The sequence below is a fragment of the Rhodoferax sp. GW822-FHT04A08 genome, from assembly GCF_058801025.1.
The window spans coordinates 55,323-170,355 of record NZ_JBXAMW010000004.1; the positions used below are offsets into that span (position 1 = coordinate 55,323).

Here is a 115,033-nt window from a genome sequence, read left to right on the forward strand (position 1 = left end):
ACAACGGCTGCTGCAAAATGCCATCGCCAGTGCCAGCATCTGTGTGCAGCGCCGCGGCTGCGTGCCCCCCAGCCGGCAAGAGGTGCTGGCCCATGTGGCCAGCGGGCGGATTGCCAGCGGCACGGGAACCGGAGAACCGCAATGACACACACCACACTACCCGCTGAAGTCCTGCTGCGTGCACAAGCGCTGCTCGCCAGCGGGCAGCGCAAGATTCTGGGAATTGCCGCCGCCCCCGGCGCCGGCAAGTCGACCCTCGCAGAAGGACTGCTGCTGGCGCTGGGCGACAAGGTGCAGGTTGTGCCCATGGACGGGTTCCACCTGGCCAATTCCGAGCTGCATCGCCTGGGTCGCGCAGGCCGCAAGGGTGCACCGGATACCTTTGACGCAGCAGGCTATGTGAACCTGCTGCACCGCATCCGCAACCAGCAACCCGGCGAAACCATTTACGCGCCCGAATTCCGCCGCGATCTGGAAGAAGGCATTGCTGGCGCGGTCGCCATCGAGGCCAGCACCCAGCTGATCATTACCGAGGGCAATTACCTGCTGATGGAAGACGGTGCCTGGGCCGGAGTTCGCGCTCTGCTGGATGAAGCCTGGTACCTGGACATCGCCCACTCGCTACGACACCAGCGTCTGCTGGAGCGTCATGTGCGTTTTGGCCGCAGCCACCAGCAAGCGCTGGATTGGATAGAACAGACAGACGAACCCAATGCGATACGCATAGCGGCTGCGCGTCACCGTGCCAGTTGGGTCGTCCAGAGCTAGACTTCTGATCAAATCTGATGGAGTTCATCATTTTTATCGTTTTTATTTGACCATTTGGATAGAAATTCCCCCGTATGGGGGATATCAAACTGGACAGGCTCCCGGTAAAGTTCATCCAACTGCTGTCACAGTCCAAAAAAATGAAGATCCGCTAGCCAAAAGGCGGACTTCCTACAAATCCAACGACGTCCCTTCGGGGACTTTTAAAGCCACCGCAAGGTGGCTTTTTTTTGTGCCGTTGCGGATTCAGTACCATGCAGGTATTCATCAAATGAGAGGGGAGACATGAAGAACCTCAAAATTGCACACCGCCTGTATTTCATCGTGGGCCTGTCGGCTGCCGTGATGATCGGGTTGGCCCTTATCAACTGGTCTGTGCTCAGTCGCCTCTCCGCCTTGCAGGACCAGGGCGTCACCAAGGCCCAACTGGCTTCCGACATCAAGCACGACTCCAACCTGGGTGCCCAGGCCTACCGGGTCATTGCGGACACCTACATCAACCGGAACTTCGATGAGGTGCACAAGAAATGGCAGGAAATCAACAAGGAAATCGACGACTCCTTTGCCATGGCTTCCGCAGGTGCCGATACATCGGAGAAGAAGGCCCTGCTTGCGGATGCTGTTGCGGCTATCAAGGAAATTCGCACCCTGTACGAAGGCCAATATCTGGAGCTATCCAAGAAGAATGTTCCCCAGAGTGAAATGGGCTCTGTCGATGACGCCGTGGACAAGCAGATTGACCGCTTCGATGTTGCATACAACAAGTACTACGAGCTGGTGTCCAAGGAAGCCAAGGATCTGGACAAACAGTTTGATGCGGAGTCCAAGGGCGCGCGCATCTGGATCGCAGCGTCCATTCTGGTGGGCGGACTGTTTCTGGTGGCATTGACCCAATTCATTTCCAGAAGCATCACCTCGCAGCTGGGCATGGAACTGGCCGAGGCCACCGTGCTGGCGCACCAGATTGCCGAGGGCGACCTGACCCACAGCTTCACCGATGGAAGCACCCAAAGCGGCAGCCTGGCCAGCGCGTTTGACCACATGCTGTCCACGCTGAGGTCCATCGTCGTCAACGTACGCCAGGGCTCGGACACGGTAGCCACATCCAGCACCGAGATTTCGCAAGGCAACAACGATTTGTCCGAACGCACCGAGCAGCAAGCCAGCGCACTGGAAGAAACCGCCTCGTCCATGGAGCAGCTAGGCTCGCAGGTGGTGCAGAACGCCGAGCGTGCCCGCGAAGCCAATGCGCTTGCGCTCAAGGCTTCCGGTGTGGCCACTTCCGGCGGGGACGTAGTGGGTCAGGTGGTGGAGACCATGAAGGGCATCAACGAGTCCTCACGCAGGATCAGCGACATCATCAGCGTGATTGACGGCATCGCTTTCCAGACCAACATACTGGCCCTGAACGCGGCGGTGGAGGCTGCACGCGCGGGCGAGCAAGGGCGCGGCTTTGCCGTGGTGGCTTCCGAAGTCCGCAGCCTGGCCGGTCGCAGTGCCGAGGCCGCCAAGGAGATCAAGACACTGATCAATGCCAGCGTGGAGCGTGTGGAGCAAGGCACGGCCCTGGTGGACCGCGCGGGTGTGACCATGGCCGAGATCGTGGCCAGCATTCAACGCGTCACCGAAACCATGGGCGCCATCACCACCGCCAGCGCCGAGCAGTCCGCGGGCGTGGCCCAGGTGGGCGAAGCCGTGCACCGCATGGACCAGACCACCCAGCAGAACGCGGCCTTGGTGGAGCAGATTGCGGCCGCCGCTGCCAGCCTCAAATCTCAGGCACAGGACCTGGTCCGGGTGGTTGCCACCTTCAAGCTCAACGATGCAGACGCGTTGCAAAAGGTGTCTGTGCGCAGACCCAATTCCAATGGCACCTTGGTGGCCGGCGTGGAGCGCAGGCGCAATCCCGCAGCCGCATGAAAAAAGGTCCGAGGGCCTGACGCCCACGGACCTTTGATTTGAAAACCTGAAAGACTTACTTGCCGGTCTTGAAAGCCGTGAAGGTGCGGGTCTGCACCTTGCGGATCGGTTGCGGCAAAGCGTCCGGCGCCACCATGGCCTTCATGACCGCGGGCTCCAGGAAGATGGTCTTGTTCTCGGCCACGTCCTTCTTCACGAACTTCAGAGAAGCCGCGTTGGGGTTGGCGTAGAACACCTTGTTGGTGAGTGACGCATCCACTTCAGGGCGCAGGATGTAGTTGATGAACAGGTGGGCGTTCTCCACATTCTGTGCGTCCTTGGGAATGGCCATGGAGTCAAAGAACAAGGTGGCGCCAGTCTTGGGCACCAGCGTCTGGATGACCACAGGCTTCTTGGTCTTGGCAGCGGCGGCACGGCTGGCAGCGATGTTGATATCGCCTGAGAAACCCATGACCAGGCAGGTCGCACCACTGGCCATTTCCTCGATGTAGCCGGATGACGAGAAGCGGGTCACGTAGGGACGGATGGCCTTGAGCACCTTGGCTGCGGCTTCGTAGTCGGCTGCGTCCTTGCTGTAGGGGTTCTTGCCTGCGTACAGCAGCGCGGCGGGCACCACCTCGGAGGCGGAATCCAGCACGCTGACGCCGCACTTCTTGAACTTGGATACGTACTCAGGGTTGAACAGCAGATCCCAGGCGTTTTCGGGCATGGGCTTGTCACCCAGTGCGGCCTTGACCTTGTCCACATTGATACCTACGGTCACATAGCCCCAGAGCCAGTCCACCAGGTATTCGTTGCCTGGGTCCACCTTGGCAAGCTGCTCCAGCACGCCCTTGTCCAGGTTGCCCCAGTTGGTGAGCTTGCTCTTGTCGAGCTTTTGCAGCAGACCACCTTCGATCTGGGTCTTGGCGAAGTGGGCACCGGGCACCACGATGTCATAGCCGGTCTTGCCCGCCAGCAGCTTGGCGTGCAGGATTTCGTTGCTGTCGTAGTTGTCGTAACGGACCTTGATGCCGGTTTCCTTCTCGAAGTTCTTGATGGTGTCTTCGGCGATGTAATCGGACCAGTTGTAGATGTTGAGCACCTTGGACGCATCGGCAGCGTGTGCGCCCGATGTCATCAAGGCCGCGCCCGACAGTGCAAGCACCAGCCCCAGCTTTTTAAATACCGTCTTCATATTTCCAAACCCTTTCATCAAGTTATTAAAGAAACGACCTACCGAATAAATCCTAACACCCGCTCGGGCGCAATATCGTTCAAGCAACGGGTGTGCCCGAGCGGGCATTCCCTTTGAAAACACGGTGCGCAATCCAGCGCCGGCAGGTAGGACGCATCGTTCTTCAGCCAGATCACCTGCGCCTTCGCGCTCAAGGGAGGCGTATGCAGCGGACTGCTGGAGCCAAACAACGCCACTTGCGGGATACCGAACGCGGCGGCCACGTGCATCAGACCCGAATCATTGCTGACCATGGCCTTGGCAGATGCAATCACCGCCAGCGCCTGGTCCAAGCTGGTGCGGCCTGACAAGTCCACACAGGCGCCGGGGCGGCTAGCCTGCGCGATGCGAGCGATCTCCGCGCACAATGCCGCTTCCTTGGGCGACCCCAGCAAAACGACGGGCAATGCCAGCTGCGCGGCCAGACCGGCGAAGTGCGAGGCGGGCCAACGCTTGGCCGGACCGTATTCGGCACCCGGCGCAAACACGTAATAGCCTCCGGGCATCAAGTCCAGGGCCTGCACCGCCTGCAAGCGCGCAGCCTCGTGCAACTGCAGTTGCGGCCGATCGGCCTCAGTGCCGGATTCGCCGCTCAGGGCGGAATAGAACGCCACCATGGGCGGGCGCTCACCTTTGGGCGGATTGGGCAGGCGCCGGTTGAGGATGCCCCAGCGCGCTTCGCCACGGTAGCCCACCCGTTTCGGGATGCTGGCCCACCAGGGAATCAGGGCGCTCTTGAGCGAGTTGGGGCAGACATAGGCCACATCAAACCGGCCATGCAAATGGGCGGCCATAGCCCGGCGGGCCTGCCATTGCAGACCGCCGTGGGCAAACGGGAATTCAATGACCTCGGCCACCTGCGGCATGGCGCGGTACACCGGCGCCACCCAGGGCAGTGCACCTACGGTCAGGCGTTCGCCCCTGGCATGCAGGCGACGCAGCAGTGGTTCGGTCATCACCGCATCCCCAATCCATTGGGGCGCGATGAGGAGCGAATCAGTGCCCGTGTTCGAAGTGTTCACCAGCCTTGAGCGCGTAGACCGTACCGCAATAGGGGCACTTGGCTTCGCCGGTGCGGCCCACGTCCAGGTATACCTTGGGGTGGGTGTTCCAGGTCTTCATGTGGGCCAGGGGGCTGGGGCAGAACACGCCGCCTTGGTGGTTCAGGTCCTTGGCCAGCAGTTCAATCTTGGATGGGGTGTTCGACATGGTGTATTCCTGTGGAAATGCTTCAGACCTTGCTCAGCCAGTGAGCGTATTTGGGGTTGCGGCCATTGACGATGTCAAAGAACGCGCTCTGGATTTTTTCCGTGATCGGGCCACGCGAGCCGCTGCCGATTTCCAGGCGGTCGATTTCGCGGATGGGCGTGACTTCGGCGGCTGTGCCGGTGAAGAACACCTCGTCGCTGATGTAGAGCTCGTCGCGGGTAATGCGCTTTTGCACCAGCTCCAGTCCCAGGTCCTTGCAGATGTGCAGCACGGTATTGCGGGTGATACCGTTGAGCGCGCCGGCGGAGAGGTCCGGCGTGTAGACCACGCCATCCTTGACCACGAACACGTTCTCGCCCGCGCCTTCGGAGACAAAGCCGCTGGCGTCCAGCAGCATAGCCTCGTCGTAACCGTCATCGGTGGCTTCCATATTGGCCAGGATGGAGTTGGTGTAGTTGCTCACCGCCTTGGCCTGGGTCATGGTGATGTTGACGTGGTGGCGGGTGTAGCTGGAAATCTTGACGCGGATGCCGCGCTTCATGCCCTCTTCACCCAGGTAGGCGCCCCAGGGCCATGCGGCCACCATCAGATGGATGGTATTGCCCTTGGGCGACACGCCCAGCTTCTTGTCGCCAATCCAGGTGAGCGGACGCAGGTAACCGGACTCCAGCTTGTTGTCGCGGATAACGGCCTTTTGCGCCTCATTGACCTGCTCCTTGGTGAACGGGATCTTCATGCGCAGAATCTTGGCGCTGTTGAAGAGGCGGTCGGTGTGTTCCTGCAACCGGAAGATGGCAGTAGAGCCATCGTCGCACTTGTAGGCACGCACGCCTTCGAACGCGCCGCAACCGTAGTGCAGCGTGTGGGTGAGCACGTGGATCTTGGCATCGCGCCAATCCACCATCTGGCCATCCATCCAGATTTTTCCATCGCGGTCTGACATGGAGGGAGGAATAGCGCTCATGGGTGTGTCCTTCGGTAGGTGGATTGCAATTTGGGCTGAATCCCGGATTTTACGGGGATGCAGGCCAGCGCACGGTCACCGACAGTCCTCCCAATTCTGCCGAACGGGCAATCTCTGCCTGGGCGCCCATCACCGCCAGCAGGCGCCGCACGATGGACCAGCCCAGACCGCTGCCGGGCTGGTCATTGCCCAGCACCCGGAAGAAGCGCTCCCCCAGGTGGGAAATGGCCTCGTCGCTCATGCCCGGGCCGCTGTCTTGCACCCGCAGGACCGGCACGCCGCCTTCCACGCACACCTGCGCCCGGATGCGGGCATGGGGCGGGCTGTAGCGCATGGCGTTGTCCAGCAGATTGCGCACCAACACCCCCAGCAGCACTTCCTGCGCCGCTACCGCGCAGGGCGTGTCGGCCAGCACCTCCACATCCTGCTGGCGCGCCAGCGCGCCCTGCGCGAGTTCTCCGGTCACGCGACGCAGCACGGCACTCAGGTCTACCCGGGTAGTCAGCGCCGCAGGCGCGGCCTCCAGCCTCGCCAGTGTGAGCAGCTGATCGACCAGACGGCTGGCCCGGTCGCAACCGGCCAGCGTGGTTTGCAGCGCATGGGTGCGTTCGGCCACGTCGTCTCCCGCCCCCAGCGCAACCTGTGCCTGGGCACGAATGGCCGCTATCGGGGTGCGCAGCTCGTGTGCCGCGTCAGCCGTAAAGCGGCGCTCGCTTTGCACCATGCGGCCTATGCGCTCCAGCAGGCCGTTGAGCGTCTCTACCAGCGGACGTAGCTCGCGCGGCATGCCATCCAATGGCACTGGTTCATCGGCCTGGGGCGCGCGCCTGTCCAGCATGGCGCGCAAATCATGCAGGGGCGCAAGCCCCTTGCGCACCGACCACCACAGCGCCAGTCCGAACAGCGGCAGAGCCAGCAGCAAAGGACGCAACAGGCTGCGCAGAAGCGCCCACAGAATGGCCTGACGCGAAGACACCTTCTCACCGACGAACACCGTGATGTCGTGCTCTTCCCCGCGTACCACCACGACGCGCCAAAGCTCGCCATCGCTGCGCCGTATGGTGCTGAACCCCACTTTCTGTGGTGCCATGGGCTCGGAGCCGACGTTGGAGGAACGCATGATCATCTGCCCTTCGACAAACACCTGGAACGCCACCTGGGGTGCGTACTTGTGCAACACCGGTGTATCAAACACGTCGTCGTGATCGCCCTGGGTCTGCACCATCAGCAGCGCCGCCGCCTGCGCCAGGTGGCCATCAAGCAACTCGTCGATTTCACCTTGCGCATCGCGCCAGGTGATCAGCGCGGAGCCCAGCCACACCGCAGCCGCGAACCCCAGCACCAGAATCATCAGCCGGGACTGCAGCGAGGCCTGCCGGGGGCGTTTCATGAGGCGGCCGGCTCGCGTTGCACGGTGTAACCCACACCACGCACAGTCTGTATCAAGTCAGCGCCCAGCTTGCGCCGCAGGTGATGGATGTGCACCTCGATGGCGTTGCTCTCCACCTCGTGGCCCCAGCTGTACATCTGCTGCTCCAGTTGTTCACGCGTGAGGACGCGCCCGACATTGCGCATCAGCGCATGCAGCAGATCGAATTCGCGGGTGGACAGCTGCACCAGTTCACCCTGGCAGCTCACGCTGCGGGCAGCAGCATCCAGCACCACGGTGCCAGCGCACAGGGTTTCCTGCACCTGCCCCAGCGAGCGCCGCACCAGCGAACGCAGGCGTGCCGCCAGTTCGATCAGGTCCACCGGCTTGATGACGTAGTCGTCAGCGCCGGAGTCCAGGCCCACCACCCGGTCGGGCACCGCATCGCGTGCGGTGAGCACCAGAATGGGCGTATCGATCTTGCGCGCGCGCAAATCCTTGAGCACATCCAACCCGTCTTTCAGCGGCAACCCCAGATCCAGCACGCCAGCGGCATAGACGCCGGTGGCGAGTTCCCGTTCCGCCGCCATGCCATCGCGCACCCAGTCGACCTGAAAACCAGCCTGGCGCAAGCCTGCGCGCAAGCCGTCACCCAGCATGTCATCGTCTTCGGCCAGCAGGATACGCATAGTGGGTCAGTGTTCCGTCTCGGTTGGCTTGCCCGCAGAATTGGCTACCCGCTCCATTTGTGCGGACTCCTGCACGGCGCTGGTGGCGTCGGCCTTGGGTGCACTTTGCCACTGTTGCCACCAGAAGGACAGCACCGCTGCAATCAGTGCCACGGCAATCACTGCCCAGCTGCGGCGTATGCCCTGTTCGGGCAGACCTGTCTTGTATCCGGTGACCATGGCGCGCGCCAGGTTTTCACGGTGCTGCCAGCTGGCGGTGACCACGCCCAGCAGGTGTCCAATCACCACCAGCAGCATGCCGTTGCCCAGTAGCTCGTGCAGCTCGGACAACCAGCCCGGACCGATGTCGTTGTAGGTGGCGTAACCCGTTGCCGCCAGCGCCAGCCCCATGAGCATGAGCAGCACAATGGCCACGGCCCCGGCCGGGTTATGGCCCAGATGGTGCTCCGGCTGCCCGGACCGGATCGACTTCAGATAGCGCAGCACGGCGGCAGGTCCGCGCACAAAGCTGCTGAAACGCGCATAGCGCGTGCCCACAATGCCCCACACCAGGCGAAACAGCAGCAAGCCGCCCAGGGTGTAGCCCAACGTCACATGCACCAGACGCCATTGCTCGCCTTCAGACGTGATGTAGGCGCCAGCAAAGCAAAACACCAGCAGCCAGTGGAACACCCGCACCGGTGCATCCCAGATGCGGATCTTCTGCAGTTTCTCGGAAGCTTCACTCATTTGGGGATACGCACCTGGTGTTCATTGAAATTGCCCTTGGCGGCTTCCGCATGGCAGGCCGAACAGTTGGACGGGCTGCCCACGGAAGCGCGCTTCCATACGCTGGCAGACACTTCGTCATGCTGGCGCACAAACCATTGTGCCTTGCTGATGCGGTCCTGGGCAGGTTCCTCGCCACCACGGCGACCGGTACCGGCGTGCGCCTCCAGCCAGGCGCTGATCTCGCGTGCCGTTGCCTCGTCCAACGACGCATCGGTGCCAAAGTGCTTGTGCAGATTGCCCATGATGCGCTGCCAGGAAGCCGCGGGCAGCAGGCCCGGGGGATAGGCTACGTGGCAAGACGAGCACTCCTGCTGGTGCCGCGCGTTGGGTGGGACGGCGTAGCCCTGGCTGGCGCCTGCAGTTTCGGCGAAGGACAGGCACAGCAACAGCGTGCCCGCCAGGACGGATAGTTTCTTCTTCATGGTGTCAGGCTCCAGCTTCAGGGTTTGAGGGAGAGCAGCCAAGTCAGCACATTGGCTTTTTCTGCCGGTGTGCACTCGCGACCGACCACGTCATTGCAATTGCGGCGAAACCACTTTTCGGTCTTGGCCGCATCGGTAAAGCGCTTGTCGTTGAAAGCCGGCGCCATGGGCTCAATCACCTTGCCGGTGGTGGCGTGCTTGCCCTGCACCGTGGGGTTGGCGGTGTGGCAGGTGGAGCAGCTCCAGTCCTTGCCGTGCTTGCTGGTGAAAAACTCCTTGCCTGCCGCAGCCTGGGCTGGCTGGCCCGACTGGGCGACATAGCCGGCAACCTGCTGCGCCGGGGTGGTCTGTGCCTGTGCGGCACCAGCACATAGGCCCAGGCCGAGAAGAGCGGAACTCAATAGAAACTTGCGTGTGAACATGGAACCTCCGATGGACTGCATCGTAGGCCGCGCAGATTAAACGCCGCTTAATGCTCGGGCGGCGCTTCTTCTTCCATGCTGCTGCGGGGGCGGTCGCTGTGCGAGACCTCCATGGCATCGGCTACATAGCCGGGCCCCTTCATCACCATCACCACGATGCAGCCGATGGCAATGGTGGCCACGGCGGTCCAGTGGAAGACCACCACGCCGACGACTACATAGTCCATGGTCTGCAGCCAACGCAGCTGCGCCGTGCTTTCCTGGTTGGTGAAAAGATGCAGAGCCACAGCCGCTGCCAGAGGGATGGCAGTGCCCACCAGGAAAATCAGCGGGAGCTTGCGCCACAACCTCCATTCCAGGCCACTGGCGCTGCGAACGGAGTTTGGAAGTTTGTTGAGCCAGCCCATGGCCAACATGTTACGCCAGTGAGCGCACCACCTGCATGGCCTCTTCGACTCGTTCTACGGCATGGATGGTCAGCCCCTCGATGGGCTTCTTGGGTGCATTGGCCTTGGGCACCACGGCCACGCTGAAGCCCAGCTTAGCGGCCTCCTTGAGGCGCTCCTGCCCGCGCGGCGCGGGGCGCACCTCACCAGCCAGACCCACCTCACCAAAGGCGATGAAGCCCTTGGGCAAGGGCTTGCCGCGCAGCGACGACGTGATGGAAAGCATGACCGCCAGATCGGCAGCGGGCTCGCTGATGCGCACACCGCCCACCGCATTCACAAACACATCCTGATCCATACAGGCCACGCCCGCATGGCGGTGCAACACGGCCAACAGCATGGCTAGCCGGTCCTTGTCCAGACCCACCGAGAGACGCCGCGGTGACGGGCCGCCGCTGTCCACCAGCGCCTGGATTTCCACCAGCAAGGGGCGCGTTCCTTCGAGCGTAACCATGACGCAGCTGCCGGGCACAGGCTCGGCATGCTGGCTCAGAAAAATGGCGCTGGGGTTGCTCACGCCTTTGAGACCTTTTTCCGTCATGGCAAACACGCCCATCTCATTGACCGCGCCAAAGCGGTTCTTGATGGCGCGCACCAGACGGAACTGGCTGTGCGTGTCGCCCTCGAAATACAGCACGGTGTCCACCATGTGCTCCAGCACGCGCGGGCCGGCCAGGGCACCGTCCTTGGTGACGTGGCCCACCAGCACGATGGCCGTGCCGCTGGACTTGGCCGCACGCGTGAGGTGGGCCGCGCATTCGCGCACCTGCGCTACCGAACCCGGTGCGCTGGTGAGCTGCTCGGAGTACACGGTCTGGATCGAGTCGATCACCGCCACATCGGGGCTGTGCGCTGTCAGCGTGGCCAGGATTTTTTCCAGCTGGATTTCGGCCAGTACCTTGACCTGCGATTTGTCCAAGCCCAGACGCCGCGAGCGCAGCGCCACCTGTGCGCCGCTCTCTTCACCCGTGACATACAAGGTACTCTTGCCCTGGCGCTGCAGCGAATCCAGCGCCTGCAACAGTAGCGTGGACTTGCCGATACCGGGGTCGCCGCCAATGAGCACCACACCGCCTTCGACCATGCCACCGCCCAGCACGCGGTCCAGTTCTTCGTGACCGGTGGGTGTGCGCTCCACATCGCTGGCTTCGATGTCTGCCAGCACCGCCACATCGGCGGTCTTGGCCAGGGATGCAAAGCGGTTCTTGGCCGGTGCGTCGCTGCCGGCGACGGATTCGATCAGGGTGTTCCAGGCATTGCAATGCGGGCACTTGCCCAGCCACTTGGGACTGGTGCCGCCGCACTCGTTGCAGGTGTAGATGCTTTTCTCTTTGGCCATGCAGCATGATACTGTATGAATCCACAGATACCCATTGCCAATCGCCCACAAAAAAGCCCGCCCGGCACATATGCGCTGGGCGGGCGAACTGCTTGCCTTCAGTTGTAGGTGTACTTGATGGTGTACGAGGTATTGAGGGTGACGGGCGTGGTGACATGCAGCGTGGCAGCGATATTGCCCACGTTGCCCGAGAAACTGCAGCTGTCGATGGTCAATGATCCACCCGCATTGGTCAGCGAGGTGATGGAGTTGTCTGTCGTGATACCGGAGCAGAAAGTGGACTGGTCCGCAGGTGCATGGATGCCCCCTATGGAAATCGACGTGGTGACGCCCATCACCGTGGTTTCCACCGTCAGGCTACCCGTGACGAACTGCCCCACATAGGTCGGTCCGTTGGAGACATTGATCTCGTACAACGCGCCCGAATCCAGGATCATCTCGTACTTGTAGCTGTCCGAAGCGTCGGTAAAGACATAGGCGGAGAACGGACTGGTCACCGCGCCATTGAGCGTAGGACTGGTCAAGGTCTTGCCCGAAAAACTCAGCGCAGTGGCGCTGCCGGTAAAGCATACGGACTGGCCATCGGCGTACTTGCCGCTGGTCCCGAAATAGGTCATCTTGGTTTCGCCGTTGGCACAGCTGGTGACCCCGGAACTTCCCGGGCCGGATACGGAACCGTAGGCGACAGTAAACGCGGTGCCAAAGCCGGTAAATGTGGCGTAGTTGCCGGCCTGTGCCGCGGCCAGCAGGGCCGCATAGGTTTGCGACTGGTTGGTCAATGCCGTCTTGATGGCTTCGAGCACGTCGTCCAGCAGCACGCCGTTCTGCGGCACGAATGCGGTAGTGAAAGGATTGACAGTGCCCAGGGTGCTTGTCATGCCCAGCGAACTGCTGACCGTGGTGAGTGCCGCATTCAGACTGGTTGCATTCACGCTGCTGAAAGCGGGGCTGGCAAACCAGGTCTGCGGCGCGGCACCCAGCATCTGGGCGACTACCAGATCGGTCAAGGGCGTGATGTTGACGGTGCCGAAGGACAGGGCGATGGAGTGATAGGGCGTGGTGTTGGCAGCACCACCGGCCGTGCCGCCGGACACCTGCACTGCGCAGGGCAAGGTCTGCCCGGAAGTGGTTACGCTCCAGCTGCCGCTGCTGCTGGTGGTGGTGTTCAGCGCGGAGCCGCCGGCACAGCTCACTTTCACCGAGCCGCTGACGATGGGCACACCCACCGCAGCCACGCCACTGAGGGTCGGACTGCTGCTGCCCCCACCGCAGGCAGCAAGCAACGCGGCGGCGGCCGCAAGACACATGAAGCGCAAAGCGCGAACCGATTGAATGACCATGGACCTCTCCCAAAATTGTTGAACGTTTCTCCCGTCTCCATTTTTCAGAGATGGGTTGACCTTCACAATCCCGCGAACACGGGGGAAAGAGGAATGGTTTGCGTGCTAAGGCTTGGGAATGCGCTCGCGCGCCTTGTGCACTTTGTCGGGGTTGACCGCCACCTTGATCTTTTCAAAGTTGACCGGCATGGTGATGGCGGTGCGCGGCTCGGCCGTGCTCTTGCATTCGTATTTGGCCAGCGGCATGGCATCGCTGCCCACGATGCTGATGACCCAGGGCGTATTGGCGCGCTCGCCGCGCTGCACCGCTACCGCGATTTCGCCGTTGGCCAGCTTGACGTAGGTGCCCGGCGGGTAGAAGCCCACCGCCTGCGCCATGGCAGAGCCCAGACCGAGGTCGTCGCCATTGGCGCCAAACACCATGGTCTTGACCGCCTCCACCGGCGACAGTGCCGAGCGCGTCTTGCGCGCAGCCGTGCGCGCCACAAACATGTCGGCCAGATTGAGCAGACGCCGGCTGTGCAGAGCGGATGGCAAGGCCTCCCGGGACAGCGGTGCGTGGTGCCAGCGCACCAGATCCAGATGCAGGGGATCGTCCACGCCCAGGTCGCGCAATAGCTTCTCGCCCAGCACCGGGTGTTCAGCCACCAGGGTGCGCTGCCATGCGTTGATGGGCGTGGTCTGGCGCGACATGCTGTCTTGCTCACGGGCCATGCCGATGTTCATGGTGAGCGCGGCAGACACCAGCGGCTGGCGCTGCAAAGGCGTGTAGCCCAGCTTGATGGCGGTGAGTTCGCACACCACGGCGCACAATAAGGCGTGTGTGGCGCAATAACCCAGGCTGTTGTCGGTCAGCGCCTGGAACAGCTGGAACAGGCTGCCGTCCACATCCTGCTGCACCAGCTCCAGCGCTTTGTGCTCTATGCCCTTGAGGCGCGGCAAGGGCTGTATTGCCAGACCGCCTTGGTACAGGATGCCGCGCAGCACTTCCTGCAAGTCCAGCCAACCACCGCTGAGCTGCTTGCCGACGATGTAGTCGGTTTCTCGGATTTCACTGGGCAGCGTCAATTTGGTGAGCTCGCGCGCATCGACACCACTGTTGAGCATTTCATGCAACAGCCGTTCATAGGCACGCTGCCACGCAATGGCATCGCTCTCACGCGCGCTCGCATTGAAGCTCTGCAACTTCTCCCTGTGCTGGTCGGACAGTATGGGCTGCCCCTTGCGCAGCAGCAGTTGCCCGCTGTCGCTGACCAGGTCCACCGGCAGTGGCTTGCCCACCTCCAGCATGGCTACAGGGATAGGAACGTATTTCATGCATCCACCACCACTGGGACACGTGCGGCCAGTGCACACATCAACTCGTACGCCAGGGTGCCCGCCTTGGCCGCCACTTCATCGATGGGAAGCACTGCGCCATTGGCGGCGCGCCCCCAGAGGGTGACTGTGCTGCCCATGCCGGCATTTGGCAGGTCCGTCAGATCCACGCTGAGCATGTCCATGCTGACGCGACCCAGCGTCTGGCTGCGCGCGCCATCCACCAGCGCCGGTGTGCCGGTGGGGCAGATGCGCGGATAGCCGTCGGCATAGCCGCAGGCCACCACGCCAATGCGCATGGGTGCCGTTGCCACAAAGCTGGAGCCATAACCCACCGTGTCGCCCGGCTGCAGATGCTGCACACCAATGATCTTGGCCTCCAGCGTCATGGTGGGTTGCAAACCCCAGTGGGCGGCGCTGTGCTCGGGAAAGTCCGGCGCACTGCCGTACACCACGATGCCGGGGCGCACCCAGTCGCTGGCACCGGGCACACCCGCGTGGCGCAACACCGCGGCACTGTTGCTCACCGTGCGCTCGCCGGGCAGATCGCGGGTGGTAGCATCGAACACCTGCATCTGCCGTGCTATGCCGGCAGCGCCATCGGCGTCGCTGAAATGGGTCATGTGGGAAATCTCGTCCACCTGCGGCAGGGCGTTGAGGCGCGTCCAGGCACTGCGGTACTGCTCGGGCCGAAAGCCCAAGCGGTTCATGCCGCTGTTCATCTTGAGGAACACCCGTTGCGGCACGTTGGTCTTGTGGGCGGCCAGCATGTCGATCTGCTCATTGCAGTGCACCGCATGCCAGAGGTCCAGGCGTGAACACAGTTCCAGGTCGCGCTGCTCGAACACGCCTTCGAGCAGCAGCACCGGACCGCGCCAGCCCAGATCGCGCACGCGCTGGGCTTCGGCCAGATCCAGCAAGGCAAAGCCGTCAGCACCGCGCAGGCCGTTGAAGGCACGCTCGATGCCGTGGCCATAGGCATTCGCTTTCACGACCGCCCAGACCCGGGCGTCCGGCGCGTGGCTGCGGGCGACGTTGAGGTTGTGGGCCAGGGCTTGGGTGTGGATGGTGGCTAGGATCGGACGGGGCATGGTGGATGGTAGAGAAGGCTGCTTTCCCCGATTTTGACACTGCATGCCGTGCTATAACCGCACATCGTTTGAAGCCCCATCACAATACCCACAGCGTTGGTCACTCCAGCGCGGCATTCCCGGATCAATGAAACGCGGCTTTTTCACCATCATGTCGGCGCAGTTCTTCAGCTCGCTGGCCGACAACGCACTGTTTGTGGCAGCGGTGCAACTGTTACGTGGCGGAGGTGCTCCCACCTGGCAACAGGCGGCGCTGGTGCCCATGTTTGCTTTGTTTTACGTGGTGTTGGCGCCTTTTGTGGGCGCGTTTGCCGATGCCTTGCCCAAGGGGCGCGTGATGCTGCTGAGCAATTCCATCAAGGTAGTGGGCTGCCTGATGATGCTGTTCGGCACGCACCCGCTGATGGCCTATGCCGTTGTGGGTCTGGGGGCTGCGGCCTACTCGCCCGCCAAATACGGCATCCTCACCGAACTGTTGCCAGCGTCCCAACTCGTCAAGGCCAATGGCTGGATCGAGGGCCTAACCATCTCCTCCATCATTCTGGGCGTGCTGCTGGGCGGCCAGTTGGTCGGTCCCAAGATTTCCGCGCATCTGCTGGCGTTTGACCTTCCTCTGATAGACACCGGCATCAATACACCGCCAGAAGCCGCCATCTGCGTGCTCATTTTTGTCTACTTGCTGGCGGCCTGGTTCAACACACGCATTCCGCTCACCGACTTTCCGTTGCGTCCCATGCCGCGCAACTTCCTGGGACTGCTGCCCGATTTCTGGCACTGCAATGTGCGGCTGTGGCGCGACCGCCTGGGACAGATCTCGCTGTCCACCACCACCCTGTTCTGGGGTGTGAGCGGCAACCTGCGCTACATCGTGCTGGCCTGGGCTGCGGCCGCGTTGGGCTATAGCGTGACGCAGGCCTCCGCCCTGGTCGGCGTGGTGGCCATCGGTACGGCCGTGGGTGCGGTAGCCGCTTCGCTGCGCATGCGGCTGGAGCACGCCACCAACGTCATGCCGCTGGGCATAGGCATGGGGCTGCTGGTCATCCTGCTGAACTTCATCGACAACGTCTGGGTGGCAGCACCCTTTCTGGTGCTGCTGGGCGGGCTGGGCGGCTTTCTGGTCGTGCCCATGAATGCCCTGCTGCAGCACCGCGGCCACAACCTGATGGGCTCGGGTCGCTCCATTGCCGTGCAGAACTTCAACGAGCAGGCCTGCATCCTGGGGCTGGGCGGCTTCTACAGTCTGTCCACCGGACTGGGACTGTCGGCGTTCGGCGCCATCACGGTGTTCGGCGTGGTGGTGGCCGGCTTCATGTGGGTGATCAAGCGCTGGCACGAGCGCAACTGCATCGAGCACTCCGCCGAGGTCGAATACCTGCTCGACATTGCCCGCAACGACGACATGCACAGCTGAAGCTGTGCATGCGCGCCTTCAGGTGAATTGCTCGGTATCCACTTCGCTGGTGGCTTGCGGGTCGTAGCGCGGCCCGTGCACCGTGCTGTTGTTGATCAGGCCTTCGAGCTGCTGCATCACGTCGGCGCTAAGCACCACGTTGTCAGCTGCGGCGTTTTCCAGAATGTGATCGAACTTCTGGCTGCCCGGAATCGGAATGATGTGCGGCGCCTTGTGCAGCAGCCAGGCCAGCGCCAGTTGCGACGGCGTGCAACCCACCTGCTCCGCCAGTTGCCGGTAGGGCGTAAGCAGCTCCAGATTTTTGGCGTAGGTCGCAGGCTCGAAGCGGGGCATGCTGCGACGTATGTCCTTGGCGTGCAGCGCAGTGACATCGTGCAACCGGTCGCACAGATAGCCGCGCGCCACCGGACTGAATGCCACAAAGGCCACGCCCAGCTCGCGGCAGGCGTCCAGTGCGGCGATTTCCGCATTGCGGCTCCAAAGCGAATACTCGGTCTGCAATGCGGTGATGGGGTGCACTGCATGGGCGCGGCGCAAGGTGACAGCAGATACCTCGCTCAAGCCGATGCTGCGCACGTAGCCCTTTTCCACCATGCGGGCCAACGCACCCACGCTGTCTTCAATCGGCACCTTGCGGTCCCAACGGTGCAGGTAATACAGATCGATGACATCCACACCCAGGCGGCGCAGGCTGGCCTCGATCTGGCGCATCAGGGTTTCGGGACTGCCGTCGATCACGCGCACCGGCTTGCCATCGACCTTGGTGATCTCCATGCCGCATTTGCTGGAGAGTATGTAGTCGTTGCGACGGCTGCGCAGCACGCGGCCCACGCGCTCTTCGTTCATGCCGGCGCCATACAGCGTGGCGGTATCCATCAGGGTGTAGCCCGCGTCCAGGGCACCCAGCAGGGCCCGTTCGCCTTCCTCTTCACTGACCGCCGGTCCATAGGCATGGTCCAGGTTCATACACCCCAGACCGATGCGCCCGACCTGAAAACTTCCCAGTGCACGCTTTTGCATTTCAACCTCTTGTTTGGTAACGACTTGATAAGCGGGCCATACCTTACCTCAACTTGCAAAGAGGCTACTTCAGCGCCTGCAGCAAGGCCGCATACAGAACGCGGGCAGGCAGCGGCTTGGTCACGAAGCCATCCATGCCGGCCTCCATGCAGCGCACCCGATCCTCCACAAACGCATTGGCTGTCATCGCCACAATGGGCACATCCCCATAGTTCGGCAACTGACGGATGGCGCGGGTGGCCTCCAGCCCGCTCATGCGCGGCATCTGCATATCCATGATGATGAGGTCGTAGCGGAGCTGACCCGCCCGCTCCACCGCTGCCACGCCATCCTCCGCGACGTCCACCACAAAGCCGGCCTCCTCCAGCATGTAGCTGGTGATCTCGCAGTTGACCGGCTCGTCTTCCGCCAGCAGCACGCGCTTGCCGGCATGGCGGGCTTGCAACAGCATGCGCAATTCGTCGTCGTCTGCATCGCTGTCTGCGAAATCCGCGTCCGGGTTCTTCTCCAGCCGCACCGTGAACCAGAAGGTACTGCCCGCACCCGGCGCGCTGGTGGCGCCGGCCTCGCCGCCCATGAGGCGCGCCAACTGGGCCGTGATGGCCAGGCCCAGACCGGTTCCGCCGTACTTACGCGTGATGGAGTTGTCCGCCTGCTCAAAGGCCTCGAACAACCGCTGCAGGGCCTGGGGTTCAATGCCGATGCCGGTGTCCTCCACCTCCAGGCGCAGAGTGACACTGGTCGGCGTTTCCTCCAGCAGCATGGCCCGCACGATGATCTTGCCGGACTCGGTGAACTTGACCGCGTTGGAGGCGTAATTCAGCAATGCCTGCTGCAGCCGCGTGACGTCACCAATCAGGTTGAACGGCATGGCGGGCACCTCGCTGACCAGCTCCAGGTTCTTGGCGCGGGCGCGGTCCGCCACCATGGACATCACATTCGCCACCACCTGTTCCACGCGCAGGGGCACGGCTTCGAGGGTGAGCTTGCCCGCATCTATCTTGGACAGGTCCAGGATCGCGTCGATGATGCGCAGCAGATGCCGGCTGGCACCCTCCAGCTTGTCCAGCCGGTTCGATTGCTCGTGCGTGAGACCGTCCTTGCGGATGAGTTGCGCCATGCCGGTGATGGCGTTCAGGGGCGTGCGGATCTCATGGCTCATATTGGCCAGGAAATCCGCCTTGGCCCGCGACGCGAACTCGGCGTCGATGCGGCGCTGCCGGTCTTCAATCGCATCCAGCCCATAGGCGAGATTGCCCGCCAGCTCCTCCAGCAGAACCACCTCATCCGCAGCAAAGGCGTCTTCCTCGGCGGCATAGATGGAAACCACTCCCCGCATGCCGCTCTTCTTGGCAAATGGCAGGGCAATGCTGGAGCGGTAGCCATGGATGAGCGCCGCCTCGCGCCATGGGGCCGTGTTGGGGTTCTGCAAGTAATTGCGATTGACCTGCACGACACCGGACCGCAGCGCTGTGCCTACCGGGCCCCTGCCATATTCGGAGTCGCCGCTCCAGGAAATCTGTATCGTTGCCAGATAGCCGTCATCAATGCCCCACTGCGCTTCTGGCACGACCGACCGCTTGTCATCCTGCTGCGAGTAACCCACCCAGGCCATGCGGTAGCCACCCTTTTCGCAGACCAGGCGGCAGATGTCTTCCAGCAGCTGGTGCTCACCTTCGGAGCGCGCCAGCGTGATGTTGGTATCGCTCACCAGGCGCAGGGCACGCGCCGCCCTCTCGCGGGCTTCTTCCGCATGGCGGCGCTGTGTGACGTCATGAAAGTTCACCACCACCTGCTTGAGCGGGCCATCGGTCTCGAACTCGGGAAATGCGCTGACCTCCAGCCACACCACGTCCTCACGACCCGGCACGCGCACGCCCAGTGCGATGTCCTTGAGTGCCTTCTGTTCACGAATCACCCGGCTGATTGGGTATTCGTCCGGGGCCAATCGGTGGCCGGTGGTGTCCACAAAGCACCAGGCTGGATCGACTGCCACCTTGCCTTCCATCTGCTCCCGGCTCAGGCCCAGCAGTTTGGAGGCAATGGCATTGCTGAACAGCACATGGGTGTCCGGCGCGTGCACGACCAGCCCGGTCTGCAGATTCTCCAGCAGCGTGCGCTGGCGCAGTTCGGTCTGTGCAAGCTCGGCATTTTTGCTCTCCAGCGCCCTCTGGCTGTTCTGGAGTGAATCCACCAAATCCTGCAAGCGCATGCGCGACTGGCTGATCTGGCGCGCCAGCACCAGTATCGAAAGAACCAGCAATGCGGCCAGGCTGAGCACCTCTGCCGCCTGGCGCTGCCACCCCTGAAGTGCCGCATCCACCGGCATGCCCACATTCACCACGTAGCTGTACTTCACACTGCGCCGGTACGACGAGAGCCGAGGAATCGCATCCGGCCCCAAGTCGTCGCTGAAATAGGTTCCCTGCACCGGGTCACGCTTGAAAGCCTGCTCAAAGCTCCTGCTGATTCGCATGCTCCCCATAGGCATTTGGTTTTCACCACCGAACACCTTGCGAACCATCAGGCTCATATCCCGGTGCCGTAGCGTCAGCGAACCACCGTCCTCCATGGGTACTTGGGACAGCAAGGACTTGAGCTCGTCCAATGTCACAGAGGCGTACACGATGCCGGCAAAGCTCCCGTCATCATGGTTGAAACGACGTGCAAAGGTGACCACCGCCAGGCCAGAAGTCCTGCTGACAACAGGCTTGGCCATGAACAGACCGGCCCCCGGGTCATCACGCAAATAGACGAAGAACTCGCGGTCGCCCACGCTCACCGCGGTTGCTGGAAGGTCCGGCCCATACACCACCCGACCCTGCGCGTCGGTTGCCCGCAGATAGGCCACGTGCCGTACCCGTCCGGCCTGTGTTTCCAGGTAGCGGGTAATGGCCGCGCGCTCGGGATGCAGGGTTGCGCTCTGACGTTTGATTTCATCAGCCGACGCCAGCAGTGCCACGTCAATCTGATCAATCAGGCCGTCCACCGTCTGGTTGACCGATGCCGCCAGGTTTTGCGTGGTACTGCGCAGGCGCGCCGTGGCGCTTGCGCGCAACTCAAGGACCGCGTAGAGGGAGCCCACGCAGAGCAACAGGCAGACCGTCAACGCTGCGCCATACAGGAACCTGCGCTCCTTGCGCGCAGCATGCCTATCGGGGTTGACGTTCACTGCAGTTTCCATCGGGCTGCGGATCCTTTATTTGGATCTATCTTAGCCCCCGAGCACCCCGAACTGCTTACAGCGGCGCCCAGGCATACCAGGGCGCCGTCAACGCACCGGCCTGTTGCCAGATTGCCAGATACACCTGGCGCCCATAGAAGAACGGCATGCCCCAGGCAAAGGAGCCGCCCGCCGTGGGTGTGGCACCCGCCGCGTCGCCAAAAGCGGTATTGCTGGTGGCAAACAGACCTTCGGCATTGCCGATCTGGAACGCCACCGGCACCCGGTTCTGCGTGGGGTTGTCACCATCTGACACCAGTGCACTCACGTTCAGCGTGCTCTTGGGGCAGTACCAGGTGGAGCCCTGGCAGCGCGGCAACGTGGCATCGGTAAAGAACAGGCCGTTGGTGCCGGTGTCCAGGTAACTGCCGGCAAAGGTGGTGCCGTTGTACTGCGTGCTGACGTTCAGGTAAGCGTTGGGGTGGTTGATGTAGTCCACACCCAGATAGACCTTGGTGGCATTGGATGGCACGGTGTTGTTGGCCGCACTGTTGAGGCCCAGGATCAACTCGCCGCTGGCGCTGGCCGCGCCCGGGTCGCCCACGGCGGGCATCTTCAGCACCACGCCGTTGTTGTAAGGCGCAGGCAGCGCAGCCACCGGGTTGTAGACCTGCAGATTGGCCGGCACCGCAGCGGGCGTACAGGCCGCGGAACTGGTGGCGCCCTGCGGGCAGCTGTAGTACTGCACAAAAGTCCCGCTGTAGTTGCCCGCCACGCAGTTCAGTCCGCAGTCCAGCGTGGTGCTGCCGATGCCCAGAATGCCGTTGGAGCCCAGTGTGGCCGCCGAGTCCAGGATGTTCCTGTCGGCGGCGTTGTAGCAGTCGCTGGTGTAGCGGACGGCGGCATTGGGATCGTCCTCGATCAGCTGCACCGCCACGGCTGTGGCGGTCTGCTGGCCCAGCACCACATCGGCCACGGCATTGGCGCCCCACAGTCCGCCGATGACGAACGGAAAACACTCCCAGGCGTTCTGGGTCGGGCCTTGTGCCAGCGTGACCGGTGGCAGATTCAGCGTCTTGACTTTGCTGGCCAGCACGCGCAAACCCACCGAGCCGGTATCCACCTGCACATGGTCGATCGACACACAGCGGCTGGCATCGCCGGGCGCGCACACGGTGACGGTGGCATACAGGATGTTGGCATTGGGTGTGAACTGGAAGGCACGCGGCCCGTCCTCCACCTTGACCGGCAGGTTGTTCACCGTCTGCACAAACGCGGTTGCCACCGCCGGGCTCAAGCCCAGGCTGTTCAGGCCGCTGCCGCTGATCGTGGTGGTGGTGGAGTCACCACCACCGCCGCCACCGCAGGCCGCGAGCACGGCCACGCAGCACAACACTCCCATCCATGTGCACCAAGCTCGCATGCGACTACTCCCAGCCCAGGCTGGCGACACTCACACCCGGCGGCAACAACGAGCGGCGGTAGGCATAGCCCACATATGCCTGCAAGTGCCCGGACGATTGCACCACCACATCGCTGTCGTCATGGCGGAACTGGCGCTGGATGCCGCCACGCTGCGCCGCCGCTTGGGCCGCGCTGGCGTAGCCGGGAAATGCGCTGCCCAGCAGGACGGAGAGGTCGGGCTTGGAGCGGGTGTTCCACCGCAGCGCAAACACCCGCCCATTGCCCGCCAGGTACTGCACCACCCGCGAGCCGTCGGGTAGCTGCAGCTCCTGGACGGTGTAGCGCATCATGGCCGCCACGGAACGGCGCGCACCCAGTTGCGTGCCTTCACGCTCCACCGATGCCTGGGTTTCCCCCAGCGCAGCCCAGGCTGTTGCGGCATGCGCACACAGCAGCGTGACAAGCCACGCATGGCGCCCGCGGCGCGTACGGCTACTGGAAGTCATAGCGGTAGCCCAGGTAGAAGAAGTACGACTCACTGCTCTCGTGGTTGCCGGGACCGTCGGTCTGCGAAGTCTCGTAAATGCCCTCGGCCATCAGGTTGGCCCGGTTGGAGAGCTTGTAGGACACCCGCAGCCCGGGCGAGATGCGAACCACCTTGGTGTCGGTGTTGTCGGTCTGCGTGTAGTAACGGATGGAGGGCTCCAGGCTGAGCTTGTTGCCCATGAAACCGGTCAGGTTGTTGTACGCCAGCTGGGTGCCGTTCATGGTGTCGCTGCTGATGAAACTGACGTTGAAGCCATTGATGTCACGGCTGGAATACAGGTTGGAGCCGGTGAGCTGGAACGACACGTTGTACTGCGCGCCGGTGGCGGGCTGGGCCTGGAAGTTGCCCACTGCAGGCAGCGCGCCCACATCGGCATAGCGCAGGTCCATGGAGCCCTGCCACTGGCTGGAGAGGGCTCGCGAAAAGCTCAGCATGGCCTGGCGCGCCTCGGCCGCAGTGCCCAGCGCCAAGGCCTGCGCCTGGTCCAGGCTCATGGTCTGCAGCAGCGTGGACAGCGACGACTTGCCCGATGCGATGAGCGCGTCGCTGAGCTGCAGCGAGGGCGCCTTGCGATCATCCACCAGCATGGTCACCGTGGTGTCGTACGGTCCCTGGAACGAACCCTGCAGCGTGAAAGCGTTGAGCACATTGAAGTTGATGTCGTAGTCGAGCTGGGTGTACATGGACAGCGTGTCACCGAAGTAGCGCACCTCCATGCCAATGGCGCGGCGGTCCGAGATGCCCTCGGTGGTCTGCTCCACCAGCGAGATGTTGCCGCCCCAGTGCTCGAACAGGTTGTCGGCCTCCAGCATCACGCCGGCCAGGTTCTGCTGCGGCGCCGACACCAGTGTGTTGGCCGGTACGCCCACCATGGCATCGAGTTTGTAGTCTTCCCACACCGGCATGGCCATGGACACGCCATCAAACAGGCCGAACAGCGAGCCGCCAATGGCCGATTGGCGCCCCACCCGCAGGTCCAGCCGGTTGCTAAGGTTGCGGTAGTCCACATAGGCGGCACTCACCAGCCCCTGTGTGGTGGAACTCAGGCTGCTGGCCGTGGACAGGTTGTCGGAGTGGGAGCCGCGCATCACCAGCTTGGTGACCGAGTCGTCGCCCTCGTAGCGGCCGGTGGCGTCCCAGCTGGAGACCAGCACCGACTGGTTGGTGCGGGTCAGCGTGTTCTGGTCGATGCCGGAGGCGATGTTGACCAGCGAGTCGGTCTTGGTCTGGCCGCCGTAGTAGTACTGCGAAATGCTGCCGGTGGCGCTCATGCGCTTTTTCTCGGCGGTTGCAGCTGCTGCAGGCGCAGCAGCCGTGGCCGGTGCCACCGCACCTAGCGCCTGCAGCCGCTGCGTCACACGGGCCACCGCTTCGCCCTGCGGATACAGGCGCAGGTAGAGCTGGTATTCGGTGCGCGCCTTGTCGCTGCGGCCCATGGCTTCCCAGGTGCGGCCTATGAGTTCCTGCGCCTCGGGCGTAGACGGGTTGGGCGGCAGCATCAGGGCCTGGTTCAGGCTGTCGATGGCATCCTGGTAGCGCTGCGCGGCAAAGGCGGTGCGCGACTGCTCCAGCAACGCTGCGCCCTGACCATCCACGTCGCTCACGTTCACTTCCACCTGGGGTTGCGACGCGGACCGCGTCGGTTGCGCCGCCGCGGTTGTGTTGGGGGGCGCTGGCAGTGCAGCGGTCGGCGTCGGCGTATCCAGACTTTGCACGCTGGCCTGCGGGAACGCCCGCAAGGCGCGCTGGCGCACTTGCTGCGCATCCTGTTCGCTGCGGAAGTAGCCCAACACCAGGTCATAGCCCGCGTTGCTGCCACGGCTTTGCGTGAACACTTCGTAGTTCTGGAACTCGGCTGGTATGCGGGGCGTGGCCGCGCCGTCCACCACGGCCGACTGCAGCACCACCGCGTAGTGCCGATCCCGCGCGTCCTCGGCCATGGCCGGCAAGGTGGGGGCCTGCGTATCTGCTGCGGCGTTGCCCAGCACCAGATCGATGGTGCGGGCGCCCGGCCCCTGGCGCGCCTGCAGCAGCACCTTGCGGCTCAGATGCAGGCTGATCAGCTTGGTCTGCGCGCGCTGCACCGGCACGTAGCTGAGGTCTATGGTGGGTCGCTCGCCGTCGCCGGATAGCCGCTTGCCTTCTTCCACCGACTGGGTCAGCACCGCTTCTTCTGCCGCGACGATCTGAAAACCCAGCTGCGCCAGATCGGTGGGCACGGTGTTCGAGGGCGCCTGGCGCAGAAAGCGCACGTTGGCCGCAAAGGTGATGCGCGCCACGGTGGATGCGCCGTCGGCCAGCCACTCCACGCTCTCAATGGTCTGCGCCTGCGCAGCCAGGCTCCACAGCAACAAAGCCATGCCCAACCCAAGCCCCATGCGTGCTGACGTCTTCACTCAGGGCCCTGTCGGTATCGGTTTGGTGCGGGTCAGGCCACGCATCTGGCGCGGAATGATTTCACCGTTGGTGATATGGCAGCCCACGCAATTCATCGGGTCGCCAGAGGGCTGGTACTGCGGCGAGAGATGCTGGTAGGTCACCGGCTTCCAGCCCGTGGTCTTATGGCAGCTGTCGCAGGAGCGCGCCGTCATGAAGTGGCCTGCGGGCTTGGCCGAGGCACTCATGCCGTTGTGGCAGGCCATGCAGGTGTTGGGCGACACGCCGTTGTGGTTGAACTGCGCCGGCGTCCAGGTGGTGGTGCGGTGGCAGGTGTCGCAGGAGTTGGGCACCATCAAATGGCGCGGTGGCATGCCCGAGGCGGACTTGCCGTCGTGGCAGGTCTTGCACTGGCCGGGTCGCACGCCTTGGTGATCGAAGCTATTGCCCAGGGTGCCGCGGCTGGGCTTGCCGGCCTGCAGATTGGGGCGGATGCGGCCCATGTCCGGGCTGACCAGCGCTTCGCGCATCATGGGGCGCTGCAGGGCGCGGAAGCCGCCGTTGAAACTGTGGCAGTTGCTGCAGTCGTTGGGCGCCTTGCGGCTGGCCGTGGTGTGCTTGCTCGGCACACGGGTGAGCAGGTTGGTGACGTTGGTCCACGACAGACCGTACTCATGGCAGCTCTGGCACTGGATGCTGGCCAGCGCGGCGTTGGCATGCATGGTGGAGGCGGCGGTGCCGCTCTTCATGTTGACGCCGCTGAACGCCGTGGTGCCCACGTGGCAAGCGTCGCAGCTGAGCACCCCGGTAGGCACGTGCGAGGCCACGGCGGCCACGGTCTTGGGCTGGTAGTTGATGGGCGGCGGCGAGGTACACGAAGCCTGCGTCGTGCAACCGGCAAAGGGTGCAGTGCCACTGGTGCCGCCCGTGCCCACCACGTGGCAGGTCTTGCACGATGCGTTGCCCAGCGTGGCGGCGGTGTACTTCACCACGGCGGTGGGGATGGTGATGCCGGTGTGCAGGATGGCGTTCGATGCCAAGCCGCCGGTGCTGGAGTAGTCGCCCGGTGTGGTGTGGCAGGTGGCGCAGGACGTCACTGTGGTGGGCATGTGGCCGGCCGGCTTGCCCTCGGCAGTGAAGGCGCTGGTACCGGCGTGGCAGAGTGAGCAGTCGCCCGTGTCCAGCGTACTGCCGGTATGGCCCGCATCGGTGTAGCCGTAGGTGGTGGCGGTGGCGCCGGGGCGCGTCTGGAAGCCGTTGTAGGCCTGGGTGGGCACGGCCAGATTCAGGCTGGCCGGTGTACGCGGGTAATTGGCCATGCCCAGCCACACATAGGCGCGCTCGTGGCAGGTCTTGCAGGCAAAGCCGGTGCTGTTGGCATGGATCACCGTGCCGGAGGCCAGCGGCGAGGCAAACCGGGTACCGGTGCTGGTCACGGACACCAGGCCGCTGGGCACGGTGGCCGAGTGGCAGGTTTCGCAGCTTGCGGTGTAGGGAATATGCGTGCCTGAGCCCGGCGTATTGCTGGACGCGGGGATGGCCACCAGTGCGGTGACGCCACTGAAGGTGGTGTTGCTGATGCCAGGGCCGTGGCATGCGGCGCAACCGGTAGAGAAGCCCGCATGGCTGAACTTGCCACCGGCAAAGCTGGCACCGGTCTGCACCGGCGTGGTGGTGGGCACGTGGCAGACCTCGCAACCGGTGGAGCCGAACGGAATGTGGTTGGACACGCTGGCCGGCGACTTGATGCTGAAACCTACGGAGGGAATGGCGTAGGTCGCGGCATTGGCCGAGCTATGGCACTGCGCGCAGTTGCTGGTGGTGGATGGCGCGTAGGTGTGGATGTTGGTCACCGTGGGCAACGGGCTGAAGTCGATGGTGCTGGTGACATAGGCGCCGCCCACCAATGACAGGTTGGTGTGGCAGTTCTGGCACTGTGCGCTGGCACTGGTGGGTATGTGGTTGGCCGGCTTGGCTACCGCGGAGAAGTTCACCGTGCTGCCGTGGCAATTGGAACAGTCGCCTGTGGCGGGGTGGTTGGCATCATTCACCGAAGGCGAAGTGCCGCCACTGACCGGCCGCGTCTGGAAGCCGGTGTAGGTTCCGCCACTGACATAGGTGCTCAGGTTTTGCGGATACAGGCTGATGTTGACCCAGGTCTTGCCGTTCTCATGGCAGGTGTTGCAGCCGGTGGTCACGCCGGTGTGGATCATGGCGCCGGTGGGCGTGGGGCTCTTGAACTTGGTGAGGCCCGGCGTGGTCACGCTGGCCGAGGCCGACACCAGCGTGGACGGCGTAGCGCCCAGGTGGCAGACCTCGCAGCTGCTGTTCACCGGCGAGGGAATGTGCCCCGTGCTGCCGGAAGTGGTGGCAGGCAGCACCACGATGGCACTGATGCCCTTGAAGCTGCTGGCGCTGATGCTGCTGCCGTGGCAGGCATCACAGCCGTTGCTGATGCCGCTATGGCTGAACTTGCCCGCGGCAAAGGTGGTGCTGGTACTGCCCGCCTTGGACAGGCCAGTAGGAATGTTCAGGTGGCAGACGCCGCAGTCCAGCCCTGCCGGGTTGGGCACGTGCGCGGGCGAGAGCAGCGGCGTGGTCGGCGTGACCGGAACCAGGCCACCCTGGAAGCTGCCGGAGTTGATGCTGCTGTCGTGGCAGGTAGCGCAGGACGATGTCACGCCGCTGTGGCTGAAGGCCGAGTTGGCGAAGGTGGGGCTGCCGGTCACCGGCGTGCTGGCGATGCTGGAGTTGCTGCCCACGTGGCAGCTTTCGCAGCCCAGGTTGGCCATGGGGATGTGGTTGTTGGCCGGTGCCTTGATGGTCATGGCCGCGGTGTTGTAGAGCGCGGCATTGGCGGCGCTGTGGCACTGGGCGCAGTTGGTGCTGGTGGACGGCGCATTCGCGTGGATGGCCGTGATGGTGGGCATGGCACTGTAGTTGGTGCTGGTGTGGCAGTTGCTGCAGGCCACGTTGGCCGTGGGGATGTGGTTGGCTGGCTTGACGTTGGTGGCCCATTCCACAAAACCGCTGTGGCAGTTGGCGCAGTCGCCGCTGGCCGGGTGCACGCTGTCGGCCACGCTGAAGGTGGTGGGGCTGGCGTAGGGCCGTGTCTGGAAGCCGCGGAACGGCGCGCTGGTGGTGATGGGATACGGCGACATGCTCATCCATTGCATGTCTTTTTCGTGGCAGCTGGCGCAGCCGCTGGTGACGCCGCTGTGGATCATGGTGGAGGTGGGCGCGGGCGCCAGGAAGCCGCTGTTGGGCGCCGCATGCGCCGCATTGCCCGGCACCAGGCTGGACGGCATGCTGCCCAGGTGGCAGTTCTCGCAGGTGGTGGATGTGGGCAGGTGCGAGGTGGAAGCGGCGCTGGCCGAGGGCGGCATGACCACGATGGTGCCAATGCCCTGGAAGCTGGTGCCGCTGATGCTTTGGCCATGGCACTCGGCGCAGTTGGCCGACATGCCGGTGTGGCTGAACGCCGATGACGCGAAGGTGGGCGCGCCGGTGACCGGCGTGGTGGCCATGCTGGAGCCGCTGCCCACGTGGCAGCTCTCGCAACCCAGGCTGCGCATAGGCACGTGGTTGGTGCCCGGGCCGACGATGGTGCGGCTGGCACTGCTGTAGGTGGCAGCATTGGCCGCACTGTGGCACTGGGCGCAGTTGCTGCTGGTGGACTGGATGTTGGCGTGGATGGCCGTGATGGTGGGGTGCGTGCCCCAGCTCACGTGGCAGGAACTGCAGCTGGCACTGGCCGCATAGGGAATGTGGTTGGCCGGCCTGGAAGGTGCACCGAAGGCCGATGTGTCGCCATGGCACTGGACGCAGTCACCCGTGGTCGGGTGGCCCGCATCAGCCATCGAATAGCCCGCGGCGGCGGCCTGCGGCCGGGTGTGGAAACCGGTGTAGAGCTGCGACGGGTTGCTGGCGTTGAAGGTGGCGGGGCTGCGCGGGTAGGCGCTCATGCCCACCCAGGACATGCCGGCCTCGTGGCAGCTGGTGCAACCGGAAGCGATGCCGTTGTGGATGGCCGTGGTGTCAGGCGGCGCGGTGGCAAAGCCGCTGCCGGGCACGGTGCGTGGCGTGGTCACCGCCATCAGCGTAGAGGGGATGCTGCCCGCGTGGCAGTTCTCGCAGGTGGTGGAGCTGGGGATGTGGGCCGTGGCGCCACTGGTCGGCGGCATCACCACGATGTTGCTCACACCGTAGAAGGTGCCGCCCGTCACCGTGGGGCCGTGGCAAGTGGCACAGCCGGTGGTGATGTAGGTGTGGATGAACTGCCCACCACTGAATGAGGGGCTGCCGCTGTAGCCGGTGGAAGGCACCAACCCGCTGGGAATGCTGTTGACGTGGCAGGTTTCACAGTCGATGTTGTTGGACACCGGGATATGGCTGGGCGTCAGGCTGGCCACGGTCTTGGGTGTCACGCCGTCAAACGTGCCGGCCACCACGTTCACGCCGTGGCAGGTGGAGCAGCCGGTGCTGATGCCGCTGTGGCTGAAGGCCGAGCCGGCAAAGCTGGCACCGGTGGTGACCGGCGTGCTAGTGATGCTGGAGCCGGTACCCACGTGGCACTGCGCACAGCCCAGGTTGCCCATGGGAATGTGGTTGACGGTGGGCGTCTTGATCGGGTTCTGCGTAGTGGTGGGCGCATACAGCGCGGCATTGGCCGTGCTGTGGCACTGCTCGCAGTTGCTGCTGGTGGACTGCAGCTTGGCGTGGATGGCGGTGACCGTGGGCGCCACGCCGAAGCTGGTGTGGCAATCACCGCAGGCGGCAGTGGAGAGATAGGGAATGTGGTTGGGCGGCTGCGAGGGCTGGCCAAACGCCGTGGTGTTGCCATGGCACAGCGAGCAGTCGCCCGAGCTGGTATTGGGGTGGGCGGCGTCGGCGATGGAATTGCCTCCACCACCGGAGACTGGCCGCGTCTGGAAGCCACGGTACAGCGTCGTGGTGCTGGCCTGCAGCGTGGAGTAGTTGCGCGCGTAGGCGCTCAGGTCCATGCCGGCCCAAGTCATGCCGGCCTCATGGCAGCTGCTGCAGCCGGAGGTCACGCCGTTGTGGAGGGTGGTGGCCGAGGGCGGTGCATTGCGGAACAGGCTGCTGCCGATGGTGGCGCTTGAAGACGCCGGCACCAGCGTGCTGGGCTTGGCACCGGCGTGGCAATCCTCGCAGGTGGTGGATGTAGGCAGGTGCGACGTGCTGCCCGAAGGCGAGGTCGGCGGCATCACGATGAGCGGGTTCACACCAAAGAAGCTGCTGCCCGACAGCGTAGGGCCATGGCAGGAAGCGCAGCCGGTGCTGATGCCGGTATGGCTGAACTGCGCGTTGGCAAAGGTGGTCATGCCCGCTGACGGCACCAGGCCGCTGGGGGCGCCCGCCACGTGGCAACTGTCACAGGCTGCCGTGGTGGGCACGTGCGCGGGCGACAGGCTGCCCATGGTCATGGGGAAGACCCCTGCAAAGCTGGAGGCCGTTACGGTTGAACCATGGCAGGTGGCGCAGCTGACGGTAGTTCCAGCGTGGTTGAACAGCGAGCCCGAGAACCGGGCGCCATCGGGCACTGGTGTAGTGGCGATGCTGGAGTTGGCGCCCACGTGGCAGCCCTCGCAACCCAGGGTGCCGGTAGAGATGTGCTTGGCCGGTAGCGTGACGATGCCGGTTCCATTGCGCATGTTGGCACCGTACAGCGCCGCGTTGGCGGGGCTGTGGCATTGGTCGCAACCCGTGCTGGTGGACTGGATGTTGGCGTGGATGGCCGACACCGTGGGCAGCGCGCTGAAGTCGCCGTGGCATGCGCCGCAGGTGGCAGACGCCGCATACGGTATGTGGTTGGCAGGCATGGCCGGGCCGCCGAAGGCCACGGTATTGCCGTGGCACTGCGCGCAGTCGCCGGTGGCCGGGTGGGAGCCATCCGCCAGGGAGAAGCCGGCTCCCGCACTGGTGGGCCGCGTGTTGAAGCCGTTGTAGAGCTGGTTGGGGTTACCGGCGTTGAAGCTGGCCGGCACACGCGGATAGGCGGTCATGCCGAGCCAGGACATACCGGCTTCGTGGCAGCTGTTGCAGCTGGCCGAGGTGCCGTTGTGGATCATGGTGGCGGTAGGCGGCGCGTTCTGGAAGCCGCTGCCCGGCAAGGTGTGACCGGCGGTAACGGACAGCAGTGTGGACGGCACACTGCCGGCATGGCAGTTCTCGCACGTGGTAGTGGTAGGAATGTGCGACAGGTCGCCCGCAGGCGATGTGGGCGGCATGGTGACGATGCCGGTGATGCCGTAGAAGGTGCCGCTGCCCACGCTGGCGCCGTGGCAGGTCTCGCAGCCGCTGCTGATGCCGCTGTGGCTGAAGCGCCCGCCGGCAAACGTGGTGCCGGAAGTGGCGCCGGTGAGCGGCACCAGGGTGGCGGGCACGCTGTTCACGTGACAGGTTTCGCAGGCCAGTGCGGTAGGCACGTGGGGCGGGTTGAGCGTGGCCTTGGTCTTGGGCACCACCCCATAGAAGGTGCCGGTGGTCACGCCGTCGCCATGGCAGTTGGCGCAGCCGCTGCTGATGCCGCTGTGGCTGAAGGCTGCGTTGCCGAAGTTGGCACCGTTCTGCACCGGCAAAGTCAGGCTGGAGTTGCTGCCGACGTGGCAGGCGCCGCAGTCCAGCGAACCCATGGCGATGTGGCCGGCGGGAGGCGACACGATGGCCGGCACCATGGTGGGCATGGCGTAGACAGCCGCATTGGCGCTGCTGTGGCACTGGGCGCAGTTGGTGGCGCCGCTGACCATGGAAGCTGCGGGCGCATTGGCGTGGATGGCTGCGATGCTGGGCATCTGCGCGAAGTTGGCCGTGTTGTGGCAGGTGCCGCAGGCGGCACCGGTGGCAATCGGGATGTGGTTGGCGGGCCGCTGGATGGCGCTGGGGTTGAACGAGATGCCCACGTGGCAGTCAGAGCAGTCACCCGTCTGCGGGTGCTGGGCATCGGCCACGTTGAAGGTACCCGCGGCGAGCTGGGGCCGGGTCTGGAAGCCGGTGTAGCCCGTCATGGGGTAGAGCTGCATGCCCAGCCACTGCGCATTGGTGTCGTGGCAGGCCACGCAGTTGCTGGTCACGCCGCTGTGCACCATGGTCACCGTGGGCTTGGGCAGCTGGAAAGCGGTACCGGGCACGGTGCTGGTGGCATTGGGGTTGATGAGCCCCGAAGGCATGTTGGCGGTGTGGCAGACCTCGCAGTTGGTGGAACTGGGGATGTGCGAGCGCACACCCGGGCTGCTGGAGTCGGGCATGACCACGATGCTGCTGATGCCAGCAAAGCTACTACCCGTGATGCCCGGGCCGTGGCAGCTGGCGCAGCCGCTGGTGATGCCGGTATGGGTGAACTTGGCATTGCTGAACTTCGCTCCTTCCACCACCGGCAGGGTCAGGCTGCTGCCGGCGCCCACGTGACAGGTTTCGCAGCCTTGTCCGTTCATGCCGATGTGGTTACCCGGCGCCCCGACCAGTGGCGGCGACATAGTGGGCATGGCGTAGGCCGCGGCGTTGGCCGTGCTGTGGCATTGCGCGCAATTGCCGGTAGTGGACTGCGCGTTGGCATGGATGGCGGTGATGCTGGGCATCACCGAGAAGTCGGAATTGGTGTGGCAGGCCACGCAGGGAACGGCTGCGGTCGGGATGTGGTTGGCCGGCATCTTGGGGCCGGTGAACTGGAGCGTGGTATGGCACTTGCCGCAGGGCGTGTTGTTGCCCAGCACCGCCATGTGCATGGCGTCGGACGGGTTGGTCACCACGCCCGGATGGGGGTTGCGCGAGTCGTGGCAGTTCAGGCAGGTTTGTGGTGCCACCGAGACGTGGCTGAAGACGCGTAGCGCATCCTGGAACTGCGACATGTTGGGTGCGTGGCACGACTCACACGGCGCATTGCGCGTGGGAATGTGGTTGGTCGGCATGACCGTGGTGGCACGCGGATTGTTCCAGCCGTGGCAGGCCTCACAGGTCTTGGGTGTGCCCTTGAAGATGCCCTTGGTATGGCAGGTCTCGCAGCGCACATTCTGGTGCTGGGCATTGAGCACGAAGCCGGTGCTGCTGTGGTCGAAGTCGGCGCCGGTCTGCTGCGCATGGGCGATGTGGAGCAGGCCCAGTTGCAACAGCACCAGAGCCAACAACCTCCACCAGTTTCCCCAAACAACGCGCATTGATTTTGTCTTCATGGAAGAGCCCCCTGTCCAACGCGGCTCTTCACCTTCTTCCAGCTCTCCACCAGGTGACACTGTTCACAGCGGGGGCCGAAACCTCCGTTGTGCACATCCTGACTCCGATGGCACGAAACACAGGCGGTGCCCAGTGGCGCTATGTCCTTGCCCGCGGGGGCCGGCCGCTTGTGGCAGCTCTCGCACGCTGCTTTGGCATGCGCGAACTCCAGGCGGTACTGGGTCTGGTTGTCGTGGTCGAAAGACCAGGTGCTCCAGGCCCGGGTGTTGTGACAGGACTCACAGCGCACACCGAGTACTTGCTTGTGCTTGTCCTCGTTTTTATGGCAGGAGAAGCAATCTCTCGGCGCGTCTTTGTAACGGAGTGTTGCGTGGCACTTGCTGCATTCGGTCAGGATGTGCCGCCCTGTGAGCGGGAAGCGCGACTTGCCATGGTTGAAGGTTGTGCCTCTCCAGCTCTTGTCGCTGTGGCAGCTGTCGCACTTCTCGCCGAGCTGGGTCTGGTGCTCATCGTCCTTCTTGTGGCAACTGATACATGCAACAGGCGTGTTACGAAAACTCACCAAATCCTTGTGGCATGCGCTGCACTCCACACCGGGTGCGGCATGCGCATTGCGCAGCGCAAAGCGTGTGCGCTCGTGGCGGAAGCGCCCGGACGTATTTTTCCAGCCCTGCTCGCCGTGGCAGCTGGCGCAATCGTGGCCCAGGGTGTCCTTGTGCTTGTCGTCCTTTTTGTGGCAGCTGTAGCAATCCTTGGCAGCGTCCTTGAAGACCTGGCTCTTGTGGCATTCCTTGCATTCCACCTTGGCGTGCTTACCCAGTAGCGGAAAGTCGGTCTTCTGGTGGTTGAACTTGCCCACCTCCTTCCAGTCCTTCTCCATATGGCAGGCCGCACAGTTGGTGCCCTGGGTTTCCTTGTGCTTGTCGTCCTTCTTGTGGCAGGCGTAGCAGTCCTGGCTTAGCTTGTCCTTGTACAGGTTGCCACTGTGGCAGCTCTTGCAGCTGGCGTCGTGGTGCTTGCCCTTGAGCACATATTTGGTGTCGGTATCGTGGTTGAAGTTGGCCGGCTTCCAGGCCTTGGTGCCGTGGCAGGTGTCGCACTTCTCACCGAACTGGCCCTTGTGTCCTTTTTGCTCATCCACCTTGCGGTGGCAGGCGTAGCAGGTGGTGGGTGTGTCCTTGTAGACATTGTCCTTGTGGCAGTCGGTGCACTTGGTGTCCACATGTTTGCCAGTGAGCGGGAACCGGGTGGTGTCGTGGTCGAAGCGGGCCTCCTTCCAGTCGGACTCGGTGTGGCAGTCGGCGCACTTGGGCCCGAGCTGGCCTTTGTGCTTGTCGTCCTTCTTATGGCAGCTGTTGCAGTCCTGCGCCGCCTCACGGAACTTCTTGCCGGTCACGTGGCATTTCTCGCACGCCACTTTGTCGTGCTTGCCGCGCAGCGTGAAGTCGGTCTTCTTGTTGTGCTCGAAGGTCTTGTGGTCAAAACCGGTGGTCTTGAGCTCACGCCCCTTGTGGTCGGTGTGGCAGGTCTTGCAAGGTACGGGCTGCTCCAGCCGCCCGTGAAAGCCCGCCTTGGCGCGCACATCGGCACCGACCTCCTTGTGGCAGGCCATGCACAAGCCGTCCTGCGCCTTGCGGTCCAGGCGCACATGGCATTGCTTGCAGTCGTCCTCGTATTTGGCGTGGTCCTGCATCAGCTTGCCCGGCGCCATGATGGATTCAATACCTTGTGCATGCACCGCGGTCTCCCCCACAAGCAACAACCCCAGAAGCAACAGACACAACACATGGCATATCGCTTGCGGTATTCGGGTGGATGTCGCCATGGTGTCGCACGTTGTCAATACGCGTGCACCGCGTATACGTGAACCAGCGCGGTCACGATCAGCACATACACAAACGGAATATGTGCCACGTGCCACAGCGAGAACAGGAACGCATAAGCAGAAAACTGCGATACGCTGACCACGGCATTCAGATAGCGGTCCACCATCTTCTTGGCCTTGGAACGTCTGCGTTGCAGGTCCTCACGGCTCCAGTGCTGGCTGGCCGCCATTTTCGGCAACAGCATGTCGAGCTCCCTGGCACATTGCTGGTAGACCTTGAACTGCAATACCGGCAACCAGAAGACGGCACGCATATTGGCCACAAAGCCATCGGAGGTCTGCAGCTCACGCTCCTCAAACGCCTTGAGCCGTTGCTCCACATGGGGCGCAAAGGCCAGGCGGGAGCGGGCATCTTCCTTGTCCATACCGGCGTTTTGCGTCACGGTCTTCAAGTCGGTGAGCTCGCCTTGCAGGCCACGGTTGACACGCTGAAACAGGAAGCGCCCGGCCACACCGCTGCCCGCCACCACCAGCATGCTGTACAAGGCCACGGCCGCATTGAGCGAGCCGGTGCGGAAGTTGGAGTGCAGCAAGACCAGCAGTGGACCCAGCACGCCCAGAACGATATGGACCCAGAACCAGATCTTGATATTGCCCCAGCCTTGCGCAAAGCGTACATATTTGCGCAATGGATAGGTCAGCAAGCACAACATCATGACGGAGCCTGTCACCCCAATCCAGTAGCCCGTGTCATCGCCGGACTGGAACAGGCCCAACTGGCTGATGCGCCAGGTGCCCCACAGCAATGCAACCAGCACGATGTAGACGAGCGAGTCTCCTGCCAGTATCTGGACAGAAGATTTACGCACGGCGTTCGATGCCGATCTGTTTGGCGGTGCTGCACTCATGTTGTTCGTATCCGGCTCACACGGAGCTCCTCCTGGCTAATGGCAGCGTAGGCCGGTGGCCTTTTTCTCACTGTGCTGCACCATAGTTCGATAGCCATTAAGGATTTCTTAAGGGTGCATCAAACGGGTTGCAGAAAACCTACGGCTGTCGTTTGTCTCGTATCTCGTTGTGGGTTGCACCCTGTGCTTCTTCATGGGGCATCTGTTCGCTGTCGGTGTAGAGCATGGACAACATATAGCTCTTGCTGAAGTCCTGGTGATCGAGTTCGCGCTGCGAATAGGCCAGGGTCGCCTTCAGCAGCGAATACCCCAGAATGCCCAAAATGACCAGGAGGGACCACAGGTCCACCGCGCGCAGATGCACACCCGGCCAGCCGTATTGCGCCATGGCATAGGCCGCCAGCAAAAATACCAGGGTGCACATGCGTACGTAACTGGAGGCCAGACGTGGGCGCAGCCATTTGACGTTGGTCAAGAAAATACCCAGCAACGAAAAACTCAGCAGCAGTAGCAGCAGGACGCCACCATATATATATATTGGCTTCATGGTGTTGCCTCTATCGGATCGCCTGCATTGTTGCGACCTTCACTGACGAATTTCTTAAGACAACCGTAAGCCAATCACTGTGGCTTCACGGTGATGTTGATGGTGCTGCTCATTTCCGGACCATAGGACTCGTGGCGTCCGTTGCCGAATTGCAGTGTCAGCTTGTGCGGTCCGGGTGGCAAGTCGATGCGGGCGCTGGTGAGGCCGGTGCCGTAGTGGATGTGTGTTTCATCCACATCAATCGGCTCACCCTTGGGAACAGGCTCGCCGTCGATGATCAGATGATGGTGACCCGTACCCGGCGTCTTGTCGCGCAACGGTGCAATGCGCATGCCTTCCAGGCCAAACCGCACAGTCACCGGTGATGTGACTTCGGCCTTGTCGAGCGGCTCCAGAAAAAAGACGCGATCCGCAGCCCGTGCCAGGTTGCCCGCCAATGTGGCCATCAAGAATGCGACGCTCACGCATGAGACGCGCAGGTAGTGTATGTATTGCATGGACGTGCCCTGTGCCTATTTATATTCTGTGTCGGCCACCTGCAATATTTATTGCAAGGCCAACGACTCTGAGGTGATTGTGAGGTATGAATCACCTCACGCATCGCGGGAATGCCGTGCGGATCATGCTACAAAATGTAACAACAGCCAGTCTTTGTAACCTGGCACCTGCGGATGTTGCGTGCCCGCGCGTTAGACGGTGCCGAACTTGGTCTCGAAGTCGATGCCTATTTTTCGCAGCAAGGGCGTCGGCAAAAGGCCGCCAGCACAGACGATGACCGCATCGTTGGTCAGCGTGTGCAGCTGTCCGTTCTGCTCCAGCTGGACTTCCTTCTCCAGGATTTCCTTGATACCGGAATTGAGCAGCACCTGAATGCGGCCTGCTTTTTCGGCCTGCTCCAGCAGGGTTCTGTTCTTGGGTTTGACGCGCGAAAAGGCGGCACTGCGATAAGACAGGGTGACCGTGGTGCCGTCCTGCTCCGCAATGGCAATGGCGGCTTCGAGCGCACTGTCGCCGCCGCCCACTACCAGCACGGATTGGCCCTTGTATTGCTCGGGGTCGATCAGGCGGTAGACCACCTTGGGGCTGTCTTCACCCGGCACATCGAGCTTGCGCGGCGTGCCACGCCGCCCCATGCTGAGCAGCACGCTGCGGGTGACGTAGCCACCCTTGTTGGTCTGCACCACAAAACCGTCGCCGGACTTTTCAATGCTCTCCATGCGCTCGTGAAACGAGATCTGCAGCCCCGTCTTTTCGACAACGCCCAGCCAGAACTCGAGCAGCTTTTCCTTTTGCACCTCGCCGAACTTCACCGTGCCGACGATGTCCAGCACCACCGGTGCGGTCATCGCAATCTTGTTGCGCGGATAGTGGTACACCGTGCCACCCAGGGAATCTTCCTGCTCGATCAGCTTGTAGCGCAGCTTGTGGTGCATGGCTGACAGACCGGCCGAGAGTCCCGCCGGGCCGCAGCCCACGATCACCACGTCGTATTCGGCTTGGCCTCCATCGCGCTTGCGCAGTGCGTTGATGGCCTGGCGCCCTTGCTCTGCCGCCTTGCGGATCAGTCCCATGCCGCCCAATTCACCAGCGATGAAGATGCCCGGCACGTTGGTCTCGAACTCACCGCTGATGTGGGGAATGTCGATGCCGCGCTTCTCGGTACCGAACACCAGCTTGATGGCGTCATGCGGACAGGCCGCGAGGCACGCGCCATGGCCTATGCAATGGGAGGCATTGATCAGCACGCCGCGGCCGTTGACGATGCCAATGGCGCCTTCCGGGCACACCGTGGCGCAGGAGCCCGAACCTATGCAACGCACCGGGTCAAACACCGGATGCAGCGAGGGCGGCTCTGCCATGCCACCCTGTATCGATTCCCGCAACTGAGACTTGTCGGTTTCAACCTTCTTCACATGCCGCCGTGAATACAACACGATGACCGCGAGAATGATGGCAGCGTAGAGGTACAGGTAATTCACGACGGACTCGCCGGGCAGACAGGCACTAGGGTTTGACAGCGTCCTTGATTTCGATCTTCAGGCCGGTTGCACCCACGTTCACGACGGCCGACTGGCCCGCGAGGTCGCCCGGCTGGGCCATGGCATTGCCGCTCTTGCTGACGCGCGCACCCACGATGACCTTGCTGGCGGTGGACAGCGCGCTGGCGGGCGACATGGCCATGCTGTCATTGAGCGTGAAGTTCAGCGGCAGGTCCTTGACCTGCTTGCGCAGAATCGCCAGGGGCATGCGTGAGCCTTCGGCTGCGCGGGCAAACACGAACACGGTGTCTTCCGGTTGGGCCTGCTTGGCCAGTGCCGGCGCAAGGGTGACGGTACCACTCACTACGCCACCGCCCGCAGCGGCTGGTGCCGCATTGCCTGCAGGTGCCGCGTCCAGCGGCTTGGCCGCTGGCGGCATGCCGGCGAGCCGACGTGCTTCCACAATGGCCGGCTCCACCTGCTGTGCGAACACATTGCCCGGGGGCGAGACGGCCACCATCTTTTCCCAGATCTGCACCGCACTGGTGTAGTCCTTGGTGTTGAAGGCCTGGGTACCTGCCAGGTACAAGGCCTTGAGGTTCTTGGGGTCCAGTTTGAGCGCACGCTCCACCAGCTTCATGGGTTCGCCGGTGAGGTCGCTGTTGTTATTGACCGCCATGGAATCGGCGTAATCGGCCAGCAGTGTGGGATCGTCCTTGCGCAGGCTCAAAGCCTTCTCATACGCCTTGAGCGCCTCTGCATGGCGCCCCAGCACGCTGTAGGAACGTGCCAGCATGGACCAACCTTCCACATCATCGGGACGGGACTTGAGTCGCTCAGCCAGCTTCTCGGTCATGGCAGCGATCTGCTCGGCACCCACGGCGTGGGGTGCGGGCTTGCCGTCCGCTGCTACCTGACCCGAATCGGTGGTGCCCGTCAGCGCGCCGGGTGAGCCCTTCCAGGCATATCCGGCCAGCGCCAAAGCCAGCACGCCCACGGCCAGCCCCGTGAGCAGCAGTGGCGAAGGCCGGGGTGCGGTAGCCGGCACGGGCGGAACACTGGCCGCTGCCGTGGCGGCATACGCCGCAGCCGCCGCCTTGCCCGACATCGTGGACTGCTTCCTGGGGTTGGGAGACGCGGCGGCCGTAGCCAGACGGGTAGTCGCCTCGGGCGCTGCGGACAGCACCAGCTCCAGAATGCGCCGCTCCAGCGTGGCCCTTCCCTCCTGGTACTGGGCTTCGGCCAGCACACCGCTGTCGTGCAAGTCCTTGAGTTGGGCCAGCTTCTGTTTGAGGCCTTCAATCGTGTCGGTGGAGGTGTTCATTCGCAATCCAAATCAGTGGGCGGTACGCTCGGTGGCATCTTCGGCGGCGACGCCGTCATCCGGTTCTTCCGGGTCAAACTTGTCGGCAGGCATGCGGTTGCGCCGGCGCAGTATCAGCACCAGCATCACCAGCCCGGCCACCAGCATCACGCCAGGGCCCACCCACAGCAGCACAGTGGTGTTCTTGAAAGGCGGGCGATACAGCACGAAGTCGCCGTAGCGTGCAGTCATGTAGTCCAGGATCTGCTGGTCGGTCTGACCCTTTTGCAGCATCTCGCGCACCTGCTGACGCAGGTCCACGGCGAGGTCGGCATGGGAGTCGGCAATGGTCTGGTTCTGGCACACCAGGCAGCGCAGCTCGGCCGTGATGCTGAGCATGCGCGCTTCCAGCGCCGGATCGGCGGCTGCGGGAGCCGCCTCGTTGGCCGAGGCGATGGACATCCAAGCGGCCATGCACAACAGCAAAAGCCACTTAGACATTGCCAGCCTCCTTCTTGAGCTGCTGCACCAGAGGAATCAGCTTGGTCTCAATGGCCTCAGGCGTGAAGGGGCCGATCTGCTTGTAGCGGATCACGCCTTTGGCGTCGATCAGGAAGGACTCCGGCACACCATAGACTCCGTAATCGATGCCGACCTTGCCGTCGCGGTCGAACAGCGAACCGTCGTAGGGGTTGCCAAAGGTGGCCAGCCACTTCATGCCGGCGGCCCGGTCGTCCTTGTAGTTCAGGCCGTAGATGGGCAGCATCTTGGAGCGCGAGAACTCCACCAGCAGGGGATGCTCTTCACGACAGGCCACGCACCACGATGCAAACACGTTGAGCAGCCAGACCTTGCCGAGCATGTCGTCACGCTTGAATGTGGTGTCAGGCTTGTCCAGCAGGCTCAGCGAGAAGGCTGGCGCCGGTTTATCGATCAGCGGTGAGGGTACCTCGCGCGGGTCCAGAAACAGGCCCTTGAACAGAAAGCCGACCAGCCCCAGGAAGATGAACAGAGGCAACAGGAAACGCAGATACTTGCTCATGGTTGCTCTCCGCCGGGCCGCCCCAAGGAGAGCAGCGCCCCCTCGGGGGGCAGTGAATACACGCAGTGACGAACGTGGGGGCTCATACTTTAACTCCCGCTTTGCGGCGGTAACGCCTGTCGGTCAAGGCCAGGAATCCCCCAAAGGCCATCACCAGGCCACCGCCCCAAATCCAGTCAATAAAAGGCTTCACATAGACGCGGATGATCCAGGCTCCGCCCTCCACCTCTTCACCCATGGAGACATACAGGTCACGGGTCAGGCCCGGGCTGATGGCCGCTTCCGTCATGGGATTTTGCTGCACGCGGTAGATGCGCTTCTCCGGGTGCAGTTCGGCCACCCTGCTGCCGTTGCGGGTGATTTCGATCTGGGCGCGCGTCGCATCGTAGTTGGGGCCGGTAATCTGCTTGACGCCCTTGAAGGCAAACTGGTAGCCCTTCACCGTGGTGGTGTCGCCTACGGCCATCTTGACGTCACTCTCGACCTCATAGGTCTTGACCATGGTCACACCAAAGCAGAACACGGCCACGCCGATGTGCGCCACCATCATGCCGGCCAGCGCACGCGGAATCTGACCCATGCGACGGCGCAACTCGGCAAAGCCTTTGCCTTCGGGGCGCACACGCTCCCAGAAGTCGGTGGCCACGGAGCTGAAGATCCAGTAGGACATCATCAAGCCGATGCTGGCCACCAGATGGATGGAGCCCGCCAGCAGGCCGGTGAGGATGGAAGCGACCACGGTCACACCCGCGGCCCACTTCAGGCGGCTGGCCAGATCCGGCACCGAGGTTTCCTTCCAGCGCGCCATGGGCCCGACGCCCATCAGGAAGATGGTAGGCAGCATCAGCGGCATGAAGACCGAGTCGAAATACGGCGGGCCTACCGAAATCTTGCCCATGCCCATGGCATCCAGCAGCAAGGGGTAGAGCGTGCCCAGCAGCACCACACCGGCTGCCACCATGAACAGCACGTTGTTGGCCAAGAGCGATGTCTCCTTGGAGAACAGCGCAAAGCGCGCGCCCAGACCCACGGTAGGCGCACGCCAGGCAAACAGGGTGAACGAGGAGCCGATCACCACTGTCAAAAAGGCCAGAATGAACAGGCCGCGGCGCGGGTCAGTGGCAAAGGCGTGCACCGATGACAGCACGCCCGAGCGGACCAGGAAGGTGCCCAGGAGCGAGAACGAAAACGCCAGGATCGCCAGCAGCACGGTCCAGTTCTTGAAGCTGCCGCGCTTCTCGGTCACTGCCAGCGAGTGGATCAGCGCCGTGCCCAAGAGCCAGGGCATGAGCGACGCGTTTTCCACCGGGTCCCAGAACCACCAGCCGCCCCAGCCCAGTTCGTAGTAGGCCCAGGAGCTACCCATGGCAATGCCCACGGTCAGGAACATCCAGGCCACGGTGGTCCAAGGGCGGGTCCAGCGCGCCCAGGTGGCGTCCAGGTTGCCGCCTATCAGGGCCGCAATCGCAAACGCGAAGGCGACACAGAAGCCGACGTAGCCCATGTAGAGCGTGGGCGGGTGAAACACCATGCCCGGGTCCTGCAACAGCGGGTTCAAGTCCCGGCCATCAGGGGGTGCGGGAAACAGCCGGTCAAATGGGTTGGAAGTGAGCAGCATGAAAAGCAGAAAGCCCACGCTGACCAGCCCCATCACCGAGAGAATGCGCGAGAGCACTGGCTGCGGCAAATGGCGGCTGAAAATCGCGACGGCCACCATCCACACCACCAGCATCTGCACCCACAACAGCAGCGAGCCTTCATGCCCGCCCCAGAAGCCGGCTATCTGGTACTGCAAGGGCAAGGCGGTGTTGGAATTGGAAGCCACATACAGCACCGAGAAGTCGCTGCGGATGAAGGACACCATCAGGCACACGGAAGCCAGTGAAACCAGGCAGAACAACAGGTAACTGGCAGGACGCGCCAGCGCCATCCAATCAGCCCGACCACGCGCTGCGCCCCACATCGGGAACACCCCGAGGACGAGCGCTACACCCAGCGCCAGCCAGAGAAAGAAGTGACCAAGTTCAGGAATCATGTTTATTTGCTCGTAACCAGGGATGCGGCGGTTTTTTCGTTGCTCTTGGCGGCGTTCTTGAGTGCTTCTGCTGCTTCGGGCGGCATGTAGTTCTCATCGTGCTTGGCCAGAACCTCCTTGGCAATGAACACGCCGTCCTGCAGCTTGCCCTGTGCCACCACGCCTTTGCCTTCCTTGAACAGGTCGGGCAGGATGCCTTCAAAGTGCACCGGCACGGTTTGCGCCGTGTCGGTTACCTTGAAGTCCACGGCCACGCCGTCGCGCTTGACGCTGCCGGCCACCACCAGACCGCCCAGGCGGAAGGTGCGGCCCACGGGCGCCTCCTTGGAGGCGATCTGCGAGGGCGAGAAAAAGAACACCAGGTTGCTCTGGAAGGCATTGAGGATCAGCGCAGCCGCTGCACCGATCACCAATACCACGCCGGCCGCAATGGCCAGCCGTTTATGCCGCGTTTTCATATTTGTTCACCTTGTTCATCCCATTCACTCAGTGCCGCCAAAGCTGCACGGTGTCTGCGTGCAGCCAAAGCGGGCTCCAGCAGCATCCAGGCAGCCGTTACGCCGTAGGAGCCCCATACATACAGGCCATAGCCACCCATGGCAAAAAAATCACTCGCGCTATTCCAGATCATGGTGTCACCTTCACTTCTTTGCCAGGGCTTGCACCCAATCGGCGCCGCGCTCACGCTCCAGCACGATGGCGCTGCAGCGTCTGAACACCACGGCAAAAGCATAGGCCCAGAAAGCCACGGTCATCAGCAACATGGAGGTCAGCATGGTGGCGGCCATCTTGGGAGCGGCCGTCATGCTGATGGTGGCGCCTTGGTGCAAGGTGTTCCACCAGCGCACCGAAAAATAGATGATGGGCACATTCACCGCGCCGATGATGGCCAGCAAGGCACCCGCATGGTCGGCACGGCGGGTGTCGTCAATGGCTTCGACCAGGGCCATGAAGCCCAGGTACAAAAACAACAGGATCAGTTCGGACGTAAGCCGTGCGTCCCACACCCACCATGCGCCCCAGGTGGGCTTGCCCCAGAAGGCGCCTGTCCACAGCGCCAAAAAAGTAAACGCGGCTCCGGTAGGCGCCAGAGCGCGCGCCATCATGGACGCCAGCCGCGCATTGGCAGCCCAGCCGAACGCAGCCCAGCCGGCCATGGCCAGATAGATCACCATGGACATCCAGGCCGCGGGCACGTGGATAAAGATGATGCGGTAGGCATCGCCCTGGGTGGCGTCCGTGGGCGCCACAAAGAAACCGATGTACAGCCCCCAGACGGCAAACACCGCGGCTATGGCATACAGCCACGGCACGCTCCAGCTTGCCAGCCAGTAGAAGCGCGAAGGTGCGGCGAAGTAAAAAAGTCGTGGCAGGTTTTTCATACAGATATGCGCAAGGCTGCAGCAGTGGCCACTGGCGCGCCCAGCGACGTCAGCAGCAACATCGCTCCCAACAGATAAAAATGGCCATTCGGCGCCAGCCCCGCTTCCGCAGCCGACACCGCGCCAGCGCCAAAAATCAACACCGGAATGCACAGGGGCAGCACGATCAGCAGGATCAATACGGCCGAGTTGCGCAACCCCAGCGTCAGCGCTGCACCCATGCCGCCCATCATGCTGAGTATCGGTGTACCCAGCAAAAGCCCCAGAGCCATCAGGCCAATGGCTTCCCAGGACAGGCCAAACAGCAGCCCCAACAGCGGCGACACTAACAGAAGCGGCACTCCGGTCATCAGCCAGTGGGCAAAGCCCTTGGCCACAGCCAACTCGGTGCCCGACATGCGCGAGATCAGCATCTGCTCCAGCGAGCCATCGGCGTAGTCGCTCCCATACATGGAGTTGAGCGACAGCATGCTGGACAGCAGCGCACAGACCCAGACAATGCCGGGCGCTATCTGCTTGAGGGTGGACGGCTCCGGCCCTACACCCAGCGGAAACAGGCTCGCAGCCACCACGAAGAACGCCACCGGCAGCAAGGCCTCTGCCGGCCTTCTGCTGGCCAGGCGCAGGTCGCGCGCCAGAACTGCCACCATGGGGTTCACTGCATCACCTCGGCGCTGCGCGGCGCGGCGCGCGTTCCCTGCAAGGTCAGCTCCACCAGCGGCAAGCCCTCGGGGCGCACGGGGATGTGGCTGGTGAACAGCACGATGCCGCCACGCTGCACGTTTTCGCGGAACAGCTCCTGCACCAGAGCCAGACCGGCGTCATCCAGTGCGTCAAAAGGTTCGTCCAGTATCCAGAGGCCGGGCCGGTCTTCCAAGGCCAGACGCGCCAGCGCAACGCGGCGGCGCTGGCCTTGCGAAAGCATGCGCACCGGTAGCTTGCGCCGATGAAACACGCCCATGCGGCGCAATGCCGCTTCCATGCGATCCTGCGGGCAAGCGCGGCCATGCACGGTGGTGAGAAAACGCAGAGCCTCCACGGCTGTCAAATCGTCCTTGAGTGCATTGGCATGGCCCATGTAGACAAGGCGGGCGCGGTAGTCTTCAGATTCGGACAGCGTCTGGGTATTCCAGTGGAGCTGGCCGCCATCGGGGCGGGACAGGCCTGCCAGCACGCGCAAGAGACTGGTCTTGCCACTGCCGTTGGAGCCGCGCAGCCAGACCAGCTGGCCTGCCTGCAGTTCAAAACTCAGTGCCTTGAACAGAACCTCAGTGCCCCGGCGAACGGTGAGATCCTGGGCCCGCATGCCCGCGCTCTGCTCGTGTTGAAAAGTCAAATCGTCCGCCAAGGTAAATAAGAACCCCGCCACATCGGGCACATGCTGTAGCGGTTTCCCCCGCCGCCAGGCTCCAAGAGTGGTGGATTATCGCCTGCCAACATTAAGAGACATTGACGTCCGTCAAGTCCAAGGGCCTTGCCCGTATCAAGCTGTAAATCACATCTACCCCCGGGCAAGTTCATCAGTTTTGCCGTTTTGGTACCGGCAAATGCCACCTGGATGCAACGGAACAACTGGCAACACATTGCAAGACTGCAAAGTATTTGCCACGGCTGCTTACATTTGTTTACATTTACCTGCAAGCGCCTTTGTCAAACTTTGTAGGGATTGCGGGTGCGGCCAACATAAATACTGCTACTTATGGGGACCACTTGGCATGCTTTCATTCCTTGTGCTGATATGTAACAAGCTCAAAAGGGCCCTCGGCATTCTTGCCCTGACGCTGCTGGCCTTCTCCACTGCGCAGGCGCAGTCAGTTTCCGCGGGACAGGGCATATACCGGACAACCGGCTCCACCGGGTATGGCGTGTGCTCAAGTTGCCACTTCGGTACGGAATACAGCACCACCCAATCGGTAACGGCCCCGGGACACCCCAATGCCTCCAACGACCCGACCTTCCTGAAGACTGCGCTTTCCTCCGGAGGTCTCATGTATGCCGCAGCGGGTGGCACGCCCACGCCACCCAGCGACGCCAACATCACCTCGCTGGCCCTCTACATCGGCCAGTATTTCACGCCGCACTTCAACACCACCACCAGCACCTTGAGCGTGAAGTCCGGCGGCTCGGCTACCAAGGACGTGTGGGGCTACCTGGCCTCCGGCACTTCCGGTGGCTCTGCGGCAGATAACGGACTTGCCGCAAGTGCCTCCCACGGCACGGCCACACCCTCGCAGGCCGCGGGATCGCTGGCCATGCAATACAACATCGGCTATACATCCAATGCCAATTACACCGGCTCGGACTCCATTAGCGTCACGGCCACCAATCCCAAGGGCACGTCCAATACACACACCATTGGCGTTACGGTCTACGGTTTCACTTCAGCGCCCAGCTCGGCAACCGGGGATGCAGGCGTCGCGTATACCTCCGGCTCTCCATTGGCGACCTTCACTTCCAACGACTCGTCTGCCACGTTCGCCGCGTCAGGCCTTCCTGCGGGATTGAGCATGACAACCGGCGGGAAGATTGTGGGCACACCGACCACACCCACCTCTTCCGGTGCTGCCACCGTAACCGTCACTGTGACGCTGCCCAGTGCCGTGGATGAAAGCGTCAAGACGCTCAGCACCACGATTTCGGTGACCATCCAGGGTTTCACCAACGCTTCCAGCCTGTCGCTCTCGCAGGGCGCCACGACCAACCTCCCGTTCAACGTCGCCGTCTATCCGTCAGCCGCCATATCGCTCAGCGGCACGTTGCCGCCTGGAGTGACGTACGACTCGGCCAATAAGCGACTGACCAGCACATCCGGCCCGCTCACTGCAGGCAGCTATCCGGTGACGCTGACCTCCGGATCACTGTCGCAGACGCTCACCATCACGGTGGCCCAGGCCAGTGCCCCGGTCATCACGACCGACCTCGCACAAAACAATCCCACCGTGCTGGGAACAGTGGGAACGGCGATCACGGCGTTCCACATCCTTGCCACCAATCCGCAACTGGTCAGCCAGTACTACGTTTCAGGGGTCAGCGGTCTGTCGGTGGACTCGACAGGGCTGGTGACGGGCACGCCCACCGTGAGTGGTGATTTCACACTCTCGCTGAACGCCACGAATGGCGCCTTGGGAACGGCCAAGACCGTCAGTGTGCGGGTCAATGCCGACCAGGCCCCGGTCATATCCAGCCCGGGCACTGCAACGGGAGTGGTAGGACCCTCCGCGACCCAGTACACGATTGCCACATCCGGCGCCAATGGTCCGTTGACCACCACGCCGTACTCGGCATCCGGCCTGCCACCCGGGCTGTCGGTCAACAGCAGCACCGGGGCCATTTCTGGCGCACCCACGGTCAGCGGCATTTATAGCGTCACGGTTTCGGCAATCAACACCGGCAATCTGACGGGCTCCAAAACGGTCGTATTCACCATCAACCCGAATGCCGTGTCCACCATCACCAGCCCGGCCAATGGGGCTTCAACCGTGTTCACCATCAACACGACCACCACGGTCCAATTGGTGGCAACCAACCTGCCTGCCACCTTTTCGGTGACGCCGGCCCTGCCCGCAGGCTTCAGCCTGAACACCGCCACCGGGCTCATCACGATTTTGCCGACCGCGCCGATGGCAAGCACGGCCTATACCTTCACGGCGACCAACCTGATAGGACCCAGCGCACCCATCACTCTGAACTTCGCGGTCGGGTCGCCTGCGCCAACCGGTTGCACGCTGACCACGCCTCTCAACACTGCGCAAACATTGGACCTGAGTGCCTGCATGTTCAATGGCCTGTCGCCCACCGGTTTTACCGTCTCGGTCGCGCCTGGGCATGGCAGCACCCAACTGAGTGGAACCAAGCTCACCTACACCCCGGCAAAGGATTACTTCGGTACCGACTCCATGATGGTGGTTGCGTCGTTTGGCGCGCTCAAGGCATCGGCGGGTACCGTGTCCATCACCGTCACCGGCCGCCCCGATCCCACACAGAACGCAGCCGTCACCGGGCTGGTAGCCAACCAGACGCAAACCGCATTGCGTTTCTCGCAGGCACAGGTTTCCAACTTCGGGCGCCACATGGAAAGCCTGCGGCGCCCGGGAGGACCGGGCGGCCAGCGCAGCGGACTCGGGGGGTTGACGCCAGCAGGCGCACAGGTGGTGAACAACCCGGGCTCTGATAGTGCCTGGAATACGACAGCAACGGGCAATGGCAACTTTGGCAATGCGGCCCTGACCAATATGCTCTCCGCTGGCATGCCCCAGGCATCCGCACCCGGAATGCAAGTCGGCAACGCCACCCAGTTGCCTACCGGAACCAACCCCACTGCATCCTTGCCGGTGGAGTCGGGCGTCTCCATGGCAATGAACCAGCTGGGTGTTCCCAATGCGCCGTTGATCGGCCTTCTGTACAACCTCAACCAGAACCGCACCCTGGATCTGGGCGCACTCAAATCGGCGTTTGGCAGTGACGGCCAATCAGGGGCGACCTTGCCAGGTACTTCGGTGTGGGTGGAAGGCGTGGTCAGCTTTGGCTCGCGGGATGCCAACGGCGCGGTGAGCGCGACCGAGTACAGCTCCAACGGGATCAGCGTCGGTGTGGATATTCCGGTCAGCGATGCATTCACCTGGGGCATGGGAGTGGGCCTGGCGCGCGACGTGGCCTACATCGGCACGGATGGCTCACGCAACCAGTCACAGGGCTATTCCGTGGCAGCGTACGGCAGCTACCTCTTTGGCGAAAACGCCTTTGTCGAGGGCATGCTGGGGGTGGGAACGATTGACTACGACATGCGGCGCTGGGTGGACCCCATGGCGGATTTTGCGCTGAGCAACCGCAAGGGGCTGCAGATCTTCGGCTCCATAGGCACCGGCCTGGAGTACCGCAACAACGGCCGCATGATTTCACCTTATGTGCGGCTGGACTTCTCGCAGGACAGGCTTGATGAGGTCTCGGAAACCGGCGCCGGCAACTATGCCCTGCACTACTTTGAACAGACCAACAACAGCTCGCAGGCCGTGCTGGGTCTGCGAGGCGAAGCGGTTCACTCCACGTCCTTCGGCTGGGCCGTGCCGCGCGCCCGCGTGGAATGGCGTCAGGACCTGATGGACGGCAGTGATGCGGTCATCTCCTACGCCGACCAGATCGGTGGCACACGCTACTCCATCGCTCCGACCGACAGCCGGCGCAGCGCCATGGTGCTGGGCCTGGGCAGCGAGTTCTTGTTCCGCGACGGCTGGTCCTTTGGTCTGGACTACCAGCTCAGCCGGGTGTCCAGCTCGGAGTCCAGCTACGCATTGCGCATGCGGCTGACCAAGGAACTGGGGGCCAAGGGCCTGCGCAATCTGCTCACGGGCGACGAAGAAATAACGGATGACGAAAACGAGATCACCGTGGACTCCAGCGCCACCTGGGATGACAACATCACCCGCGCCAAGTTGGGCAGCGACATCCGCTCCGACATGGTCTACACGGTGAACGTGAGCCGCACGCTGGAGTACCAGCTGACAGGAAATACCCGCTTCCTGCTGACCGGTGTGGCCACCGGCGAACGCTTCCAGAACTTCAACGGCTTGAGCCGCTTCGCGCTGGGCGCAGAGGCCACGCTGCAATACCGCGGATCGGCAGATTTCGATGCCCCCACCTGGGGTCTGGTGGGCAAGGTCACGGGAGAGGACTACCAGTCCAGCCTGCGTGACGGCATACGCAGCTCCGTTGGTGGCACCTGGCTGCAACCCCTGACGGACCGCATCACGCTGTTCAGTGCGCTCATGTACAACACGCGCCAGGCCAACGACTCGGTGTTTGAGACCCAGGACACATCTTTGCGCATGAATGTGGACTATTCGCTGGGCAAAGGAGCCACCCTGTACCTGACCGGCGAATACCGCGATGGCGACATCGTTTCCACCGGTCACCGATCGCTGGAGAACATCACGATCGCCCAGGCGCGGGTACAGGACGACGCCTACCCCAACGGAGAATTCTTCAGCTACCGGCTCAAGGGCACGACCGCACTGTTCACGCTGGGCTACAACGTCGGGCTGGGTGCACGCGATTCACTGGACTTCTCGTGGCGCTATGTGCAGTCCACTCCGGAGCTGCGACCTGCCTGGGCGACGTCGCCGAGCAGCTACATCAGCAACCAACTGTCCGCCACCTACCTGATGCGCTTCTGAGGTCATGATGCACAAACGATTTGCGCTTCCCGCTTTCACTACGCTGTTGCTTGGGGCCAGCTTGCTGCTCTCTGCCTGTGGCGGAGGCACGGGTGACAGCGGCGCTGCCGCATCCAGCAGCCCTGCCAGCCAGGCCGGACCTGCCGGGCCCAACAGCTTTCTGCTGTTTCCCAATCCGCAGGTGCAGACGGATGGCTCGCTGCAGGTGGACTCCACCGCCTACGCCACGGCCTATTACCAGGCGATAGACCCGACCAACGCGCGCGCCACTCTGGCAGGCTTCAAGGCTACCAATGGTTTTGGCACAGGCGGCAACGAGATCAGCATCGTCATCGGCGACCAGCGGGATCTGGGCTATGGCCGCAAGATGACGGGCCGCATGAACGCGGACGGCACCATCGCCTTTGTGGTGGAAAACTATCTGGTCGGTGGCTACGGACCCTACACCCCGTTTAACGTGGAAGCCGCCGTCAACGCCGAATCGCGCTGGCACATCGGCACCAACGGCATCGAATTCAGCCCAGGCCCAGGTGGCACGGTCAACTTTGTGAAGTTCTACACCTTCGACCCGATCTCTGGAGCACGGCTGCTTGCGGCCAACCTGGACGGGCGCGGCAACAAAGCCATGCCAACCATCTGCATCACCTGCCACGGCGGTCGCGGAGATGCGCTGACTCCATCAGGGTTGTTCCCCAAGCTGACGTACTCCCAGTCGGGCGCACGAGGCGATGTTGGCGGGCAGACCCATGCATTCGAGCCGGCATCGTTTGATTTCTCCAGCATCAGCGGCTTTACCCGCGCGGCGCTGGAGAGCAACATCAAGGAGCTCAACAAGATGGTGCTGTGCACCTACGCCAAGCCGGCCTCCGAGACCGCGGGCGCCTTCGACAGCTGCCGCCGTGCAGCCAATGTCAACGAATACCAGGGCACCGCAGCGGCACATATCAAGCACATGTATGGCGGCAATGACCTGCCCAATGCCATTGCCGAAACCTCTGACACCTATCTGCCTGGTGACTGGGGCAGCACCGGCCAGAGCAGTCTGTACGCAGACACTGTGACCAACGCCTGCCGTGTGTGCCACAGCATGCGCGGCAATGGCAATCAGTCGGATATCGATTTCGAGTCCTTCACCAAATTCGACGGCTATTCCGATCGCATCAAGACCCATGTGATCGACCGCGGCAACATGCCGTTGGCCAAACTGGTGTACGACAAGTACTGGACCACGCCGTCGATGTTTGGCGCCATGGCAACTTACCTAGCCGGCAAGGGCTTTGCAGATGCCAATGCGCAGCCGGGACGACCGGTGGCAGACCCCGGACCGGACCGGATCATCAAGAGCAACACGACCACGCTCTCGGCTGCCATGAGTCTGTACTCGAGCACCTACCAGTGGAGCGTTCTCACAGGCAACGCCACCCTGACCAATGCCAACACCGCAACGCCCACGTTCACGGCAGCGGGCGGCAACGGCAGTTACACGCTGCAGCTGGTGACGGGCAATGGCAGCACCGTCAGCGCCCCCAAGACGCTGACCATCGCGGTGGACTCTACGCTTACCTGGGACCCGCAGGCGGTGTCGTTCAACAATGCAACACCCGCCAATCAGATCCGCGACATCCTGCAAAACGGAGGTGGTGGCTGCAGCCTCGCCTGCCACGTCAACACGGCAACAGCCCCGAAACCGTCCGTCTTCTACAACGACTACGACCGCGCCGGCACGGGGGTTGTTGCAGGCACCGATGCCACCAACCGGAACTGGCTCTACACAGAAGTGCGCTCCCGGATCAACTTCACAGATCTGATCGCCAGCCCCCTGCTGCGCAAACCATCTGGCCACCACCACAATGGCGGTCAGCTCACTGGATTTGATACCAGCAAGGCACTGGGTAATTCAGCCCGCGTGGATTACGACAAGCTCGTTGCCTGGATTCTGCGCGGCGCGCCGGAAAACTGAAGCGCTTGAGGTGTGCGTCTGCCAGGGCAGGCGCACGTGGGGGATCAATAGGTTTTGCGCGGGCCGCTGTATGCGTCTTTGCCAAACACGAAAGGCGTGGTGCGTCCGACGATGGCCTCGATGAGCGCGAGCTCCTGGTCGGTGTGGTTCACAAAGGGCGCGTTGCGGATATTGCGTCCGGCACCGCCATCCTTGACGATGTAGAGAGGCCGGTCGTGGTGGCTCGCAGCCACAGTCTCATGGCTCTCTGGATCGTCGGTTGCCTGCACCTGGGTCATGCCGTAGCACGTGCAGAAATAGGTCTGTGCAGGGTCTGCTTCGATGTAAAAACCGGTACCGCGAATCCCCACCGTAGCGGTGCTGGTCTTCACGGTCATGGGGGAGTTGCGGGACACCGAAAGCAGCTTTCCCGTGAGCAACTGCAGTCCTGCAATAACCGAGGACAGCTTGGAGTCCTGTGCCAGAGAAGCCTGCTGAATCGTCAGCGTGCTGCCGCCACGCAGAATCATGGCGTGCGTGCCGACGGCAAATACCACCTGGCTGTTGGGGCCGGTCTGAACCGTATCGCCGGGTTTGATGAGTGTGCTCTTGTCAGCAGGTTTGTTGTTGACCTGCACGTCGCCGCTGGTGGAGAAAACAGATTGCCCTTCAGGTAACTTGGCGGGCTTGCTGCCCAGAATGCTTTGTGCCCGCACTGCATCCCAACCCGCGGCCAGCATGCCGGTAGACAAGGCACGGATCAGCCACGCGCGACGGGGATCATCGATCTCTTCGAACTTGCTCATGGAACACCCTGATGGTTTATGCGAGCGCACGCCTGCAACTCTGGAAAAGCGTAGGCCGCATTATGGGCGTTATCGCCCGTTTTTGCCTAATGCAGAGCGTCGTCCAGTACCTCAATCCAGTGCCGCACCGCAGTGTTTGTCCCGCTTTGCAAATGGGTGATGCAACCGATGTTGGCGCTGATGATGGTCTCGGCCGAAGTCGGTTGCAGGTTCTGCAACTTGCGGTCACGCAACTGGTAGGCGATGTCCGGGTTGAGCACCGAATAGGTCCCTGCTGAACCGCAGCACAGATGGGATTCGTTGCTGGCCAGCCGCACGGCAAAACCCAGCTCCTGCAGGTGCTGCTCCACGCCACCGCGCAGCTGCTGCCCGTGCTGCAAAGTGCAAGGGGGATGAAACACCAGTGGACTGCGGGGCGTACCCTTGAGCTTGCCGCGCAGTGCAGGAACCAGATCGGGCAGGAGTTCGCTCAGGTCCCGCGTCAGTTCGCTGACCCGTGCGGCCTTTGCCGCGTAGACCGGGTCGTTGCGCAGAATGTGTCCGTATTCCTTGACGGTCACACCGCAGCCGGAAGCATTCATTACCAGCGCCTCCACGCCGCTTTGGGTATCGGGCGCAATCAGCGGCCACCAGGCGTCGATGTTGGCGCGCATCTGGTCCATGCCGCCGTCCTGGTCATTCAAGTGGAACTTGACGGCACCGCAGCAACCGGACTTGCCCACCACCACGCTCTGGATTCCCGCCGCGTCGAGCACGCGCGCGGTAGCGGCATCGATGTTGGGGCTCATCGTGGGTTGGGCGCAACCCTTGAGCAACAACACCTTGCGCGCGTGGTTGCGGCTGGGCCAACTGCCGCTTGACTGGCGCGGCGGCACCTTGTTCTTCAGACTGCCGGGCAAGAGCGGACGCAGCAGCTGGCCGAGTTGCATGGACGGTGCAAACAGGGGAGATGGCAGACCTTCCTTCAACGCCCAACGCACGGCTTTTTCTGCTGCTGGGCGCGGCACCTTGGCATCCACCAGCTTGCGACCAATGTCCACCAGATGCCCGTAATCCACACCGCTGGGGCAGGTGCTCTCGCAGTTGCGGCAGGTCAGGCAGCGGTCCAGATGCATCTGGGTGGCACGGGTGGGCGCGGCGCCTTCGAGCACCTGCTTCATCAGGTAGATGCGTCCGCGCGGACCGTCAAGCTCGTCACCCAGCAGTTGGTAGGTCGGACAGGTTGCCGTGCAGAAGCCGCAGTGCACGCACTTGCGCAGAATGGCCTCGGCCGCTAACCCGTCGGGGGTGTTCTGGTACTCAGGCGCGAGATTGGTTTGCATGGAGGGTGAGTCCCGGATTGAAGATGCCCTGCGGGTCAAAACTGGATTTGAGGCGTTGGCTGATGGTTTGCAACGCGCGGTCATCAGAAATCAGGGCGGCACGTGCCTGACCGCTGTCCGTACCGGGAATCATGAATACGCTGGCGCTACCGCCTACGGCACGTGCGGCGGTTTCGATGCCGGAGCGCGCCGCAAGAGGCGCCCATACCCAGCGCAAGCCGCCATGCCACTCCACCAAGGGCTGTGTCGGCAGCTCCAGCACGGGCGCGGTTTGCGGCACGCTCAGGCGCCACAGTACACAGCCTTCTGGCGCTGCGGTGAAGAAGGGCAGTTGCTGGTTGCGGCACAGCTCCCAGTCCGATGCGGTCTGTGCATTGTCCAGACGCTGACCGGGCACTTCAGCCAGCATGCGTTTGCACGCGGCATCCACTGCCGCGGCGGCTCCACGCAGCCGCAGGTACAAGCCCGGCCTCGGAGCTGCGTCTTTTACCGAATCGTCCATGACCCAACAGCTGGCATTGAGCGGCAATGGCTCAGCCCCCCAGCGCTGCAGATGGTCCAGCGCCACGGCCTGCTCCAGAGCAAAGTACAGCGTGGCCTCGGACGGCGCGAAAGGCAATACCTTGAGCGAGACCTGGGTAATCAGACCCAGGGTTCCGCGCGCACCGGCCATCAAACGGGAGACGTCATACCCCGCCACGTTCTTCATGACCTGACCGCCAAAAGTCAGCCGCTGCCCCAGACCGTTGATGAGTTCAAGCCCGAGCACATAGTCGCGCACGCTGCCGGCATTTGCCCGCGCAGGGCCGGAAAGACCGCAGGCAACCATGCCACCCACCGTGGCCTGCGCCGCGCCGGACCAGGCGTAGTGCGGAGGCTCAAACGGCAGGTATTGGCCTTTTTCGGCCAGCAGTGCTTCCAGCTCGCGCAAGGGTGTTCCCACGCCCACGGTGACCACCAGCTCGGTCGGCTCGTAGTTGATCACACCGTTGAGGCCCCGGGTGTCCAGTACGTCCCCGTGGGAGGTTCCCTGAAAGGACTTGCTGCCACCGCCTCTGATCTGCAGAGCGGTGCCGTCCGATCGGGCTGCGTGAATGCGATCCGTCAGGGTTCGCAGGGCGTGTTCCAAATTTGGCATGGCCGCGATGTTACGTGCTGGACGCGGCGCAAAGCGTGAATTTTTTGTATGCAATACCTTGAAAATTAGTCCGCAAACGCGTCGACGGGCAGGCCCGGCACCTCCACGCGCGTGGCAAACACGGCGCCTGACGCAGGGAACTGCACCAGCTCTGCTGCGCTTCTGCCATGCCCCGCGGAGGTGACATACAGCGTCTGCAGATCCTGTCCGCCAAAGCAGGGCATGGTGGGACATTGGGCCGGTGTTTCCAGTTCCTGCAGCAAGCTGCCGTCGGGGGCAAACTGACAGACGCGTCGGCCTTCGTACATGGCAACCCAGTAGTTGCCTTGTACGTCCACGGCTGCGCCGTCCGGGCGGCCCTGGTAACTGGTGTCTTCGAATGTCCAGCCCTGTGGCTTGGGTGCAAACTGCAGATGGGTGCGGTGCGCACTGAGCGCATTGATCTGCACGTCAAAGTCCCATGCATGCACCACGTGGCTGGGGGTATCGGCCCAGTACAGCACCTGGTTGGAGGGGCTCCAGGCCAGGCCGTTGGCCGTCAGCGCATCTCCGGCCTGGCGCGTGACCAGCGGTGCTCCAGAGCGGCAATCCAGTGAAAACAGTTCGGCAGCACGTCCCGCCTTGGGCTCGTCGATGGTGCCGATCCAGAATCGTCCCAGCGCATCGCATTTCCCGTCATTGGCTCGGATGCAGCTTGTGTCGTAGGGAAGTTGAACAATGCGCTCCAGCGACCCACCCCAGCTTCGGGCACGGTACACGCCGTCGCGCAGGGCGACCACCAGGCCACCCTTTGCAGCAGGCGCTATGCAACCGGGCTCGGACGGCATGTCCCACGCCTCTACGCCGCTCTGCGATGCGTGCATGCGCAGGAGCTTCTTCCCGCTGATGTCCACCCAGTACAGCCGCTGCTCCTGCGGATGCCAAAAGGGGGATTCGGCCAAGGCATACGTGTCGGTGCCTACGGTGCTCCAGATGGGCTTTTTCATACGACCTCCTCCACACGGATGCGCATGGTGGCGCGCATGGACTGACCGGGCTGCAGGACCTGCATGCCCAGCGCTTCAAGTGTTGCCACTCCTTGCTCCGCCAAGGACAACGCATTGTTGACGTGGCTGACGGGTTCAATGGCAATACTGTCCCGCGCAGGCGTGGTGTAGACCACCAGACGCGACAGGTTCGAGCTGACCTCTACACGCAACGGCCCTCTCTGAAGTTGCAGCGCTCCGGCCCATCCTTCAAAGCAGTGGTCCACCATCAGGTTGGCGCAATCCGTATCCAGACCGCTGTGGGCGAGCGCATGCGTAGGCAACATGTCAGCACCCATTTCCCAGCGACTGTTGCTGGAAAAGCGAACGTGGGTTTGTGCACTCTTGGCAAAGTAAGGGTGCCAGCCCAGCCCTGCCGGCGCGGCCTTTGCGGCGCGGTTGGTGATGCTGATGTGCATCTCCAGGGTATGGGCATCAAGCGTAAAGACCTGCTCCGCCTCAAAGGCAAATGGCCAGTAGTCATCGGCAACGTGGTGGTACGTCAAACGCGCCTGGCTGGCGCTCATCCGCTCCGCGTCCCAAGCCCGCATCCAGCCCACGCCATGGATGCAGTGGGACTCCTGTGGAAAGTTGGGCGCCAGCACATAGTCATGCCCATCCCAACGCAGTTGGCGATAGCCCACCCGGTTCGAATAGGGGACCAAGGGATAGCTCGCACCGTCCAAGCCTGATTGCATCTGCGCTGCCGGTTGGTGTCTAAGCACCTCATGTTCCCCAAACCACAGGCCGGCAAGACTGCCTCCCAATGCGGGAACAATTTCACAACGCATGGTCGAGGCGCGGAGGGTGACGGTTTCTGTCATCGGGATTCTCGTTGGGCAAGGGATGGCAGATTGTGCATTCCGCAAGCGCCCAAAAAGAAGCCCGGCGCAACTTCGGGGTTACCAAAGTTGCGCCGGGCGCATCCGCCAGCAAACTGGCGGCCAAGGAGAGACTCAGGGCTTAACGGCCGTAAGCAGACTCGCCGTGAGAAGTGACGTCCAGACCTTCGCGTTCGTCTTCTTCGCTGACACGCAGACCGATGGTCTTGTCAACAATGAAGTAAGACACGAAAGACACGACGCCGGACCAGACGATGGTGGTCAGCACAGCCTTGGTCTGGATCCAGACCTGGGCGCTGATGGAGTAGTCAGCAGCGGTGATGCCGGTTGCAGTAACCCAGTCGGCCACGTAGCCAGGGCCGCCCAGGGAGGGCGAGTTGAACACGCCAGTCAGAATCGCACCCAGGATACCGCAGACACCGTGCACGCCGAACACGTCCAGTGTGTCGTCAGCGCCCAGCAGCTTCTTCAGACCAGTCACGCCCCACAGGCCGGCGAAACCGGACAGCAGACCAATGATCAGTGCACCACCGATGCCCACGTTGCCGGCAGCAGGTGTGATGGCAACCAGACCCGCAACTGCACCAGATGCAGCACCCAGCATGGAAGCCTTGCCCTTGTGCAGTGCTTCACCCAGAGACCAAGTCAGCACGGCAGCGGCAGTAGCACCAAAGGTGTTGATGAAGGCCAGAGCGGCGAAACCGTTGGCTTCCAGAGCGGAGCCGGCATTGAAACCGAACCAACCCACCCACAGCAGGGAAGCACCCACCATGGTCAGTGTCAGGCTGTGAGGAGCCATGGATTCTTTGCCGTAACCGACGCGCTTGCCGATGAAGTAGGCACCCACCAGACCCGCCACAGCAGCGTTGATGTGCACAACGGTACCGCCAGCGAAGTCCAGAGCACCCCATTGCCACACCATACCGGCGCTGGCATTGACCTTGTCCACCACTTCCTTGCTGGTGTAGGCATCAGGACCTGCCCAGAACCACACCATGTGGGCGATGGGAGCGTAGGAGAAAGTGAACCACAGGACCATGAAGGCCAGCACGGCAGAGAACTTGATACGTTCGGCAAAGGAACCGACGATCAGGCAGCAGGTGATACCGGCGAAGGTTGCCTGGAAGGCCGCGTACACGATTTCGGGAATGTAGACGCCCTTGCTGAAGGTCGCTGCGTTCGCGAAGGTGCCAGCAGCGTTGTCCCAGATGCCCTTCATGAAGAGGCGATCCAGTCCACCGATGTAGGCGTTGCCTTCCGTGAATGCCAGGCTGTAGCCGTAGATGAACCACAGCACGACGATCAGCGAGAACGTCACCAGGACCTGCATCAGCACGGACAGCATGTTCTTGCTGCGCACCAGGCCGCCGTAGAACAGGGCCAGGCCGGGAACCGTCATCAGAATCACCAGCAGTGTGGAGACCATCATCCAGGAGGTGTCGCCCTTGTTGGGAACGGGAGCAGCCGGAGCCGAGGCGTCAGCGGCCGGTGCAGCTGCAGCGGCGGGAGCTTCAGCAGATGCTGCAGCAGCGGGAGCGGAAGCTTCAGCCTTGGCTTCGGCAGCGGCCGGAGCAGCAGTTTGAGCTGTGGCAAACGTGGCGGCCGTCAGCAGGCCCAACCCCAAGGCTAGGGATACAAGCAGTTTTTTCATGGTTCGTTCCTTTATTTATTTGTCAGAAGCGCCTTAGAGGGCCTCTTTACCTGTCTCACCGGTACGGATGCGCACGGCTTGCTCAACGTCATAGACAAAAATCTTGCCGTCGCCGATCTTTCCGGTGCGAGCCGCACCTTCGATGGCTTCAATGACTTGCTCCACCAGTGCGTCATCGATGGCGGCCTCAATCTTCACCTTGGGCAGGAAGTCCACGACATATTCAGCACCACGATAGAGCTCTGTGTGGCCTTTTTGCCGTCCGAAGCCCTTGACTTCGGTGACAGTAATGCCTTGCACACCAATACTCGACAAGGCTTCTCGCACCTCATCGAGCTTGAACGGTTTAATGATGGCCGTCACGAGTTTCATGTGTTCACCTCAGCTTGTTTACAGGGGTTGCAGACACCGGGCTGGATCAGCCGGCTTCTCCAAAAAAAGATCAGGAGATAACCCCACTAAGCAGAGTCCGTGCCAACCGCTCGGACCAATGCCCCCACTTTTTGTGTGCACCAAATGGCGCCTCATCCGTTGCAAACACTGTATAAATAATCAGAACGCACCATTTAGGTGCCAACACAAAAGCGCACCCAATGGATGCGCACTTCTTTGGGAATCTCGCAAATGAGCTTATGTTTGGTGCAAAGCCGCGCCCTGCTGGGACTGGAGGCGGCAAAGGTCACTGTAGAAGTGCATCTGGCCAATGGCCTGCCCAGCTTTACGCTGGTCGGCCTGGCGGATGTGGAAGTCAAGGAGGCGCGCGAACGGGTGCGCTGTGCCATCCAGAATGCCGGCCTGGAGTTCCCCTCCAACAAGCGCATCACCGTCAATCTGGCCCCGGCAGACTTGCCCAAGGATTCAGGAAGGCTGGATTTGCCCATCGCCTTGGGCATTCTGGCGGCCAGCGGACAGGTCGACGGGGCCCGGCTGTCCGGATACGAGTTTGCCGGCGAACTCTCTCTGTCCGGCGACTTGCGGCCCGTAAGAGGAGCGCTGGCCATGGCATTGACGCTGGTGGGGGACACTGGCGCCACCAAGCTGGTGTTGCCCCAAGATAGCGCCCAAGAAGCGGCGCTCGTGCCACAGGTGCAGGTGTATTGCGCCCGGCACCTGCTGGATGTGGTGCGTCAATTCGCGCCTGCCGGGCAAGAAGTAGAAGTTCCTCCGGGTCTCTGCACGGAGGACGGCTGGTTTCGTGTGGAGCCCATAGTGCAGTCTGCCAGCGCATCGCTCCCGGACCTGGCCGACGTCAAAGGGCACGCCAGTGCCAGGCGCGCGCTGGAGATTGCCGCCGCAGGGGGACATAGCGTGTTGCTGGTAGGTCCTCCGGGCTCGGGCAAGTCCATGTTGGCCCAGCGTTTTGCCGGGCTGTTGCCAGACATGACGCATGAAGAGGCCTTGCAAAGCGCGGCCATCCAGTCTCTGAGCGGGCGCTTTCGCATGGAGCAATGGGCCATGCGCCCTACCGGGACACCCCACCACACGGCCAGCGCGGTAGCCTTGGTCGGGGGTGGCTCGCCGCAACGACCCGGCGAAATTTCACTGGCGCACAACGGCGTTCTGTTTCTGGATGAGTTTCCGGAGTTCAACCGCACCGCCCTGGAGGCTCTGCGCGAACCCCTGGAAACCGGCACGATCACCATCTCCAGGGCGGCGCGGCGCGCCGAATTTCCTGCCCGTTTCCAGTTGATTGCCGCCATGAATCCTTGTCCCTGCGGACATTTTGGCAGCACGGCACAGCGCTGCCGCTGCGCACCGGACCAAATTGCGCGGTTGTTGTTTTTCAGAGTTCTTGAGTTTTGTTCACAGTTGACGATTTGGTTTTTTCGCAGTTACTGCTTATTTCCGTATGGGAAATTGTGCCCAAATGAGTGACGGTTGCCCCACACCTTTTGGAAGTCCTCAGACCTTGATCTTCGGTGGCGTCAGCTTCCCGGTCAGGATGTCGCGCTCAATCTCATGCAGCATCGCCTCGCGAAAGGCATCGATGGCCTTGCGTTCCGAGGCAACGACAGCCCGCTTTTCCAGAACGCCAGCCACGATGATTCGCTGCGCCTCAGGGTCGGGCACGGGGATCACCAAACCTTCAAGGAAGTCGGCGGGTGCACGCTGCTGCCCTGCTGACCCGGTGAAGTAGCGCACCGCAGCGAGCCGCACAGCTTGCAACCGCAAGAGAACCCATAGGTATTCAGGAAGCACCTGCTCTGGCTCGATGGCCCGGACCACATGGAACTCATGTCGAACCGAAGCTAACCCCGTTGCGCAAGCCCCTGGCCACGGCGCTCTTGAGTTAGAGCTGCTAGGCGGGCAAGCCCTTCATTTGTTTCAGACACCTGACCGATAGAGATCGTGCCGCCTTTTCGGTGGACGCGTATGTCAAATGTCTTGAGTGCCCGTGGATTGGCAGAGTTGGGAGTCATAGTTTTCAAATCGACCTTGAACATGGCACTTCCTTGGCGTGTAATGCACGTATGGTCATCGTCAAAATGGCAGAACGCCCCTGGCAACGCATTTACATCCAGCTACAGTTCCTGGCCAGGTCCATTCCCCGTCAACCAAGAGGCCTTTGGATAGATCATATTTCTTACCGTCCGCTGCGCGATGCGCCGAATCACGTCGGACTTCCTCTTCTGTTGGATGCTTCGGATTTACCATGCACGGTGCTTTGGAATACATCCAAACTTCCTGCGTGAAACCAAGCTGCATCCGCGAGATGCGCGAAGTCAATGCTTTTGCCCTTGTGCTCAATGCCCTAGCCACTTCGACAGCCCTAGGTTTTGACAAACCGCCACTATCCGATAGGGCAGATGTAAGGGTCTGCAGATCGCCCTTACTGGCGGCCAAGTACGCGGCGTCAAACGAATTCTCAAACCCTTGATGATCCAAATCACCAATCGTTTGAAGGCTGTTTTTGAAATCCAGTCTTAAGTCATCATGATCAGGCGATGACTCCTCAGTATCGGGCACTCCACCGAGAGGTTTGATAAGCTTCGATAGCCACTTCATACGAGTGATATTCCACTGAGTTTGCCCGCGACACCGGGAGCAAAGTCAAATTGTCCGACTGGGGTATGGAGCTTCATGTTTTCCTTGGAATTCTGTGAGTCAGTTCCGATTGTCTAACGCAGACACTTTGGCACGACCATCAAGTTCATTCCTGATCTGTTCTTCAATTAAGGATTTTGCTGCGCCTGCGGAACAACCAATCAGTTCGATGCTGCTGGAGAGGGCAAAACGTTCTCCAGCGTGATTAACTTCCGCTGCCCAAACCACAATTACAACGCTTGCAGGTTTCAAAGTCGCGTAGTCAACTGCATATTCGTATATGCCAAAATTGTTGGTGTACGCACCTGAGAATTGTTTGCCGCTGAAACGAAGGCGCTTGATCTCGCCCTCAGCCCGCAAGGCGCTGGCGGGGTCGCCCTCTATGATCGCAAACAGCCTTTGATGTTCAAGATCTTCCAAGAGAGTTTCGTGTGTTGTATCCAAAATCAAGTTAATGCTTGCCATTTCGATTTCCTCTATCAGTTGGCTTACTCATTCACAGCAAATAGTTGCGATCGTAGTGCCGACGAACAATCCAGTGTCCGAATGCAGCACCAACGGCCCCAAACACCGCTGCACCAAAAAGCGACTCCACTTCATCGAAAAAAAGTGGCAATAGAACAGTTTTGTTGAGAACAAAAAAAGAGCAACGCCAACGCAAAATCCAATGTTCCGAGCCCGCTTCGCATCCATCGCTCTCTCAACCACGAGGACCGCTCTGGAGTCAATTTTCTGCCCTACGAGATCGGCGCCACACTGTTGGCATTTCAACGCCATCTCTAAATTCGATTTATTACACTTTGGACAGAACACAATTTCCTACTGTTTGGTCGTCGCAGGCCATGTAACTCTGAGTGAGACAAACTCCGCACCATTTGCTTGATAAAGGATTCGCCCACCGTCCAGATGAACGACCAGTTCCAATCTGGTGAGTGCGCCTCTTGCGTCATTGCCCGCATGGAGGAACACGTTCGCATAACCTTCCGGTGGCAATAGAGCTGGTGGGTATGCCGTCCACTGTGTGGGTGCTTGGCTTTCAGAGAAAGCCGTGGCACTTCGTTCGACATCAAAATCGACCGGCTGCTTTGCCTGGCAAGCGGCTTTTATCCGCAGGTAAGTTTGCTGGTTGAAAATCATGGTTTCCTCGATCAGTTTGAAGCGTCCACTTGTTGCACATGCATTCGTGCAACTTCTGCCTCCATTGCCACCAACTTAGCAGCTGACTGGAGAGATTCGTTACGCAACCTAGCGACAGCAGTTGTGCCGGAACTCACAAGGCCGTACTGCACCTCTACATATTGGGCAAAGTCGGCAGGGATGTTTTCTCCACAGTACGCTAGCGCTTCACTTATTGAACTATGTTGCGTTGGCTCACTAACTTCCAAACCACCATGATGAGAAGTGTAGTGAACCGCTTGGGGTGCAGCGCTAATTGCTCGGGCTGCATCAGCGTTGTCTACTTTGTCAAAAATAACCATACGGGCACCGGCAATCACGGGCTCTTTTGAGCGCAACAAACGGGCGATCAAGTCAAACTCAGTTTTGGTCATGCAGCTTCACCTGGGTGTGACGGGGTGTTCATTCGAGTCATGTCAGCAACCTCGCACCCGCAGCTTTTGAGGCCTTTGCGTCAAAGGTCAGGAACGGCAGCGCATCACCCTTGCGAGCCAGCGACAGATGCAAATACTCCGCGTAGTCGGCATTACCGTCCTCGTAGCTGGATAGTGCTTGCTCTATCGCTCCCTCCGATTCAAATTCCAGCTCGAACGTGTCCAGCAATGTAGACATGGCGCGGATCACATCTGCTTTTGGAAATTTGTACCTTGAGCGCAGAACCCATTCCAGCTCCAGCATTACGGTGACAGGAACCCATAGGGATTCGGACCTGCGGATATGCTGCTCAAAGATTTTTGCGACAACCGACGACTGTCGATCATCGTCCTTGACGATATAACGCACCAGAATATTGGTGTCGAGCGATGCGGCGACGGTCACGGACGCATATCCTCAACGGCAACCCGCCTGCCCTTGGCTGGAGTGAGCAGGCCCTTCAAGTCTCGTACAGACTTGTTTTTAACCCGGACAAAAAGCCTGCCGTCAGCAAGCACATGCCACACCAAGCGCGTGCCAGGCACCCCCCCAATGGCCTGCCGGATGTCTGCCGGAACAGTAGTCTGCCCTTTTGCGGTGATCGTTGATTCAGTCACTTTACTTCCTTACGTTGCTGTAATTGTAAGGCATTCACTAATCGCCTGCAACGCATGAAAGTGCGTCTGCGAACATGGCTTGCCGGTTGCCGGCATAACGTCAGCCACGGTGATTCTGGAAATCTCTGTGACGCGCAGGCCGCAGTGGCGGCCCAGCATAAGCACCAGAACATCCCTGTCGGCGTAGCGACTGGTAGCGCGGGTGATCTTGATAAGCCGGTTGAATTGCCCTGCATTGCGCCGTAGGGCGCGCTTCTCTTCTGCCATGGTGTACCTCTGGAATTCGACTTAGGAAGCGAATTGCAGAGAGAGAAGTGTCGAGGCTCTTTTTCGATGATAAACGGCGCCAATGCTCAACATCAAGGAAAGTTGGATGCCTCAGTCAGTAGGAGTCGGCTGGGCTGGCTGACTAGCCATTCTTGAAGAGTTCGTCTACTTGAATCCTGAGTTGAATGCAGTATTAACATCGCGCTCTCTGGCAGCGGCGCCTACGAAGTGTGCAAAGCTGCGATTTGATCCGGTGCGAGGATGCCCGACGTCCCCCCATTTTCAGTAGCACTGGGCTTTGGAGTCCGGGGTTAATTTAACTGGTTTTTGAATCAATGTTTTTGCATAGGCGGTCGGCATCAGGCCACTCAGTGATTTCTTCGGTCTTTCCTCGTTGTATTCCCTGCGCCAAGATTCAACGACCACCCGGGCATGCTGCAGGCTGGTAATCCCAACCTACCAGTCAGCGATCCGAAGAAGCGTCAAACTCACGGCTTCAAGGCTGACATTGGTCAATGACTGCATTGGCCCCAAGCCGAAATCGACCCAGAGCAGTCCTTCGCAACCGCGATGTTGAGGCTAGAAAGCAGTCGCCCAACAGCTTAATCCCCCTTCATTGTTCGACATACCACCTCGAGCGACTCCTTGAATTCCTTTGGGCCATCAAAGAATGACGGGGCAGGCAGCGACTTTTCAAGCGCCTTTGTGAGCTCAGCCGTTACTTCGAAATCGAACGCGGGATCCTCTTGCTTCATTCTTGTTAGCTCTTCGACGATTCGAACGATGCCTTCGTCCGGGCTGCTAGGGCGACGGGACCGAGTCGTGTTCGTCCGACGGAGACTTATGACTTCTTGCTGGATATCGGTCAGCATTTCCATCATCACCTGCTCCCCGGAACCCACCTTTTGGTCCAATGCAGCCACTTTGAAGGTGCCGAAATTCTTCAGGAATGTCGAGTGATTGGTATCTGTCGCAGCCAACTTGTATGTCGCCAAAAGTTTGTCTGCCAATTGACGCTTGAAGGCAACAACTTTTGAAAACCGAAGATCCCTTGGATAAGGAATATGCTCAATGATACTCGTGTCGAATGCGTAATCCGTCTTGTCATCCTTGATGATGACAGTGGGCTTATCGAAAGCAAGCCGCATGCCCAGTTCGAACATCACATTTGGGTTTCGAGCACTTACGTCGCAAATGACGATGTCGGCGTTATAGACGCCTTGGACAATGCGTTTATGAATGACTCCAACGTCGTCCGAGTCGCTCACTAGTCGCGCTACGAATTTCGGACTATCAATGCAGTCGACAGCGTCTTGAATGATTGTCTTGACTTCGGTCCAATGATCAGCTCCTAGGCCATCGATCGCCGAGATCGGCATGATCAGTCCACAGGTGAGCGCCTTTTCTGGAACGCTTTTGTTTTCAGCTTCTGCCATATTTATCTCCCGTATTGCGATTTGTGGCTTCGGATTACCTAGCAGCGATTATTTATCAAAATTCGAATTTAGCCGCTCTGCAAGTCGACCTTGCGACTGACTGCTCTTGGCCCGAAGCTGTCGACCTGAAGATAAGTCCTCCGTTCCCCTTTCGTCGTCGCAAAGCTGACTGCGCTGATATAGGTGTTCAATCGGACGCTTTCCATACCTTGTTTATAGCGCGTCCTCGTGTTGCTCAATGGTCCCGTTATTGGCTCAGGTGGTGGGGTTCTCTATGTCTCCTCGTCTCGGTACTCGAATTCAGAAAGACTTGGTCGATTTCGCACATACGTGCAAAGATGTGTTTGTCGAGGAAGGAATCGAAGTGAATGAGCATGTGCCGATGGTATCGCCACCGGCTGCAATCCACCCCTGACGATTGGCCGACGCGTCGTCTAGTGCGTGATGCCTACGTAGGCCACTCGCAAAGGCGGCTTCAACCGCACTCTCAAACGCATCGAAATCATTCAGGTAATTCATTGTGAGCAGCAAAGGCTCACGTACAAGATTCTCTGGCCAATGCTGCTGCAAGATCGTTTCGATCCATGGCCAGTCCCATTGAAGCGAGTCGGTGGCGAGAATGACAGGTGATTCAAATACCCGTATCCAAGCCGCAAGCCGATCCTGCAGAGCGCACATGGCCATGGGCGCGGCACCACCTTCCAGTTTGGGAATCACCTCACCCAGGGCGAATTCTCCAACGTCTGTATGTTGCCATGTGTCCGTAAGTTCCGCATAGAAAGTATGCTCCCCGGATTCATCAACCAATCCAATGGAAATGAGCTTGGCATCTGCAGTCAGGCCCGTAAATTCGGTGTCGAAGAAGATGCGTCGCATTCTTAGGAGCCTGTGGATATGCCTTATCAAATACCACGTACTTTTAATTGCAATCGGGCCCATTCCTCAAAGAGATCGCGGCGCGTCCAGTAAATTCGTCCAGTTTGTGTATCGTGTGTTTCAATCCATTGCTTGGCTTCATCTCGGTGCGGCGCTTCAGTGCGCTCGGTCGCACGCATGTTCCGCGTTACTTCCTTCAGCAGTTCAGAGTCAGTCATTGAATTCTCCCGATGGGTTCCATGAAAGCCCTCCAGGCACGATAACGTCAGGCCACCAACACATATCGAGCTGATTAGGTCTTTGGCAAATAGCCAAACTTGCAGGGCTTCATCTTCCCTTCCAATACATCCTCCATGCCGACTCTGATCGGTCTGTCAAAGTCTTCCTGCATCAATCTCTCGTAGTCAGGACTTCCAAACTCCCCGCCAACAGGCACCATATCCAGCCAAGCCTGATCTTCTTGTGAACTTGATACAGTGGGACCGCATTCAGCCAATTGGCTTTTTAAAGATGGGCTCGCAAAGCCACGCCAATGCATTTTGTTGATCCACATCGGCCCATCTTTTAGCGCCTTCTTGTTCCGATACCAAAGACCGTCCTTAAAGTAATGTCGGGCATTGCACTCTTTACAGTCGTACCAACCCTCGCGCACTGGCGATTGTGATTTGACGTTGAACCAAGGTGTTAACTTAGGCATAAAAGTCACTGTAGCGCAAGTCTAGGCCTGCAGTCGACTGGTTGTGCACGTAGTAGCCCGTGAAGTATGAGTCGAGACAAACGTCGTCAGACTAATCTCTTAGGCTACTGACATTGGCAATGTATCGTGCAGCCATTGGCTCGGCAATTACGCGGCCAACTTTCGTTGTATCGCATACCAGCGCTGTTCCTATTGCATCGGCTTGGGGCAGACCAGGCTCGAACTCAATCCAGGGCAATTGAAGACAACAATCTAGTTCATTAACCCGTCCATGGCCTGCCTATGTCTAGTGAACTTCTGCCCTAGAAGGTATGCTGCTTTCTGGCGTCTCCAAAGGCTTTCGGTGGGCGAACAAGACAATAGGCCAATCAGTACCGGCACATGCTTAGATCGTCAGCATTTGCATGATGTCTGAGTACCTTGCAGTAGGAATTCCCAATATCTTTTGCAGCAAAAGTTAATTAAAAAATTAACAATACAGAAATTAGAAGACGTTTACTTTATTTGCTGATATTTGCAAACAGATAGTGTGATTTATAACTTGCATCACTTCTACATTGCCACTACTATTTACACGCGACAGGAGGTTCAATCCTCAAACCAACTTCAATTGCATTTGCCTACGAACTCTCAAAAATGAGCGTAAATCTAAGAGAAATGTTGCTGGCCACCTATGGTCCGATCATGGATTCGAAGGACATGTGCAAAGTGCTGCGCTACCCAAGCGTTGCGGCGCTATTGGCCGCAAAGGCGCGTGGGCGCGTTACGTTCAAATTGGCTGAATTGGAGGGGCGCCGGGGCTACTTTGGATTAACCGAGCAGATAGCGGCCTATATGGAGTCCGCTTTTAGCGGGCAAAGTAGCGAGGACTCCGGTACGTCAACAAGTAAGCAATCCTCGTTAGAGCTGAGCGAGCGATGACGCACTGCTCAAATAGTAACCATCGAGGTACTCACAGCATCTTAAAGACTGCAAGCTTTCTAGCGCGCTTACAGATAGCGCCCTCCACGTGCCCCAACACAAAAGGAAAGGCAAATATGAACAGCCCATAAAAAAACGCCGCGCTACCCAAGGGTAAGACGGCGTTTTCCAGACAGGATGGATATCCAGACTTAGCAATCACAGTATCCATCTTTGCGGTGAGCAAAGTCAAGCCCCCTCCTCGCCATTCAGCGAATTTTCTTCGCGATGGTCTTGCTTTGCCTAAAAAATGCAATGGAACTGTGTATGACCTCACCAATAGTCAAAAGGCTCGCGTACTTACTTGACCTAGACCCCAATTTGCGGCCACGCCGCATAGTCACTCGACAGGGCCGCCGCGTGCGTGGCAACTTCCCGTCAAGACGATTCTCTTGTGAGTTGCCTTGGGAGTCCCTTATTGAGCTTGCCTTAATTAACCGTTTGGAAGCATCTTGGCTGATCGCTGATGCAGCAACCCAGCCTATCACGATGCCTATTCCCTCTTTGCATGCGGACGGGCACCATTTTCGATTACACCCCGGACTTTGTGCTGGTGGATATGCAGGGATGCATGGCTTGCGGCGAATGCAAACCCCAATGGGAGGCCGACGAGCCGGATACCCTGGCCAAGCACGCTGCCATCAGGTTGCGGCTCGCACAAGTCGGTATTGAGTTTCTCGTAGCCACGGATTTTGACCTCGCGGATGAGGCCATTCGGCTCAATTCTCGGGACTTGGTCCGTGGGATCCGCATACCCATAACCGGGAGCGCGAAAGCTGAACTAAGCCGCCAAATATCGGCAATTCAACCGGCAACCTTTGGTGAGTTGACCGCCCTGGTCGGCAAAGACTATGCACTTGCGGCGTTGGCCCACGGCATGTCCTATTTCGATACCCATCAGCGCCTTACGGAAAGTACCGCGCTGCAACCTTTTCAGGAGCACTTTGATGCTGCAAATTTCCTTTTCCGCTAATCAACCGATTGTCCTATTCGGCCAGAAGTACGAAGTTCAAAGTATCGACAACAACAAGCAGCTAACGCTTCGTTCCGATACTGGCTCTACGCGCACACTGGAAATTGACACATTGCTGAAGCACTACACGGCAGGCAACCTCAAAGCGTCACGGCCCAGACCATGGCAGCTTGGACGAAAACCCACCGTCAGTCAGGTTACGCGGCGATTAGTCTCAGACATGAGCCCCAAAGCTCAATGTGCAGGCCAGGCCAGCTACGAGTACCTGAGGGCCCTTGCAGACAGTGGAATTCCACTGAAAGACGGCCAAGTACTCCAGGATCTGTTGAGCGAGGTTACGCAACGTATTGGAGGGCTGCGCAACCCCTCCCTCTCCAGTCTCAAACGCTGGCAAGCCAGGGCCTACCGGAGCGGGTTCGATGCTACGGCGGTCATGCCGCGCTTTGACTTACGCGGCGGGAGAAACAAATCGCGAATGCCGCAGGAAATAGTCAACATGATGAACGCCGTCATAGACAACATGTATCTCACTACTGAAGGTCACAGTGTGCTGGCCTCCTACGAGGAATTTGTTCGTCGACTTATGGAGATGTTCAACACCTCACCTACATTCAACAGAAGACGGATTCCGTCCTACAGCACATTTAGACGCGCCATTCTAATCAGAAACAAATTTGAAGTGGCCGCGTCTCGACATGGCGCAAAGGCTGCAGAGCGCATGTTCCGCAGCACGAACAGGTCGTCAGAGATCTATTCATTCAACGAATGTTGGGAGATTGACCATACTTCGCTGGATCTCCTAGTGATCGACCCCAAAACTCAATTGGTACTGGGACGCCCACGCGTAACAGCAGTAATTGAATACACAACCGGATCGCTGATGGGATTCGACATCGACTTCACCGGCACCTCTGCACAAGCAGTACTCAACTGCTTGAAGCATGCCATCACTCCTAAAACGTATTTAAAAGAACGTTTTCCCGAAGTGCAAGGCGAATGGCCGTGCCATGGCATTCCCATGGTTTTGAAAATGGACAACGGCGTTGAATTTCATTCAAATTCCCTCCGTGATGCTTGCTTTGAGCTTGGCATCGAGTTGCAGTACTGCCCCGTTTCACAGCCATGGTACAAGGGCCGAGTTGAGCGGTTCTTCAGAACAATGAATGAGAGCCTCTTGAACTCCTTGCCAGGTGCGACTGGTATTGACCTTCAGCGCAGGAAGGACGTTGAGGATGCCAATCTCCCAGTGCTCGATCTCGAAACTTTGCAACGCATATTGCACATCTGGATCGTCGACGTCTACATGACGATGCCCAAAGGTGGACGCATATGACCAGTGCAATTGACGCTTGGACAGAGCATTACGCCCTGGACAGGGTGCGACTTCCGGCGGACATCGATGAACTAGATGTCATCTGCTGCGAGTCCGCGACCAGAACCGTGTCTAACATCGGTATTGAGTTGGAAAACTGCATTTTCAACAATTCGACCTTGCAGCAGTTGCGTCGGCGCGTTGCCCCAGGCGGAGTGACCAAAGTCCAACTTCGATACAACACCAGCCGGATGGATCGCGTCTGGGTGCAAGATCCAGTAACGCTTCACCGGTTTGAAGTCTTGAATCAAGATCCAAACACCAAGGACTTAAGCGCCAAACAGGTCGCCGCAATTGAATCCGTCCGTCGCAAGTCTAACTCTGTGGGCACGGCAATAACTCGCGCGCAGGCTCGCAAACGAATTGAAGATATATATCGACCAATGTTGCAGGCAAAAACCATGTTGGAGCGTCGACGTGCGTTCAAGATTCTGGGATTGACCAGCACAGAAAGCGCTCCAGAAAAGCCGAAGAAACCAACCACAAAGGCGCGGGCAAAGGCGAAGGGAAAAAACAATGAACGGTCTAGTACTTTACAAGAATCCAATGTTGCCAGAGCAGCACCGCCGGTAAGTTCCCAAGGCGCATCTCCTCCGAAATTTAAAGTGGTACGGCAAGGATCAAAGCCTGACAAACCTGTGTTCTATGAGAAGGGGAACGCCAATGCCAACAAGAATTGAAATTCCAGATTTTCAGCACGCGTGGACCCGCATCCAGGAATGCCATGACAGTGGCAAGAGTAATACCGGACCGATGCATTTGCGCCTGCTCGGTCAGTCTGGACTCGGAAAGACTTTTCTCCTGAAGGAATATCGCGATGCTTTTCCCGCGACCCGAGACGCCGACGGTACTCACGTACCCGTCGCATTACTAACCATTCCTTCAGCGCCAACGGTGAAGGGAATCTATATTGCATTCCTAGAAAGTCTGGGTTTACACGGGGCCGTAGGCACCGTTGAAGCTCTTAGACACCGAGCGAGGGTTCTATGCAACGCCTGCAGAGTTGAACTCTTTCTGGTGGATGAACTCAACCACCTCGCTGATCGTGGACAAATCCGAACACGGGAAGTCGTTGGGGACGCGCTAAAGGAGATGCTGGAAACTTTGAAGACGCCAACCGTTTTTGCCGGCGCATCAAGGGCTCACGTCATTTTTGATAGCAACATGCAGCTGCGCTCTCGGGTCATGGCCTCGTTTACATTGCATCCATTCGACCTAAATGAGCGATTCGAGGACCTGCGTGGATTCATTTTCGCGTTGTCAGAGCTGGATCAATGCGAGGGTAACGCGAATTGGTTGTCTAGCCCAGAGATTGCATGTCGCATTTTTTTCGCGACCGATGGCATACATCGAGGGGTATCTCGTTTCGTAACGCAAGTTGGAGTCGCCATACACAAGGGCGAAGTTCCAGTTGATTTGGCACTTTTGGAACGGATATTCAGGGAGTACTTTTGGGAGAGTGCACCACCTACACTCAATCCATTCGGTAGTTCCTTCCCCATGCGTCGTTTGTGTGAACCGGGTGAGCCGTACTCACCCACGGCGTTGGATGGCGACAACCACTCTAAAGAAGCAAATGACGGCGTGATAAGGAATCGCGCATGACGAATGAACTCTATGCTTCTTATCCAACTGCTAAAAGCGTCCCGCTTTTCCCGGTTGTTCCAAAAACCATTACCGATAGTCCTGCTCCGCTCAACGAATCGCTGGGTTCATGGCTATTTCGGTTCTGCCGTTCCAATGGTTACAAAGACATTGACAGTACTTTCTCCAGGGCCTCCGGGAATATGACTCTCAGTACAGGTGCGTCGACAGATGCACTGTTCAAGTCAAGAAGAAATATTGAATTGATCGCGGCTGTAACAAATCTCCCGCTCCGACAAGTGGAGGAGCTCATGCTCAGTCAAGCTCTACTAGCATTCCAAGGTAAGCCGACCAATACAAAAGGTCAATGGATGTTGAGAACTGGAAAGACTGAAGTCATGAGGCCTTGGATGCGACATGTAGTATGCCCGCTGTGTGTCCTGAACTCCGTTGAGCCATTTTGGTTGCAATCCTGGCGGCTATCGACAACCACCGATTGCCAAATTCACCAAATCCTGCTATTGGAGACGTGTCCTCATTGCAAGGCGCATTTCGTCATACACGGCAAGCGAATTCAGCCGCTTGACCGCTGTGAATGCTGCAATCTTCACTTTAAGAATATGCCCATAGAGGCCTGCCAAGTCACCAATGCTGCGCCCGACTTTGCACGCCATGCCGGAAACAACCAACCAAGCATGCTACCCGTTGCTCAAGGCGAGGAAAATCAATGGTGGAGAGGTATCCGCCAAATACTAAGTCACATTGCGGATCCACATCGTGCAGGCTTGATAGCACAGAGAAGTCTTCCGAATGAATTCAAGCGGTTACTAATTGATATTAGCCTGAACACTAAGCAATGTTTCGACGAGTGGCCCATCCGCCATAGGCACAGTGCTCTGCGATTTATGGAGTGGTTGACGGCGAGTTGGCCGCACAATTTCGTAGATCTAATGGCATGTGAGGGAACAATGTATAAGCCAGCGCCGTACCTCGCGCTAACTGATCCGCCTTGGATTCGGGATGCGTTTGCGCAACTGGCCATACGTACGGGACCTATCTGTGCGCGCTACCGGAAGCGGCAGCGCCGACCGCTTTCAAGTTTGATTAGGTTTCTTTTCGCTCCAATATACAAACGAGTTCAAATAGTCGTACCGAGGGTTCGAAGGTCTCCGCTCAAACGTCACTGGTCACCAGACCACACTGTTCGCGTTTTCAAGGCGCTCGATGCACGGTTGCTGAGCATGTCAGGGACTGTGGAAATGAAGGCAAGATTCTTACGCGGTGCGACAGCCATCATGTTGGAGCGAGGTGCGACGGTCTTCTGTGTTGCTGACGGTGTGAGCGCCGCACAAAACGCTCAGATGGAATTTGCAATTCAAACTATGAAGGCGTGGACATCTCGGGTGCACCTTCTAGATGACGCGCAGGAAGTGAAAGACTCCCACCCGCGACAGCGGGTTGCCATGCGCTTGAACAATGGTCATCTCAACAAATGGCTGAATTGCGAATCGCTTCATGCACAGCTCCCCCTGTTCGGATGGACAGAACAGCACCCACGACGGCAGTCGTCAATAGTACATTGATGTTGCGCGCTACCACTTCAGGTGCATCGAATGAACCGACAGTGCCGTCAGACGCCGCCTTGGGGATTTCGTCACTCCTCATTCGTGTCGACCCAATAGGGTGCGAGGATTCAGCTCAGCGCGAATCGCTTGCATCATGGGTATGGCGACTGTCCCAGTCCAACGGCTTTATGGATGCAGCGGGTTTGTTTCGCAATAGTGGGCATCGGTTGCGGAGTTTTTCGAACATTGACTTTGGGTCGAATTCCCAGATTGCCGTCGCCATTCTCAGCAATCTGACGCTGTTGCCGCAACGACACCTGGCAAGCCTCACCCTCGCAGCAACTCTCCAATACCTTGGTGTAGAGGAAAGTCCAACGGGACATCCATGGGTTCTAAATTGCACTGCCTTAGCTGGAAAGCGCAAGGGTGCCCGCCACGCTATTTGTTCCGCCTGCATTGGTGAGGACGAAATTCCTTACTGGCGCCAATTTGGACGCATGGCAACAGCGGTTCGCTGCCCGGTGCACCACCACACACTGATTGACCATTGCCCAGTATGCAAGGAACCAATCGTCCTGACGCATCAGCGAATGGCGCCACTGAGCCGATGCGAGTCCTGTGGCACACCCTACGCTGAGCACAAATTCAGAAGCTGTCGCATTTCACGCTCCAAATGGATTGAAATGGCTCCGTTGAGTGTGCGACAAGAACAACTCCCGCTGAAAGTAGTAGATCCGCAGTTGTGGTGGGAGGGCCTCCGTGCGCTGCTTCTTATACTCTCCACCCCTCGTCACGCAGCACAGCTGGCTGTGTCTAAGGCACCATCTACATTCCGTCCCACTTTGCGGTCAATTGCGAAAACCCGAAGAATTGATTTCGCGCGACATTCGCTTTCAGTTCGGCATAGTCTCCTAAGTATGGTCGCCTGGATGACCTGCGACTGGCCGAGTAACTTCGTTGCGCTGATGAAGTCGGCTGGTATTACTGCATGTGAATTCAATGTGATGGAGTTCACATTGCCTTATTGGCTTCACTCTGTGTCCAACGAGGACCTCTGTGGCAAGCGCTACCAGATCAGTCCGGAAGAGGTTCAATCTGCAAAAGCCGTCCTATCCAATTCGACGAAGCCTATTTCAAAAATAGCACTAAAGCGTCAACTGGGGGTTAAAGAGGGTAAGGCTTTGGACGTACTGTTGCCTGCACGTCTGAAGGTTTTGTCGCAAGACATGGTCTACACAATAATGAATATGCTGGAGGCTGATATTCAGGCGACCCACGCTGCTAGAGATGCAAAAGCCAGTGCAGTACGCGACGCATGTTGTATCGCGGTTGCAACTTGGCTTGGTTTGAGTTTCACTAAGGTTTGCGAGTTGACATTGAGTGATGGCCTAAAGCTCAATCGTACTTGGCAGGAATATGCAGACTGTAACGATAGCGACTGTTCACCCAAATGCGCCCACGACATTCGATTGGCGCGAATTTTCTGTCGATGGGGAGATCTCTATGCAAATGGCGTTCGGCCGAGGTTCTGCCGTTACCAGGTGGAACCCAGCCTCTACTTTCTGACTCGCTTTGGCATACCCAGTGAAGGAAATGGTTTGGCCGCCCGCTTCGCAGACCTTTTACGCCGCGCCGGAGTTGACGACTGGGCCGCCGGGGTTCGACTTCTTGTTCAGACGAGCGCCATTATAGGAAGGAGCCTATAAGAACATAATTTCTGCCGCTCGAATCAATCAACCTGTAAATAGGTAACTTCTGAATTTGCACCAAATCCACTTGTGCCAGGCCACCGGTGGAGCACTGCCTGCGGCAGTATTGGCCGGTTTGGCGATTGTTTCACGGGATGATGTAACGTTGGTCGCGGTGCGAAGCATCCCGAAACGGCGGGGTTGTGGCCGTGCTCTCATGCCTGCAGTTGCTGATACAAATGCGCTGGCAGGTGCGGAGCATGGACACACTAGATGTGCTCCTCAATAATGACAGTCCAGTGATCGGAATTCAACGACTACTTTCTGGTAGACCGAATAGATTCGTTAGTCGCAGGTCTCGACCATGAGCGGGCACTGGCCAACAGCCGCTTCGCGGTGCTTCAAACACACCTTGGTTGAAGTGACCAGCATCGTGCACCGAAGTCAGCGTTATGGTGGCTCGAGGCTGTCGCCGCTGCCTAGACTACCCAGGATGGCGAACTCTCGATTCCGACGGGCGGTGACCTCCGGTGCTAGTGCCTCCGCTAGTTGCAGGAGTGTGGAACGACTTTCTTCTGTGGAAGTCCGTGAGAGGCTCGTCAATTCCTGCAGCAACGTTTCACCTTGGGTGGTAGACCGCATCCAACCAAGTGCCAATTTAGCTAAAAATGAATCGTCGCGTCCATGGTTCGCAACCCGATTGAGTAGCCCCGCGAACTGTGATGGGTTTGCGGGCAAACGAGATGCTGCTGCGATCGCCAAGTGTTCATGTATTACTCGATGTGGAAAACCGTATTCATCTTGCGATAGCTCTACGACGAGTCCAAGACGAACTAGGTCACTCACAATTTCCGAGGAATCCGATCGTGTATCACGTGTCGTTCTCAGACCAGCCAACTCAAGTCCACTCCTGACATGCTCGTAAAACACCTCCCTGGGCGCGGAGGCGATGTTCTGTACCACCATTACTAAGGCAATGCACTCGACAAGCCTTCGCATGTCATCACCTGGCAACACCGTCTTCCGAATGAAACCTGCCTTTGCTGCGTCATGCCGAAAAAATAATGTCTCCACCAAAACATCAAGCAGGTCCTCTTGATCAAGCTCCACGCTTCCACGGTCCAGCAGACTAGGTAACAAAGAGAGAAGTAGTGGAGACCTAAATATCTCAGCGTCAAGACTTCCTAAGTCCTTGGGTAGCATGCCCTCATGCCAGCCACTACCAATCTGTTTAACGTAGGTTGCAATCTCCTGATCTGAGAAGGGCAAAAGCGTTAGCGCTTCGAACCCATCACTCAAGCTCCGGTCAGCGGTAAGTTGTCGCGTAGAGATAACCGTGCTGGTGCCAGGGAATTCATGCTTTAGGGCTTCGATCCGCTCCACAAGAGTGGACCTTTCTTGCGGCATCACCTCGTCAAGGCCGTCGAAAAAGATGACAGCGTGACTTGTGTTCAACGCGTACTCCAGTAGGCTGTGTTCCAAACCACATGCCTGGGCAATCGCAGAGGTCATAGGCAAGTCAACTCTCAACGTGCGTAATTGCATGTAGATTGGTACCATTGACATGGGCTTGAGCGGGGTCGGGTGCTTCCTGCTACGAGTTTCCGATGTGTGCTCCCGCGCTTCACTCTTTGACAACTCCCCAGCCAGATCGATCGCGGCCCGCCGCAGGAGCCATGACTTCCCAGAACCTGGGGCTCCAGTCAGCAAAACATGCTTGCCAAGCTGCCCCAGTGACGCAATGAGATCTGTATAAGTGACACGCTTACCGTCAGCGCGCTCCAATTGCGGAGCGACAAAGACGCCTTCGATAGATCCCCCTAACAGACCTGTAGTCCGCGCAAACGCGCGTGAGCTAGCGGAAACGTAATTTTGAAGTCGAAGATTAGCCGTCTCAGCCTGGGCTTCTCCCGGGCCAGCAGGAACTAAAGGACGGGTTCTCTGCAGTCGACAGCGAATGATCTCCCCGCTCTCAAAAAAACGTACTGACTCTTCCCCTCGCTCGTCACGATACCGTCGAAGGATTGAGAACCCCCGACCAACTCCTTCGTATCCGCCAAGTCTCTGCAGATGATTCGCCACCCGCCGATTGGGTGTAAGGGAGAGGCCTGGTTGCTCCAGCAAAGCCTCCCAGGAATGTCCCTTGGGGAAACGGCCGGGATTCGTGATCTCAACGAATTCGTCGTCGACATGGACGTGAACACGGCCATCGGAAGCGAAGTCTCGATGGGCGATGGCGTTTGCTACCACTTCACGAATAACGTCCGCCGGAATTTCTGATTCATCAGTGCGCAAGGCAGTGCTTCTGAACGAAGCCGTCTGGGCAAGATTTCTTAGAGTGAGGTGAACGAGTTCCTGCAGTTGGTCTACAAGCGGACCTTCGATAGATTTGCGAATGAAGCTGCTTGAGGTCCGGTCGCCGGAAGAGAACATTGAAGCAGCGTTAGGAAAGAACCTCTCTGGGCGCAAGCCAAAGCAAAGAATCGCGGCCTCATTTGGTTGGTCGTCTTCGGCGGAAAAAAACAGATCCAACTTGCGGACAACTTCGTCGAACGCGCCGGGCGCAGTCATCCCCAGATAGTCCCTCGCATACTTCATCAGGAGTTCCTGATTTAAGTCAGCCACAGTTGCACCCGTGCATGGACGTCGTTGTGTGTCAGCCCCCTGAGAGGTTGTCCCCGATTTCTTATGCGAAGTGGCGGCTCCCGAGAGGTTCACAGCGATCCAGAGCAGGCCTTCTTCGTGCCGTATGCTATAGCGAGGAGTCTGTATACGGCCATCATGCGAGTTCAAGGCATCAAATTTCCGCCGAACGTATGCGGAGGCATCTGGGATTGTGATCAGTCCGCTGGTGGTTGGCTGCCCACCATTGCCGCTGGTGATGCACTCGCAGAGATAGTGCGTGAAGAGGCTTCCCGTCTCTGGGAGTTCATGGCTGAACTCGATGTCTCTCGAAGAGGCGAACACGCAAGAACCTGTGGACGCAATGGGGAGCTCCTGTGCGCCCTTAATGCCACTAAGATCAGCTGCACCACTGTGGCAGGTGTCGAGAATGAAGATCGTCTTGCCTGGGCCTTTGCCCTTCAGCAGGCTGACGATGACCGCAAAGGGTATGAAGTCTGCGCCGCCGTTAAACACTAGGCCGTACTCCCCGGCAGAGACCCTTCCGTGGCCAGTAAAATAGACTATTCTCTGGTCGGCAGTGACTGATGTCTTGAAGAACTTGGTGATTTGGAAGATAAAATCTTCCTCGGTTTCACACTCCAAGAGCAACGGAGGCGAAAGAGCCGGGTCATATCCTCCAAAGCGCGGATCCGTCAAGACCGCATGTATCTTTCGGCAGTCATCAACGCCGGACTTTAATTCCGGACCGGTTTTTGCGCTCGCAATGAACAATGCTCTGCGCGTCATTTGCTCGACACTTGCTTTATCTTAGGGGGGTAACACATGAACGTTCGCATATCTCTTAGTGGTGATTTCGACTCTACAGTCACAGCAGACCTACGAGAACTCTCAGGCATGCTTGCTGAAAACGGTGTTAGCGTCAACCTCGCAACTATTTCCGTTCCTGGCGTTAAGGTCGATCTCGTGATCGGGATTGCCATAGCTAGCTTGGCAGTCAGCTCAATTAGCGCGCTGATCAATGTCATCAACTTCTGGCGTAGCCAGAAGAGTACCTCGTACCGTATGACCGTTGATTTCGGCGGGGCCCAAGTGGGCATTGAGCATACAACGGTGGACAAGCTTAAGCAAGCAGCGGAGGCGGGTAAGGGTGTCAACTTTCTCATCGAGAAGCTTTGACTCTTGCCGTGAGCACTCGTCTTGGTGCGAAGACGGCTGCGCCGACGCAAAACTGTGCCGCATGGCCCCTGTCACTGGACGGCGGCGTTAAGAGCGGCACGTAAGACGGCCAAGTAGCGGGCAGGCCGATGTCGGCTTTGCGGCTTTCAATTCGATGAACTGAACGGCCGCTGAGGGTCCACTGGCGCCCCTGCCTTTTGGCGCCAAGACACGTGACAGTGCTTGCCGATCCTTGATTGACAGGGTATTTCCGGTGGCAAGCAGGTTTTGTGTGACCCGCTTAACGCAGCGGTGTATTGCTGGTGGCTCGGCACAAGTGCTGAAGACTAAAGTGAAAACTGCGTCTTAGCCTTTAGCCGGTCAAATACCTTCGTGATTCGATAGGGTGCTTCAAACGTCTTCATGTGATTTCCTTCAGTTAACCCGATAGGGTCAATAGCGTAAGGGTAGTCCGTACCCGTTAGCGTGAGAAATTGCACGGAAACCGAGATTTCCCTTATCTATAGCGCTTTTTGCGCTGCCGATGTGGTTTGATGGCTGAGTCAGGCGCAATTTGTTCTGGTGCAATTCCCACTGACGCCGTAATTAAGCGATAGGTTTCTGGTGAAAAGCTGAATGAGTCTGGTGTATGTAACCCGTGAAATGCATCGAGTGATGTTGTGCGCTTGAGCTTCACATCACGATTGCCTTCTGGAGTACCAGGGTAGACCACCTCTCTCAGCATCTTAAATGAAGCTAAGAGTGAAGTTCGAACATTATGAAGCCCAAGCAATCGAATGAGGACAGGCGAGCTGATGTCTGAAAACATGGAGAAAACCCGCAACATCGCGAACCCAAGAGCGGGAGAGGTGTCGAATGAAGGTGACTCAGATATCAGGCGATAAAGGAAACTCTCGGAGGCACCGACGGGTGGCGATTTGCCTCTTAAGAACAGAGATGCGAACGCTTGACTTGAATCGGAGGCCAATGCAATTGCGATGGCGACCGGAGCTGGATAATCGTCTAGATATGACCGGAGATGGATTGCGTGTGTCTCCCTACTAATGTATTCTGCGGCCAAGTATTCCTGCAGAGAGAGATGGGAGAATTCGTAACGACCATCGCCGGCATTTACAATTAGACCCGTATGCGACTCAACTTCACGAACTACGTCACTAGCTTCAGAGGCAGGCAACGCGAAACGTTCATGAATAATTGTGTACACGCGTTGTAGGTCTCGACTGTCAAACTGCTTCTGCTTATTCTTGAACGTTATTTCATATGCCAGTGCAGACAAGAATTTGTGCTTTCGATCGGGCGAGAAACCGGCATAGGTACTTCCTCTAATCACTCCGTTGTCGGCATCCCATTCCCTGAGTGCAAGGAAAACGATCAGCTTATATACTTCACTTGGCTGTTCGGGCAAATATCCGTAGCGTTCGAAAATTAGCAGCAACTGAACCAGGAATAAGGGGCGATCAGCCAAATCAGCATATGGTGCCGATAGGAGCGCCTGCAGAAACGCTTCAGCGTCAACCGATGTATTTGATGTTATCGCGCGCACCTCAGCTTTGTTAAGCGGTGCCATTTCCAGGACGCGAAAGCCCTCGAGATTCCCTCGATAGTCACCGCTCCTGCATGAAACAATCAACCGGCTTGATTGGCAATTTCGGGAAAGCCAATTTAGTTCATTGCGAAGGCTAATACCACTATTCGATGGAGCCTCATCAAGTCCATCAATCACAATTACCGTGCAATAGTCCCGTAGAAAGTCTGCAATCGTTGATTTCGCGCGCTCGTCACCAACCCATAGGTCATGAGGCTGCTTCACTTGATGCTTCCAAGCTGTCTCATCGTTTGGCTCGCTACGCCAGACTGCTGCGAGACCCATTCCGCGGGCGATCTTCTCGAGAATAGACTCATTTGGCTTCAACTCTCGGAGTCTGAAGACCATTAGCAATGATCTAACTTCAGAATTAATTTCGCCAAGGATTAACCTCAGTACTAGTCGCTTCAGTGTAGTCGTCTTGCCCGACCCTGGATCACCAAGTAGCAGAGTGTTATGTGAAGGCTCAAGCAATGCATCTTCACCTAAGTCCCCGACAGATCGGCCCCCCCGAAAGCGACGAGGCACTTCAGAGATCCGAAGAGTAATAGTTGTGCCTGTCACAGGACGCGGCATAGACATGCCCAAAGACTGGATTCGCGACGCCCAAGTCAGGGCGTCCGCAATGTCTCGAGCAATGAGCTCCTCGAGATTGGCGACAAGTGCCGTAACGGCTTTAGGTCGTTCTTTCAAAAACGACAAAACGGCTTGGGTACCAATTCGAATTAATGCTTGTGTTGCAATGGATTCCATTGAATTCCAAATTCGGAAGTTATTGACCGTATGAGTTTAGTATTTTGGATCTTCGCTGCAAATAGGCGTTAATGATTGAATTGGATCGCGTAGCTGAACCGATATTTTCCATGGCACCTCTCATGGCTACTGCATACCCGATGGCATCTGCTGAGCTTTCGCTGTAAGGTGGCGGTGCACAACCGCTTCGAGTTGCTCAAACGACAGTTCGCCTCGGTTTTCCAACTCTGAAGCAATCTCCTCAAAAGTATTTTGGATGCTTGTGGCCCCAACCTCGTGAGTCAGTCCTTGGCGTCTAACCGAAGGTTGAAGCAAGGTCACTGAGTTCCAAGGCTTAATGAGCGAAGACCACGCCCCAATCCTCACGCCTGCGTACAGCAACTGAGCCTGTTTCTTCTCGCAACCGCCAGCCAAACACGCGTGATAGAACATTTTGTCAGCATCCTCTCGAATGACTCCAACTGCTCCGCAAGCAACGTCGTGGACAACTGACGCCCTACGGTAGTCACCTGTGAACGGAGAACCAATCATCGACCATAGCGCCGCAGGAATACTTGCACCATTGATAACACTACCAGCGGACGCTTTCCACTCTTTACCCTCTGGGTCCGTGTAAAGAAAGTCCTCTAAAACCTTCATGTTGCGATCGCCGCCTTCTTCTGAAAGCCATTCAGTTTTAGGGTTACCAGAAAATTGCCCATTCATAAATTACCTCCCTAAGTTTGCACAATGCGGTCTTTCAAAAATTTAACGATCAGTCGGTAGTATTCCAAAAAAATGCAGCTACGCAATCAAGAGTTGCAATCAAAAACCGATGCGGATACGTCTTGTGCTTCGAAAAAGAAGTAAGGCATCCTCACGAAACTAAGGGGCTAAAGCATATGATAGGACTTCACGAACTTAACCCATTGGGTAAGGTGTTGACTAATGTCCAATGTGTCATACGATTTATCGTAACGAGGCATGGCTGGAAAATATACAGAAAGGCCCGTTGGCACTTCTGAGGCCTGAGGAAAGGCATATCGCGAGCAAATCAAAAGTTCTTTATAGGCTGCTAACGTTTGAGCAATCGTAGTGGTTGCGTTTGCTTCGTCAATGTTGACCTCAAGGATAGCTAGAAAATGACCTAGATCGATGAAATCTTTATCTCCTCTAAATCTAGTCGCCGTTTTCTCTGCCTTTTGTATTGCGCGCGTATGCGTGTCAAGCAAAGAAATTAATGTAGCGCCGAGAGCTTCCATTGATGCCACTAAGGCATTTACTTGATTTGTGCGGATCGCCGAGCCTGTGACGAGGCGAATAACATATAGTGATTGCGCCTTTATATAGTCCTCAACTAAGTCTTGTGCAAGTGACTCAAGATCGGCATTGGTTGCCATCTGCTTTGCAAAAGATTCGGCAACGAGGTCGTAGCGCCAACCGGTTCTTGGTTCCTCTTCCTCCGAAGCAACCACAACTCTCACGTAGTCCTTCAGTTGATAGGCCGTCTCTAAACCGGCCATCAAACACGCATCAAATGCTATGAGATCCAACTGGTACTGTATGCCGGATTCTGCTATCCGCTGTTGTGCATCACTAAGTGCGCGCTTCAATTCGATGGAATCAAGTGCCGACGCATCGGTCATGTCGTACGCGACTGCTCGGGAGAAAAGATCATGAATCTGATCATCACTTAGTTCATTGGTCAATGTTGACATGACAAAGTCAAGAGCACTTTTGTAGGTCTCGCTAAGTACGCTACCGCCGTTAGCATGTGTTGAACGCCGTCCAATGCGTTCGGCTACTACCTCAATGGCGGGCGGTACGAATTCAATTGGGTGTGCCAGTGCATCAACATTCAAACTTGGAAGAAGTCTGTCCTTAATAAAAGTTTCGACAGCAATTTCCATGGTTCTTCGAAAAAGCAGTCCAGCTGTCCTGGATCTGTACATTTCACCAAATCCTGTTGACCTGGCTGCCAGCTCAACTTGCGCACCTGCCGCTTTGCCTACTGCCGTCTCAATTTGGTCTGCGCGCCATCCGGTCCCATGTCCCCAGATGACGAGCGCATATTGGTCAGCGGGGTAGGTGGTTACGCCCCAAATGATGAAATTTGTAAGCGTTCGTGGATCACCAGTATCGGTTTCTCCAATATCTGAGAGCGCTGAGATCCAGTCACTTCCGCCAGCAATCCAAGTTGGATTTCGGTCCATCCTGCCACGGAGTGTTGTGCCATTTGGCCCACCACCAGCTCGATCAAGTTGAACAAGCAGTGCAATAGAGTCGTCGGAGCCGTAGCGTTCTAGCTCGTGAAGATTTCGTGCCGAAAATGAATCCGAACCGAGGTCGTTATCGGCAGCCATAAAAATCAAAATGGACCACTTTCTCATCGTACCGAGCTCACAAAGACATTTGAAAAGGCGTGTGAGCGCTCCAGTGGCTCACGGATTTGCTGGTTTTCGAGTGCTCTCTTGTATCCTGGCTGACGCAAAGGTAAAGTCAGTACGCAGTCATCTTCGTAAAGAACGAAGGAATCCGACAAGAGTCCGTCCAGACAGCACTCCAATTCTTCTCTGGATATTTCTAAATTGGTACATAACGTCTGGAGAGGTTGCATTGAACAGCAACTTCGAAGTATGGACGCCGGAATGCCTTTGAATATGGATATATTGCGCCGGGCAATAGTCCGCGTATCCATGACCTCTACTACGGCGCCATCGTCGATCATATAAAGTTCTTGCTCATGTCTAGTCAGGTTCCATGCTTGGATAGCCTCTATTGTTGAAGATGTATAGTCCGCACAAACATCCAGCTCAGTGCTATTGATGTCAAAGTGATAGGCAAGCCTTTCTAGCGTGCTCTGGTCGAAAGGATATATGTATTGATACGCAGCAAGCGGTGTAATCGTTATACCAAAGGAGTCTGGCCGACTGTGATATGGACTAAACCGATCCGCTCGCACTTTGGTTATTCCAGCTGGTGGCTGCAAGTGACAAAGCTTAGGTATGAGCAATGCAATTTCCTCGTAGTCGAGGGAAGACTCACCTGGAAAACCGTACAAGAACCCCCATTCAACATATATGCCAGCCTCCGCTGACAGCTTTAAGGTCTGAACGTTCTGCAGCATGGTGCATCCCTTGCTCATCAGCTTCAAAATGCGTGAACTGAACGACTCAATACCTGGTTGGATTTTTCTTATGCCGGCAGCAGCAAGTGCCTTCACTCGATCCGGTGTCAAGTTGACCTTTGTTTCGTAGTGCAAAAGAAGTCTCGGGTGAAGCTTGGCGAGGTCAGGAATGAAGCGTTGGAAGTACTTGAAGTCTAAAATGTTGTCAACGACAAGCATTTCATTTCCGTATGACCGCGAAAGCGCAACAATTTCTTCCAATGCTCGATTCTGGTTCTTGCTGCGAAACGCCATGCTCGAGCCATTGAGACCGCAGAAGGTACAGTGTTTCTTCGCGCCCCACCAGCAGCCTCGAGCCGACTCAAATAACGGCACAGCTTGGTAGCGTGCCTGTAGCTCGGGAAAGCGAGTTCGCTGTTCGTAGAAGTCTGAAAAATCTGGATAGACCAACGTATCAAGATCGACTGGCTGCGACCCTACAATTGGTGCAGGCCACGTTCTGCCGCTGGACGTGAATGTAAGTTGTTTCGATTCACACGCAAGTTCAACAATGACAGGTTTCCGGGCTATTGGTCTTCCAAGCAATTCGCATACGAACTCAGAGAACGATTGCTCGGCCTCCCCGGAAAAAACAGCGTCTATGAATTCATAAGACTTCAAAAGAGCCACTCCCATGTCCCCGTCGCAGTTTGCGCCACCAAAGACAATTACAACCGATGGGAATTTGCTTTTGATCTTTCTTGCCAGGGCAATCGATGCCATGTTCTGCTGAAAAGAAGTCGTGAATCCAACTATCCGATATTGAGCCCAATCGACAGCGAGAAAGCACTTTTCAATGAATGCTGGCGAATCTCGCCTCAGATGCATAAAAGAAAGTATAAGAGCAGGATTGCATCGGTCCGGGTACTCTGCTTGCAAAACGTTTTTTAAATAATTGATTTCCTTCGTAACCGAGCGTCCGTACAATTCGGCAGAAAAAATCCACTCTCCAAGCATAGCCTTATATAGAGAATCGTCGGAAGCCTCATCGTACTTATTGCAGCCAATACTCTCGACATAGTCCAAGTAGAAGTTGTGTACGTGTGACTCAATCGACCATCTTTGCAGCGTTGCCTTTAGCAGACCTAAGGCTAGATTCGGGTGATGTGGAGATGCCATTGGCATCGCCACAAGTGCTACGTTTGCCATTGCGGATGTCCCGCGACAAGCGCAGCGGTGCGGCTGCCTATTTCCTCTGCAGCCCGGGCAACGACCTTTGCCCCCAAAGAGGACTGGAATATGCGATTGCAATTCACGCAGTCATGCAGCGAAGAATGCGCACCCACTTCTGCGAGTTCCAACTTCGAGGCGAATTTCATATAAAACTGAGGTCCATTAGCGGCAAGAATTGCCCAGTGCAAATCTCCGTCGCGGCGTTTCAGCAATACATCTAAAGGCTCGTTCGGGAAGGTCCCCAATGCAATACCTTCGGTAAACCCTCCAACTGCACAACAGGGATACACGGTGCCATCGTGAACTATGCTGAGGGTGTCGAAATCCGATCTGCAAGCGCGCCCACGCTCCCAGTCGGAGGGTGGCAGAAGGTTCGTCGCAGGCACCTTCTTTGTAGCTCGGCCTACAGGTAAACACTTAACCTGCAGCGTACGCAATTCATACCCTTCATCACCCAATGCTTCTAGTGCCATAGAGAGGGTGGAGTCCTTTGTGACAACGCATGTCATTTGAACAGGAACGCTGAGCCTTCTACATGCTCGTATTACATTTGCAATGCGATCTGCGTTTACAAACTGGCTGTGGAACTTATCCCAACTGATTCCGACGCTATCGAGACCTATTTCCACTAACGGGCGCAAAGCGGCAACCGCCGCATCAAGAGATTCACCGAATGTAGCATTCGTTATGACTCTAAATTTGAGTGAGAGAGTTCGGCATATTGAAGCTATATGTCTTAAATAGAGTTCGTCAAGAAAAGGTTCTCCTCCAGAAATGGTAACTGTACTTAGTGTAGAGATCGATTCGAGATCTATCACGAATTGAGCAGCAATCGCTTTATCTAAACGGCCCTTGACCCGAGGAGAGGACTCGAATACACAGTGATGACACGAAATGTCACATTCCCACGAAGGAATCAGTGCCAAATTCCGAATAGAAAATCTCTTTTCTTCCATGCGTTCTCCTAGCATGTGTCTACGAGATGCTTGGACGGGCTTGCAAAGTTATAGAATCAACTTTGAACGTATTTACAACTTACGTTCGGAGCTATGCCTGAGTGGCCTTAACAAGGCATATGGCTCCGATCCAGCAGAAAAACCCACGAAATGTGGCAAGCCTGTCTAGATCGTCAAGTCACCTTAAAGCCACAATCCGATTACACTTCGGCCGCCGAGGCGAGCTTCGACTTCGCCTGCTGCTGTCGGAAATGAGCCAACGTCGAGTGCCTTGAAGAAGGCTACAGCATCATTCGATGCATCACCAAAACCTAAGGTTTTTAGTGTTCCAACTGGATCTGTAGTTAGCTGAGTTCGGAATGAGGTGTCGATAAGTGCCCGTCCCAGAATTTTCTCAACATCATCCAGTGACATATTTGACAAAGCCATAGATTCTCCCAATGAGGTTAGAAAGATTGCACGCCCGTAATTCCACCTGAGTTACCGCACAAAAGTGGAGATGCAACGCTCAACCCGTCCAACTCAGGAAATCACCAATATATATTGGCATTGTCGCGTTCGAATTCACTTTATATCTCGCGAGAACTTTCGGATGTAGGTGTTAACCCTTATACAGATGGTCTCGTGCATTTCTATCTTATGGAAGCGAGGAGTATTTTGAGTTTGGGAAGTCACTTAACCGCAGCGCAAAAGACCTAAGGCTCTGAGTGATCGTTCATACCGTATCAACGATGTAGAAGTTATTGACTTTCTATTCTTCTCTTACTTCGGAATATTGGTGGTAGAAGTTTGCGCCTTTGTATGGGGGCTCTATCTGCATTCTGCACACACCTCTTCATATTAAGGTCCAGTTACTGGAATTGATGCATTTGTGCGGACGTCCACTTCGTGTAGCATTAAGACCAAACATGATAAAAAGGGAGAGTAGCGATATGAGTACAGTCCCGGCTTTAAAGGCGGTTCCCGAAGCGGGCGCCGCCAATGATCAAGACGATAGAACGGCAAAAGATCGCATTAAAGGAACCCACACGCCTGAAATCGTTGTGGCGTTGTGTGGTCCGTTAGGTACGCCGCTGCACGACGTGGCCAAAATATTTAAAGACTTGCTTGGCGGACAGGATTATGGCTACAAGTACGTTGACATCATCAGGCTCAGCGAGGAAATTCGGGAGATGGCTAAACTGTCCCCCGAAGCAGACATTGCCGCACTCATCAAAGCCGGAAATGATCTCCGTGAAAAGCATGGACGTGCCATCTTGGTGCAACGCGCCATTCGACGGATTTCGCTCACGCGGCAGAAGCAAAATGACGGGCAAGCCGAAGCCGCTCACCAGCCCAAACTTTTTGCTGATGAGCCGAGTGACGTGGTTATACCTACGCCGATCGAATGGACCTGTCATATCATTGATTCGATCAAAAACGAAGAGGAACTCGAACTTCTTCGCTTCGTTTACGGTGACATGCTGCACATCGTCGGCGTGTATGCGCCTATCGAGCAGCGAATCGCCAGACTTCAGAAAAAGATTTCTAAACCGGAAGAAATCCATACGCTGATCAATCGTGACTCCGGTGAGGAGCAGGACCACGGGCAGCAAGTCCAAGATACCTTCCCGCACTCAGATTTTTTTCTAAGGGTTGATGCGGGGACGGATTCGCAATTGATATCACGTGTTCGTCGGTTCCTAGATTTGATGCTTGGCACCAGAATCATCACACCAACTGTTGCGGAGCGTGCTATGTACGCGGCTTCGTCCGCCGCCATGAACTCGGCTTGTCTGTCCCGTCAGGTGGGAGCGGCACTGACCAGCGCAAGCGGTGAACTGATCTCCACGGGATGGAATGATGTCCCCCGCGCTTTTGGGGGCCTCTACGAAATTCAAGATCTGCGTGCAACAGCCGATGACGATCATCGTTGCTACAACAAGGACGGCGGAAAGTGCTTCAACGATGAAGAGAAAGATTTGATCGCGCGGACCGTCATCGACAAGATGATCGCTAAAGGCATTGTGGACAAAGACAAGTCTGAAGAAGCAGTGAAACTCATTCGTCATGACTCTCAGCTTCGCAGCCTGATTGAATTTTCGCGTGCAGTTCATGCTGAAATGCATGCTCTATTAAATGCGGGAGCACAGCATGGCTCCAAGGTCCGCGGGTCCAAGCTATTTGTCACCACCTACCCGTGCCATTCATGTGCACGTCACATCGTTGCTGCAGGTGTGCGCGAGGTCTACTTCTTGGAGCCATACCGCAAGAGCTTGGCAACCAAGCTCCATGAAGACGCGATAACTGAGCAAGAAACGAACACCTTGAAGGTTCGCATCGTTCCCTTCGACGGCGTTGCCCCGTCCCGCTTTCTGAAGTTCTTCGAGGGCAACGACCGCAAAGACAGTGTTACAGGAATGATGCGCACGAAGACTGCGCGCCCAGTTACTGCTGTCACGATGGAGGCAGTTTCGTCACTTGAAGGCATTGCGATCCGTGATTTACAATGACGATTTACTGAGTGCAAGAGCTTGTTCGTTGTTTCATTACTGCCTTAAATTAACCCGGAGCCTTCTATGACCCGAGCATCAGATAAGCAGTTGGAGCTAAACTTCGAAATCGAATGTAAGCCGAATGCCCAAGCCCTAGAGTCGCCTGATGTTCAAGGGTCTGCCTCCATCGTTTGCTTCACCGCACGTCTTCGCTCACGGCGCGTCCGTGAAGAGGAGGCAAAAGATGCCAAGCTACTCGAACAGATTGCTAGCCGAGTTCGATTCTTCAAGTAGTTCAGAATCATGCAAACAGTGAAAAGCAGGTCTGGATGGACCTGCTTTCATGCAACTGTTTTGAACAGTCGCCACCGCCTACTCAGCGGGCGCCGCTTTCCAGGCGTAAGGATTTAATCCTTCACCCAGAACCGAAAGAATCGCGCATTCTTTGGGTAGATAACACGTCCATTTTTTACAATGGAACGGGCATACACCCAGCGTCCGCCGCTATTGTTTTCGTTGACAGTCATTTCTGACTCCTACAAAAAGGTTGCAAGGGGTTGAATTGCTGCGTTGCGGCGATTGGCGTAGAATCCAAACGCTTCCCATGAAGCAGCCGATACCTCACCCGTAATCGGTATCAAGGTGGGCAGAAACTGGAACTTTCTGCTCACTTTTTTATGAAACGTCTCCCCATACGTTTTGAACACGTATTTCTGCCGCTTTCAATGAGGCTTTGAAATGTGCCGCTACGGCCTGAGCCGTTCGTAAATTCTTTTGGCGCATCTCCGCTTCCGGCATTAAGAATTCAGACGCAAACGTGTTGGCCTGCCACTCAGAGTTTTCATATCTCTTCATGTTCGGCGTGGCCGATTCGCGGTTCACCGTAACCTGATGCGCCAGAAGGATGTGACCTAGTTCATGAGCAACTGTGAACCGTCCGCGTGGTTCACAGTTGCAAATTTCCTCATAGACCGTATCCCGAATAAATAAGGTACGGCTACTCGGAACCCAACAGGCTTCCACTTCTAACGGGACTGGTGCAGAAGCCTTGTCAAATACATCTACAACGATGCCGTAAGTGTGCAATCGCTCTAGTAGAAGTTCGGCGTTGAGCGCCCCTGGGGGAATATTCAAAGCGGCTCGCGCATTTTGGGCAATGGTTTTTATTTTGCCTTTTGACTGAGGTGAAACTCGAAATCCACTGTGCAAGCCGCTCATGGTATTTAATCCTTCATGGCATTACGCAGTAGCTGTTCAAACTCTTTGAGCTGCTCTGCGTCCAGACTAGTACGTGCAAAACCCGCAACCAGCATTTGTTGTGCTGGAGGCAGACCACTGACATTCACTTCCCCATTGGCAACTGTGGCCAACTCTTGGAGGTTGGGGATCACTTTGCCTTTGTGTTTGAAGAAAACATCAATCTTCTCTATCCAAGCCGATGGAATTTTTTTACGGCCTGTTTCTATCGCGCTCAAGAACGCGGGCGTAGCCCCAATGGCCTCTGCCATTTGGGACAACGTAGCATCGGTTTCGATCCGCGCTGTACGGACCGCCTTTCCGAAGTCAGTTAGTGCCATCGTCTCTCCTTGCAGTTAGGTGGTGTATTTGGTCGTCTTACCGCGACGTGCGCAAATTTTAAACCCATTCGGTTTAAAAAATCAATTTTCAGGATAAATAAAGTTCGTTTGTAGTACTTTTATGCTTCGCTTCGGTTTAGTTTGGGAAGCGAGAGTGGTCAACTGCCATGTGATGGTCGTGCATGTGCCCATGCCAGCATGGCTTGGCTGCAGAACTCCCTGCCGTCCGCACAGACCATCAATCAACAACTTTGATCGGAAAGCGCCTTGTGTGCGCTAACTGCGAATATCGCAACGTTGCCAAAGTTCAAAGATGGTCCATAAGCTATTGATTTGATTGAACTTCTATGTTCAGTAAATTTGCAAACCTTCAGCGGTACCAGGGCAGGCTGAGCGGGCCGCTGCTGGATCGCATTGACTTGCATGTGGAAGTGCCCAGCATCCCCACGTCCGACTTGCTGGGTGCTCCGGTCGGTGAGTCGTCCGGGCAGATACGTGCGCGCTGTCTGGTTGCGCGTGAGCGGGCGCTGGTGCGCCAGGGCAAGACCAATCAACTGCTGACGGCTGGTGAAATCGATGCGCACGCATGTCCGGACGAACCCACGGTCCAATTCCTGCGCTCGGCCGCGTCCCGGCTGGGTTGGTCCGCGCGAGGAATCCACAGGACCCTGAAAGTCGCCCGCACCATCGCAGATCTGGCCGGCAGCGAAAGGATTGAGCTGCTGCACGCCGCCGAGGCTCTGCAATACCGCCAGCAAGTGGCCCAACAGATGGCATGAAGTTCAGCGATGGTCTTTGGACACGATCTTCATGTGCGCTTCCAGGTGACCCGGCGGCCCACCTTCTGCGCTACCATCGCTGCCAGACTTGAGAGGACGCCTCGCGAAATGCCATGAGTACCCATATAGAAACCATAGACCAGATACCCGTGGCACTGGGTGGCTCAGGTGCCGAATTCGCAGCCCAACTGTTGTCCGCTCCCGAGGCCATGACTGGCCTCACGCTCGAAGAGGCGCGTGTTGTGGTGGGATATATGACGCCCCGCTTTGTGCCCGCCAACACAACGTTCATACGCGAAGGCGATGCCAGCGACAGTGGCTTCATGGCCCTTTTAATCGAGGGCGAGGTGGTGGTGGAGCGCGTGACCATCAGCAACAATGAACCGGTCACCATCCGCGTCATGGGCCCGGGAAGTCTGATTGGTGAAATTGGCTTGGTCGACAGCGAGCCACGCTCCGCATCGTGCACGGCCAATACGGATCTGTGGTGCGCCATTCTCACCCGCGACGCCATCAAAGCCATGATTCAGCATGACCCCGTGGTTGCAGCGCGCCTGTTGTTGGGCGTATCTGCCAGCATTGCCGAGCGTCTGCGAGACACCAACCGCCAACTCAAGCTCTATGCCCGTCTGGCTACCGCCATGCGCGAGGAGCTGGCGCATTCCAGCACGCCGGCTTCTCCTATCAAAGGCACATAAGGCGTTATCGCCCGCATATCGCTTTGTCCCACCACCAGATACTTCGCGACGTCTTCGGATACGCACAATTTCGCGGTCCCCAGCAGGATATTGTTGAACACATGGTTGCCGGGCGTGACGCCCTGGTTCTCATGCCCACCGGGGGCGGCAAGAGCCTGTGCTACCAGATCCCCGCCATTGCGCGCCAACGCCTGGGACACGGTGTCACCATTGTAGTTTCACCGCTGATTGCGCTCATGCACGACCAGGTGGGTGCACTGCATGAAGCCGGTGTGAGTGCGGCGTTTCTCAACTCGACTTTGAGCGGTGACGAGTCCTACCAGATCGAGCAACGCATGCTGCGTGGCGAGATCACGCTTCTGTACGCAGCGCCCGAGCGATTGACCACGCCACGCTTTCTGGCACTGCTGGATTCATTGTTTGAGCGCGGGCTGCTAAGTATGTTCGCCATCGACGAGGCTCATTGCGTAAGCCAGTGGGGACACGACTTCAGGCCCGAATACCGTGCACTGACCGTACTGCACGAGCGCTTTGCCGGAGTGCCACGCATGGCGCTGACGGCTACGGCCGACGCGCTGACGCGGGAAGACATCGTGGAGCGCCTCCAGCTCGAGGACGCTCGCGCCTTCGTGAGCAGCTTCGACCGCCCCAACATCCGCTACACCATTGTGGAAAAGCGCGATAGCACCTTGCAATTGCTGCGATTCATTGAGCGCGAGCATCCGGGTGACGCAGGCATTGTGTATTGCCAGTCCCGCCGCAAGGTGGAAGATATGGCAAACACGCTTGTGGAAGCCGGCATCAATGCCTTGCCCTACCATGCCGGCCTGGACAACAAGACGCGCCAGACCCACCAAGATCGCTTTCTGCGCGAGGAAGGCATTGTGATGGTCGCCACCATTGCCTTCGGCATGGGCATCGACAAACCCGACGTTCGCTTTGTCGCCCACCTGGACATGCCCAAGAATATCGAGGGCTACTACCAGGAAACCGGGCGCGCGGGACGCGATGGCCTGCCCGCAAACGCGTGGATGGCCTACGGTCTGCAGGATGTGGTGAACCAGCGGCGGATGATCGACGAGAGCCCGGCTGGCGAAGACTTCAAACAGGTCATGCGCGGCAAGCTGGATGCCCTGCTGGCATTGGCCGAAGCCACCGATTGCCGACGCATGCGTCTGTTAGGTTACTTTGGCGAACAAAGCCAACCCTGTGGCAATTGCGATAACTGCCTGCACCCGCCAGCGGTGTGGGACGGCACAGATGCCGCACGCAAGTTGCTCAGCACGGTGTACCGCATCCAGCAAATGAGCGGCATGAGCTTTGGCGCCGGTCACGTGATGGATGTGGTGCGCGGCAAGACGACTGAAAAGACCAGCCAGTATGGGCATGAAGCGCTGAGCACTTTCGGGATTGGCGCAGGCTTCAGCGAAATGCAGTTACGCGGCGTGCTGCGCCAGATGATTGCCATGGGCGCCATCCATGTGGACGGGCAGGCTTTCAACACATTGCAGCTCACGGAACAGTCTCGCGCCGTGCTGCGAGGTGAAGTGCCTGTGCTCCTGCGGGAGTCTGCTGCGGAGAAGGACAAGCGGCCCAAGCGAAATGCACGCCTGGGTGCTGTGGTAAAGGCTCCCATTTCCCTGGACAGCGAGGGCTTGCTACGGTACTCGGCCCTGAAGGCGTGGCGCGCCGAGGTGGCACGCCAGCACAATTTGCCCGCCTATGTGATTTTTCATGACGCGACGCTGGCGGCCATTGCCCAGCGGGCGCCTCAGTCTTTGGATGATTTACAAGGCATCAGCGGCATAGGCATCAAGAAGCTGGAGGCCTATGCCGAGGAAGTACTGCGCGTGGTGGCAATTGCCTGTGTCACCTGACTGTGGTCAGGCTAGTGCTGCCTAAATCCGTTCTCAAAGGACATGGCTGCGCCAGTCATGGTGTTTTGCAGGCGGGCAATGGCGCGGTTGTGGCGCTCGCACGATGCGGCCTTTGCGGCTTGTTGACGGTGATGCTGGATAAGCGCCTGTAGCTTGGTACGGCAGGTGTCCAAAGCGCCTGCAAAATTCAGCGCGATGTAGGCGGAGTGATCGTTATGGGTCTGGCGAAATTCGTCAGACCAATAGTTGAACAATTGCCATTTGTAGGTGCCCTTTTCAGGAACCTGAATCGTATCTCTGTGCATATATACAGTGAAAGTCTATGAACACGGATGCTTGTCGCATATCTCATGCATCCCCCTGCGTGTATTGACGCGCCAACCGTCCAAACGGTTGACAAATGATGAAATGCGCATGTAACCAAATGCAGTGGCTTATTGGGTTCTTTGGCGAAATAGATAGAATCCGTGTCAAGAACTCTTAAGGAAGACACCCTCATGTCCGCTCACCATACTGAAGCCACTTCGTCTGACACCGTTGAAGGCGTCGTGCCCATGATCCCGGTGATATTGCCTCTGGCTGGCGCCGTACTGATCTTCCTACTGGCATTCATTGCCGTCTCCATGGCCTGACCCGTCAGGGTTCCTCCGCCCTCCTTCCGCTCAAGATTGCAGAAAAGCCTTCGCGGGCCCTCGTGGCTCCCGAGGGCTTTTCTGCGTGCGCACCTATCCCCGTAGGCCATAGCTGCGCCACCAAGGTGCTACAAGACCATTGCTGTCGGTCATTGACTCGGAAACAGTTGCATTCGTCCTGCCATGCAATCACATCGCAAAATTCCCGCCCAATAGAAGTATAAAGTCATGCATTTTTTGCATTACTTTTGGATGTAATTACTTGGTAACTCCGGTACCGGTTCATAGAATCGACGACTCATCCAAACGAACTTCCCTCGAAGTGCGCTTGGCGAGTCCCCTTTTCAAAGAGCTTCCCACAGTTTTTTTGAAAAGGCGATTTTCAAACTTAGGAGCTTTTTCATGAATTCACCCGTAATGCAAGGACTCACGCTGGAAGCCCCCAGCTACGTCAAAAATGCGCGCCTCATTGCCTGGGTTGCCGAGATGGCCGCCCTGTGCAAGCCCCAATCTATCTACTGGTGTGATGGCTCCGACGAGGAATACCAGCGCCTGTGCCAGCAATTGGTCGACAACGGCACGTTCAAGAAGCTCAACCCAGCCAAGCGCCCCAACAGTTTCCTGGCCTGCTCCGATCCCAGCGACGTGGCCCGCGTGGAAGACCGCACCTACATCTGCAGCGAGAAAAAGGAAAACGCCGGCCCCACCAACAACTGGATGGCGCCCGCCGAAATGCGCGCCCTGCTACAAACCGGCAAGGACGGCCAGAAAGCACTATTCGACGGATGCATGAAGGGTCGCACCATGTACGTGGTGCCGTTCTCCATGGGCCCTCTGGGCTCGCACATCGCCCACATCGGCATCGAACTGAGTGACAGCGCCTACGTAGCGGTGAACCAGCGCATCATGACCCGCATGGGCAAGGCCGTGTACGACGTTCTGGGTGTCGATGGCGCCTTCGTGCCGTGCGTGCACACGGTTGGCGCTCCCCTGGAAGCCGGCCAGGCCGACGTGAATTGGCCTTGCAACAAGACCAAGTACATCGTCCATTACCCCGAGACCCGTGAAATCTGGTCGTATGGTTCCGGATACGGCGGCAACGCCTTGCTGGGCAAGAAGTGCTTTGCCCTGCGCATCGCCTCCAACATGGGCCGCGACCAGGGCTGGTTGGCTGAACACATGCTCATCCTGGGAGTCACCAATCCCCAGGGCAAGAAATACCACGTTGCTGCTGCCTTCCCAAGTGCCTGCGGCAAGACCAACTTCTCGATGCTGGTGCCCCCAGCTGGTTTTGAAGGCTGGAAGGTCACCACCATCGGTGACGACATCGCCTGGATCAAACCCCATGCGGACGGCAAGCTCTACGCCATCAACCCCGAAGCAGGCTACTTTGGCGTGGCCCCCGGAACCAACTTCCACACCAACCCCAACTGCATGGCCAGTCTGGACAAGGACGTCATCTTCACCAACGTGGCTTTGACGGACGATGGTGACGTGTGGTGGGAAGGTATGGAAAAGGACACCGGCAAATTCCCCGATCACCTGATTGACTGGCAAGGCAAGGACTGGACTCCTGCTATCGCCAAGGAAACCGGTGCCAAGGCGGCTCACCCGAATGCGCGCTTCACCGTGACGGCCACCAACAATCCGGCGCTGGACAGCCAGTGGAACGACCCCAACGGCGTGGCCATTGACGCCTTCATCTTTGGTGGCCGCCGCTCCACCACGGTTCCCCTGGTGACCGAAGCCCGCACCTGGATGGAAGGCGTCTACATGGCTGCCACCATGGGCTCCGAGACCACCGCCGCCGCCGTCGGCCAGATGGGCGTGGTGCGCCGCGATCCGTTTGCCATGCTGCCTTTCTGCGGCTACAACATGAGCGACTACTTCCAGCACTGGCTGGATATGGAACACAAACTGGAAGAAGGCGGCCACACCCTGCCCAAGATCTACTGCGTGAACTGGTTCCGCAAGGGTGATGATGGCAAGTTCGTCTGGCCCGGCTACGGCGACAACATGCGCGTACTGAAATGGATGATTGACCGCCTGGAAGGCAATGCCAAGGGCGTGGAAACCGGATTCGGCGTGGCGCCTGCCTATGCAGAGTTCAATTGGACCGGGCTGGATTTCACCGCCGCCCAGTTCGATTCGGTCACCAACCTGCACAAGGACGCCTGGAAGCAGGAGTTCGCACTTCACACCGAGTTGTTCACGCAACTCGCCTACCACTTGCCCAAAGAACTCGAAGAGACAAAAGCAAAGCTGGAGCAGCGCCTTACCGCCTGATCCACAACGGAAATGCGCCCATCAGAGGCGCACCAACTAAAAAGCCACCCTGCAAGGTGGCTTTTTTTTTGCCCGGGTAGCTACCGAAATCAGGTGCCCATGCGCCCCATGGCCACCCGGATTTCCTCCACCACTCGCGGGTCATGGCATGCCAACTCCCACAGGTGCGCTTCATCACGCCGTGCACGCCACTCGGCCAACTGCTTGAACATGCCGGCAGATGCGAATGCCGCCACGTGCCGCAAAGGCGGTGCCAGAAGCGCCAGAGCAGCGAAGGCAACGGTCCACAGTGCAACCCAAGCCGCCAACAAGTGACCGTCTGACCAGGTATTTATGACCTGATCGGCTACCACCAGCAGAGCAGCCATGGCGGCAGCCAACAGCATGCCAGCCAGCGTACGCGAGCCATCGGAACCCGCTTCAACGCCTACAGACGGCGCCGAATGGGACGCTGCCCTGGGCAGGATGAAGAAATGTGGTTCAGCAAAACGTGCCATGGCGAACTCCCGGGAGAGATTGACTGAACGGAGGGAATAAGTGGACATGGCCAAATCATAGGGTTTTCACTAGTGTTGGTCTACTTTTGGTTAGTGATCATTGTTATTCATATAGTGAATGTAATAAGGTATCGCGAAAGCCATGGAAACCAATGCCCCATTCAACCTGCGTACCTTTGATCTGAACCTGCTCAAGGTGTTTGACGAAGTGATGGCAGGACGCAGCCTGACCAAAGCGGCGGCACGGCTGTCGCTGACACAGCCTGCCGTCAGCAACGCGCTGCGTCGGCTGAGGGCGTCGTTGGGGGACGAGCTATTGGTGCGCAAGGGTCGCGCCCTGGAGCCCACCGCCAGGGCCACAGAACTCTGGCCCATCGTGCGTGAAAGCCTGCGCAACCTGCAAAGCACGCTGGCGCCCGGCGTATTCCAGCCATCGTCTGCCGAGAACGTGTTTGTACTGGCCATGGCAGATGCAACCGCGGCCGAGCTGATGCCCGGCCTGGTGGATGCCATAGGCAATGAAGCACCGGGCGTGAGTCTGCGCGTATTGCCGCTGACGACGCGCGACCCGCGCAAACTGCTGGATAGCGAACGTGCCGACATCGCCATCGGTCACTTTCCTATGGCCATGGCAGAACTGTCCTTGCAGGATCAGAAGGGGGAAGTTCCAACGTACATGCACCACCGTCTGTTCCAGGGCGACTACGTGTGCGTCATGCGTGAGGGCCACCCTTACGCCAAACTACCGCTGACACTGAACCGCTACTGCCAGGCCCGCCACCTGCTGGTAAGCTTTTCCGGACACGCTTTCGGATTTGTGGACGAAGCGCTCGCCAAAAAAGGAGGCAAACGCCGGGTGGTATTGACCGTGAACCAATTCTTCACAGCAGGCAAGGTGGTCGCCAACTCGGATCTGCTGACCGTGTTGCCGCGCCACTTTGTCAACGTGACGGGGTTTGCAGATCAACTGGTACAGCGTGAGTTGCCTTTCAAGGTGCCCACCATCCAGGTGGATGCGGTGTGGCACCATCGGCAAGACGCATCTGCCGCCCACGCCTGGTTGCGATCCAAGGTACTGGCACTCGCTGACAAGGCTTTCCCCGCATGAAACTACAACTGCTATCCGACCTGCACCTGGAAACCGATCCCTACTGGCGCGCCCATCCCAACCCAGATGCGGACCTGCTGGTCCTGGCTGGCGACATAGGCTCCTACCAGCCTGGCAACAAGATGCAGGACCCGGATTTCGGTCTGCGTCAGTTTTCACCATTGCACGGTTGGCCGACGCCTGTGCTGTTTGTACCCGGAAACCACGAATATGATGGCATGGACTTCGACGCCGCGCATGCACGCCTGCGTGAGACCTGCGACCGGCTGGGCCTGATCTGGCTGGAGCGCGCCAGCCATGTGATTCCGGCAAGCCACCAGGCGCCAGCCATTCGCTTCGTTGGCACGACGCTGTGGAGCGACTTTGGCGCGTTGGGCGCACCCGAAAAAGCCTACCGTGCCGCCAATTTCTACCTGAAGAAAACCGATACCGTTCGCGCAGGTGAGCCATGGCTGGCTGAAGGCCTGCATGCGCAGGCTCTGGTGTGCCAGCGGTGGCTACGCGAAGCCCTGGACAGCCCGTTTGAGGGAACCACGGTGGTGGTGACCCACTTCGCGCCCAGCCTGAGAAGTGCCGACCCGCGCTATGGACTCACACCGGGAACCGCCGGGTTCTGCAACACGCTGGACGATTTGCTGAAACAGGCGCAGGTTTGGCTGCACGGGCATCTGCACGCGCCCAGCGACTACATTGCAAACGGTTGCCGCGTGGTGGCCAATCCCCTGGGCTATGCCCGCAAGAATGAGCAGGTTTCCTTTCGATCCGATCTGCTGATAGAGGTTGGCACCTAGCGCGGCTGTCCAGGCGGTGCGCCAGGGCAACTGTTCAATCAGTGCGCGTTGCGCTTGGTCTCGAACACCCGCTGCAGCACACAGAACACGAACAGGAGCGCACCGATCACAATGCGCGTCCACCAGGAGCTGAGCGACCCATCGAACATGATGAGCGATTGGATGATGCCCAGCGTGAGCACACCAAACAGCGTGCCCACCACATACCCCACACCACCGCTGAGCAACGTGCCGCCAATGACCACCGCGGCGATGGCATCCAGCTCCAGCCCCACGGCGTGCAAGCCGTAGCCTGACAGCATGTAGAAGGTGAACACCACGCCCCCCAGTGCTGAGCAAAAGCCGCTCAGGGTATAGACCAGCACCGTGGTGCGCGCCACAGGCAAGCCCATCAGCATGGCCGAATGTTCGCTGCCACCGATGGCATACACGGTGCGGCCAAACTCGGTGGAATGCGCTACAAAGAACGCTGCAGCAACCACCAGCAAAGCCAATATGGCACTGAGTGACACCGCAGCGCCATCGGCCCAGAGTGGCACGCGCATCTGCGCCAAGGCCGTGTAGGTTTCGTCGGTGATGCTGATGGAGTCGATGCTGATCAAGTAGCACAATCCGCGTGCCAGGAACATGCCGGCCAGGGTAACGATAAAGGCCTGCAGCCGGAAGCGCTGGATCAGCCATCCCATGAACGCGCCCAGGGCCGTGCCCATCAACAGCACCAGGGGAATGGCCAACCACAGGCTCCAATGCTGCTTTTCCACCAGCTCGGCCAGCACCATGGTGCTGAGTGCCACCACCGAGCCTACCGAGAGGTCGATGCCACCCGTCAGGATGACAAACGTCATGCCCACGGCCACGATGACCAGAAAGGCGTTGTCAATCAGCAGGTTCAAGAAGGCCTGTACGGAAAAGAAGCCGGTGTAGGACACCGAGCCGAACACGGCCATGGCCACAAACAGCGAGACCGTTGCCGCCAGCGGCATGTATTTGGGTTCCAGCTTCATGCCTTGCCCCCTTTGCCCATTGCCACTGCGGCCTGCGGACGCACGACCCAGCCATGCACTGCCCGACGGAACTCGGCCGACTGCAGCAGCATCACGACAAACACCACCGCGGCCTTCACCACCAGGTTGATTTCGGGCGGGACGCCTATGGAATAGATGGTGGACGTCAGCGTCTGGATGATGAGAGCACCTATCAGGCTGCCCGCTAGGCTGAAGCGCCCACCGGTGAGCAAGGTGCCGCCCAGCGTGACCGCCAGGATCGCGTCGAGTTCCATCAAATTGCCAGCGTTGTTGCCATCCGCGCTCTTCACATTGGAGCTGATGATGATGCCGGCAATGCCAGCCGTCAGTCCGCAGAACGCATAGACGCAAATGCTGATCAGGCGCTCACGCACGCCAGCCAGGCGTGCCGCCGCAGGGTTGATGCCTATGGCCTGGATGAACAGCCCCAGCGCCGTTCGCGTAACCACCAGATGCACCAGAAGATAGACAGCCGCCGCGATGAACAGCGCAAACGGCAAACCCCAGAGAAAGCCGTTGCCAAAGTAGAAGAAGGGTGTGTAGTACACGGTCACGATCTGGCCACCGGTTACCAATTGCGCGATGCCGCGCCCGGCCACCATCAGGATCAGCGTGGCAATGATGGGCTGCAGCCCAATCTTGGCCACCAGCAGACCATTCCACAGGCCGCAGGCCAGCGACGCCAGCAGCGCGCACCCGATCGCCAAGGGCATGGGGAAGCGACTGACCCGCATTGGCACGCCGTTCTCTATGACCAGCGTTCCGCCAATCATCAATGCCGCCACCGAGGCGCTGATGGCCACCACCGCACCCACCGAAATATCAATGCCGCGGGTGGCAATCACCAGCGTCATCCCCAGGGCCACCAACATCAGAGGTGCTGCGCGGTTGAGGATGTCGATAACGCTGCCGTACAAGTGCCCATCACGCCACTGCAAGACCCAGAAACCCGGGTTCAGGCTGGCGTTGACCACCAGAATCATCGCCAGCGTCACCACCGGCCACAACAAGGGATGCGTACGCAGGCGGGTAACCAAGCCTGCTTGGGAAGCTGTCACGCTCATGCCTGCCCCGCAATCATGGCGTAAACCGCATGGTCGGCGCTGCCAGCGGGAAGCTCACCCACCTTGGCTCGGTCACGCATCACCACGATGCGGTCCGAGACCCGCACCACTTCTTCCATCTCGGAGGAGATGAAGAGCACCGCCATGCCTTGCCGTGCCAGGGACAAAATTTCGTTCATGATTTCCTGTTTCGCTGCGATGTCTACGCCGCGTGTGGGTTCGTCCAGAATCAGCAGGCAGGGCTGGGTCGCCAGCCAGCGCGCAAGTACGGCCTTTTGCTGATTGCCGCCCGAGAGCTGCCCCATGGGGGTCTCGATGCTGGCGGTTTTGATACCCAGCGCCGCCACATATTTTTCGGCCAGTGCCGTCTGCTGTGCCATGGAGATGAAAGGCCACAAACCCTGGCGCGCCTGCAAGGCCAACGCGACGTTTTCGCGCACCGACAGCTCGGCAATGATGCCTTCGGCCTTGCGGTCTTCTGGGCACAGGCCCAGCCCCAGACGAATGGCATGCGCGGGCGAATCCATGTGCACGCTTTCGCCCTGCAGCACCATGGTTCCCGCATCGCTGCGATCCAGCCCGAACAGCAAACGGGCCAGTTCGGTTCGACCAGAGCCCAGCAAGCCACCCAGCCCCACCACTTCGCCACGGTGCAGCGTCAGGTCCAGCGGCTTGACCTGACCTCGGCGCCCCAGGCCGGTGACCTTCAGCAACTCGGGAGCCTGTGTCGCCGCCTCGGACAGTGCGCTGGAAGCTGGCGTCAGACCGGCGACCATGTCGCGCCCGACCATGGCTGATATCAGTGCACTGTGCCCCAGCTCCGCAGCCGGATACTCACCCACCAGTTCGCCATTGCGCAGCACGGTGATGCGGTCACACAACGCATAGACCTGGTCCAGAAAATGGGTCACAAACAGAATGGCCAGACCTTGGTCGCGCAGTTGGCGCAGCACCGCAAAAAGGCGCTCCACCTCTTCATCGTCCAGACTGGAGGTTGGCTCGTCCAGTATCAGCACCTTGGCTGAAATGCTTAGCCCGCGCGCAATGGCCACCATCTGCTGCACGGCCACCGAGTAGCTGCCCAGCGTCTGGGTGACATCGATATCCAGGTTCAGGCGGGCCAGCAGTTCCGACGCCTCGCGGTGCATGCGCTGCCAGTCAATCGCCCAGGCCTTGACGGCACCATGGCGCGGATAACGCCCTGCATAGATGTTCTCGGCCACCGAAAGATTGGTGCAGAGGTTGACCTCCTGGTACACCGTGCTGATGCCGAGGTTCTGGGCCTGTACCGGTGAAGTCGCATGGATGCTGCGCCCTTCCAGCCGCATGTCGCCCTGGTCTGCACGGTGCACGCCGGTCAGCACCTTGATCAGGGTGGACTTGCCAGCCCCGTTCTGCCCCATCAGCGCATGCACTTCGCCGGCAAACAGTCGCAAATTCACGCCGCTCAATGCCTGCGTTCCGCCAAAGTGTTTGGCCACACCGGAGAGCTCCAGTACCGGAGCAGTCTGTGGTTTGTTGGTCATTGTCCTTGCGCCTCAAACAGGACAAGCCACACCGTGGCCTGTCCTCTGAACCATCCCCGCTAACACCGGGGATGTAGATGATTGACTGAGCCCTGAGGCTGGATCAGTACTTGCGGTTGGGGAACTCTTTGGCCGCCACTTCCATCGGAAAGATGCCTTCTTGCGTCACGATGCGACGGGGCAGGGTCTTGCCGGCCACCAAATCCTTGACGGCAGACATCAGCTGCGGTCCAAGCAGCGGGCTGCATTCCACGGTGACGTCAAGCTTGCCTGCCATCATGGCTTCGAAAGCACCCTTGACCGCATCCACCGAGATGATGGTGATGTCCTTGGAAGGCTTCAGACCGGCTTCTTCGATCGCCTGGATGGCACCAATGGCCATGTCGTCGTTGTGTGCATACAGCACATTGATCTTCTTGCCCTCAGCTTTCAGGAAGGCTTCCATGACTTCCTTGCCCTTGGCGCGGGTGAAGTCGCCAGTCTGCGAACGGATGATCTTGATGCGGGGGTTGGCCTTGATGATCTCTTCAAAACCTTTCTTGCGGTCAATCGCAGGACCGGAACCCACGGTGCCCTGCAATTCCACAACGTTTACGTCGCCCGTGGTGTTCTTGACCTTTTCCAGCAGCCAACGGCCCGCCTTGCGGCCTTCTTCGGTGAAGTCAGAACCCATGAAGGTCACGTACAGCGAGGTGTCCTTGGAGTCCACCGAGCGGTCGGTCAGGATCACAGGGATCTTCGCGGCCTTGATTTCCTTGAGAACCGTATCCCAGCCGGACTCCACCACGGGGGCAAAGGCGATCACATCCACTTTCTGCGCAATGAAGGAGCGCAGCGCCTTGATCTGGTTCTCCTGCTTTTGCTGCGCATCGGAGAACTTGAGGTCAATGCCTTCCTTCGCTGCGGTGTCCTTGATGGAGGCCGTGTTGGCGCTGCGCCACTCGCTTTCGGCTCCGATCTGGCTGAAACCCAATACGATTTTCTTTTCGGCAAATGCGCTCAATGGCAGGCTGGCTGCGAAAGGCGCAATGGCCAGCGAGGCAATCAGGGTACGGCGGTTCTGTTTCATCGATGTCTCCTAGAGTTTGTGTAATGGAACGGGTACAAGCCATGTAGGAGAGCCGCCCGTATCCAGCACCCCCGTCTCAACCACTGCAAGGCGATGTCAAGCACCGCTTTACCCTACAGAAGTGGGCGGATGATACGAAGGCGACCTATATCTATCCAATAGAGATTTGCAGTCTTGCTATTGCCAAAGAGACATTGGGGAATGTTCTCTGTTCAAAAAGAAAAATAACAAGTGTTGTTAAAAAATTTCAAGCTAAATCCTTGTTATTTTTGTCAATTTGACATTGCAAATCAGGCATTGAAAGTATCAATTATTTGATTTTCCTTTATCAATCACCGTTGCTAGCATGCAAGGCGCTCTTGCTGCTTCACCAACCAGTCCTTCGACCATGCCCGAAACTACCGCTCCTTCCATCCATTGGCTGCACCACGCCGGCCAGCACCTGGGATTGGTTCCCGATCTGGCAGGCGGCGTAGCGGCATGGCAATTGGAACGGCCTGAAGGAGCACTCCATCTCTGGCGGCCCTGGGATGGGCGAAATCTGGATCGCTACTCTCTGGCCTCATTTCCGATGGTGCCGTGGTCCAACCGCATCAGCGAGGGCGGCTTCACGCAGGATGGTGTCTTTCATCCGGTAGCGCTCAACCGCGTCGGCGAGCCCTATCCCATCCACGGAGACGGTTGGCTGCAAACCTGGAACCTGGAGCAGCCTGCAGATGACACTGTGGAAATGACCTTGTCTTCCGAGCAGTTCGCGGGCAATCCGTATGCCTACCACGCGTTGCAACGCTTCGTGTTGCGTGATGACGGTATGGACCAAACCCTGAGCGTGACCCATACCGGCAAGCAACCCTTGCCGTATGGTCTGGGGCAGCACCCCTGGTTCCTGCGTACGCCCCAAACACGTCTGCATGCCAACGTACAAGGTGTGTGGCTCAGCGGCGCCGACCCGATGCCGGTCGCCCACAGCAGCACCTTCCCGCCCAGTTGGGACCCCCGCGCAGGACTGGACGTCAACGGCACGCTGGTGGACAACGCCTATACCGGCTGGTCCGGCAGCGCGCGCATTGAATGGCCGGAAAACCGTGTGCAGCTGGAGATGCGCATCCCGGCAGTTGCCGATAGCGGCCGAAACGATGGCTTTTGCCTGCTCTACCGACCACCTCAGGGACCGGCCTTCTGCTTTGAACCGGTGACACAGCCGATTGATGCTTTCCATGTGGAGGGGCGCCCCGGTCTGCAGGTACTGCAAACCGGCCAGACGCTGACATTGCACGTGGAATGGCGTTTTTCCGACCTGGAATAAGGTTTAGCGCGCGTTCAGGCCATCAAAGCAGGTGGACATCACCAAGTCGATGATCTGTTCATCACTGTACTGGCCGCCCATCTTCAGGAACTCCAGCACCGGATCGCAAGCCCGGGCATATACGGTGTACAGAATCGCAATGGCCGGTATCCCCCGGTTGAGCGTGCCCTGATCCTGCGCCGCCTCGATCCAGCCGCCCAGAACGTCGCTCGCTTCCATCAGGCCATCCATATAGTCTGCATTGCCCATCAGGGTGGCGCGCAGCTTGGAGTTCTGGCTGGGAAGCGAAGGCATTTCACCGGCAAGCTTGACTTCCATGATCCAGCGCACCACGGCCCGCAGGTTTTCCAGAGGAGGTGCCTGCTCAGGCAATGTGGCGATAAAGGCTTGCGCCCGTCGCATCACGCTGACCATGGCGGCCGCAGCCAAGTCTTCCTTGCTGGGGAAATGCTTGTACAGGCTCGCCTTGGCAATGCCGACTGACGCGGCCACTTCGTCCACCGTCATGGCCTCAAAACCCTTTTCAGCCAGCAGCAGATTGACGGTGCGGATGATGGCGTCTTCCCGTGCCTGGAGCATCTGCTCCTTGAAGGAGACTTTGACAACGTTGCGGGAGTTCATGGCCGCAGTTTAGCCAGCAACGTCACTTTGTGGATCGTGGGGTTATTTTGTGACTGACGGGTTTTGACGGTTTGCCCAAGGACGCCCGCGCGCCAGCCTCCAAGGCCTTGGTCAATCGGTCTATCACGTCCGAGCTCAGGTTCCAGCAATGCCAGTACAGACTCACGGGCAAACTGAATGCCGGAACCAGGTTCACCAACTCGCCACTGTCAATGCGGCTTTGCACCAGCATTTGCGGCACTACGCTGGCGCCCCAGCCCGACAACACCGCGTGCACCTGGCCTTCGGTGCTGGGTACAAAGCGCTGGCTCAACGCCACCCGCCGCAGCCCCAATGCGCCACCGACAAACTCGGCCTGCAAATCGTCCTTGCGGTTGAATGCAATGAAGGGAATCTGGCGGAAGTTATGCGGCGTGAGCCCATGCGGGCATTGCGCCTGCGCGTACTCCCGGTTGGCCACCGCTACATAGTGCATGTCGCCCAGGGCCATCACTTTGCAACCGCGCAGCGCCTGCTTGAGTGTGGTGACGCAGCCCAATACCTGGCCTTCACGCAACCACTCGTGGGTGAAATCCTGGTCATCGGTAATGATTTCCAACGGAAGTCCGTCATGAACCAGGTGGCTCAGCGCGGGCAATGCCCAGGTAGCGATGCTGTCGGCGTTGACGGCAATCGAGATGCGATCTTCTTCGCGCTGGGCGTTGGCGCCGGGTGTCAGCTCGTGCAGATCATTTTCCAGATCGGCGCGCAGCAGGCGCAGCTGGACCGCATGCTTGATCAGCAACCGCCCCGCGGTGGTGGGGCGCAAGGGCCGACTGCGCACCAGCAGCACGGTGCCGACCTGGGCCTCCAATGAGCGCAGACGTTGGGACACGGCCGACTGGGTGATGGACAGGCGCACCGCGGCACGCTCAAAACCGCCCTCCTCCACGATGGCCGCAAGGCACTCCAAGGCATCTGCATCAAAAGTTCGCATGGCTTCTATTATTAACGCCGCTAATGATTTCGGAAAATATGGCAGTTTGACTTCCGTCATTTGGCGCCATCAACGACACTGCGCGCATGAAAATTACTGTACTTGGCGCGGGCATCATGGGCGTGAGCACCGCATGGCATCTGGCGGAGCGAGGGCATGAGGTCACCGTAGTGGACCGCCAGCCCGACGCGGCCCTGGAAACCAGCTTTGCTAACGCAGCCCAGATTTCCGTGAGTTACTGTGAACCCTGGGCCAATAAGGAAGCCCCGCTCAAGGCCCTCAAATGGATGTTCAGCAAGGAAGCGCCCTTGCTGTTCAGGCCGCAGTTCCCCATTGGCAAGGGCTGGCACCAATACCGCTGGGGACTGGAATTCCTGGCCAATTGCAATGACGCCGCCTTCGAGCGCAATGTGCAGCAGCTGGTCGCACTGGGCTCCTACAGCCACACCGCGCTCAAGGACGTGGTGAATGCCACCGGCATTGAATACAACCGGCTGGAGAAAGGCATTGCCCACTTCTACGTGGACCAGAAATCCTTCGACTCCGCCGCAGGTGCGGCCGCGTTGATGGCCAAGTACGGCGTGCAGCGACGCGTGGTCAGCCGCGACGAACTGCTGCGGATCGAACCGGCCTTCAAGCTCTATGCCGACCATATCGTGGGCGGCACCTATACCCCCAGTGACGAGAGCGGCGACGCACGCGAATTCACCCAGCAGCTGGCCCAGCGTTGTGCCGAGCGCGGCGTCCAGTTCCTGTGGGAACACGACGTGCTGTCGCTCAACAAGCAGGGCGACTCTATGGATTCCGTGAGCGTGCAGGACCGCCGTAGCGGTAAGACCAGCGCACTGCGCAGCGACCACTTCGTTCTGTCCATGGGTTCGTACACGGCGCCGTTGCTGCGCACCGTGGGCATCAACCTGCCCATCTACCCGGGCAAGGGCTACAGCGCCACCTTCAAGATCCTCAAACCGGAACTGGCGCCGCAAGTCAGCTTTATCGACGACTCGGTGAAGTGCGCCATGAGCCGCCTGGGCGACTACCTGCGCATTGCCGGCACCATCGAAGTGGGTGGCTACGACACCGGCCTGGACAGCAGCCTGTCGCGCGCACGCTGCGAGATGCTGGCGCGCCGTGTAGAAGCCATCTTCCCCGGCGTGTGCGATACCCGCCTGGACACCGAAGGCGGCAACCCGCAATTCTGGACCGGTCTGCGCCCAGCCACGCCCACCAACATTCCCTACATCGGCAAGAGCAAGGTGCAAAAGCTCTGGGTCAATGCCGGACACGGCACCCTGGGTTGGACCCACGGGGCTGGCTCAGGCAAGGCCGTGGCAGAACTCATCAGCGGCGCCAAGCCGGACATGAACTTCAAGTTCTACGGCTACTGAGCCGCGTGCGCCTGCTCCAGGCAGGCCTGGAATGCGCGCGTGGCCCGGGACGGTTGGGGCGACCTGCGCACGATGCCGAAGAAGTCGCATTCGTAATGAAACAGCGCGGGCTTGACCGCACGCATCTGCCCGGCAACCACAAAGCTTTGCGCATAGTGAATCGGTAGAAAGCCCAGAAAGCGGCCCGACAGAATCAGCGTGGCGATCGACTCCTGGTCAAAGCCGGTCGCACTGCGCACCATGCGCTGCGACTGGCTGATTTCCATATTGGGTGAGTGATAGCCCAACCCGGCGAAGGCGTGCTGGCGCAGGCTGTCCCAGTCCAGATCGTCTGCATCCCCGGCAAACAGGGCGTGCCCCGCGCCGCAGTACAGCAACATGGCTTCGTCAAACAGGCGGGTGTACTCCAGGGTGTCTGAACTGCGGTGGCCCGGGATGACGCCGACCTGGAATTGCCCGTCCAGCACCCCCCGCTCGATACCGTTGAGCGTGGCCACATGCAAGTTGAGTTTTACGTCGGGCGCCAGATCGGTGAAAAGGGCAATGGCCTGCGCGATGTGGCTGGCTGGGTTGCTGGCGGTCTTGTCAAACACCGCCACATGGAGTTGCCCACCCATGCGTTGGTGGATCTCGTCCACGCTGCTGCGAAAGGCGTCGGTGGCCGACAGCAACTGGGTGGTCTGCGCATAGATCTGCTCACCTTCTGCAGTCAACGCAAAGCCAGCCCGGCCACGGCGGCACAGGGTCAGGCCCAGGCGGGTTTCCAGGTCCTTGATGTGGCGGCTCACCGTGGAGGTGCCGATATTGAGCTCCAGCTCCGCCGCGGCCATACCGCCACAATCCACCACGGTGCGGAACACGCGCAGCAGGCGCAAGTCCATGTCGCTGATCTGACCCAGGGCGGCACGACTCTTTTGTTTCATAAAGTGCTAACTGAATAGTGATAACTCTCACTATATCGAAGTATCCAACGCACGCAAAATCGCGCTTTCCCCCTCTGGAGCCTGCCATGAAACTCAACGAAAACTCCGCTACCGAACCCGTCCTCAGCACCACACCCTATCCGGCAGGCCCAGGCTTTCTGGAAGCCCACTGGATGCCCTACACCGGCAACCGCAACTTCAAGGCCAATCCGCGCATGATGGTCAGCGCCAAGGGCGCCTACTACACCGACGTCAACGGCCGCAAGATCTTTGATGGCCTCTCCGGCCTGTGGTGCAGCGGTCTGGGCCATGGCCGTACCGACATTGCCGAGGCCATTGGCCGTCAGGCCGCCACGCTGGACTATTCGCCCGCCTTCCAGTTCGGCCACCCTCTGTCATTCGAGCTGGCCAACAAGATCACCGAACTCATGCCCAAGGGACTGGACCACGTGTTCTTCACCGGCTCCGGCTCCGAGTCTGCCGACACGGCGCTCAAGATGGCCCGCGCCTACTGGCGTGCCAAGGGCCAGGGTACCAAGACCCGCCTGATCGGCCGCGAAAAGGGCTACCACGGCGTAAACTTCGGCGGCATCTCGGTGGGCGGCATTGGTGCCAACCGCAAGATGTTCGGCCAGGGCGTGGAAGCCGACCACCTGCCCCACACCCAGTTGGCCAGCAACGTGTTCTCGCGCGGCATGCCCAAGAACGGCGCCGAACTCGCTGACGAACTGCTGCGCCTGATCGCATTGCACGATGCCAGCAACATCGCGGCCGTCATCGTCGAACCCATGTCGGGCTCCGGCGGCGTGGTGGTGCCTCCAGTGGGCTACCTGCAGCGCCTGCGCGAGATCTGCACGCAGAACAACATCCTGCTGATTTTTGATGAAGTCATCACCGGCTTTGGCCGCATGGGCGCCTACACCGGCTCTGCCGCCTTCGGCGTGACGCCCGACATCCTGAACGCCGCCAAGCAAATCACCAACGGTGCCCAGCCCCTGGGCGTGGTGGTGGCCGGCAAGGAAATCTACGACACCTTCATGGCTGCCGGCGGTCCGGACTACATGCTGGAGTTTGCACATGGCTACACCTACTCCGCACACCCGGTCGCCTGCGCTGCCGGCATCGCGGCGCTGGACGTGCTGGTCAAGGAAAACATGATCGAGCGCGTGACCAAGCTGGCGCCCTACTTCGAGAATGCAGTGCACAGCCTCAAGGGCGCCAAGCACGTAGCCGACATCCGCAACTGCGGTCTGGCCGCCGGCCTGACGATTGCCGCCGTGCCCGGTGAACCGGCCAAGCGCCCCTACGAGATTGCCATGAAGTGCCTGGAAAAGGGCTTCTACGTACGTTACGGCGGCGACACCATCCAGCTCGCTCCACCCTTCATCACCACCGAAGCCGAGATCGACAGCCTGATCAACGCCCTGGGCGAAGCCATCAACGCCACTGCCTGAGTCTTTTTGCGATAACTATTTCCTTTATGTCTACTCTCCCCATCGTTGGTCACCTCATCGGCGGCAAGTCCGTCACCTCGGGCACACGTGCCCAGGACGTTTTCAATCCCGCCACCGGCAAGGCCGAGAAGCGCGTGCTGCTGGCTCCCAAGGCCACGGTCGAAGAAGCCATTGCCAGCGCGCAAGCAGCCTTCCCGGCCTGGCGCAACACACCTCCGCTCAAGCGCGCCCGCGTGATGAGCAACCTCAAGGTGCTGCTGGAGCAGCACGCCGACGAGTTGTGCCAGCTCATCACCGCCGAACACGGCAAGGTGCTCAGCGACGCATTGGGCGAGCTGCAGCGCGGCATCGAGAACGTGGAATACGCCTCCTACGCCCCCGAGCTGCTCAAGGGCGAGCACAGCAAGAACGTGGGCCCGGCTATCGACTCTTGGAGCGAGTTCCAGGCACTGGGTGTCACGGCCGGCATCACGCCATTCAACTTCCCGGCCATGGTGCCGCTGTGGATGTGGCCCATGGCCGTGGCCTGCGGCAACACCTTTGTGCTCAAGCCCTCCGAGCGTGACCCCAGCTCCACCCTGCGTGTGGCGGAACTGGCACTGCAGGCGGGCCTGCCACCCGGCGTGCTCAACGTGGTCAACGGTGACAAGGAAGCAGTGGACACGCTGCTGACCGATCCGCGCGTCAAGGCGGTGAGCTTTGTCGGTTCTACGCCGATTGCCGAATACATCTATGCCGAAGGCTGCAAGCACGGCAAGCGCGTGCAAGCCCTGGGTGGTGCCAAGAACCACGCCGTGGTGATGCCCGACGCCGATGTGCCCAATGCCGTCAACGCACTGATGGGGGCCGCCTTTGGCTCCTGCGGCGAGCGCTGCATGGCCATCCCGTTGGTGGTGGCGGTGGGCGACGGTACCGCAGAAGCGGTGATTGCCGGCCTGAAGGCCGAGATGGCCAAGATGACCGTGGGCTCCGGCTTTGATGCCAAGAGCGACATGGGACCGCTGGTGACCAAGCCCCACTTCGAGAAGGTCAAGGGCTATGTGGACCAGGGTGTGGCGGAAGGTGCCACCCTGCTGGTGGATGGTCGCGGCGTCAAGGTGGCTGGTCACGAAGAAGGTTACTTCCTGGGCCCCTGCCTGTTTGACAACGTCAAGCCCGGCATGAAGATCTACCAGGAAGAAATTTTCGGACCGGTGCTGGGCGTGGTGCGCGTGAAGACCCTGCAGGAAGCCATGGACCTGATCGACGCGCACGAGTACGGCAACGGCACCTGCATCTTCACCCGCGATGGCGAAGCCGCTCGCTACTTCACCGACAACATCCTGGTGGGCATGGTCGGCGTGAACGTGCCGCTACCCGTACCCGTGGCCTACCACTCGTTTGGCGGCTGGAAGCGCAGCCTGTTTGGTGACCTGCATGCCTACGGCCCCGATGCCGTGCGCTTCTACACCAAGCGCAAGACCATCACGCAGCGCTGGCCCTCGGCCGGTGTGCGCGAGGGCACGGTGTTCGCGTTCCCCAGCAGCCGTTAATTCGCTTACTGGTTCGCCACTTCCTTCACATCGATCACAAAGTACTCCGTCTCGCCAAAGCAGTTGGTGGGTACACCGATGTGTTGTTCATAGGTGAGCGCCACGCGCTTGCCCATGGTGGCGTTGAGGCGCTGTGCCACGGCGTCGTCACGCACCGAGAACAGAAACTTCTCGGGCGTGCTGCCGGGCACGGCTACCAACTGCAGCTCGCCTTCCCAGGTCTTGCAGACAAAGCCCTTGTTGGAGAGTTTTTGTAGATAGCCGGCGCGCTCGCCCACGGCGTAGCTCCACTTCAATACGACAAAGGTGTAGATCGCAACCAGCAGCGCTGCGCCCGCCAGCACACCCAGCAAATATCCCAAGACCCGTTTTACCGTCACCGCCATTGCGTTACTCCTGAATTCCTGACCCCAGGGAAAACTTTCCCCGCTGCCGGGGATTATGAACGGCCCCTGTGACGGCCCTGAAACCCATGCAAGGGATAATCCCTCCCCTATGGCATTGATTACCCTTCTTGACGCCCAGCTGGCATTCGGGCACGTTCCCCTGCTCGACCACGCTGACTTCTCCCTCGAAACCGCGGAGCGTGTCGGCCTGATCGGCCGCAATGGTGCGGGCAAATCCAGCATGCTCAAGATTCTGGGCGGTCTGGAAAAGCCCGACGACGGAACCCTGCAGGTGCAGGGCAACACCCGCATCGCCTACGTGGCACAGGAGCCGCAACTGGACGCGGACGCAACCGTGTTCGAAGCCGTGCGTGCTGGCCTGTCCCGCGTGATCGAACTGATCGAGGAGTACTGCCAAGGCCACGGCGATCTGGACGCCATGCAGGGCGAGATCGAATCGCTGGACGGCTGGAACTGGGAACAGCGGGTGAACGAAACACTGCACCGCCTGCACCTGGACCCCGAAGCCATCGTCAGCACCTTGTCCGGCGGAACCAAGAAGCGCGTGGCACTGGCGCAAGCGCTGGTGGCACAACCCGACGTGCTGCTGCTGGACGAACCCACCAACCACCTGGACCTGGACTCCATCGAATGGCTGGAAGGCCTGCTGGTGGACTTCAAGGGCAGCATCATCACCATCACCCACGACCGCTCCTTTCTGGACAACGTGGCTACGCGCATTGTGGAGCTGGACCGTGGCAAGCTGCTGTCCTACCCCGGCAATTTTGCCGCCTACCTGGTGCAGAAAGAAGAGCAACTGGCACAGGAGGCAGTGATCAACGCACGCGCCGACAAGCTGCTGGCACAAGAGGAAGTGTGGATCCGCAAGGGTGTGGAGGCACGCCGCACACGTGCCACGGCACGCATCGTGCGCCTGCAGGAACTGCGCTCCAAGCGCGAGGCCCGGCGCGAGGCCGTGGGCAGCGTCAACATGGACATCGCCTCCGGTGCCGCCAGCGGCAAGCTGGTTTCCGAGATGGTGCATGTGACCAAGACATTTGGCGACCGCGTGATCGTGCGCGACTTCTCCACCACCGTACTGCGTGGCGACAAGATCGGCCTGCTGGGTCCCAATGGCGCGGGCAAGACCACACTGCTCAAGCTCATTCTGGGCGAGCTCAAGCCCGATCCAGCCCCAGCCAACGCCCCCGCGCCCGAACCCGGCCACAGTCCCTGGGGCACGGTGCGCCTGGGTGCCAACGTCACCGTGGCCTACTTTGACCAGATGCGCAATGCGCTGGACCTGGATGCCACGCTGGAAGACTTCATCAGCCCGGGCAGCGAATGGATCGAGATCGGCAACCAGCGCAAGCACGTCAAGAGCTACCTGGGTGACTTCCTGTTCTCGCCCGCGCGCGCCAATTCGCCAGTGCGATCCCTGAGTGGTGGCGAACGCAACCGCCTGTTGCTAGCGCGCCTGTTTGCCCGCCCGGCCAATGTGCTGGTACTGGACGAGCCGACCAACGATCTGGACATCGATACCCTGGAGCTGCTGGAAGACCTGCTGCAAAGCTATGACGGCACCGTGTTCCTGGTCAGCCATGACCGCACTTTTCTCGACAACGTGGTCACCAGCACCATCGCCTACGAGGG

100 protein-coding genes and 2 pseudogenes (2 of these 102 only partly in view) are annotated in these 115,033 nt (G+C 59.2%); 29 read left to right on the plus strand and 73 right to left on the minus strand.

The genetic code is table 11. The features are described from left to right. The 3 genes from AC1RMF_RS09910 to AC1RMF_RS09920 all read left to right on the plus strand — a co-directional run. Positions 1 to 145: the end of a PfkB family carbohydrate kinase gene (locus AC1RMF_RS09910; RefSeq protein WP_493141322.1), read on the plus strand. Its footprint begins 854 nt before the window's first position; the window shows 145 of its 999 coding nt (coding positions 855–999); its start codon lies beyond the left edge, outside the window; the stop codon is at positions 143 to 145. Beyond that, positions 142 to 768 (plus strand): nucleoside/nucleotide kinase family protein, encoded by a 627-nt coding sequence (locus AC1RMF_RS09915; RefSeq protein ID WP_493141323.1) that lies wholly within the window; start codon positions 142 to 144, stop codon positions 766 to 768. Before AC1RMF_RS09910 ends, AC1RMF_RS09915 begins: the two co-directional genes overlap by 4 nt. Positions 769 to 1,053: 285 nt before the next feature. Continuing rightward, positions 1,054 to 2,688: a methyl-accepting chemotaxis protein gene (locus AC1RMF_RS09920; RefSeq protein ID WP_493141324.1), complete on the plus strand. Its 1,635-nt coding sequence runs from the start codon at positions 1,054 to 1,056 to the stop codon at positions 2,686 to 2,688. 55 nt (positions 2,689 to 2,743) lie between these two features. Here the strand turns inward: AC1RMF_RS09920 and AC1RMF_RS09925 are convergent, their stop codons facing one another. The 14 genes from AC1RMF_RS09925 to alr all read right to left on the minus strand — a co-directional run bounded on the left by AC1RMF_RS09925 (position 2,744) and on the right by alr (position 15,283). After that, the gene (locus AC1RMF_RS09925) at positions 2,744 to 3,865 is read right to left on the minus strand and encodes a polyamine ABC transporter substrate-binding protein (RefSeq protein WP_493141325.1); all 1,122 of its coding nucleotides are present in this window, start codon (positions 3,863 to 3,865) and stop codon (positions 2,744 to 2,746) included. 38 nt (positions 3,866 to 3,903) lie between these two features. Then, positions 3,904 to 4,860, minus strand: a complete 957-nt coding sequence (gene waaF / locus AC1RMF_RS09930) for a lipopolysaccharide heptosyltransferase II (protein WP_493141326.1) — start codon at positions 4,858 to 4,860, stop codon at positions 3,904 to 3,906. A gap of 40 nt (positions 4,861 to 4,900) precedes the next feature. Next, on the minus strand, positions 4,901 to 5,113 hold the full coding sequence (locus AC1RMF_RS09935; protein WP_342619728.1) for a zinc-finger domain-containing protein: 213 nt from the start codon (positions 5,111 to 5,113) through the stop codon (positions 4,901 to 4,903). 22 nt (positions 5,114 to 5,135) lie between these two features. After that, entirely contained in the window at positions 5,136 to 6,077 is a 942-nt protein-coding gene (locus tag AC1RMF_RS09940) for a branched-chain amino acid transaminase (RefSeq protein WP_342619729.1), read from the minus strand. A gap of 49 nt (positions 6,078 to 6,126) precedes the next feature. Beyond that, positions 6,127 to 7,467 carry an ATP-binding protein gene (locus AC1RMF_RS09945; protein ID WP_493141327.1) on the minus strand — a complete coding sequence of 447 codons (1,341 nt, stop codon included), beginning with the start codon at positions 7,465 to 7,467 and terminating at the stop codon, positions 6,127 to 6,129. Further along, positions 7,464 to 8,135, minus strand: a complete 672-nt coding sequence (locus tag AC1RMF_RS09950) for a winged helix-turn-helix domain-containing protein (protein ID WP_342619731.1) — start codon at positions 8,133 to 8,135, stop codon at positions 7,464 to 7,466. Before AC1RMF_RS09950 ends, AC1RMF_RS09945 begins: the two co-directional genes overlap by 4 nt. A 6-nt stretch (positions 8,136 to 8,141) precedes the next feature. Further along, on the minus strand, positions 8,142 to 8,864 hold the full coding sequence (locus AC1RMF_RS09955; protein ID WP_493141328.1) for a cytochrome b/b6 domain-containing protein: 723 nt from the start codon (positions 8,862 to 8,864) through the stop codon (positions 8,142 to 8,144). Continuing rightward, positions 8,861 to 9,328 carry a diheme cytochrome c gene (locus AC1RMF_RS09960; protein ID WP_342619733.1) on the minus strand — a complete coding sequence of 156 codons (468 nt, stop codon included), beginning with the start codon at positions 9,326 to 9,328 and terminating at the stop codon, positions 8,861 to 8,863. The genes AC1RMF_RS09955 and AC1RMF_RS09960 overlap by 4 nt, the downstream gene beginning before the upstream one ends. A gap of 17 nt (positions 9,329 to 9,345) precedes the next feature. After that, entirely contained in the window at positions 9,346 to 9,750 is a 405-nt protein-coding gene (locus AC1RMF_RS09965; protein WP_342619734.1) for a DUF1924 domain-containing protein, read from the minus strand. Between the two features lie 47 nt (positions 9,751 to 9,797). Next, positions 9,798 to 10,157 (minus strand): hypothetical protein, encoded by a 360-nt coding sequence (locus tag AC1RMF_RS09970; RefSeq protein ID WP_342619735.1) that lies wholly within the window; start codon positions 10,155 to 10,157, stop codon positions 9,798 to 9,800. A 10-nt stretch (positions 10,158 to 10,167) separates the two neighbouring features. After that, entirely contained in the window at positions 10,168 to 11,535 is a 1,368-nt protein-coding gene (radA, locus tag AC1RMF_RS09975; RefSeq protein ID WP_342619736.1) for a DNA repair protein RadA, read from the minus strand. A gap of 98 nt (positions 11,536 to 11,633) precedes the next feature. Then, on the minus strand, positions 11,634 to 12,875 hold the full coding sequence (locus AC1RMF_RS09980; protein WP_493141329.1) for a hypothetical protein: 1,242 nt from the start codon (positions 12,873 to 12,875) through the stop codon (positions 11,634 to 11,636). Between the two features lie 105 nt (positions 12,876 to 12,980). Then, the gene (locus tag AC1RMF_RS09985; protein ID WP_493141330.1) at positions 12,981 to 14,192 is read right to left on the minus strand and encodes an HD-GYP domain-containing protein; all 1,212 of its coding nucleotides are present in this window, start codon (positions 14,190 to 14,192) and stop codon (positions 12,981 to 12,983) included. Then, entirely contained in the window at positions 14,189 to 15,283 is a 1,095-nt protein-coding gene (gene alr, locus AC1RMF_RS09990; protein ID WP_493141331.1) for an alanine racemase, read from the minus strand. The genes AC1RMF_RS09985 and alr overlap by 4 nt, the downstream gene beginning before the upstream one ends. 127 nt (positions 15,284 to 15,410) lie before the next feature. Between alr and lplT the strand changes: the two genes are divergently transcribed. After that, positions 15,411 to 16,694, plus strand: coding sequence for a lysophospholipid transporter LplT (gene lplT / locus AC1RMF_RS09995; RefSeq protein ID WP_342619740.1), 1,284 nt, complete (start codon positions 15,411 to 15,413; stop codon positions 16,692 to 16,694). A gap of 18 nt (positions 16,695 to 16,712) precedes the next feature. Here lplT and AC1RMF_RS10000 read toward each other — a convergent pair whose 3' ends face one another. From AC1RMF_RS10000 to ccmA, 20 genes are all read right to left on the minus strand, one after another. Continuing rightward, a complete protein-coding gene (locus AC1RMF_RS10000; protein ID WP_493141332.1) occupies positions 16,713 to 17,714 on the minus strand; it encodes an aldo/keto reductase in 1,002 nt (333 codons plus the stop codon). Between the two features lie 64 nt (positions 17,715 to 17,778). After that, a complete protein-coding gene (locus AC1RMF_RS10005) occupies positions 17,779 to 20,898 on the minus strand; it encodes a response regulator (protein WP_493141333.1) in 3,120 nt (1,039 codons plus the stop codon). Positions 20,899 to 20,953: 55 nt separating this feature from the next. Next, positions 20,954 to 22,300 (minus strand): DUF3443 family protein, encoded by a 1,347-nt coding sequence (locus AC1RMF_RS10010; RefSeq protein ID WP_493141334.1) that lies wholly within the window; start codon positions 22,298 to 22,300, stop codon positions 20,954 to 20,956. A gap of 4 nt (positions 22,301 to 22,304) precedes the next feature. Continuing rightward, the gene (locus AC1RMF_RS10015; RefSeq protein ID WP_493141335.1) at positions 22,305 to 22,787 is read right to left on the minus strand and encodes a DUF2844 domain-containing protein; all 483 of its coding nucleotides are present in this window, start codon (positions 22,785 to 22,787) and stop codon (positions 22,305 to 22,307) included. Then, the gene (locus AC1RMF_RS10020) at positions 22,774 to 25,224 is read right to left on the minus strand and encodes a tetratricopeptide repeat protein (RefSeq protein WP_493141336.1); all 2,451 of its coding nucleotides are present in this window, start codon (positions 25,222 to 25,224) and stop codon (positions 22,774 to 22,776) included. Before AC1RMF_RS10020 ends, AC1RMF_RS10015 begins: the two co-directional genes overlap by 14 nt. Next, complete coding sequence (locus tag AC1RMF_RS10025) at positions 25,225 to 33,393, minus strand: cytochrome c3 family protein (protein WP_493141337.1); 8,169 nt, start codon at positions 33,391 to 33,393, stop codon at positions 25,225 to 25,227. After that, positions 33,390 to 35,219 carry a cytochrome C gene (locus AC1RMF_RS10030; RefSeq protein WP_493141338.1) on the minus strand — a complete coding sequence of 610 codons (1,830 nt, stop codon included), beginning with the start codon at positions 35,217 to 35,219 and terminating at the stop codon, positions 33,390 to 33,392. Before AC1RMF_RS10030 ends, AC1RMF_RS10025 begins: the two co-directional genes overlap by 4 nt. Positions 35,220 to 35,233: 14 nt before the next feature. After that, the gene (locus AC1RMF_RS10035; RefSeq protein ID WP_493141339.1) at positions 35,234 to 36,088 is read right to left on the minus strand and encodes a hypothetical protein; all 855 of its coding nucleotides are present in this window, start codon (positions 36,086 to 36,088) and stop codon (positions 35,234 to 35,236) included. Positions 36,089 to 36,266: 178 nt separating this feature from the next. Beyond that, positions 36,267 to 36,674 carry a hypothetical protein gene (locus AC1RMF_RS10040; RefSeq protein WP_342619749.1) on the minus strand — a complete coding sequence of 136 codons (408 nt, stop codon included), beginning with the start codon at positions 36,672 to 36,674 and terminating at the stop codon, positions 36,267 to 36,269. Positions 36,675 to 36,748: 74 nt separating this feature from the next. Continuing rightward, a complete protein-coding gene (locus tag AC1RMF_RS10045) occupies positions 36,749 to 37,171 on the minus strand; it encodes a DUF4399 domain-containing protein (protein ID WP_493141340.1) in 423 nt (140 codons plus the stop codon). Positions 37,172 to 37,363: 192 nt separating this feature from the next. Further along, entirely contained in the window at positions 37,364 to 38,653 is a 1,290-nt protein-coding gene (locus tag AC1RMF_RS10050) for an NAD(P)-binding domain-containing protein (protein ID WP_493141341.1), read from the minus strand. A gap of 25 nt (positions 38,654 to 38,678) precedes the next feature. Continuing rightward, on the minus strand, positions 38,679 to 39,977 hold the full coding sequence (locus AC1RMF_RS10055) for a tetratricopeptide repeat protein (RefSeq protein WP_493141342.1): 1,299 nt from the start codon (positions 39,975 to 39,977) through the stop codon (positions 38,679 to 38,681). A gap of 12 nt (positions 39,978 to 39,989) precedes the next feature. After that, positions 39,990 to 40,457 carry a cytochrome c-type biogenesis protein gene (locus AC1RMF_RS10060; protein WP_342619753.1) on the minus strand — a complete coding sequence of 156 codons (468 nt, stop codon included), beginning with the start codon at positions 40,455 to 40,457 and terminating at the stop codon, positions 39,990 to 39,992. Beyond that, positions 40,450 to 40,998 carry a DsbE family thiol:disulfide interchange protein gene (locus AC1RMF_RS10065; protein WP_493141343.1) on the minus strand — a complete coding sequence of 183 codons (549 nt, stop codon included), beginning with the start codon at positions 40,996 to 40,998 and terminating at the stop codon, positions 40,450 to 40,452. The genes AC1RMF_RS10060 and AC1RMF_RS10065 overlap by 8 nt, the downstream gene beginning before the upstream one ends. 82 nt (positions 40,999 to 41,080) lie before the next feature. After that, positions 41,081 to 43,033 (minus strand): heme lyase CcmF/NrfE family subunit, encoded by a 1,953-nt coding sequence (locus AC1RMF_RS10070; protein WP_493141344.1) that lies wholly within the window; start codon positions 43,031 to 43,033, stop codon positions 41,081 to 41,083. Between the two features lie 2 nt (positions 43,034 to 43,035). Continuing rightward, entirely contained in the window at positions 43,036 to 43,491 is a 456-nt protein-coding gene (gene ccmE / locus AC1RMF_RS10075; protein ID WP_342619757.1) for a cytochrome c maturation protein CcmE, read from the minus strand. Then, the gene (gene ccmD / locus AC1RMF_RS10080; RefSeq protein ID WP_342619758.1) at positions 43,488 to 43,664 is read right to left on the minus strand and encodes a heme exporter protein CcmD; all 177 of its coding nucleotides are present in this window, start codon (positions 43,662 to 43,664) and stop codon (positions 43,488 to 43,490) included. The genes ccmE and ccmD overlap by 4 nt, the downstream gene beginning before the upstream one ends. Before the next feature lie 10 nt (positions 43,665 to 43,674). Then, positions 43,675 to 44,415 carry a heme ABC transporter permease CcmC gene (gene ccmC / locus AC1RMF_RS10085; RefSeq protein WP_493141345.1) on the minus strand — a complete coding sequence of 247 codons (741 nt, stop codon included), beginning with the start codon at positions 44,413 to 44,415 and terminating at the stop codon, positions 43,675 to 43,677. Next, positions 44,412 to 45,065: a heme exporter protein CcmB gene (gene ccmB / locus AC1RMF_RS10090; protein ID WP_342621047.1), complete on the minus strand. Its 654-nt coding sequence runs from the start codon at positions 45,063 to 45,065 to the stop codon at positions 44,412 to 44,414. The genes ccmC and ccmB overlap by 4 nt, the downstream gene beginning before the upstream one ends. A gap of 5 nt (positions 45,066 to 45,070) precedes the next feature. Beyond that, on the minus strand, positions 45,071 to 45,751 hold the full coding sequence (gene ccmA / locus AC1RMF_RS10095) for a cytochrome c biogenesis heme-transporting ATPase CcmA (RefSeq protein WP_493141346.1): 681 nt from the start codon (positions 45,749 to 45,751) through the stop codon (positions 45,071 to 45,073). 379 nt (positions 45,752 to 46,130) lie between these two features. Between ccmA and AC1RMF_RS10100 the strand changes: the two genes are divergently transcribed. Both AC1RMF_RS10100 and AC1RMF_RS10105 read left to right on the plus strand, forming a co-directional pair. Further along, entirely contained in the window at positions 46,131 to 50,585 is a 4,455-nt protein-coding gene (locus tag AC1RMF_RS10100; protein WP_493141347.1) for an autotransporter domain-containing protein, read from the plus strand. 7 nt (positions 50,586 to 50,592) lie between these two features. Then, the gene (locus AC1RMF_RS10105; RefSeq protein WP_493141348.1) at positions 50,593 to 52,545 is read left to right on the plus strand and encodes a hypothetical protein; all 1,953 of its coding nucleotides are present in this window, start codon (positions 50,593 to 50,595) and stop codon (positions 52,543 to 52,545) included. A 44-nt stretch (positions 52,546 to 52,589) separates the two neighbouring features. On the opposite strand, the gene AC1RMF_RS10110 is transcribed toward AC1RMF_RS10105, so the two are convergent. The 7 genes from AC1RMF_RS10110 to glnK form a co-directional block, all read right to left on the minus strand. After that, a complete protein-coding gene (locus AC1RMF_RS10110) occupies positions 52,590 to 53,330 on the minus strand; it encodes a FecR domain-containing protein (RefSeq protein WP_493141349.1) in 741 nt (246 codons plus the stop codon). A gap of 86 nt (positions 53,331 to 53,416) precedes the next feature. Beyond that, entirely contained in the window at positions 53,417 to 54,652 is a 1,236-nt protein-coding gene (gene glcF, locus AC1RMF_RS10115) for a glycolate oxidase subunit GlcF (RefSeq protein WP_493141350.1), read from the minus strand. Continuing rightward, positions 54,630 to 55,790 carry a glycolate oxidase subunit GlcE gene (gene glcE / locus AC1RMF_RS10120; protein WP_493141351.1) on the minus strand — a complete coding sequence of 387 codons (1,161 nt, stop codon included), beginning with the start codon at positions 55,788 to 55,790 and terminating at the stop codon, positions 54,630 to 54,632. The genes glcF and glcE overlap by 23 nt, the downstream gene beginning before the upstream one ends. Positions 55,791 to 55,855: 65 nt before the next feature. After that, the gene (locus tag AC1RMF_RS10125; RefSeq protein WP_493141352.1) at positions 55,856 to 56,776 is read right to left on the minus strand and encodes an SMP-30/gluconolactonase/LRE family protein; all 921 of its coding nucleotides are present in this window, start codon (positions 56,774 to 56,776) and stop codon (positions 55,856 to 55,858) included. Then, the gene (locus AC1RMF_RS10130; RefSeq protein ID WP_493141353.1) at positions 56,773 to 57,639 is read right to left on the minus strand and encodes an aldose 1-epimerase; all 867 of its coding nucleotides are present in this window, start codon (positions 57,637 to 57,639) and stop codon (positions 56,773 to 56,775) included. Before AC1RMF_RS10130 ends, AC1RMF_RS10125 begins: the two co-directional genes overlap by 4 nt. A 139-nt stretch (positions 57,640 to 57,778) precedes the next feature. Continuing rightward, complete coding sequence (locus AC1RMF_RS10135) at positions 57,779 to 59,308, minus strand: ammonium transporter (protein ID WP_493141354.1); 1,530 nt, start codon at positions 59,306 to 59,308, stop codon at positions 57,779 to 57,781. 33 nt (positions 59,309 to 59,341) lie between these two features. Continuing rightward, positions 59,342 to 59,680, minus strand: a complete 339-nt coding sequence (gene glnK / locus AC1RMF_RS10140; RefSeq protein WP_342619769.1) for a P-II family nitrogen regulator — start codon at positions 59,678 to 59,680, stop codon at positions 59,342 to 59,344. 252 nt (positions 59,681 to 59,932) lie between these two features. On the opposite strand from glnK, the gene AC1RMF_RS10145 reads away from it, so the two are divergent. Beyond that, the gene (locus AC1RMF_RS10145) at positions 59,933 to 61,183 is read left to right on the plus strand and encodes a YifB family Mg chelatase-like AAA ATPase (protein ID WP_493141355.1); all 1,251 of its coding nucleotides are present in this window, start codon (positions 59,933 to 59,935) and stop codon (positions 61,181 to 61,183) included. A 27-nt stretch (positions 61,184 to 61,210) separates the two neighbouring features. Here AC1RMF_RS10145 and AC1RMF_RS10150 read toward each other — a convergent pair whose 3' ends face one another. The 13 genes and pseudogenes from AC1RMF_RS10150 to AC1RMF_RS10210 all read right to left on the minus strand — a co-directional run bounded on the left by AC1RMF_RS10150 (position 61,211) and on the right by AC1RMF_RS10210 (position 67,836). Continuing rightward, entirely contained in the window at positions 61,211 to 61,534 is a 324-nt protein-coding gene (locus AC1RMF_RS10150; protein WP_493141356.1) for a restriction endonuclease subunit S domain-containing protein, read from the minus strand. 255 nt (positions 61,535 to 61,789) lie between these two features. Further along, on the minus strand, positions 61,790 to 62,314 hold the full coding sequence (locus AC1RMF_RS10155; protein ID WP_493141357.1) for a hypothetical protein: 525 nt from the start codon (positions 62,312 to 62,314) through the stop codon (positions 61,790 to 61,792). 99 nt (positions 62,315 to 62,413) lie between these two features. Continuing rightward, positions 62,414 to 62,818, minus strand: a complete 405-nt coding sequence (locus tag AC1RMF_RS10160; RefSeq protein WP_493141358.1) for a hypothetical protein — start codon at positions 62,816 to 62,818, stop codon at positions 62,414 to 62,416. A gap of 354 nt (positions 62,819 to 63,172) precedes the next feature. Then, entirely contained in the window at positions 63,173 to 63,490 is a 318-nt protein-coding gene (locus AC1RMF_RS10165; RefSeq protein WP_493141359.1) for a hypothetical protein, read from the minus strand. Positions 63,491 to 63,501: 11 nt separating this feature from the next. Then, complete coding sequence (locus tag AC1RMF_RS10170; RefSeq protein ID WP_493141360.1) at positions 63,502 to 63,903, minus strand: hypothetical protein; 402 nt, start codon at positions 63,901 to 63,903, stop codon at positions 63,502 to 63,504. Between the two features lie 37 nt (positions 63,904 to 63,940). After that, a complete protein-coding gene (locus tag AC1RMF_RS10175; RefSeq protein ID WP_493141361.1) occupies positions 63,941 to 64,348 on the minus strand; it encodes a type II toxin-antitoxin system VapC family toxin in 408 nt (135 codons plus the stop codon). Next, complete coding sequence (locus AC1RMF_RS10180; RefSeq protein ID WP_493141362.1) at positions 64,345 to 64,560, minus strand: AbrB/MazE/SpoVT family DNA-binding domain-containing protein; 216 nt, start codon at positions 64,558 to 64,560, stop codon at positions 64,345 to 64,347. The genes AC1RMF_RS10175 and AC1RMF_RS10180 overlap by 4 nt, the downstream gene beginning before the upstream one ends. Positions 64,561 to 64,569: 9 nt before the next feature. Continuing rightward, entirely contained in the window at positions 64,570 to 64,827 is a 258-nt protein-coding gene (locus AC1RMF_RS10185) for a hypothetical protein (protein WP_493141363.1), read from the minus strand. Between the two features lie 282 nt (positions 64,828 to 65,109). Then, positions 65,110 to 65,274: pseudogene (locus tag AC1RMF_RS10190) on the minus strand (integrase core domain-containing protein); the annotation flags it as partial. Between the two features lie 155 nt (positions 65,275 to 65,429). Beyond that, positions 65,430 to 66,263: a hypothetical protein gene (locus tag AC1RMF_RS10195; protein ID WP_493141364.1), complete on the minus strand. Its 834-nt coding sequence runs from the start codon at positions 66,261 to 66,263 to the stop codon at positions 65,430 to 65,432. A 300-nt stretch (positions 66,264 to 66,563) separates the two neighbouring features. Beyond that, complete coding sequence (locus tag AC1RMF_RS10200) at positions 66,564 to 67,139, minus strand: 3'-5' exonuclease family protein (protein ID WP_493141365.1); 576 nt, start codon at positions 67,137 to 67,139, stop codon at positions 66,564 to 66,566. Between the two features lie 26 nt (positions 67,140 to 67,165). Continuing rightward, entirely contained in the window at positions 67,166 to 67,357 is a 192-nt protein-coding gene (locus AC1RMF_RS10205) for a hypothetical protein (RefSeq protein ID WP_493141366.1), read from the minus strand. A gap of 74 nt (positions 67,358 to 67,431) precedes the next feature. Then, positions 67,432 to 67,836: a hypothetical protein gene (locus tag AC1RMF_RS10210; protein WP_493141367.1), complete on the minus strand. Its 405-nt coding sequence runs from the start codon at positions 67,834 to 67,836 to the stop codon at positions 67,432 to 67,434. A 636-nt stretch (positions 67,837 to 68,472) separates the two neighbouring features. Here AC1RMF_RS10210 and AC1RMF_RS10215 point away from each other — a divergent pair. From AC1RMF_RS10215 to AC1RMF_RS10250, 8 genes and pseudogenes are all read left to right on the plus strand, one after another. After that, on the plus strand, positions 68,473 to 68,757 hold the full coding sequence (locus AC1RMF_RS10215) for a hypothetical protein (protein ID WP_493141368.1): 285 nt from the start codon (positions 68,473 to 68,475) through the stop codon (positions 68,755 to 68,757). A gap of 547 nt (positions 68,758 to 69,304) precedes the next feature. After that, complete coding sequence (locus tag AC1RMF_RS10220; RefSeq protein WP_493141369.1) at positions 69,305 to 69,769, plus strand: hypothetical protein; 465 nt, start codon at positions 69,305 to 69,307, stop codon at positions 69,767 to 69,769. Then, complete coding sequence (locus AC1RMF_RS10225; protein WP_493141370.1) at positions 69,744 to 71,102, plus strand: TnsB C-terminal domain-containing protein; 1,359 nt, start codon at positions 69,744 to 69,746, stop codon at positions 71,100 to 71,102. Before AC1RMF_RS10220 ends, AC1RMF_RS10225 begins: the two co-directional genes overlap by 26 nt. Then, positions 71,099 to 71,821 carry a Mu transposase C-terminal domain-containing protein gene (locus AC1RMF_RS10230; protein WP_493141371.1) on the plus strand — a complete coding sequence of 241 codons (723 nt, stop codon included), beginning with the start codon at positions 71,099 to 71,101 and terminating at the stop codon, positions 71,819 to 71,821. The genes AC1RMF_RS10225 and AC1RMF_RS10230 overlap by 4 nt, the downstream gene beginning before the upstream one ends. Further along, the gene (locus AC1RMF_RS10235; protein ID WP_493141372.1) at positions 71,805 to 72,746 is read left to right on the plus strand and encodes a TniB family NTP-binding protein; all 942 of its coding nucleotides are present in this window, start codon (positions 71,805 to 71,807) and stop codon (positions 72,744 to 72,746) included. Before AC1RMF_RS10230 ends, AC1RMF_RS10235 begins: the two co-directional genes overlap by 17 nt. Next, positions 72,743 to 74,308, plus strand: a complete 1,566-nt coding sequence (locus tag AC1RMF_RS10240) for a TniQ family protein (protein ID WP_493141373.1) — start codon at positions 72,743 to 72,745, stop codon at positions 74,306 to 74,308. Before AC1RMF_RS10235 ends, AC1RMF_RS10240 begins: the two co-directional genes overlap by 4 nt. Beyond that, positions 74,308 to 74,817: pseudogene (locus tag AC1RMF_RS10245) on the plus strand (TniQ family protein); the annotation flags it as partial. The gene AC1RMF_RS10240 and the pseudogene AC1RMF_RS10245, both read left to right, overlap by 1 nt. Positions 74,818 to 75,207: 390 nt before the next feature. Then, positions 75,208 to 75,996 carry a hypothetical protein gene (locus AC1RMF_RS10250; RefSeq protein WP_493141578.1) on the plus strand — a complete coding sequence of 263 codons (789 nt, stop codon included), beginning with the start codon at positions 75,208 to 75,210 and terminating at the stop codon, positions 75,994 to 75,996. A gap of 432 nt (positions 75,997 to 76,428) precedes the next feature. Here AC1RMF_RS10250 and AC1RMF_RS10255 read toward each other — a convergent pair whose 3' ends face one another. Continuing rightward, the gene (locus tag AC1RMF_RS10255) at positions 76,429 to 79,389 is read right to left on the minus strand and encodes a caspase family protein (protein WP_493141374.1); all 2,961 of its coding nucleotides are present in this window, start codon (positions 79,387 to 79,389) and stop codon (positions 76,429 to 76,431) included. 36 nt (positions 79,390 to 79,425) lie between these two features. On the opposite strand from AC1RMF_RS10255, the gene AC1RMF_RS10260 reads away from it, so the two are divergent. Further along, positions 79,426 to 79,779 carry a hypothetical protein gene (locus AC1RMF_RS10260; RefSeq protein ID WP_493141375.1) on the plus strand — a complete coding sequence of 118 codons (354 nt, stop codon included), beginning with the start codon at positions 79,426 to 79,428 and terminating at the stop codon, positions 79,777 to 79,779. A gap of 496 nt (positions 79,780 to 80,275) precedes the next feature. Here the strand turns inward: AC1RMF_RS10260 and AC1RMF_RS10265 are convergent, their stop codons facing one another. The 6 genes from AC1RMF_RS10265 to AC1RMF_RS10290 form a co-directional block, all read right to left on the minus strand. Then, positions 80,276 to 82,117: an NACHT domain-containing protein gene (locus AC1RMF_RS10265; RefSeq protein WP_493141376.1), complete on the minus strand. Its 1,842-nt coding sequence runs from the start codon at positions 82,115 to 82,117 to the stop codon at positions 80,276 to 80,278. A 126-nt stretch (positions 82,118 to 82,243) separates the two neighbouring features. Continuing rightward, entirely contained in the window at positions 82,244 to 82,822 is a 579-nt protein-coding gene (locus AC1RMF_RS10270) for a DUF1353 domain-containing protein (RefSeq protein ID WP_493141377.1), read from the minus strand. A 167-nt stretch (positions 82,823 to 82,989) separates the two neighbouring features. Then, positions 82,990 to 84,486 (minus strand): clostripain-related cysteine peptidase, encoded by a 1,497-nt coding sequence (locus AC1RMF_RS10275; RefSeq protein ID WP_493141378.1) that lies wholly within the window; start codon positions 84,484 to 84,486, stop codon positions 82,990 to 82,992. Further along, positions 84,483 to 86,411: a RiPP maturation radical SAM C-methyltransferase gene (locus AC1RMF_RS10280; RefSeq protein ID WP_493141379.1), complete on the minus strand. Its 1,929-nt coding sequence runs from the start codon at positions 86,409 to 86,411 to the stop codon at positions 84,483 to 84,485. Before AC1RMF_RS10280 ends, AC1RMF_RS10275 begins: the two co-directional genes overlap by 4 nt. Beyond that, entirely contained in the window at positions 86,399 to 87,391 is a 993-nt protein-coding gene (locus AC1RMF_RS10285) for a radical SAM protein (RefSeq protein ID WP_493141380.1), read from the minus strand. The genes AC1RMF_RS10280 and AC1RMF_RS10285 overlap by 13 nt, the downstream gene beginning before the upstream one ends. Positions 87,392 to 87,574: 183 nt before the next feature. After that, complete coding sequence (locus tag AC1RMF_RS10290; RefSeq protein ID WP_493141381.1) at positions 87,575 to 87,820, minus strand: Os1348 family NHLP clan protein; 246 nt, start codon at positions 87,818 to 87,820, stop codon at positions 87,575 to 87,577. 503 nt (positions 87,821 to 88,323) lie between these two features. Between AC1RMF_RS10290 and AC1RMF_RS10295 the strand changes: the two genes are divergently transcribed. Beyond that, positions 88,324 to 89,883 (plus strand): anti-phage dCTP deaminase, encoded by a 1,560-nt coding sequence (locus AC1RMF_RS10295; RefSeq protein ID WP_493141382.1) that lies wholly within the window; start codon positions 88,324 to 88,326, stop codon positions 89,881 to 89,883. A gap of 657 nt (positions 89,884 to 90,540) precedes the next feature. On the opposite strand, the gene AC1RMF_RS10300 is transcribed toward AC1RMF_RS10295, so the two are convergent. Further along, entirely contained in the window at positions 90,541 to 91,083 is a 543-nt protein-coding gene (locus AC1RMF_RS10300; protein ID WP_493141383.1) for an ImmA/IrrE family metallo-endopeptidase, read from the minus strand. Between the two features lie 5 nt (positions 91,084 to 91,088). Further along, entirely contained in the window at positions 91,089 to 91,442 is a 354-nt protein-coding gene (locus AC1RMF_RS10305) for a helix-turn-helix domain-containing protein (protein WP_493141384.1), read from the minus strand. Positions 91,443 to 91,789: 347 nt separating this feature from the next. Between AC1RMF_RS10305 and AC1RMF_RS10310 the strand changes: the two genes are divergently transcribed. The 3 genes from AC1RMF_RS10310 to recQ all read left to right on the plus strand — a co-directional run bounded on the left by AC1RMF_RS10310 (position 91,790) and on the right by recQ (position 94,796). After that, positions 91,790 to 92,221, plus strand: a complete 432-nt coding sequence (locus tag AC1RMF_RS10310; RefSeq protein ID WP_493141385.1) for a magnesium chelatase subunit ChlI family protein — start codon at positions 91,790 to 91,792, stop codon at positions 92,219 to 92,221. 113 nt (positions 92,222 to 92,334) lie between these two features. After that, a complete protein-coding gene (locus AC1RMF_RS10315) occupies positions 92,335 to 92,919 on the plus strand; it encodes a cyclic nucleotide-binding domain-containing protein (RefSeq protein ID WP_493141386.1) in 585 nt (194 codons plus the stop codon). 17 nt (positions 92,920 to 92,936) lie between these two features. Further along, positions 92,937 to 94,796 (plus strand): DNA helicase RecQ, encoded by a 1,860-nt coding sequence (gene recQ, locus AC1RMF_RS10320; RefSeq protein ID WP_493141571.1) that lies wholly within the window; start codon positions 92,937 to 92,939, stop codon positions 94,794 to 94,796. An 11-nt stretch (positions 94,797 to 94,807) separates the two neighbouring features. On the opposite strand, the gene AC1RMF_RS10325 is transcribed toward recQ, so the two are convergent. Beyond that, positions 94,808 to 95,101: a hypothetical protein gene (locus AC1RMF_RS10325; protein ID WP_342619813.1), complete on the minus strand. Its 294-nt coding sequence runs from the start codon at positions 95,099 to 95,101 to the stop codon at positions 94,808 to 94,810. A gap of 192 nt (positions 95,102 to 95,293) precedes the next feature. Here AC1RMF_RS10325 and AC1RMF_RS10330 point away from each other — a divergent pair, with 192 nt between their 5' ends. Together AC1RMF_RS10330 and AC1RMF_RS10335 are read left to right on the plus strand one after the other, a co-directional pair. After that, complete coding sequence (locus AC1RMF_RS10330; protein ID WP_342619814.1) at positions 95,294 to 95,428, plus strand: hypothetical protein; 135 nt, start codon at positions 95,294 to 95,296, stop codon at positions 95,426 to 95,428. 402 nt (positions 95,429 to 95,830) lie between these two features. Beyond that, positions 95,831 to 97,714: a phosphoenolpyruvate carboxykinase (GTP) gene (locus AC1RMF_RS10335; RefSeq protein WP_493141387.1), complete on the plus strand. Its 1,884-nt coding sequence runs from the start codon at positions 95,831 to 95,833 to the stop codon at positions 97,712 to 97,714. A gap of 89 nt (positions 97,715 to 97,803) precedes the next feature. Here AC1RMF_RS10335 and AC1RMF_RS10340 read toward each other — a convergent pair whose 3' ends face one another. Beyond that, positions 97,804 to 98,211 carry a hypothetical protein gene (locus AC1RMF_RS10340; RefSeq protein ID WP_493141388.1) on the minus strand — a complete coding sequence of 136 codons (408 nt, stop codon included), beginning with the start codon at positions 98,209 to 98,211 and terminating at the stop codon, positions 97,804 to 97,806. A 142-nt stretch (positions 98,212 to 98,353) separates the two neighbouring features. Between AC1RMF_RS10340 and AC1RMF_RS10345 the strand changes: the two genes are divergently transcribed. Continuing rightward, positions 98,354 to 99,319 (plus strand): LysR family transcriptional regulator, encoded by a 966-nt coding sequence (locus AC1RMF_RS10345; RefSeq protein WP_493141389.1) that lies wholly within the window; start codon positions 98,354 to 98,356, stop codon positions 99,317 to 99,319. Further along, positions 99,316 to 100,110 (plus strand): metallophosphoesterase, encoded by a 795-nt coding sequence (locus AC1RMF_RS10350; RefSeq protein WP_493141390.1) that lies wholly within the window; start codon positions 99,316 to 99,318, stop codon positions 100,108 to 100,110. The genes AC1RMF_RS10345 and AC1RMF_RS10350 overlap by 4 nt, the downstream gene beginning before the upstream one ends. A gap of 38 nt (positions 100,111 to 100,148) precedes the next feature. Here AC1RMF_RS10350 and yjfF read toward each other — a convergent pair whose 3' ends face one another. The 4 genes from yjfF to AC1RMF_RS10370 all read right to left on the minus strand — a co-directional run bounded on the left by yjfF (position 100,149) and on the right by AC1RMF_RS10370 (position 104,794). Beyond that, positions 100,149 to 101,114 (minus strand): galactofuranose ABC transporter, permease protein YjfF, encoded by a 966-nt coding sequence (gene yjfF / locus AC1RMF_RS10355; RefSeq protein ID WP_342619819.1) that lies wholly within the window; start codon positions 101,112 to 101,114, stop codon positions 100,149 to 100,151. Next, the gene (locus tag AC1RMF_RS10360) at positions 101,111 to 102,118 is read right to left on the minus strand and encodes an ABC transporter permease (protein WP_493141572.1); all 1,008 of its coding nucleotides are present in this window, start codon (positions 102,116 to 102,118) and stop codon (positions 101,111 to 101,113) included. The genes yjfF and AC1RMF_RS10360 overlap by 4 nt, the downstream gene beginning before the upstream one ends. A gap of 77 nt (positions 102,119 to 102,195) precedes the next feature. Further along, positions 102,196 to 103,725 carry a sugar ABC transporter ATP-binding protein gene (locus tag AC1RMF_RS10365; RefSeq protein WP_493141391.1) on the minus strand — a complete coding sequence of 510 codons (1,530 nt, stop codon included), beginning with the start codon at positions 103,723 to 103,725 and terminating at the stop codon, positions 102,196 to 102,198. Between the two features lie 103 nt (positions 103,726 to 103,828). Beyond that, positions 103,829 to 104,794, minus strand: coding sequence for an ABC transporter substrate-binding protein (locus tag AC1RMF_RS10370; RefSeq protein ID WP_342619822.1), 966 nt, complete (start codon positions 104,792 to 104,794; stop codon positions 103,829 to 103,831). Between the two features lie 388 nt (positions 104,795 to 105,182). Here AC1RMF_RS10370 and AC1RMF_RS10375 point away from each other — a divergent pair, with 388 nt between their 5' ends. Next, positions 105,183 to 106,100, plus strand: coding sequence for an aldose 1-epimerase (locus AC1RMF_RS10375; RefSeq protein WP_493141392.1), 918 nt, complete (start codon positions 105,183 to 105,185; stop codon positions 106,098 to 106,100). Positions 106,101 to 106,103: 3 nt separating this feature from the next. Here AC1RMF_RS10375 and AC1RMF_RS10380 read toward each other — a convergent pair whose 3' ends face one another. Further along, complete coding sequence (locus AC1RMF_RS10380; protein ID WP_493141393.1) at positions 106,104 to 106,721, minus strand: TetR/AcrR family transcriptional regulator; 618 nt, start codon at positions 106,719 to 106,721, stop codon at positions 106,104 to 106,106. A 22-nt stretch (positions 106,722 to 106,743) separates the two neighbouring features. After that, entirely contained in the window at positions 106,744 to 107,697 is a 954-nt protein-coding gene (locus AC1RMF_RS10385) for a LysR family transcriptional regulator ArgP (protein WP_493141394.1), read from the minus strand. 86 nt (positions 107,698 to 107,783) lie between these two features. Between AC1RMF_RS10385 and AC1RMF_RS10390 the strand changes: the two genes are divergently transcribed. Continuing rightward, on the plus strand, positions 107,784 to 109,085 hold the full coding sequence (locus AC1RMF_RS10390) for a D-amino acid dehydrogenase (protein ID WP_342619826.1): 1,302 nt from the start codon (positions 107,784 to 107,786) through the stop codon (positions 109,083 to 109,085). Here AC1RMF_RS10390 and AC1RMF_RS10395 read toward each other — a convergent pair. Beyond that, positions 109,079 to 110,008 carry a LysR family transcriptional regulator gene (locus AC1RMF_RS10395; RefSeq protein ID WP_493141395.1) on the minus strand — a complete coding sequence of 310 codons (930 nt, stop codon included), beginning with the start codon at positions 110,006 to 110,008 and terminating at the stop codon, positions 109,079 to 109,081. The two genes, AC1RMF_RS10390 and AC1RMF_RS10395, sit on opposite strands and share 7 nt — an antisense overlap. Before the next feature lie 173 nt (positions 110,009 to 110,181). Between AC1RMF_RS10395 and aptA the strand changes: the two genes are divergently transcribed. After that, positions 110,182 to 111,462 carry an omega-aminotransferase AptA gene (gene aptA / locus AC1RMF_RS10400; protein ID WP_493141573.1) on the plus strand — a complete coding sequence of 427 codons (1,281 nt, stop codon included), beginning with the start codon at positions 110,182 to 110,184 and terminating at the stop codon, positions 111,460 to 111,462. A 26-nt stretch (positions 111,463 to 111,488) separates the two neighbouring features. Further along, positions 111,489 to 112,994: a CoA-acylating methylmalonate-semialdehyde dehydrogenase gene (locus AC1RMF_RS10405; protein WP_342619828.1), complete on the plus strand. Its 1,506-nt coding sequence runs from the start codon at positions 111,489 to 111,491 to the stop codon at positions 112,992 to 112,994. 5 nt (positions 112,995 to 112,999) lie between these two features. Here the strand turns inward: AC1RMF_RS10405 and AC1RMF_RS10410 are convergent, their stop codons facing one another. Beyond that, positions 113,000 to 113,380, minus strand: a complete 381-nt coding sequence (locus AC1RMF_RS10410; RefSeq protein ID WP_493141396.1) for a DUF8785 domain-containing protein — start codon at positions 113,378 to 113,380, stop codon at positions 113,000 to 113,002. 109 nt (positions 113,381 to 113,489) lie between these two features. Here AC1RMF_RS10410 and AC1RMF_RS10415 point away from each other — a divergent pair, with 109 nt between their 5' ends. Beyond that, on the plus strand, positions 113,490 to 115,033 hold the 5' portion of the coding sequence (locus tag AC1RMF_RS10415) for an ATP-binding cassette domain-containing protein (protein WP_493141397.1). It continues 418 nt past the right edge of the window; 1,544 of the gene's 1,962 nt are visible here — the first part of the coding sequence; its start codon is at positions 113,490 to 113,492; its stop codon lies off the right edge, out of view.

What these genes read in the sequence shown, in the direction of transcription:
- AC1RMF_RS09915 (WP_493141323.1), top strand. Translation starts at nt 142, where the DNA reads ATGACACACACCACACTACCCGCTGAAGTCCTGCTGCGTGCACAAGCG.
- AC1RMF_RS09920 (WP_493141324.1), top strand. Translation starts at nt 1,054, where the DNA reads ATGAAGAACCTCAAAATTGCACACCGCCTGTATTTCATCGTGGGCCTG.
- AC1RMF_RS09925 (WP_493141325.1), bottom strand. Translation starts at nt 3,865, where the DNA reads ATGAAGACGGTATTTAAAAAGCTGGGGCTGGTGCTTGCACTGTCGGGC.
- waaF (WP_493141326.1), bottom strand. Translation starts at nt 4,860, where the DNA reads ATGACCGAACCACTGCTGCGTCGCCTGCATGCCAGGGGCGAACGCCTG.
- AC1RMF_RS09935 (WP_342619728.1), bottom strand. Translation starts at nt 5,113, where the DNA reads ATGTCGAACACCCCATCCAAGATTGAACTGCTGGCCAAGGACCTGAAC.
- AC1RMF_RS09940 (WP_342619729.1), bottom strand. Translation starts at nt 6,077, where the DNA reads ATGAGCGCTATTCCTCCCTCCATGTCAGACCGCGATGGAAAAATCTGG.
- AC1RMF_RS09945 (WP_493141327.1), bottom strand. Translation starts at nt 7,467, where the DNA reads ATGAAACGCCCCCGGCAGGCCTCGCTGCAGTCCCGGCTGATGATTCTG.
- AC1RMF_RS09950 (WP_342619731.1), bottom strand. Translation starts at nt 8,135, where the DNA reads ATGCGTATCCTGCTGGCCGAAGACGATGACATGCTGGGTGACGGCTTG.
- AC1RMF_RS09955 (WP_493141328.1), bottom strand. Translation starts at nt 8,864, where the DNA reads ATGAGTGAAGCTTCCGAGAAACTGCAGAAGATCCGCATCTGGGATGCA.
- AC1RMF_RS09960 (WP_342619733.1), bottom strand. Translation starts at nt 9,328, where the DNA reads ATGAAGAAGAAACTATCCGTCCTGGCGGGCACGCTGTTGCTGTGCCTG.
- AC1RMF_RS09965 (WP_342619734.1), bottom strand. Translation starts at nt 9,750, where the DNA reads ATGTTCACACGCAAGTTTCTATTGAGTTCCGCTCTTCTCGGCCTGGGC.
- AC1RMF_RS09970 (WP_342619735.1), bottom strand. Translation starts at nt 10,157, where the DNA reads ATGGGCTGGCTCAACAAACTTCCAAACTCCGTTCGCAGCGCCAGTGGC.
- radA (WP_342619736.1), bottom strand. Translation starts at nt 11,535, where the DNA reads ATGGCCAAAGAGAAAAGCATCTACACCTGCAACGAGTGCGGCGGCACC.
- AC1RMF_RS09980 (WP_493141329.1), bottom strand. Translation starts at nt 12,875, where the DNA reads ATGGTCATTCAATCGGTTCGCGCTTTGCGCTTCATGTGTCTTGCGGCC.
- AC1RMF_RS09985 (WP_493141330.1), bottom strand. Translation starts at nt 14,192, where the DNA reads ATGAAATACGTTCCTATCCCTGTAGCCATGCTGGAGGTGGGCAAGCCA.
- alr (WP_493141331.1), bottom strand. Translation starts at nt 15,283, where the DNA reads ATGCCCCGTCCGATCCTAGCCACCATCCACACCCAAGCCCTGGCCCAC.
- lplT (WP_342619740.1), top strand. Translation starts at nt 15,411, where the DNA reads ATGAAACGCGGCTTTTTCACCATCATGTCGGCGCAGTTCTTCAGCTCG.
- AC1RMF_RS10000 (WP_493141332.1), bottom strand. Translation starts at nt 17,714, where the DNA reads ATGCAAAAGCGTGCACTGGGAAGTTTTCAGGTCGGGCGCATCGGTCTG.
- AC1RMF_RS10005 (WP_493141333.1), bottom strand. Translation starts at nt 20,898, where the DNA reads ATGGAAACTGCAGTGAACGTCAACCCCGATAGGCATGCTGCGCGCAAG.
- AC1RMF_RS10010 (WP_493141334.1), bottom strand. Translation starts at nt 22,300, where the DNA reads ATGCGAGCTTGGTGCACATGGATGGGAGTGTTGTGCTGCGTGGCCGTG.
- AC1RMF_RS10015 (WP_493141335.1), bottom strand. Translation starts at nt 22,787, where the DNA reads ATGACTTCCAGTAGCCGTACGCGCCGCGGGCGCCATGCGTGGCTTGTC.
- AC1RMF_RS10025 (WP_493141337.1), bottom strand. Translation starts at nt 33,393, where the DNA reads ATGAAGACAAAATCAATGCGCGTTGTTTGGGGAAACTGGTGGAGGTTG.
- AC1RMF_RS10030 (WP_493141338.1), bottom strand. Translation starts at nt 35,219, where the DNA reads ATGGCGACATCCACCCGAATACCGCAAGCGATATGCCATGTGTTGTGT.
- AC1RMF_RS10040 (WP_342619749.1), bottom strand. Translation starts at nt 36,674, where the DNA reads ATGAAGCCAATATATATATATGGTGGCGTCCTGCTGCTACTGCTGCTG.
- AC1RMF_RS10045 (WP_493141340.1), bottom strand. Translation starts at nt 37,171, where the DNA reads ATGCAATACATACACTACCTGCGCGTCTCATGCGTGAGCGTCGCATTC.
- AC1RMF_RS10055 (WP_493141342.1), bottom strand. Translation starts at nt 39,977, where the DNA reads ATGAACACCTCCACCGACACGATTGAAGGCCTCAAACAGAAGCTGGCC.
- AC1RMF_RS10060 (WP_342619753.1), bottom strand. Translation starts at nt 40,457, where the DNA reads ATGTCTAAGTGGCTTTTGCTGTTGTGCATGGCCGCTTGGATGTCCATC.
- AC1RMF_RS10065 (WP_493141343.1), bottom strand. Translation starts at nt 40,998, where the DNA reads ATGAGCAAGTATCTGCGTTTCCTGTTGCCTCTGTTCATCTTCCTGGGG.
- AC1RMF_RS10070 (WP_493141344.1), bottom strand. Translation starts at nt 43,033, where the DNA reads ATGATTCCTGAACTTGGTCACTTCTTTCTCTGGCTGGCGCTGGGTGTA.
- ccmE (WP_342619757.1), bottom strand. Translation starts at nt 43,491, where the DNA reads ATGAAAACGCGGCATAAACGGCTGGCCATTGCGGCCGGCGTGGTATTG.
- ccmD (WP_342619758.1), bottom strand. Translation starts at nt 43,664, where the DNA reads ATGATCTGGAATAGCGCGAGTGATTTTTTTGCCATGGGTGGCTATGGC.
- ccmC (WP_493141345.1), bottom strand. Translation starts at nt 44,415, where the DNA reads ATGAAAAACCTGCCACGACTTTTTTACTTCGCCGCACCTTCGCGCTTC.
- ccmB (WP_342621047.1), bottom strand. Translation starts at nt 45,065, where the DNA reads ATGGTGGCAGTTCTGGCGCGCGACCTGCGCCTGGCCAGCAGAAGGCCG.
- AC1RMF_RS10100 (WP_493141347.1), top strand. Translation starts at nt 46,131, where the DNA reads ATGCTTTCATTCCTTGTGCTGATATGTAACAAGCTCAAAAGGGCCCTC.
- AC1RMF_RS10105 (WP_493141348.1), top strand. Translation starts at nt 50,593, where the DNA reads ATGCACAAACGATTTGCGCTTCCCGCTTTCACTACGCTGTTGCTTGGG.
- AC1RMF_RS10110 (WP_493141349.1), bottom strand. Translation starts at nt 53,330, where the DNA reads ATGAGCAAGTTCGAAGAGATCGATGATCCCCGTCGCGCGTGGCTGATC.
- glcF (WP_493141350.1), bottom strand. Translation starts at nt 54,652, where the DNA reads ATGCAAACCAATCTCGCGCCTGAGTACCAGAACACCCCCGACGGGTTA.
- glcE (WP_493141351.1), bottom strand. Translation starts at nt 55,790, where the DNA reads ATGCCAAATTTGGAACACGCCCTGCGAACCCTGACGGATCGCATTCAC.
- AC1RMF_RS10125 (WP_493141352.1), bottom strand. Translation starts at nt 56,776, where the DNA reads ATGAAAAAGCCCATCTGGAGCACCGTAGGCACCGACACGTATGCCTTG.
- AC1RMF_RS10130 (WP_493141353.1), bottom strand. Translation starts at nt 57,639, where the DNA reads ATGACAGAAACCGTCACCCTCCGCGCCTCGACCATGCGTTGTGAAATT.
- AC1RMF_RS10135 (WP_493141354.1), bottom strand. Translation starts at nt 59,308, where the DNA reads ATGAAAAAACTGCTTGTATCCCTAGCCTTGGGGTTGGGCCTGCTGACG.
- glnK (WP_342619769.1), bottom strand. Translation starts at nt 59,680, where the DNA reads ATGAAACTCGTGACGGCCATCATTAAACCGTTCAAGCTCGATGAGGTG.
- AC1RMF_RS10145 (WP_493141355.1), top strand. Translation starts at nt 59,933, where the DNA reads ATGAGCTTATGTTTGGTGCAAAGCCGCGCCCTGCTGGGACTGGAGGCG.
- AC1RMF_RS10155 (WP_493141357.1), bottom strand. Translation starts at nt 62,314, where the DNA reads ATGAAGTGGCTATCGAAGCTTATCAAACCTCTCGGTGGAGTGCCCGAT.
- AC1RMF_RS10160 (WP_493141358.1), bottom strand. Translation starts at nt 62,818, where the DNA reads ATGGCAAGCATTAACTTGATTTTGGATACAACACACGAAACTCTCTTG.
- AC1RMF_RS10165 (WP_493141359.1), bottom strand. Translation starts at nt 63,490, where the DNA reads ATGATTTTCAACCAGCAAACTTACCTGCGGATAAAAGCCGCTTGCCAG.
- AC1RMF_RS10170 (WP_493141360.1), bottom strand. Translation starts at nt 63,903, where the DNA reads ATGACCAAAACTGAGTTTGACTTGATCGCCCGTTTGTTGCGCTCAAAA.
- AC1RMF_RS10185 (WP_493141363.1), bottom strand. Translation starts at nt 64,827, where the DNA reads ATGGCAGAAGAGAAGCGCGCCCTACGGCGCAATGCAGGGCAATTCAAC.
- AC1RMF_RS10195 (WP_493141364.1), bottom strand. Translation starts at nt 66,263, where the DNA reads ATGGCAGAAGCTGAAAACAAAAGCGTTCCAGAAAAGGCGCTCACCTGT.
- AC1RMF_RS10200 (WP_493141365.1), bottom strand. Translation starts at nt 67,139, where the DNA reads ATGCGACGCATCTTCTTCGACACCGAATTTACGGGCCTGACTGCAGAT.
- AC1RMF_RS10205 (WP_493141366.1), bottom strand. Translation starts at nt 67,357, where the DNA reads ATGACTGACTCTGAACTGCTGAAGGAAGTAACGCGGAACATGCGTGCG.
- AC1RMF_RS10210 (WP_493141367.1), bottom strand. Translation starts at nt 67,836, where the DNA reads ATGCCTAAGTTAACACCTTGGTTCAACGTCAAATCACAATCGCCAGTG.
- AC1RMF_RS10215 (WP_493141368.1), top strand. Translation starts at nt 68,473, where the DNA reads ATGAGCGTAAATCTAAGAGAAATGTTGCTGGCCACCTATGGTCCGATC.
- AC1RMF_RS10220 (WP_493141369.1), top strand. Translation starts at nt 69,305, where the DNA reads ATGCGGACGGGCACCATTTTCGATTACACCCCGGACTTTGTGCTGGTG.
- AC1RMF_RS10225 (WP_493141370.1), top strand. Translation starts at nt 69,744, where the DNA reads ATGCTGCAAATTTCCTTTTCCGCTAATCAACCGATTGTCCTATTCGGC.
- AC1RMF_RS10230 (WP_493141371.1), top strand. Translation starts at nt 71,099, where the DNA reads ATGACCAGTGCAATTGACGCTTGGACAGAGCATTACGCCCTGGACAGG.
- AC1RMF_RS10235 (WP_493141372.1), top strand. Translation starts at nt 71,805, where the DNA reads ATGCCAACAAGAATTGAAATTCCAGATTTTCAGCACGCGTGGACCCGC.
- AC1RMF_RS10240 (WP_493141373.1), top strand. Translation starts at nt 72,743, where the DNA reads ATGACGAATGAACTCTATGCTTCTTATCCAACTGCTAAAAGCGTCCCG.
- AC1RMF_RS10250 (WP_493141578.1), top strand. Translation starts at nt 75,208, where the DNA reads ATGGTCGCCTGGATGACCTGCGACTGGCCGAGTAACTTCGTTGCGCTG.
- AC1RMF_RS10255 (WP_493141374.1), bottom strand. Translation starts at nt 79,389, where the DNA reads ATGACGCGCAGAGCATTGTTCATTGCGAGCGCAAAAACCGGTCCGGAA.
- AC1RMF_RS10260 (WP_493141375.1), top strand. Translation starts at nt 79,426, where the DNA reads ATGAACGTTCGCATATCTCTTAGTGGTGATTTCGACTCTACAGTCACA.
- AC1RMF_RS10265 (WP_493141376.1), bottom strand. Translation starts at nt 82,117, where the DNA reads ATGGAATCCATTGCAACACAAGCATTAATTCGAATTGGTACCCAAGCC.
- AC1RMF_RS10270 (WP_493141377.1), bottom strand. Translation starts at nt 82,822, where the DNA reads ATGAATGGGCAATTTTCTGGTAACCCTAAAACTGAATGGCTTTCAGAA.
- AC1RMF_RS10275 (WP_493141378.1), bottom strand. Translation starts at nt 84,486, where the DNA reads ATGAGAAAGTGGTCCATTTTGATTTTTATGGCTGCCGATAACGACCTC.
- AC1RMF_RS10280 (WP_493141379.1), bottom strand. Translation starts at nt 86,411, where the DNA reads ATGGCAAACGTAGCACTTGTGGCGATGCCAATGGCATCTCCACATCAC.
- AC1RMF_RS10285 (WP_493141380.1), bottom strand. Translation starts at nt 87,391, where the DNA reads ATGGAAGAAAAGAGATTTTCTATTCGGAATTTGGCACTGATTCCTTCG.
- AC1RMF_RS10290 (WP_493141381.1), bottom strand. Translation starts at nt 87,820, where the DNA reads ATGGCTTTGTCAAATATGTCACTGGATGATGTTGAGAAAATTCTGGGA.
- AC1RMF_RS10295 (WP_493141382.1), top strand. Translation starts at nt 88,324, where the DNA reads ATGAGTACAGTCCCGGCTTTAAAGGCGGTTCCCGAAGCGGGCGCCGCC.
- AC1RMF_RS10300 (WP_493141383.1), bottom strand. Translation starts at nt 91,083, where the DNA reads ATGAGCGGCTTGCACAGTGGATTTCGAGTTTCACCTCAGTCAAAAGGC.
- AC1RMF_RS10305 (WP_493141384.1), bottom strand. Translation starts at nt 91,442, where the DNA reads ATGGCACTAACTGACTTCGGAAAGGCGGTCCGTACAGCGCGGATCGAA.
- AC1RMF_RS10310 (WP_493141385.1), top strand. Translation starts at nt 91,790, where the DNA reads ATGTTCAGTAAATTTGCAAACCTTCAGCGGTACCAGGGCAGGCTGAGC.
- AC1RMF_RS10315 (WP_493141386.1), top strand. Translation starts at nt 92,335, where the DNA reads ATGAGTACCCATATAGAAACCATAGACCAGATACCCGTGGCACTGGGT.
- AC1RMF_RS10325 (WP_342619813.1), bottom strand. Translation starts at nt 95,101, where the DNA reads ATGCACAGAGATACGATTCAGGTTCCTGAAAAGGGCACCTACAAATGG.
- AC1RMF_RS10330 (WP_342619814.1), top strand. Translation starts at nt 95,294, where the DNA reads ATGTCCGCTCACCATACTGAAGCCACTTCGTCTGACACCGTTGAAGGC.
- AC1RMF_RS10335 (WP_493141387.1), top strand. Translation starts at nt 95,831, where the DNA reads ATGAATTCACCCGTAATGCAAGGACTCACGCTGGAAGCCCCCAGCTAC.
- AC1RMF_RS10340 (WP_493141388.1), bottom strand. Translation starts at nt 98,211, where the DNA reads ATGGCACGTTTTGCTGAACCACATTTCTTCATCCTGCCCAGGGCAGCG.
- AC1RMF_RS10345 (WP_493141389.1), top strand. Translation starts at nt 98,354, where the DNA reads ATGGAAACCAATGCCCCATTCAACCTGCGTACCTTTGATCTGAACCTG.
- AC1RMF_RS10350 (WP_493141390.1), top strand. Translation starts at nt 99,316, where the DNA reads ATGAAACTACAACTGCTATCCGACCTGCACCTGGAAACCGATCCCTAC.
- yjfF (WP_342619819.1), bottom strand. Translation starts at nt 101,114, where the DNA reads ATGAAGCTGGAACCCAAATACATGCCGCTGGCGGCAACGGTCTCGCTG.
- AC1RMF_RS10360 (WP_493141572.1), bottom strand. Translation starts at nt 102,118, where the DNA reads ATGATTCTGGTGGTCAACGCCAGCCTGAACCCGGGTTTCTGGGTCTTG.
- AC1RMF_RS10365 (WP_493141391.1), bottom strand. Translation starts at nt 103,725, where the DNA reads ATGACCAACAAACCACAGACTGCTCCGGTACTGGAGCTCTCCGGTGTG.
- AC1RMF_RS10370 (WP_342619822.1), bottom strand. Translation starts at nt 104,794, where the DNA reads ATGAAACAGAACCGCCGTACCCTGATTGCCTCGCTGGCCATTGCGCCT.
- AC1RMF_RS10375 (WP_493141392.1), top strand. Translation starts at nt 105,183, where the DNA reads ATGCCCGAAACTACCGCTCCTTCCATCCATTGGCTGCACCACGCCGGC.
- AC1RMF_RS10380 (WP_493141393.1), bottom strand. Translation starts at nt 106,721, where the DNA reads ATGAACTCCCGCAACGTTGTCAAAGTCTCCTTCAAGGAGCAGATGCTC.
- AC1RMF_RS10385 (WP_493141394.1), bottom strand. Translation starts at nt 107,697, where the DNA reads ATGCGAACTTTTGATGCAGATGCCTTGGAGTGCCTTGCGGCCATCGTG.
- AC1RMF_RS10390 (WP_342619826.1), top strand. Translation starts at nt 107,784, where the DNA reads ATGAAAATTACTGTACTTGGCGCGGGCATCATGGGCGTGAGCACCGCA.
- AC1RMF_RS10395 (WP_493141395.1), bottom strand. Translation starts at nt 110,008, where the DNA reads ATGAAACAAAAGAGTCGTGCCGCCCTGGGTCAGATCAGCGACATGGAC.
- aptA (WP_493141573.1), top strand. Translation starts at nt 110,182, where the DNA reads ATGCCCTACACCGGCAACCGCAACTTCAAGGCCAATCCGCGCATGATG.
- AC1RMF_RS10405 (WP_342619828.1), top strand. Translation starts at nt 111,489, where the DNA reads ATGTCTACTCTCCCCATCGTTGGTCACCTCATCGGCGGCAAGTCCGTC.
- AC1RMF_RS10410 (WP_493141396.1), bottom strand. Translation starts at nt 113,380, where the DNA reads ATGGCGGTGACGGTAAAACGGGTCTTGGGATATTTGCTGGGTGTGCTG.